Annotated in this window: 102 protein-coding genes and 4 tRNA genes (1 of these 106 running past the window's edge); 35 read left to right on the top strand and 71 right to left on the bottom strand. The window is 61.9% G+C overall.

Annotated elements, in window-relative coordinates:
- The 5 genes from QLQ83_RS12705 to QLQ83_RS12685 form a co-directional block, all read left to right on the top strand.
- On the top strand, positions 1–732 hold the final stretch of the coding sequence (locus QLQ83_RS12705) for an extracellular solute-binding protein (protein WP_282735889.1). It extends 1098 nt beyond the left edge of the window; only the last 732 of its 1830 coding nucleotides appear in the window; the start codon falls outside the window, past its left edge; it ends in the stop codon at positions 730–732.
- A 59-nt stretch (positions 733–791) separates the two neighbouring features.
- Positions 792–1865 (top strand): microcin C ABC transporter permease YejB, encoded by a 1074-nt coding sequence (locus tag QLQ83_RS12700; protein WP_282735888.1) that lies wholly within the window; start codon positions 792–794, stop codon positions 1863–1865.
- Positions 1866–1869: 4 nt separating this feature from the next.
- Positions 1870–2964 carry an ABC transporter permease gene (locus QLQ83_RS12695; RefSeq protein WP_282735887.1) on the top strand — a complete coding sequence of 365 codons (1095 nt, stop codon included), beginning with the start codon at positions 1870–1872 and terminating at the stop codon, positions 2962–2964.
- Positions 2957–4555, top strand: coding sequence for an ABC transporter ATP-binding protein (locus tag QLQ83_RS12690; protein ID WP_282735886.1), 1599 nt, complete (start codon positions 2957–2959; stop codon positions 4553–4555). The genes QLQ83_RS12695 and QLQ83_RS12690 overlap by 8 nt, the downstream gene beginning before the upstream one ends.
- A gap of 254 nt (positions 4556–4809) precedes the next feature.
- On the top strand, positions 4810–6552 hold the full coding sequence (locus QLQ83_RS12685; RefSeq protein WP_282735885.1) for a sensor domain-containing diguanylate cyclase: 1743 nt from the start codon (positions 4810–4812) through the stop codon (positions 6550–6552).
- Between the two features lie 55 nt (positions 6553–6607).
- Here QLQ83_RS12685 and QLQ83_RS12680 read toward each other — a convergent pair whose 3' ends face one another.
- A complete protein-coding gene (locus QLQ83_RS12680; RefSeq protein ID WP_282735884.1) occupies positions 6608–7306 on the bottom strand; it encodes a pseudouridine synthase in 699 nt (232 codons plus the stop codon).
- Positions 7306–8121: an amidohydrolase gene (locus tag QLQ83_RS12675; RefSeq protein WP_282735883.1), complete on the bottom strand. Its 816-nt coding sequence runs from the start codon at positions 8119–8121 to the stop codon at positions 7306–7308. Before QLQ83_RS12675 ends, QLQ83_RS12680 begins: the two co-directional genes overlap by 1 nt.
- Before the next feature lie 135 nt (positions 8122–8256).
- Between QLQ83_RS12675 and rarD the strand changes: the two genes are divergently transcribed.
- Positions 8257–9186: an EamA family transporter RarD gene (gene rarD / locus QLQ83_RS12670; RefSeq protein ID WP_282735882.1), complete on the top strand. Its 930-nt coding sequence runs from the start codon at positions 8257–8259 to the stop codon at positions 9184–9186.
- A gap of 76 nt (positions 9187–9262) precedes the next feature.
- Entirely contained in the window at positions 9263–10414 is a 1152-nt protein-coding gene (locus tag QLQ83_RS12665) for an NAD(P)/FAD-dependent oxidoreductase (RefSeq protein WP_282735881.1), read from the top strand.
- Between the two features lie 62 nt (positions 10415–10476).
- Here the strand turns inward: QLQ83_RS12665 and QLQ83_RS12660 are convergent, their stop codons facing one another.
- Entirely contained in the window at positions 10477–11307 is an 831-nt protein-coding gene (locus tag QLQ83_RS12660) for a sterol desaturase family protein (RefSeq protein WP_282735880.1), read from the bottom strand.
- A 9-nt stretch (positions 11308–11316) separates the two neighbouring features.
- On the bottom strand, positions 11317–11973 hold the full coding sequence (locus QLQ83_RS12655) for an ArsR/SmtB family transcription factor (RefSeq protein WP_282735879.1): 657 nt from the start codon (positions 11971–11973) through the stop codon (positions 11317–11319).
- 107 nt (positions 11974–12080) lie between these two features.
- On the opposite strand from QLQ83_RS12655, the gene QLQ83_RS12650 reads away from it, so the two are divergent.
- From QLQ83_RS12650 to QLQ83_RS12640, 3 genes are all read left to right on the top strand, one after another.
- Positions 12081–12425, top strand: coding sequence for a DsrE/DsrF/TusD sulfur relay family protein (locus QLQ83_RS12650; protein ID WP_282735878.1), 345 nt, complete (start codon positions 12081–12083; stop codon positions 12423–12425).
- Positions 12426–12475: 50 nt separating this feature from the next.
- A complete protein-coding gene (locus tag QLQ83_RS12645; RefSeq protein ID WP_282735877.1) occupies positions 12476–13693 on the top strand; it encodes an MFS transporter in 1218 nt (405 codons plus the stop codon).
- A gap of 96 nt (positions 13694–13789) precedes the next feature.
- Positions 13790–14584: an MFS transporter gene (locus tag QLQ83_RS12640; protein ID WP_282735876.1), complete on the top strand. Its 795-nt coding sequence runs from the start codon at positions 13790–13792 to the stop codon at positions 14582–14584.
- 89 nt (positions 14585–14673) lie between these two features.
- Here the strand turns inward: QLQ83_RS12640 and QLQ83_RS12635 are convergent, their stop codons facing one another.
- Complete coding sequence (locus QLQ83_RS12635; RefSeq protein WP_282735875.1) at positions 14674–15948, bottom strand: O-acetylhomoserine aminocarboxypropyltransferase/cysteine synthase family protein; 1275 nt, start codon at positions 15946–15948, stop codon at positions 14674–14676.
- Positions 15949–16092: 144 nt separating this feature from the next.
- Here QLQ83_RS12635 and QLQ83_RS12630 point away from each other — a divergent pair, with 144 nt between their 5' ends.
- A complete protein-coding gene (locus QLQ83_RS12630; protein ID WP_282735874.1) occupies positions 16093–17811 on the top strand; it encodes a SulP family inorganic anion transporter in 1719 nt (572 codons plus the stop codon).
- Positions 17812–17822: 11 nt separating this feature from the next.
- On the opposite strand, the gene lhgO is transcribed toward QLQ83_RS12630, so the two are convergent.
- Positions 17823–19022 carry an L-2-hydroxyglutarate oxidase gene (gene lhgO / locus QLQ83_RS12625; RefSeq protein WP_282735873.1) on the bottom strand — a complete coding sequence of 400 codons (1200 nt, stop codon included), beginning with the start codon at positions 19020–19022 and terminating at the stop codon, positions 17823–17825.
- 143 nt (positions 19023–19165) lie between these two features.
- Here lhgO and csiR point away from each other — a divergent pair, with 143 nt between their 5' ends.
- Positions 19166–19852 (top strand): DNA-binding transcriptional regulator CsiR, encoded by a 687-nt coding sequence (gene csiR, locus QLQ83_RS12620; RefSeq protein WP_282735872.1) that lies wholly within the window; start codon positions 19166–19168, stop codon positions 19850–19852.
- Positions 19853–20030: 178 nt separating this feature from the next.
- Positions 20031–20243: a hypothetical protein gene (locus QLQ83_RS12615; protein WP_282735871.1), complete on the top strand. Its 213-nt coding sequence runs from the start codon at positions 20031–20033 to the stop codon at positions 20241–20243.
- Between the two features lie 34 nt (positions 20244–20277).
- Here the strand turns inward: QLQ83_RS12615 and QLQ83_RS12610 are convergent, their stop codons facing one another.
- The 3 genes from QLQ83_RS12610 to QLQ83_RS12600 are packed head-to-tail and all read right to left on the bottom strand — an operon-like array spanning position 20278 to position 22687.
- On the bottom strand, positions 20278–21210 hold the full coding sequence (locus QLQ83_RS12610) for a 5-oxoprolinase subunit C family protein (protein ID WP_282735870.1): 933 nt from the start codon (positions 21208–21210) through the stop codon (positions 20278–20280).
- Positions 21207–21935 carry a 5-oxoprolinase subunit PxpB gene (gene pxpB, locus QLQ83_RS12605; RefSeq protein ID WP_282735869.1) on the bottom strand — a complete coding sequence of 243 codons (729 nt, stop codon included), beginning with the start codon at positions 21933–21935 and terminating at the stop codon, positions 21207–21209. The genes QLQ83_RS12610 and pxpB overlap by 4 nt, the downstream gene beginning before the upstream one ends.
- On the bottom strand, positions 21932–22687 hold the full coding sequence (locus QLQ83_RS12600) for a 5-oxoprolinase subunit PxpA (RefSeq protein WP_282735868.1): 756 nt from the start codon (positions 22685–22687) through the stop codon (positions 21932–21934). Before QLQ83_RS12600 ends, pxpB begins: the two co-directional genes overlap by 4 nt.
- 201 nt (positions 22688–22888) lie before the next feature.
- Here QLQ83_RS12600 and QLQ83_RS12595 point away from each other — a divergent pair, with 201 nt between their 5' ends.
- The 4 genes from QLQ83_RS12595 to QLQ83_RS12580 all read left to right on the top strand — a co-directional run bounded on the left by QLQ83_RS12595 (position 22889) and on the right by QLQ83_RS12580 (position 26517).
- Positions 22889–23890 carry a TRAP transporter substrate-binding protein gene (locus tag QLQ83_RS12595; RefSeq protein WP_282735867.1) on the top strand — a complete coding sequence of 334 codons (1002 nt, stop codon included), beginning with the start codon at positions 22889–22891 and terminating at the stop codon, positions 23888–23890.
- A 215-nt stretch (positions 23891–24105) separates the two neighbouring features.
- A complete protein-coding gene (locus QLQ83_RS12590) occupies positions 24106–24657 on the top strand; it encodes a TRAP transporter small permease (protein ID WP_282735866.1) in 552 nt (183 codons plus the stop codon).
- A gap of 16 nt (positions 24658–24673) precedes the next feature.
- Entirely contained in the window at positions 24674–25969 is a 1296-nt protein-coding gene (locus QLQ83_RS12585; RefSeq protein WP_282735865.1) for a TRAP transporter large permease, read from the top strand.
- A 29-nt stretch (positions 25970–25998) separates the two neighbouring features.
- Positions 25999–26517 (top strand): winged helix DNA-binding protein, encoded by a 519-nt coding sequence (locus QLQ83_RS12580; RefSeq protein ID WP_282735864.1) that lies wholly within the window; start codon positions 25999–26001, stop codon positions 26515–26517.
- An 18-nt stretch (positions 26518–26535) separates the two neighbouring features.
- Here the strand turns inward: QLQ83_RS12580 and QLQ83_RS12575 are convergent, their stop codons facing one another.
- From QLQ83_RS12575 to osmF, 9 genes are all read right to left on the bottom strand, one after another.
- Positions 26536–27336 carry a hypothetical protein gene (locus QLQ83_RS12575; RefSeq protein ID WP_282735863.1) on the bottom strand — a complete coding sequence of 267 codons (801 nt, stop codon included), beginning with the start codon at positions 27334–27336 and terminating at the stop codon, positions 26536–26538.
- 51 nt (positions 27337–27387) lie between these two features.
- Entirely contained in the window at positions 27388–29235 is a 1848-nt protein-coding gene (locus tag QLQ83_RS12570) for a protein kinase domain-containing protein (RefSeq protein ID WP_282735862.1), read from the bottom strand.
- Between the two features lie 161 nt (positions 29236–29396).
- On the bottom strand, positions 29397–31013 hold the full coding sequence (locus QLQ83_RS12565; RefSeq protein ID WP_282735861.1) for a dihydrolipoyllysine-residue acetyltransferase: 1617 nt from the start codon (positions 31011–31013) through the stop codon (positions 29397–29399).
- A 29-nt stretch (positions 31014–31042) separates the two neighbouring features.
- Positions 31043–32020: an alpha-ketoacid dehydrogenase subunit beta gene (locus QLQ83_RS12560; RefSeq protein WP_282735860.1), complete on the bottom strand. Its 978-nt coding sequence runs from the start codon at positions 32018–32020 to the stop codon at positions 31043–31045.
- A 1-nt stretch (position 32021) separates the two neighbouring features.
- Entirely contained in the window at positions 32022–33236 is a 1215-nt protein-coding gene (locus QLQ83_RS12555) for a thiamine pyrophosphate-dependent dehydrogenase E1 component subunit alpha (RefSeq protein WP_282735859.1), read from the bottom strand.
- A 164-nt stretch (positions 33237–33400) separates the two neighbouring features.
- The gene (locus QLQ83_RS12550) at positions 33401–34129 is read right to left on the bottom strand and encodes an ABC transporter permease (protein ID WP_282735858.1); all 729 of its coding nucleotides are present in this window, start codon (positions 34127–34129) and stop codon (positions 33401–33403) included.
- Positions 34122–35066, bottom strand: a complete 945-nt coding sequence (locus tag QLQ83_RS12545) for an ABC transporter ATP-binding protein (protein ID WP_282735857.1) — start codon at positions 35064–35066, stop codon at positions 34122–34124. Before QLQ83_RS12545 ends, QLQ83_RS12550 begins: the two co-directional genes overlap by 8 nt.
- Entirely contained in the window at positions 35063–36223 is a 1161-nt protein-coding gene (locus QLQ83_RS12540) for an ABC transporter permease (protein ID WP_282735856.1), read from the bottom strand. The genes QLQ83_RS12545 and QLQ83_RS12540 overlap by 4 nt, the downstream gene beginning before the upstream one ends.
- 7 nt (positions 36224–36230) lie before the next feature.
- The gene (gene osmF / locus QLQ83_RS12535) at positions 36231–37160 is read right to left on the bottom strand and encodes a glycine betaine ABC transporter substrate-binding protein OsmF (protein WP_282735855.1); all 930 of its coding nucleotides are present in this window, start codon (positions 37158–37160) and stop codon (positions 36231–36233) included.
- Positions 37161–37249: 89 nt separating this feature from the next.
- Between osmF and QLQ83_RS12530 the strand changes: the two genes are divergently transcribed.
- Positions 37250–38242 (top strand): DUF1853 family protein, encoded by a 993-nt coding sequence (locus tag QLQ83_RS12530; protein WP_282735854.1) that lies wholly within the window; start codon positions 37250–37252, stop codon positions 38240–38242.
- A 96-nt stretch (positions 38243–38338) separates the two neighbouring features.
- On the opposite strand, the gene cysS is transcribed toward QLQ83_RS12530, so the two are convergent.
- Together cysS and QLQ83_RS12520 are read right to left on the bottom strand one after the other, a co-directional pair.
- On the bottom strand, positions 38339–39760 hold the full coding sequence (cysS, locus tag QLQ83_RS12525; protein ID WP_282735853.1) for a cysteine--tRNA ligase: 1422 nt from the start codon (positions 39758–39760) through the stop codon (positions 38339–38341).
- Between the two features lies 1 nt (position 39761).
- Positions 39762–41459, bottom strand: coding sequence for a glutamine--tRNA ligase/YqeY domain fusion protein (locus tag QLQ83_RS12520; RefSeq protein ID WP_282735852.1), 1698 nt, complete (start codon positions 41457–41459; stop codon positions 39762–39764).
- A 335-nt stretch (positions 41460–41794) separates the two neighbouring features.
- Between QLQ83_RS12520 and QLQ83_RS12515 the strand changes: the two genes are divergently transcribed.
- Together QLQ83_RS12515 and QLQ83_RS12510 are read left to right on the top strand one after the other, a co-directional pair.
- Positions 41795–42301 carry a peptidylprolyl isomerase gene (locus QLQ83_RS12515; protein WP_282735851.1) on the top strand — a complete coding sequence of 169 codons (507 nt, stop codon included), beginning with the start codon at positions 41795–41797 and terminating at the stop codon, positions 42299–42301.
- Between the two features lie 85 nt (positions 42302–42386).
- A complete protein-coding gene (locus QLQ83_RS12510; protein ID WP_282735850.1) occupies positions 42387–43148 on the top strand; it encodes a UDP-2,3-diacylglucosamine diphosphatase in 762 nt (253 codons plus the stop codon).
- A gap of 177 nt (positions 43149–43325) precedes the next feature.
- On the opposite strand, the gene QLQ83_RS12505 is transcribed toward QLQ83_RS12510, so the two are convergent.
- The 11 genes from QLQ83_RS12505 to QLQ83_RS12455 form a co-directional block, all read right to left on the bottom strand.
- Complete coding sequence (locus tag QLQ83_RS12505; protein WP_282735849.1) at positions 43326–44351, bottom strand: CobW family GTP-binding protein; 1026 nt, start codon at positions 44349–44351, stop codon at positions 43326–43328.
- 197 nt (positions 44352–44548) lie between these two features.
- Complete coding sequence (locus QLQ83_RS12500) at positions 44549–46366, bottom strand: SurA N-terminal domain-containing protein (RefSeq protein WP_282735848.1); 1818 nt, start codon at positions 46364–46366, stop codon at positions 44549–44551.
- A gap of 183 nt (positions 46367–46549) precedes the next feature.
- On the bottom strand, positions 46550–46822 hold the full coding sequence (locus QLQ83_RS12495) for an HU family DNA-binding protein (protein WP_106231210.1): 273 nt from the start codon (positions 46820–46822) through the stop codon (positions 46550–46552).
- A gap of 178 nt (positions 46823–47000) precedes the next feature.
- Positions 47001–49409, bottom strand: coding sequence for an endopeptidase La (lon, locus tag QLQ83_RS12490; protein WP_282735847.1), 2409 nt, complete (start codon positions 49407–49409; stop codon positions 47001–47003).
- A 178-nt stretch (positions 49410–49587) separates the two neighbouring features.
- On the bottom strand, positions 49588–50868 hold the full coding sequence (clpX, locus tag QLQ83_RS12485; protein WP_282735846.1) for an ATP-dependent Clp protease ATP-binding subunit ClpX: 1281 nt from the start codon (positions 50866–50868) through the stop codon (positions 49588–49590).
- A gap of 125 nt (positions 50869–50993) precedes the next feature.
- A complete protein-coding gene (gene clpP / locus QLQ83_RS12480; RefSeq protein WP_278030914.1) occupies positions 50994–51614 on the bottom strand; it encodes an ATP-dependent Clp endopeptidase proteolytic subunit ClpP in 621 nt (206 codons plus the stop codon).
- An 89-nt stretch (positions 51615–51703) separates the two neighbouring features.
- Complete coding sequence (tig, locus tag QLQ83_RS12475; protein WP_282735845.1) at positions 51704–53074, bottom strand: trigger factor; 1371 nt, start codon at positions 53072–53074, stop codon at positions 51704–51706.
- Between the two features lie 262 nt (positions 53075–53336).
- Positions 53337–53411: transfer RNA gene (locus QLQ83_RS12470), tRNA-His, on the bottom strand.
- A 24-nt stretch (positions 53412–53435) separates the two neighbouring features.
- Positions 53436–53510 (bottom strand) — tRNA-His (locus QLQ83_RS12465).
- A 72-nt stretch (positions 53511–53582) separates the two neighbouring features.
- Positions 53583–53659: transfer RNA gene (locus QLQ83_RS12460), tRNA-Arg, on the bottom strand.
- Between the two features lie 67 nt (positions 53660–53726).
- Positions 53727–53803: transfer RNA gene (locus QLQ83_RS12455), tRNA-Pro, on the bottom strand.
- Positions 53804–54164: 361 nt separating this feature from the next.
- Here QLQ83_RS12455 and folD point away from each other — a divergent pair.
- The 4 genes from folD to QLQ83_RS12435 all read left to right on the top strand — a co-directional run bounded on the left by folD (position 54165) and on the right by QLQ83_RS12435 (position 57346).
- Positions 54165–55028 (top strand): bifunctional methylenetetrahydrofolate dehydrogenase/methenyltetrahydrofolate cyclohydrolase FolD, encoded by an 864-nt coding sequence (gene folD, locus QLQ83_RS12450; protein WP_282735844.1) that lies wholly within the window; start codon positions 54165–54167, stop codon positions 55026–55028.
- Between the two features lie 118 nt (positions 55029–55146).
- Entirely contained in the window at positions 55147–55614 is a 468-nt protein-coding gene (locus tag QLQ83_RS12445) for an S-ribosylhomocysteine lyase (protein ID WP_282735843.1), read from the top strand.
- The gene (mtnN, locus tag QLQ83_RS12440) at positions 55611–56345 is read left to right on the top strand and encodes a 5'-methylthioadenosine/S-adenosylhomocysteine nucleosidase (RefSeq protein ID WP_282736158.1); all 735 of its coding nucleotides are present in this window, start codon (positions 55611–55613) and stop codon (positions 56343–56345) included. Before QLQ83_RS12445 ends, mtnN begins: the two co-directional genes overlap by 4 nt.
- A gap of 2 nt (positions 56346–56347) precedes the next feature.
- The gene (locus QLQ83_RS12435) at positions 56348–57346 is read left to right on the top strand and encodes an alpha/beta hydrolase (RefSeq protein WP_282735842.1); all 999 of its coding nucleotides are present in this window, start codon (positions 56348–56350) and stop codon (positions 57344–57346) included.
- Here the strand turns inward: QLQ83_RS12435 and QLQ83_RS12430 are convergent.
- From QLQ83_RS12430 to pyrC, 3 genes are all read right to left on the bottom strand, one after another.
- Positions 57273–58529 carry a type II toxin-antitoxin system HipA family toxin gene (locus QLQ83_RS12430; protein ID WP_282735841.1) on the bottom strand — a complete coding sequence of 419 codons (1257 nt, stop codon included), beginning with the start codon at positions 58527–58529 and terminating at the stop codon, positions 57273–57275. The two genes, QLQ83_RS12435 and QLQ83_RS12430, sit on opposite strands and share 74 nt — an antisense overlap.
- On the bottom strand, positions 58519–58821 hold the full coding sequence (locus QLQ83_RS12425) for a helix-turn-helix domain-containing protein (protein ID WP_282735840.1): 303 nt from the start codon (positions 58819–58821) through the stop codon (positions 58519–58521). Before QLQ83_RS12425 ends, QLQ83_RS12430 begins: the two co-directional genes overlap by 11 nt.
- Positions 58822–58933: 112 nt before the next feature.
- Positions 58934–59971: a dihydroorotase gene (gene pyrC / locus QLQ83_RS12420; protein WP_282735839.1), complete on the bottom strand. Its 1038-nt coding sequence runs from the start codon at positions 59969–59971 to the stop codon at positions 58934–58936.
- Between the two features lie 141 nt (positions 59972–60112).
- Between pyrC and QLQ83_RS12415 the strand changes: the two genes are divergently transcribed.
- Both QLQ83_RS12415 and QLQ83_RS12410 read left to right on the top strand, forming a co-directional pair.
- Entirely contained in the window at positions 60113–61006 is an 894-nt protein-coding gene (locus QLQ83_RS12415) for a DMT family transporter (RefSeq protein ID WP_282735838.1), read from the top strand.
- A gap of 60 nt (positions 61007–61066) precedes the next feature.
- Complete coding sequence (locus QLQ83_RS12410) at positions 61067–61492, top strand: hypothetical protein (protein ID WP_282735837.1); 426 nt, start codon at positions 61067–61069, stop codon at positions 61490–61492.
- A gap of 185 nt (positions 61493–61677) precedes the next feature.
- Here the strand turns inward: QLQ83_RS12410 and QLQ83_RS12405 are convergent, their stop codons facing one another.
- The 26 genes from QLQ83_RS12405 to QLQ83_RS12280 form a co-directional block, all read right to left on the bottom strand.
- Complete coding sequence (locus QLQ83_RS12405) at positions 61678–62919, bottom strand: NAD(P)/FAD-dependent oxidoreductase (protein ID WP_282735836.1); 1242 nt, start codon at positions 62917–62919, stop codon at positions 61678–61680.
- Positions 62920–63000: 81 nt separating this feature from the next.
- Positions 63001–63459 (bottom strand): tellurite resistance TerB family protein, encoded by a 459-nt coding sequence (locus QLQ83_RS12400; protein ID WP_282735835.1) that lies wholly within the window; start codon positions 63457–63459, stop codon positions 63001–63003.
- 103 nt (positions 63460–63562) lie between these two features.
- Entirely contained in the window at positions 63563–64843 is a 1281-nt protein-coding gene (locus QLQ83_RS12395) for an O-antigen ligase family protein (RefSeq protein ID WP_282735834.1), read from the bottom strand.
- 288 nt (positions 64844–65131) lie between these two features.
- Entirely contained in the window at positions 65132–66196 is a 1065-nt protein-coding gene (locus tag QLQ83_RS12390) for a sugar-transfer associated ATP-grasp domain-containing protein (RefSeq protein ID WP_282735833.1), read from the bottom strand.
- Between the two features lie 161 nt (positions 66197–66357).
- Complete coding sequence (locus QLQ83_RS12385) at positions 66358–67392, bottom strand: sugar-transfer associated ATP-grasp domain-containing protein (RefSeq protein ID WP_282735832.1); 1035 nt, start codon at positions 67390–67392, stop codon at positions 66358–66360.
- Positions 67393–67680: 288 nt separating this feature from the next.
- Positions 67681–68868 carry a DegT/DnrJ/EryC1/StrS family aminotransferase gene (locus QLQ83_RS12380; protein WP_282735831.1) on the bottom strand — a complete coding sequence of 396 codons (1188 nt, stop codon included), beginning with the start codon at positions 68866–68868 and terminating at the stop codon, positions 67681–67683.
- Positions 68861–69814 carry an ATP-grasp domain-containing protein gene (locus QLQ83_RS12375; protein ID WP_282735830.1) on the bottom strand — a complete coding sequence of 318 codons (954 nt, stop codon included), beginning with the start codon at positions 69812–69814 and terminating at the stop codon, positions 68861–68863. The genes QLQ83_RS12380 and QLQ83_RS12375 overlap by 8 nt, the downstream gene beginning before the upstream one ends.
- A gap of 115 nt (positions 69815–69929) precedes the next feature.
- Positions 69930–70556, bottom strand: coding sequence for a sugar transferase (locus QLQ83_RS12370; RefSeq protein ID WP_282735829.1), 627 nt, complete (start codon positions 70554–70556; stop codon positions 69930–69932).
- Positions 70557–70659: 103 nt separating this feature from the next.
- Positions 70660–72375, bottom strand: coding sequence for an ABC transporter ATP-binding protein (locus tag QLQ83_RS12365; protein WP_282735828.1), 1716 nt, complete (start codon positions 72373–72375; stop codon positions 70660–70662).
- A 141-nt stretch (positions 72376–72516) separates the two neighbouring features.
- Positions 72517–74829, bottom strand: a complete 2313-nt coding sequence (locus tag QLQ83_RS12360; protein WP_282735827.1) for a polysaccharide biosynthesis tyrosine autokinase — start codon at positions 74827–74829, stop codon at positions 72517–72519.
- A gap of 21 nt (positions 74830–74850) precedes the next feature.
- Positions 74851–75957, bottom strand: coding sequence for a DegT/DnrJ/EryC1/StrS family aminotransferase (locus QLQ83_RS12355; RefSeq protein WP_282735826.1), 1107 nt, complete (start codon positions 75955–75957; stop codon positions 74851–74853).
- Positions 75954–76829: a glucose-1-phosphate thymidylyltransferase RfbA gene (rfbA, locus tag QLQ83_RS12350; RefSeq protein ID WP_326521410.1), complete on the bottom strand. Its 876-nt coding sequence runs from the start codon at positions 76827–76829 to the stop codon at positions 75954–75956. The genes QLQ83_RS12355 and rfbA overlap by 4 nt, the downstream gene beginning before the upstream one ends.
- Positions 76826–77890: a dTDP-glucose 4,6-dehydratase gene (gene rfbB / locus QLQ83_RS12345; RefSeq protein WP_282735825.1), complete on the bottom strand. Its 1065-nt coding sequence runs from the start codon at positions 77888–77890 to the stop codon at positions 76826–76828. Before rfbB ends, rfbA begins: the two co-directional genes overlap by 4 nt.
- 403 nt (positions 77891–78293) lie before the next feature.
- Entirely contained in the window at positions 78294–79469 is a 1176-nt protein-coding gene (locus QLQ83_RS12340) for a glycosyltransferase family 4 protein (protein ID WP_282735824.1), read from the bottom strand.
- Positions 79470–79513: 44 nt separating this feature from the next.
- Positions 79514–80197 (bottom strand): hypothetical protein, encoded by a 684-nt coding sequence (locus QLQ83_RS12335; RefSeq protein ID WP_282735823.1) that lies wholly within the window; start codon positions 80195–80197, stop codon positions 79514–79516.
- A 21-nt stretch (positions 80198–80218) separates the two neighbouring features.
- Complete coding sequence (locus QLQ83_RS12330; protein WP_282735822.1) at positions 80219–81061, bottom strand: putative nucleotide-diphospho-sugar transferase; 843 nt, start codon at positions 81059–81061, stop codon at positions 80219–80221.
- Positions 81062–81088: 27 nt separating this feature from the next.
- The gene (locus tag QLQ83_RS12325) at positions 81089–82429 is read right to left on the bottom strand and encodes a hypothetical protein (RefSeq protein WP_282735821.1); all 1341 of its coding nucleotides are present in this window, start codon (positions 82427–82429) and stop codon (positions 81089–81091) included.
- 77 nt (positions 82430–82506) lie between these two features.
- On the bottom strand, positions 82507–83466 hold the full coding sequence (locus QLQ83_RS12320; protein ID WP_282735820.1) for a glycosyltransferase: 960 nt from the start codon (positions 83464–83466) through the stop codon (positions 82507–82509).
- Between the two features lie 89 nt (positions 83467–83555).
- Positions 83556–83975 carry a hypothetical protein gene (locus QLQ83_RS12315; RefSeq protein ID WP_282735819.1) on the bottom strand — a complete coding sequence of 140 codons (420 nt, stop codon included), beginning with the start codon at positions 83973–83975 and terminating at the stop codon, positions 83556–83558.
- Positions 83976–84596: 621 nt separating this feature from the next.
- Complete coding sequence (locus QLQ83_RS12310) at positions 84597–86210, bottom strand: CocE/NonD family hydrolase (RefSeq protein ID WP_282735818.1); 1614 nt, start codon at positions 86208–86210, stop codon at positions 84597–84599.
- 109 nt (positions 86211–86319) lie between these two features.
- Complete coding sequence (gene purN, locus QLQ83_RS12305; RefSeq protein WP_282735817.1) at positions 86320–87027, bottom strand: phosphoribosylglycinamide formyltransferase; 708 nt, start codon at positions 87025–87027, stop codon at positions 86320–86322.
- Positions 87017–87922: a GNAT family N-acetyltransferase gene (locus QLQ83_RS12300; protein WP_282735816.1), complete on the bottom strand. Its 906-nt coding sequence runs from the start codon at positions 87920–87922 to the stop codon at positions 87017–87019. The genes purN and QLQ83_RS12300 overlap by 11 nt, the downstream gene beginning before the upstream one ends.
- A complete protein-coding gene (locus tag QLQ83_RS12295) occupies positions 87919–88752 on the bottom strand; it encodes a phytanoyl-CoA dioxygenase family protein (protein WP_282735815.1) in 834 nt (277 codons plus the stop codon). Before QLQ83_RS12295 ends, QLQ83_RS12300 begins: the two co-directional genes overlap by 4 nt.
- Before the next feature lie 32 nt (positions 88753–88784).
- The gene (locus QLQ83_RS12290; RefSeq protein ID WP_282735814.1) at positions 88785–89651 is read right to left on the bottom strand and encodes a phytanoyl-CoA dioxygenase family protein; all 867 of its coding nucleotides are present in this window, start codon (positions 89649–89651) and stop codon (positions 88785–88787) included.
- A gap of 122 nt (positions 89652–89773) precedes the next feature.
- Complete coding sequence (locus tag QLQ83_RS12285) at positions 89774–91771, bottom strand: polysaccharide biosynthesis protein (protein ID WP_282735813.1); 1998 nt, start codon at positions 91769–91771, stop codon at positions 89774–89776.
- A gap of 2 nt (positions 91772–91773) precedes the next feature.
- Entirely contained in the window at positions 91774–92820 is a 1047-nt protein-coding gene (locus QLQ83_RS12280) for a polysaccharide export protein (RefSeq protein ID WP_459382598.1), read from the bottom strand.
- A 1315-nt stretch (positions 92821–94135) separates the two neighbouring features.
- Here QLQ83_RS12280 and QLQ83_RS12275 point away from each other — a divergent pair.
- Positions 94136–94975 carry a phytanoyl-CoA dioxygenase family protein gene (locus tag QLQ83_RS12275; RefSeq protein ID WP_282735811.1) on the top strand — a complete coding sequence of 280 codons (840 nt, stop codon included), beginning with the start codon at positions 94136–94138 and terminating at the stop codon, positions 94973–94975.
- A 101-nt stretch (positions 94976–95076) separates the two neighbouring features.
- Here the strand turns inward: QLQ83_RS12275 and QLQ83_RS12270 are convergent, their stop codons facing one another.
- Both QLQ83_RS12270 and QLQ83_RS12265 read right to left on the bottom strand, forming a co-directional pair.
- The gene (locus QLQ83_RS12270) at positions 95077–96429 is read right to left on the bottom strand and encodes a UDP-glucose dehydrogenase family protein (RefSeq protein WP_282735810.1); all 1353 of its coding nucleotides are present in this window, start codon (positions 96427–96429) and stop codon (positions 95077–95079) included.
- Between the two features lie 319 nt (positions 96430–96748).
- On the bottom strand, positions 96749–97756 hold the full coding sequence (locus QLQ83_RS12265; RefSeq protein WP_282735809.1) for an NAD-dependent epimerase: 1008 nt from the start codon (positions 97754–97756) through the stop codon (positions 96749–96751).
- Between the two features lie 124 nt (positions 97757–97880).
- Between QLQ83_RS12265 and QLQ83_RS12260 the strand changes: the two genes are divergently transcribed.
- The 3 genes from QLQ83_RS12260 (at position 97881) to QLQ83_RS12250 (ending at position 100899) form a co-directional block, all read left to right on the top strand.
- Complete coding sequence (locus QLQ83_RS12260) at positions 97881–98948, top strand: glycosyltransferase (protein WP_282735808.1); 1068 nt, start codon at positions 97881–97883, stop codon at positions 98946–98948.
- A gap of 26 nt (positions 98949–98974) precedes the next feature.
- Positions 98975–99691, top strand: coding sequence for a lipopolysaccharide kinase InaA family protein (locus QLQ83_RS12255; RefSeq protein WP_282735807.1), 717 nt, complete (start codon positions 98975–98977; stop codon positions 99689–99691).
- 122 nt (positions 99692–99813) lie between these two features.
- Positions 99814–100899 carry a glycosyltransferase gene (locus tag QLQ83_RS12250; RefSeq protein ID WP_282735806.1) on the top strand — a complete coding sequence of 362 codons (1086 nt, stop codon included), beginning with the start codon at positions 99814–99816 and terminating at the stop codon, positions 100897–100899.
- A 27-nt stretch (positions 100900–100926) separates the two neighbouring features.
- Here the strand turns inward: QLQ83_RS12250 and QLQ83_RS12245 are convergent, their stop codons facing one another.
- The 6 genes from QLQ83_RS12245 to QLQ83_RS12220 all read right to left on the bottom strand — a co-directional run bounded on the left by QLQ83_RS12245 (position 100927) and on the right by QLQ83_RS12220 (position 106667).
- Positions 100927–101052, bottom strand: a complete 126-nt coding sequence (locus QLQ83_RS12245; RefSeq protein WP_282735805.1) for a hypothetical protein — start codon at positions 101050–101052, stop codon at positions 100927–100929.
- Positions 101053–101118: 66 nt separating this feature from the next.
- Positions 101119–101406: a hypothetical protein gene (locus QLQ83_RS12240; protein ID WP_282735804.1), complete on the bottom strand. Its 288-nt coding sequence runs from the start codon at positions 101404–101406 to the stop codon at positions 101119–101121.
- A complete protein-coding gene (locus QLQ83_RS12235) occupies positions 101403–102293 on the bottom strand; it encodes a hypothetical protein (protein WP_282735803.1) in 891 nt (296 codons plus the stop codon). Before QLQ83_RS12235 ends, QLQ83_RS12240 begins: the two co-directional genes overlap by 4 nt.
- Entirely contained in the window at positions 102290–103447 is a 1158-nt protein-coding gene (locus tag QLQ83_RS12230; RefSeq protein WP_282735802.1) for a glycosyltransferase, read from the bottom strand. Before QLQ83_RS12230 ends, QLQ83_RS12235 begins: the two co-directional genes overlap by 4 nt.
- Positions 103447–104799, bottom strand: a complete 1353-nt coding sequence (locus QLQ83_RS12225; RefSeq protein WP_282735801.1) for an O-antigen ligase family protein — start codon at positions 104797–104799, stop codon at positions 103447–103449. The genes QLQ83_RS12230 and QLQ83_RS12225 overlap by 1 nt, the downstream gene beginning before the upstream one ends.
- Before the next feature lie 131 nt (positions 104800–104930).
- Positions 104931–106667, bottom strand: a complete 1737-nt coding sequence (locus QLQ83_RS12220; protein WP_282735800.1) for an SLC13 family permease — start codon at positions 106665–106667, stop codon at positions 104931–104933.
- 170 nt (positions 106668–106837) lie between these two features.
- Here QLQ83_RS12220 and QLQ83_RS12215 point away from each other — a divergent pair, with 170 nt between their 5' ends.
- The 5 genes from QLQ83_RS12215 (at position 106838) to cysQ (ending at position 111910) form a co-directional block, all read left to right on the top strand.
- A complete protein-coding gene (locus QLQ83_RS12215) occupies positions 106838–107611 on the top strand; it encodes a helix-turn-helix domain-containing protein (protein ID WP_411971134.1) in 774 nt (257 codons plus the stop codon).
- 38 nt (positions 107612–107649) lie between these two features.
- On the top strand, positions 107650–108552 hold the full coding sequence (gene cysD / locus QLQ83_RS12210) for a sulfate adenylyltransferase subunit CysD (protein ID WP_282735798.1): 903 nt from the start codon (positions 107650–107652) through the stop codon (positions 108550–108552).
- 123 nt (positions 108553–108675) lie between these two features.
- Positions 108676–109020 carry a four helix bundle protein gene (locus tag QLQ83_RS12205; protein WP_282735797.1) on the top strand — a complete coding sequence of 115 codons (345 nt, stop codon included), beginning with the start codon at positions 108676–108678 and terminating at the stop codon, positions 109018–109020.
- Positions 109021–109092: 72 nt separating this feature from the next.
- Positions 109093–110997, top strand: a complete 1905-nt coding sequence (gene cysN / locus QLQ83_RS12200; RefSeq protein ID WP_282735796.1) for a sulfate adenylyltransferase subunit CysN — start codon at positions 109093–109095, stop codon at positions 110995–110997.
- A 139-nt stretch (positions 110998–111136) separates the two neighbouring features.
- On the top strand, positions 111137–111910 hold the full coding sequence (gene cysQ, locus QLQ83_RS12195; protein WP_282735795.1) for a 3'(2'),5'-bisphosphate nucleotidase CysQ: 774 nt from the start codon (positions 111137–111139) through the stop codon (positions 111908–111910).
- A 263-nt stretch (positions 111911–112173) separates the two neighbouring features.
- Here cysQ and galE read toward each other — a convergent pair whose 3' ends face one another.
- The 3 genes from galE to QLQ83_RS12180 form a co-directional block, all read right to left on the bottom strand.
- Positions 112174–113190 carry a UDP-glucose 4-epimerase GalE gene (galE, locus tag QLQ83_RS12190; RefSeq protein ID WP_282735794.1) on the bottom strand — a complete coding sequence of 339 codons (1017 nt, stop codon included), beginning with the start codon at positions 113188–113190 and terminating at the stop codon, positions 112174–112176.
- A 129-nt stretch (positions 113191–113319) separates the two neighbouring features.
- Entirely contained in the window at positions 113320–114600 is a 1281-nt protein-coding gene (locus QLQ83_RS12185; protein ID WP_282735793.1) for a sugar transferase, read from the bottom strand.
- Positions 114597–115343, bottom strand: a 747-nt coding sequence (locus QLQ83_RS12180) for a UDP-glucose dehydrogenase family protein (protein WP_282735792.1), incomplete at its 5' end; no start/stop codon positions are given. The genes QLQ83_RS12185 and QLQ83_RS12180, both read right to left, overlap by 4 nt.

Genomic DNA, 115343 nt, shown 5'->3' with positions numbered 1-115343 from the left:
GCGGCCGAAGGCCTGCCGAGCGAGGCCGAGCTGGCCCTGCTCGAACCGCACCGAGAGGCCTTGCCCGAGCGGGTCTTCGATGAGCCCCTGCCTATCGAGCACCCTGAGGAGATGCGTCCACGGCTCGCCAGGGCGCTCGAGCTGCTCAACCAGGCCGGCTATGTGGTCCGCGACGGCGTCATGACCCACCTCGACTCCGGCGCACCGCTGACGCTGGAGGTGCTGCTTTTCGATAGCCAGTTCGAGCGGGTCGTGCAGCCGCTGCTTCAGAACCTGGCCAAGCTGGGCATCGAGGGCGATATCCGCATCGTCGACGTCAACCAGTACCTCAACCGCCTCCGCGGCTTCGACTTCGATATCATCGTCGGCAGCTTCCCCCAGTCGGCCAACCCCGGCAACGAGCAGCGTGATTTCTGGACCAGCGAATACGCCGAGGTTCCCCAGAGCCGCAACCTGATCGGGCTCAGTGACCCGGTGATCGACGAGTTGGTCGACACCCTGATCGCCGCCGACTCCCGAGAGGCGCTGGACACGGCCGCCAGGGCGCTGGATCGGGTACTGCGCTGGGGCTTCTACGTCATTCCCCAGTGGCACCTGGGCCAGACGCGGATCGCCCTGTGGGACAAGTTCGGCTGGCAGGAACCCTTCCCCGAGTACAACCTGGACCTGGCCGCCTGGTGGGTGGACCCCGAGCGCGGCGCCGAGATCGAGAGCCGCCAGCGCAACCGCTGAAGGTGCATGACCGGCGCCCGGCCCGCCGGCTGCCGTCACCCGTGGAGTAAGGATACGCCGTGGCCCGCTATGTACTGCGCCGCCTGCTGTTGATGATCCCCACCCTGCTGGGGATCATGCTGCTCAACTTCATCATCGTCCAGGCTGCACCGGGCGGTCCCATCGACCAGGTGCTGGCCCGTTTCGAGGGCCTCTCCAGCCAGGCCAGCACCCGTATGGAAGGGGGGGGCGGGGACGTCGCGTCGGGCGGTGAGTCGCGAGGCGCCCGGGGCATCCCCCCCGCCTTCATCGAGAAGCTCGAGGCCCAGTTCGGGTTCGACCAGCCCGCCCACGAGCGCTTCCTCGGCATGATTGCCGACTATGCCACCTTCGATTTCGGCGAGAGCTTCTTCCGTGACGAGCAGGTCACCACCCTGATGCTCGAGCGGCTTCCCGTGTCGATTTCGCTGGGGCTCTGGACCACGCTGGTGGTCTATCTGGTATCGATCCCGCTGGGCATTCGCAAGGCCCTGCGACATGGCTCACGCTTCGACGTCTGGAGCTCGGGACTGGTGATCGTCGGTTACGCCATCCCCGGCTTCCTGTTCGCCATCCTGCTGATCGTGCTGTTCGCCGGCGGCAGCTACTGGGACCTGTTCCCACTGCGTGGCCTCACCTCACCGGACTTCGACGAGCTCTCCGCCTGGGGCAAGGTCAAGGACTACCTCTGGCACATCACCCTGCCGGTGATCGCCTCGGCGATCGGCAGCTTCGCGACCCTGACCATGCTGACCAAGAACAGCTTTCTCGACGAGGTCCACAAGCAGTATGTGCTCACCGCCCGTGCCAAGGGAGCCAGCGACCGACGAGTGCTCTACGGCCACGTCTTCCGCAACGCCATGCTGATCATCATCGCCGGGCTGCCGGCCGCCCTGGTCGGCATCTTCTTTACCGGGTCGCTGCTGATCGAGGTGATCTTCTCGCTCAACGGCCTGGGCCTGCTGGGCTTCGAAGCCGTGATGCAGCGCGACTACCCGGTGATCTTCGGGACCCTCTACCTCTACACCCTGATCGGACTGGTCCTGAAGCTGATCTCCGACCTGACCTATGTGTGGGTGGACCCGCGCATCGACTTCGAGACACGGGAGTCCTGAACCGATGTCACTGCTCTCGCGCGACCTCTCCCCCATCACCCGCCGCCGCCTGGCGGTCTTCCGCGACAACCGCCGGGCCCGGTTCTCGCTGTGGATCTTCGCGGCCCTCTTCGTGGTCAGCCTGGTGGCCGAGCTGATCGCCAACGACCGGCCCATCGTCATGCAGTACCAGGGACAATGGTACGTGCCTGTCCTGGTGGACTATCCCGATACCGAGTTCGGGGGGTTCCTGCCGAGCCCTGCGGACTACCACGACCCCTTCGTGCGCGACGAGATCATGGCCAACGGCTGGATGCTCTGGCCACCGATCCCCTTCTCCTACGAGACCCTGGACAAGGAACTGGACCACCCGGCGCCGTCACCGCCCACCACCCGGCACTGGCTAGGCACCGACGACCAGGGCCGCGACGTCCTGGCGAGGGTGATCTACGGCTTCCGCCTCTCGGTGATCTTCGCCCTGGTGCTCACCGCGGGATCGCTGGTGCTGGGAGTCCTGGCCGGCGGCATCCAGGGCTACTTCGGCGGCAAGGTGGACCTGATCGGCCAGCGTTTCACCGAGATCTGGTCGGGACTGCCGATGCTCTTCCTGCTGATCATCCTGGCGAGCCTGGTGGAACCCAACCTCTGGTGGCTGCTGGGCATCATGCTGCTGTTCTCCTGGCTGGGTCTGGTCGACGTGGTGCGCGCCGAGTTCCTGCGCGCCCGGAATCTCGAGTATGTCCGTGCCGCTCGAGCCATGGGCCTGCCGTCGCGGCTGATCATGTGGCGCCATGTCCTGCCCAATGCCATGGTGGCGACCCTGACCTTCATCCCCTTCCTGTTCACCGGCGCCATTACCACCCTCACCGCCCTGGACTTCCTCGGCTTCGGCCTGCCACCGGGCTCGCCGTCCCTGGGCGAGCTGGTCGCCCAGGGCAAGAACAACCTGCAGGCCCCATGGCTGGGCATCACCGCCTTCGTCACCCTCTCGGTGATGCTCTCGCTGCTGGTGTTCATCGGCGAGGGGCTTCGCGACGCCTTCGACCCCCGCCATATCCAGCATGCCGCCAGCCCTTCCCCGGCACCGAGCGAACCCCCGAGGAGCGGGCAAGATGCGTGAGCCCATGACCACCCCCCTGCTGCAGCTGCACGACCTGACCATCGCCTTCGATGAGGTCACTGTGGTCGACCGACTGTCGCTGACCGTCAACCGTGGCGAGACCCTCGCCCTGGTCGGCGAATCCGGCTCCGGCAAGTCGGTCTCGGCACTCGGCGCCATGAACCTGCTGCCCCCCAATGCGCGGGTCGAAGGCGGGCGCCAACTGGCTGATACGGATCTCGCCACCCTGTCCGACCGGGGCTGGCGAGGGCTGCGTGGTAGCCGGGTGGGCTTCGTCTTCCAGGAACCCATGACCTCGCTCAACCCGCTGCACCCCATCGGCAAGCAGATCGGCGAGACCCTGCGCCTGCACCAGGGACTCACGGGCAGGGCCGCCCGGGCGCGCACCCGGGAACTGCTGGAACAGGTCAAGCTGCCGCGCGCCGACGAACTGCTGGATGCCTGGCCGCACCAGATCTCCGGCGGCCAGCGCCAGCGGGTGATGATCGCCATGGCCATTGCCAATGGACCCGAGCTGCTGATCGCCGACGAGCCCACCACCGCGCTTGACGTCACCGTGCAGCAGGAAATCCTCGCCCTGCTTGCCGAACTGCGCGATGCCCACGGGATGGGCATGCTCTTCATCACCCACGACCTCAACCTGGTGCGCCGACATGCCGACAGGATCTGCGTGCTGCATGCCGGCCGTGAGCAGGAGACCGGCCCAGTGGCCGAGGTCTTCACCCAGCCCCGCAGTGACTACACCCGGCAACTGCTGGAGGCAGAGCCTTCGGGCCGCCCGGCGCCCGTCGCGCGAGTCGCCCCGCTGCTGAGCGCCCGGGGGGTCGGGGTCCGCTTCCCTCGCCCGACACGGCTGTTCGCCCGACGCCCGCCCCCGTTTGAGGCGGTCAAGCCGCTGGACCTGCACGTGGCGCCCGGCGAGACCCTGGGCATCGTCGGCGAATCCGGTTCGGGCAAGACCACCCTGGCTCATGCGCTGCTGCGCCTGGGCCAGGGCAGCGGCGAGATCGACTTCGACGGCATACGGCTCGACCAGCTGACCGGCAACGCCCTGCGACGCCAACGCCGCAGCCTTCAGGTGGTGTTCCAGGACCCCTATGGCTCGCTTTCGCCACGACTGCCGGTCTTCGATATCGTCAGCGAAGGATTGCGCTTCCATCACCCGGAACTCGCCATCGCCGAGGTCGACCGCCGCGTGCGTGCCACCCTACGCGAGGTGGGCCTGCCCGAGGAGTGCGCCTCCCGCTACCCCCACGAGTTCTCCGGCGGCCAGCGACAACGCATCGCCGTGGCCCGGGCGATCATCCTCGAGCCACGGCTGGTGGTCCTCGACGAACCCACCTCGGCCCTGGACCGCAGCGTGCAGAAGCAGCTTGTGGAGCTGCTGCGTGACCTCCAGACCCGCCGTCGGCTCAGCTATCTGTTCATCAGTCATGACCTGGCGGTGGTGCGGGCCATGGCCCACCGAGTGCTGGTCCTCAAGGACGGCGAGGTGATGGAACAGGGCGACTGCCTGCAGGTCCTCGAGAACCCCGCCAGCGACTACACACGGGCCCTGGTGGCGGCCGCCGGGCTTGCCCCGCGCGAGTGAGCCGATCAGCAAACAGTCCCAATGGCTGGGCAACGTTGCCGCATGCATACAGCGGGAGGCTTGTTCGTCTTGCCACTCTCGCTCATGAGTCCGTATTCAGGGGGCTTCTACTGCCAGCCACATAGATAGATAACGGTATAATAACGTCTCGTCCAGAATGTCTTGCGACCTGCAGCGGGGCGTTGACAAAGGAGACATCCGCCACGGGTTACGCTGGGTTACACTGTCGATCTGATCCGAGGCCTCAGGACGCCATGCGTACACTCTTCTTCTCCCTGCTCGGGACCCTGTTGCTGGCGTTGCTGATGGCCGCGCCCGTCTTCGCCGGCCCCGCCCCGCTGGACCTCGACAAGGGCTGGGAATATCGCTGGGGGGACTCTCCCTTCCGGGCCGACGGCACCCCGGCCTGGGTCGACGACCCGGCCTCGCAGGGCGAGTGGCAGCCGATCGCCTTCCCGTCCAACCCTCCGGGCCGTGGAGGCAGCAAGCACGCCTGGTTTCGCATCACCCTACCCGAGGGCGAGTGGCGCGACCCGGTGCTCTACATCTACAGCGTCGACCTGATCACCCAGGCCTGGCTGGAAGACGAGCTGATCTACCAGTACGGGCACTTCGATGCCCGCGGGGAGGGACGCTTCGAGGGCTGGCCCTGGCACATGATCAGCCTGCCCGAGGACTTCGCGGGCAAGACCCTCTACTTCCGGGTCTTCTCCGACTACACCGACATCGGCCTGTGGGGCGAGGTCAAGCTGATGGACCGCCTCGACCTGCTGCACTACATCCTCGAGCGTTCGGCCGGGGACCTGGTCATCAGCACCTTCCTGCTGCTGCTCGCCCTGCTCGCCTTCATCTTCGCCCTCGTACAGGCCAACCGGCGAAGCTTCTTCGGCATCGGGCTGTTCGCCCTCGGGGCGGGCAGCATGCTGCTGGCCGAGACGCAGGCCAGCCAGCTGCTGCTGGAGGTCCCGCTGCTTTGGGACACCCTGGCTGCTATCGGCTACTACACCCTGCCGGTGGCCATGGGGCTGATGCTGGAGCACTGGTTCGCCGAGCAACGCCCGACGCTGCTGAGGCGCATCTGGCAGCTCCACCTGGGCTACCTGGTGATGGCGCCAGGACTGGCGCTGGCCGGGGTCATCGACCTCTCCAGCACCTTCCCGCCCTTCGATGCCCTGCTGCTGGTCACCCTGCTGGTGATGTTCACGACCATCGTCGTACACCTGGGCGCCCTCAACGCCGAGCAGAAGCTGATCATCGCCAGCTACGGGCTCTTCGCCCTGCTGCTGCTGGTTGACATGGCCGTGGCCCATGGGCTGCTGCCCTGGCGCCGTGTTCCGGTTAGCGTCGCCGCGCTGGGCTTCGCGCTGGCCATCGTGATGATCTCGCTATGGCACTACCGGCATACCCAGCGCGAACTGCGCCGGCTCAACCTCTCCCTCGAGAAGCAGGTCGCCGAGCGTACGCGGGCACTGGAGCAGATGGTCGAGAAGCTGCAGGCCTACTCCTACCAGGACGCCCTGACCGGGTTGCACAACCGCCGCTACTTCGACGAGCTGCTCGAGCACGAGGCGGCCGTCGCACGCCGACACGACGCGCCGCTGACCCTGGCGATGATCGATATCGACCACTTCAAGCAGTTCAACGACCGCGAGGGGCACGAGGCGGGGGATACGGTGCTGGTCGGCGTAGGACGAGTACTGACCCACCACTTCCGTGATGCCGACGTGGTCTGCCGTATGGGCGGCGAGGAGTTCGTCATCATCATGCCGGGGGCCAGCGCGGCCATCGCCGAGGCGCGCCTCGCCGAGCTGCTGGAGGTGCTGAGCCGGACGCGTTTCCGTCACCGTGACAGGGTGCTCGGGCCCCTGTCGATCTCCTGCGGCATCGCCACCTACCCCGAGCATGCCGGCGACCCGCTGACGCTGATCGGGCTCGCCGACAAGGCGCTGTACTCGGCCAAGCACCGCGGACGGGCGAGAATCGAGACCTACGCCTGACGCCGCCTGCACCAAGGGGCCGAGGCGAGCGAAGACTCATGGCACCGCACCGGCCTCAGAACAGCCCCACCTCATCCTCGGTGAGTTCGCGCCACTCGCCGGCACTCAGCTCACCGAGTGACAGCGGCCCGATCGACTCGCGATGCAGGGCCACCACGTGGTGGCCGATGGCCGCGAACATCCGCTTGACCTGATGGTACTTGCCCTCGAACAGGGTCAGCTCGGCAACGCACGGTGAGCGCATGGCCAGTTCAGCGGGACGGGTCGGCTTCTCTTCCCCGTCGAGCAGCACCCCCGCGGCGAAACGGGCCACGGCGTTGTCCAGCGCCTCCCCGTCCAGCGGCTCGGCCAACGTGACCTCGTAGACCTTGCCACAGCGGCGCTTCGGCGAGGTGACTCGATGGGACCACTGGCCGTCGTCGGTAAGCAGGACGAGGCCCGTGGTGTCGACGTCCAGCCGGCCCACCGTCTGCAGACGCTCCACATGGGGCAGGTCGACCAGCTCGCGGACCAGCGGGTAGAGGCCGCGACGGGCGCTGCATTCGACTCCCTCGGGCTTGTGCAGCATCACGTAGCGCAGGCCGACCAGGGCCAGGCGCTCGCCGTTCCAGGTGACACGGGTGTGCTCGTCGACCTGGGTGGCGGGGTTCTTGATTACCTCGCCGTCCACCTGGACCTCCTCGCGGTGCAGGGCCTTCTTGGCCAGGCTGCGCGTCAGGTCGGTGGTCTCGCAGAGGAAACGGTCCAGGCGCATCAGTAGCCCACCCCGTCGGCGAGGCCGAAGTGGTCGGCATCACGCCAGGCGGGAAACTTCTCGCGGAAGCCGTGCAATTCCTCGAGCGAGAGGCTACCGGTCTTCAGGAAGGGGGTGTCACGAGGCTCGTCGATCAGCGCCTCGCCCTTGGCATCGACCAGCATGGAATCGCCGGCATAGGCGAGTCCCTTGGCATCCTCGCCGACCCGATTGACGCCGATCACCGGGCAGAGGTTCTCGATGGCCCGGGCCTGCAGCAGCACCCGCCAGGGGTGGCGGCGCGGCGCCGGCCAGTTGGCCACGCAGAGCAGGGCGTCATACTCGAAGTGCTCGTCGGGCCCGGGCTGCTGGCGCAGCCAGACGGGGAAGCGCAGGTCGTAGCAGACGCTGAGCAGGATGCGGAATCCCTTGAGCTCGACGATCACCCGCTCGTGGCCCATGGCGTAGCGCTCGTGCTCCCCGGCCATGCGAAACAGGTGACGCTTGTCGTAGGTGACCAGGCTGCCGTCCGGACGCGCCCAGACCAGGCGATTGAAGTAGTCGCCGTTCTCCACCACGGCCACACTGCCGGTGACCACGCAGCCGCGGCGGGCCGCCTGGTCCTTGAGCCAGGCCACGGTACGGCTCTCGGCCATGGGCTCGGCCATCTCCCGGGAATTCATGGTAAAGCCGGTGGCGAACATCTCCGGCAGCACGATCAGGTCGGTGTCGTCGGCGCCGAGCCCGCCCAGGGTCTCCTCGAGCATCCGGCAGTTGGCATCGGGGTCTTCCCAGCGCAGGTCGCACTGCACCAGGGTGGTTCTCAGTTCGCTCATGCGGGAACTCCCGTCCAGGTAATAGGCCCGTCACAGCCTACCCCAGGAGCCCCGTCATCGTCAGCCGCCACACGAGACCCATGGCGGCACGGCCAATAGCCTGCTAAGGTCTACGCGTTTCGATTCGAGGCCTTCATGTCCAGCCATTCCACCTCTGCCCCGCACCAGGAAACCGGCAAGGGCGTCGCCTTCGGCCTGACCGCCTATGTGGCCTGGGGCTGCTTCCCGCTGTTCTTCGCCCTTTTCCAGGGCGTTCCCGCCTTCGAGATACTGGTTCATAGGGTGATCTGGTCCTGTGTCTTCCTGGTCGGGCTGGTCACCCTGCTCGGCCGCTGGGCCCCCATCCGCCGGGCCATTGCCGAGCCCAGGCGCCTCGGTCGGGTGCTGGGTTGCGCCCTGCTCATCGCCCTGAACTGGGGGCTCTACATCTATTCGGTGGAGACCCGGCATGTGCTCCAGGCGAGCCTGGGCTACTTCATGACGCCGCTGGTCAACGTGGGGCTAGGCATGCTGGTGCTGCGCGAGCGCATGGCGCGCCTGCAGGGCGTGGCGGTGGGACTCGCGGGACTGGCCATCGCGATCCAACTGGTGATGCTGGGCGAGCTGCCCTGGATCAGCCTGGCCCTGGCCTTCTCCTTCGGTACCTATGGCCTGCTGCGCAAGCAGGTGCCACTGGACGGGCTGTCGGGACTCTTCGTCGAGACCCTGCTGCTCCTGCCCCTGGCCCTGATGGCGCTGGGCTGGCTCACCCAGGCCGGGCTCTCCCACTTCCTCGGGGATGGCCGTACCACCGGCCTGCTGGTGGCCAGCGGCGTGATCACTGCCCTACCCCTGCTGGCCTTCGCCGGGGCCGCGCGGCGGCTGCGTCTGGCCACCCTGGGCTTCCTGATGTACCTCAACCCGACCATCCAGTTCGTCATCGCCCTGCTGGTGTTCCATGAGCCCCTGGCACCCGTGCAACTGGCCACCTTCATGCTGATCTGGACAGGACTGGCCCTCTACTCCTGGTCGGCCTGGCAGTCACGCCCCCGGGAGGCGAGCGCACCGGCCACCTCGTCGCGTTGACACGCCCCGTTCGCTGCGGCCTGTCAATCCGGGCGCCCGTGTCGCCTGTCCTGCGCCTTTCCGCTACCATCGCCGGATGGATCCCACACCTCCTCGCGCCGGACGACCCCGCCTGCTGCTGGTCGGTGCCGGGCACGCCCACCTGCACCTGATCCGACATCGCCACCGCCTCGAGGCCGCCGATGTCACCCTCGTCGACCCCGGGAGCTTCTGGTACTCGGGACGGGCCACCGGTATGCTCGGGGCCCACCACACCGCCGCCGAGGATCGCCTGGACCCGACCCGCCTGGCGGCCCCCTTTGGCGTGCAAGCCCTGCGGGGTCGCCTCGCTCACCTCGACCCGGAGGCACGGATTGCCCGGCTGGATGACGGTCGCGAGCTCGACTTCTCGCTGCTCTCGCTGAACCTGGGGTCGCGCACGCCCTGCCCCGCCAGGCGCACGCCGGGACCGCTTGTCTGGGCCGTCAAGCCGATCCCGCGGCTGCTCGCCCTGCGCCACTGCCTGGAACAGGAATTCTCCCGTGGCCTCACCCCCCGGCTGGTCGTCGTCGGGGGTGGCCCGAGCGGGGTGGAGGTAGCCTGTCAGTTGCGCGAACTGGCCAGGCGCCATGCCGCCCGCCCCGAGATCCTGCTGGTGACCCGCGGCGAGCGGTTACTCGAAGGCGCCCCCGCAGGGGCCGTGCGCTGGCTGATGCGCCAGCTCGAGCGTCGCGAGATCCGGGTCCGGTTCGGCCTCAACGTCACCGGCCATGCCGCCGGCGGGGTGACCTTCGCCACCGAGACCAACGCCTGGGGCGAGGACAGCCTGCAATGGTTGGCGGCCGACCATGTCGTGCATGCCTCGGGGCTGGCCCCGCCCGAGGTGGTCGAACGACTGGGCCTGCCACTGATTCCCGGACGTGGCCTGGCCGTGGAAGCCACCCTGCAGAGCCCCGGCCATCCCGACATCTTCGCCGCCGGCGACTGTGCGGCCATGCTGCACCACGAGCTGCCGCGCCTGCGCATCCACGGCATCCGCCAGGCCCCGGTGCTGCTCGACAACCTGGCGGCACGCCTGGCCGGTGGCCCCCTGACCCCCTACGTTCCCCAGCGGCTGGCCCTGGCGATCCTCGACCTGGGCGCCGGCCAGGGACTCGCCATCCGCGGCCGCCGCTGGTGGGGCGGGCGCCTGGCCCTGGCCTGGAAGCGACGACTGGACCGCCGCTTCCTTCGCCAGTTCCGGACATGACAATGGGGTGGAATCTGTAGGCAGAGGGTCGACGGGGACCCGCCCGAATCGGTCGCCTTACGTCAAGACCGGGGCGGCTTCCCATGCGGTCGCGCCTTCATGAAGGGCTGGATCAGCATGCGGTCCAGCCGGAGATCGCGCGCCTCCCTGAAGGCCTCGATGCCGATCGTCATGCCGAGGTGGCCAGCGGCTGGCTGGTCCCGGTAGGTGGCGAAGAGCCGATCCCACCACGGCAGGTTGAAGCCGAAGTTGCTGTCCGTTTCCTCACGAACGATGGAGTGGTGGACACGATGCATGTCGGGTGTCACCACGAGAAGGCGCAGCCAGCGGTCGATCCTGGCGGGCAGGCGGACATTGCCATGGTTGAACATCGAGGTGGCATTGAGCAGGACTTCGAAGAGCACTACCGCCACCGCCGGTGCCCCCAGCACGGTCACCACGGCGAGCTTGACGCCCATCGACAGCAGGATCTCCAGGGGATGGAAGCGCAGGCCGGTGGTCACGTCGAACTCCAGGTCCGCGTGATGCATGCGATGAAGGCGCCATAGCCAGGGAACGGCATGGAATAGCCGGTGCTGGAAGTAGATGGCCAGATCCAGCACGACGACTGACGCCACTATCGCCAGCCATCCCGGTACTACCACCAGGTTGAAGAGGCCCCGGCCCTGTTCGGCAGCGACCAGGGCAGCGCCGACGGCGGCAAGGGGAAACACCAGGCGAACCGCCAGCGTATCCAGGACTACGATCAGGAGGTTGCCTGGCCAGCGCCTGGCGCGACCTATCCGTTGGGGACGCCGCCTGGCGACGACCTCCCAGACGGCCATCACCAGCAGGATAGTAATGAAGACGGCGCCCCGAACCACCGGTTCATGGGTCAAGAGCAGGTCACTCATGGCCTGGCCTCAGGTCACGGGAAGACCCGCCGCCTTCCATTCGGGATAGCCTTCCTCGAAGCGCCTGACGCGATAGCCGAGCTGGCGCAGCCGCTGCACGGCCTCATGGGACAGCGCACAATAGGGGCCACGGCAGTAGGCGATGATCTCCCTGTCGTGGGGCAGCCTGTCCAGCATCTCCTCCAACTGTGCCAGGGGGATATTGATCGCCTCGGGCAGGTGGCCGGACTCGAACTCGTCCGTGGGGCGCACGTCCAGCAGTACCACCTTGCCGCTTTCCAGCCCGGCCAGCAGCTCGTGTCGAGAGACCGCCTCTAGGCTTCCCCCCGCATCGTCCTCGGCAAACAGTCGTCCGACCAGGCGTTCCATCTCGGCCAGGTTGGACTCGGCCACCTGCCGCATCAGCCCCATGAGGCTGACGATGCGCTCGTCGGTCAGGCGGTAGATCATCTGCTTGCCGGCGCGAGTGGCGGTGACGAGCCCCGCACGCCGCAGCTGCTGCAGGTGCTGGGAGGCATTGCCCACCGTGAGGCCGGTGGTGACGGCCAGCGTCTCCACCGCGGCATCCCCCTGCGCCAGCCGCTCCAGCAGCGCCAGGCGATGGCCGTTGCCCAGGGCACGTGCGACCTGGGCCAGGGTATCGAGAAGGTCTTGTTGCGAGGTCATCGGTTCATCTCGGCTCGGAAGGCGAAGGGGCTCTGTCGCTTGACAGCAGATCGTGGTCACGACCATCATTCTATCACTTCATAGAATGACAGCAAGGAAACCGCGCCATGCAGACCCTCATCATCATCAACGATCCCCCCTACGGTACCGAAAGGCTCTACAACGGCCTTCGTCTGGCCCATGCGTTGATCAAGCGCGAACATGAGGTCACCCTCTTCCTGCTGGGCGATGCGGTATCCGGCGCCAAGACGGGACAGAAGACCCCGGACGGCTTCTACAACACCGAACGCATGGTCAAGCGCGTCACGACCAAGGGGCGGGTCCTGCTGTGCGGCACCTGCATGGATGCCCGCGGGCTTACCGATGACGAGGTGGTGACGGGTGCCAAGCGCAGTACCATGGACGCCCTGGCCGAGGCCACCGAACAGGCCGACAGGGTGCTGACATTCTGAGACCTGTCCCCTTGAGCCGAACCACCCCATCCCGAACAAGAGAAATACCCATGGCGCCGGTATCCCGGGAAAAGCGCAACGTGGCCATCCTGGTCACCAGCCAGACCCTGTTCATCATCGCCATGGTGACGGTGATGACCCTGAGTGGCGTGGTCGGCCAGCAGTTGAGCCCCACCCCGGGGCTCGCCACGCTGCCCATTGCCATCATGATGCTGGGTACCGTGATCTCCACCCTGCCGGCGTCCCTCTACATGAAGCGGGTGGGCCGGAGACGCGGGTTCATCACCGGGGCCACCCTGGGCGGCGTGGGTGGCGGGCTGGTCAGTTTCGCGGGCATCGCCACGGGTTCCTTCTGGCTGTTCTGCGCCGGCAACCTGCTGCTCGGCCTCTATCAGGGGTTTGCCATGTACTACCGTTTCGCCGCGGTCGACGTGGCAAGCCCGGGGTTTCGCAGCCGGGCGATCTCCTTCGTCCTGGCCGGCGGCATGGTGGCAGCCTTCCTGGGTCCCTGGAACGCCAGTGCCGCCAGGGACCTGATCGCTGGCGTGCCCTCGGGTGGCCCCTATCTGGTGATCGCGCTGCTCGCCCTGGTGGCCATCGGCCTGCTGAGCCGACTCAGGGTGCCCGCCAGCGGCGAGCCAAAGCCCGGTGACGCCTCACGCCCCATGAGCACCATTGCCCGTCAACCCAGCTTCGGGGTTGCCGTGCTGGCCGGCGCCGTCGGCTACGCTGTCATGACCCTGGTGATGACTGCTACCCCGCTGGCCATGCGTGCCCAGGGCTTCGAGATGGGCCAGGTCGCCTTCATCATGCAGTGGCACGTGCTGGGCATGTTCGCCCCGTCGTTCATCACCGGCAGCCTGATCGCGCGCTTCGGCGTGGACCGTATCCTGCTGATGGGGGCCGCGCTGTTGGCCGGTTCGGCGGTGGTGGCCGCCACGGGCCTCAGCATCGTCCATTTCTGGATATCGCTGGTGCTGCTGGGCATCGGCTGGAACTTTCTGTTCGTGAGCGGCAGTGCCCTGCTCTCCTCCGTCCACTTCGAGGTCGAGCGCGGCAAGGTGCAGGGCATCAACGACCTGATCATCTTCTCGCTGGTGGCCCTCGGCGCACTGATGGCCGGGCAGCTGCTCCATCGGCTGGGCTGGGAAGCCCTCAATCTGGCGATGTTGCCCCTGGCCCTGCTGGTAACCCTGGCCACGCTATGGTTCCGACTGAGTGCTGACCCACAGCCGGCGGGCAGTTCCTCGACGACATCCGAAAGGTAGGGACGCTCTGGTGTTCCCTGGCGACTCCACCGAGGCCAACCACCTGGCGAGGTATCGACACCGGCCAGTCCCAGTACCAGTACCAGAGGAAACACCATGACACCCGACCCGGCCCAGGAGCGCTACACGCACGGCATCCGCGAGAACCTCCACCAGTTCAGCCATCAATTGGGCCAGGTGTTTCTGGTCGGCCTGACCATCGGGATGATGCGTACCGTGGTCCCGGCGCTGGCCGAGTCGGCGTTCGGCGTCGCCGAGGGCTCCTTCATGATGCTGACGTCGTTCGTGGTCGCCTTCGGCTTCGTCAAGGGCACTCTCAACTTCGGGGGACTGGGCATGGCGCTGCTCTACCCGAACCTGAGTGCGGCAGTGGCCGATATCTCGCACCCCAACTGGCGCAGCTCCGCCATCGGCATCTACCGCTTCTGGCGCGACCTGGGCTATGGTATCGGGGCCCTTGGCTTCGGCCTGGTGGCCCATCTGTCGGGTGCCGTCACCGGTGGCTTCTGGTTCGTCGCCATCGCCATGTTTCTCTCCGGTGCCCTGGTCATGCTGTGGGGAGAAGAGACCCATCCGCGACTCAACCCGGCGCCGCACCACGATCGGAAAGACCGTCCACCATCACCAGGAGGCAGCCCGATGAGCGAACGACCAAATGAAGATCGACCCAAGGCAACCCCGGAGCTTGCGGCGTTGATACATGACTTCATGGATCCCGGGAGCACCACCCTCCGCCAGGTACGGGAGTTGTTGATGGGGGATGACCTCATGGTCTCCGATGGCGGCGAGATCATGTACCCCCAGGACAGGAAGTGGCTGGTCAACGAGTTGGATGAGCTGATCGACCGCCACGGCCTCGATGCTCCCGCGAAGGAGGTCCTTGGCGACTGACGCGCCGCAGCCCCCATGATGCCCCTCTCACCCCCGCTACCGTCGCTGGACCCGGTGTCGGGGGTGGGAATCTATGGCCCGATGCGCCGTCAGGCCTGACTGGCGGCCAGGGCCTGCTCCAGGTCGGCGAGGATGTCGTCGACATGCTCGATGCCGATGGAGAGGCGCACCATGTCGGGCCTCACGCCGGCTGCCTCGAGCTCCTCGTCGTTGAGCTGTCGGTGGGTGGTGGCGGCCGGGATCGACGAACAGGTCTTGGCGTCGCCGATATTGACCAGCCGCAGGATCATGCCCAGCGCGTCATAGAAGCGCGCCCCGGCCTCGCGACCGCCCTGGATGCCGAAACTGAGGATGCCCGAGGCACGCCCGCCCATGTAGCGCTGCGCCAGGGCGTGATCCTTGTGACTCTCGAGGCCCGCGTACTGCACCCAGGTCACCGACGGGTGTCCCTCGAGGTACTGAGCCACCTTCTGGGCGTTGTCGCAGACACGCTCGATGCGCAGCGACAGGGTCTCAAGGCCCTGCAACAGGTTCCAGGCCGCCTGGGCGGAAAGCGCCGCCCCCATATTGCGCAGCGGTACCACCCGGGCACGGCCGATGAAGGCGGCCTCGCCCAGGTCGCGGGTGTAACAGACACCGTGGTAGGAGACATCCGGCTCGTTGAGCAGCGGGAAGCGGTCGGGGTGATCGGCCCAGGGGAAACGGCCGGAATCGACGATCACCCCGCCCACGGTGGTGCCATGGCCGCCGATATACTTGGTCGCCGAGTGGATAACGATGTCGGCACCGTGCTCGATGGGCCGCCACAGGAAGGGGGTCGGTACGGTGTTGTCGACGACCACCGGCACGCCATGGCGATGGGCGACATCAACCAGAGCCGCCATGTCCACCACGCTGCCAGAGGGATTGCCGACGCTCTCGCAGAACACCGCCTTGGTGCGGGCATCGATCAGCGACTCGAGGCCGGCGATGTCATCCTTGTCGGCGAAGCGCACCTCGATCCCCTGGCGTGGCAGCGTATGGGCGAAGAGGTTGTAGGTGCCGCCGTAGAGCTCGCTGATGGAGACGATGTTGTCACCGGCCTCGGCGATGGTTTGGATGGTGTAGGTGATGGCCGCCATGCCCGACGCCACCGCCAGCCCGGCGATGCCCCCTTCCAGGGCCGCCACGCGCTGCTCGAGCACCGCACAGGTGGGGTTCATGATCCGCGAGTAGATGTTGCCTTCGACCTTCAGGTCGAAGAGGTCCGCGGCATGCTGCGCGCTGTCGAACGAGAACGAGGTAGTCTGGTGGATCGGCACCGCCACCGCGTGCTGGTCATCGGGGGCATAGCCGTGGTGCAGGGCGAGGGTCTCGGGCTTCATGGCGTGTCCTTCTGCGTTGTCATGCGGATCTACTGATTTATCGAATGCTACCCAACCCTGAACCCGGGGACCAATATCGTTTAGTCTGGTAGGCATGCCTCGGGTCCGCTCTCGTCGACCCTGCCACCGACATGGCGAGTAAGGATGCTCAAGCGCTACCTGCCGATCCTCACCTGGCTACCCCACTATACCCGACGACTGGCCGGCGCCGACCTGCTGGCCGGAGTCATCGTCACCGTGATGGTGATACCCCAGTCGCTGGCCTATGCCCTGCTGGCCGGCCTGCCGGCGGTGGTCGGTCTCTATGCCAGCATCCTGCCGGCCATCGCCTACGCCCTACTCGGCACCAGCCGCACCCTGGCCGTGGGCCCGGTGGCGATCATCGCCCTGATGAGCGGCGCGGCCCTCTCCGAGGTGGCCGCCCCGGGCACCTCAGACTACCTGCAGGCGGCCCTGGTGCTCTCGCTGCTCTCCGGACTGATGCTCACGGCCATGGGCCTGCTGCGCCTGGGTTTCTTCGCCAACTTCTTGAGCCATCCGGTGATCGCCGGGTTCCTCTCCGCCTCGGCGGTGCTAATCGCCGCCAGTCAGGCCGCCCATCTGCTGGGCATCCAGGCGAGCGGCTTCACCGCGCTGGACCTGCTGGTCAGCCTCGGCGGCGAGTTGGGGCAGACCCACTGGCCGACCCTGCTGCTCGGCCTGGGCTGCCTCGTCTTCCTGGTCGGAATGCGACGCTACGGGGAACGGATGCTGCGGGCACTGAGACTGCCAAAGGGGCTCGCCTCACTGCTGGCCCGGGCGGGCCCGGTGCTCGCGGTGGTCGTGACGACGCTGCTGAGCTGGTGGCTGGGACTCGCGGACCGGGGGGTGGCGGTGGTCGGCGCCATCCCCGGGGGGCTGCCACCCCTGAGCCTGCCACCGCTGGATCTGCCGCTGTGGCGCACCCTGCTGATCCCGGCCCTGTTGATCAGTGTGGTGGGGTTCGTCGAATCGATCTCCATGGCCCAGATGCTGGCGGCCAAACGTCGCGAGCGCATCTCGCCCAACCAGGAACTGGTAGGCCTGGGGGGTGCCAACCTCGCCGCGGCCTTCTCCGCTGGCATGCCGGTCACCGGGGGGCTGTCGCGCACGGTGATCAACTTCGAATCCGGGGCCCGCACGCCCATGGCCGGCCTCTTCGCGGCGTTAGGCATCGGCGCGGCGACCCTGGCGCTGACCCCGTTGCTGCAGCACCTGCCCATCGCCACCCTGGCGGCCACCATCACCATCTCCATCCTGACCCTGGTGGATATCCCCCTGGTACGCCAGACCTGGCGCTACTCGCGCAGCGACTTCTCGGCCATGGCAGTGACCATCGTGCTGACCCTGGTGGAGGGGGTGGAGGCCGGCATCATCTCGGGCGTGCTGCTCTCCATCGCCCTCTTCCTCTACCGCACCAGCCGCCCGCACAGCGTACTGGTGGGACGCATCGACGGCACCGAGCACTTCCGCAGCATCGAGCGTCACGAGACCGAAACCGTCAGCCACCTTGCCATGCTGCGCGTCGACGAGAGCCTCTACTTCGCCAATGCCCGCTATCTCGAGGACACCGTCTATGCGCTGGTGGCAAGCCGTCCGGAACTCGAGCACGTGGTGCTGATCTGCTCGGCGGTCAACCTGATCGACGCCTCGGCACTGGAGAGCCTCGACGCCATCAATGCCCGGCTCGAGGACTCGGGGGTCACCCTGCACCTGGCCGAAGTGAAGGGACCGGTGATGGACCGCCTCAAGCACAGCGACTTCCTCGACGACCTCACCGGACGGGTCTTCCTCAGCACCTACGCGGCCTGGCAGGAGCTCAAGCGCTCCCCCGAGGCGTCCTGATGGCGGGCCTGTCAACCGACCTCCACCTGCTCCTTCACCTTGTCGACGATGTAGCGCCCGATGGGCAGCGCCGAGGTGGCCGCCGGTGATGGCGCGTTGCAGACGTTGACGGTGCGCCGCGTGTTGACGAACAGGAAGTCATCGATCAGCCGCCCGTCGCGGGAGACTGCCTGGGCGCGCACGCCCGAAGGCCAGGGCTGGAGGTCATCGAGGGTCAAGTCGGGACAGTAGCGGCGCACCAGAGCCAGGTAGCGGCGACGGGAGAAGGAGTTGCGCAGTTCCTCCAGCCCCGGCCGCACATTGCTGGCCAGCATCCGCCACACCCCGGCATGGGTGAAGAGCCGCGCCAGGTCCGGCAGCGAGACATCCGACTTGCGATATCCCTCGCGGGCCAATGCCAGCACGGCATTGGGGCCAAGGGTCACGCCGCCATCGATCAATGGCGTCAGGTGCAGGCCGAGAAAGGGCATGGCCGGATCGGGGACGGGGTAGACCAGGTGATTGACGATCCCGTCACGCGTCTCCGGCAGGCGGAAGTACTCGCCGCGGAAGGGGCAGATGATGAAGCCGGGATTGCGCCCCAGCATCCTCACGATGCGGTCAGACATCAGCCCCGCGCAGGAGATCAGGTAGCGGGAAGAGAACTCGTCATCGCGGGTCCTGACCACCACCTCGCCGGGGCGCTCGTCGATCCCGGTGACCTCCTGATCGTAACGGATCTGCCCAGCGCGATGCTCGAACTCCTCGGCCATGGCCCGGGTGACCCGGGCATAGTCGACGATGCCGCTGGCGGGCACAAAGATGGCCCCGACCCCGGTGATCCTCGGCTCGCGCTCGCGAAGCGCCTCGGCGGATAGCCACTCGCGTTCGAGACCGTTGGCACCGGTTCGCTCCCAGAGCCCCTGCATGCGCTCGAGTTCGAGGTCGTTGGTGGCCACCAGCAGCTTGCCGCAGATGCGGGTCTCGATGCCATGGGCCTCGCAGAACGCCCGAGTGGCCCGGTTCCCCTCGCGGCAGAAGCGCGCCTTGAGGCTGCCGGGGGCGTAGTAGACCCCGGCATGGATGACACCGCTGTTGCGGCCGCTCTGGTGGTGGGCCGGGCCCGACTCCTTCTCCAACAGCAGGATGCGCCGATCGGGAAAGGTCTCGCTCAGCTGCATGGCGGTGGACATGCCGAGGATACCCCCGCCTATGATGATGAAGTCGTACAAGGCTCACCTCGGAATGACAGGCATGTGACCGGAGAATATCCATGTTCTCCGACTGTTTCCATTTTTCGATGATCCACGGCACGATTCACCACAGTGGCGATGATTGGGTATGATGACTGCCACATTCGGAACGACAGCACGCCATGGACACCTCCTCGAAACAGAACCTGGGCGTCAGTGCCTACCACTGGCTGAAACGCGACATCATCCGCGGCGTCTTCTCGCCCGGCGAGAAGCTGCTGATGAGTGGTCTCAAGGACCGATACGGGCTGGGCATCGGCCCCCTGCGCGAGGCGCTGTCGCAGCTGGTGGCCGAGAGCCTGGTCGTGGCCATCAGCCAACGTGGCTATCGGGTAGCGCCCATGTCGCTGTCGGAACTCGCCGATCTCTATGACGCCCGGGCCCAGCTCGAGGGTCTCATCCTGGAGCTCGCCATCCAACGGGGTGGCGACGACTGGGAGGCCGACATCCTGGCCAAGGCCCATACGCTGGCCAAGGTGACGGAGGTCAACAGCTCCGAGGAACTGCTCGACGTCTGGGACACCCGCCACAAGGCCTTCCATACCGCCATCGCCGCCGGCTGCAACTCCCCCCACCTGCTGAAAGTCCGCGAGAGCCTGTTCGACCAGGTGGAGCGCTACCGTCATCTCTGGCTACGGGAGACGGTTTTCTCCGCCGAGGCCCTTGAGCGCAAACGGCGCGAACATGCCGCCCTGGTGGAGGTCATCCTCTCCCGCGATGCAAAACGCGCCGCCGGGATGATGCGCGAGCACCTGATGACGCCGGTCCCCATCATCACCGAGGTCATGCGACGGCGGGAACTGGCGTGAGGTGGCATTCGCCCCGGTTGAGGCCAGGACCTCCATTACGCGACTGACAGCTGTCATACCGCCGTCATCACCAGGCATGAAACTTCCCGTCAGACACCTCCTGAACGACAGGCCAATGTTACACTCAGGATACATTCCATGCGCCCGGGGACCCGGCGCCAGCCCCAGGAGACAGACCATGCCCCACCTGCTGAGATTCCCCCGCGACCTGGAAGCCCGCCTGGAGCGCGCCAGCCACCACACCGGCATCACCAAGGCCGAGCTGATCGAGCGCCTGGTGCAGGACGGGCTGGCCGACCTGGAGACCCAGCTGCTCCTCGAGGATACGGCAACACCCCGCGCCGAGCGCAGCATCGACCAGTTGCTGCGCGAGAGTGGCCTGGGTGCCTGAAAGAGTTGCCTGAGGCGCCGCCTGATGCGGCGCCTCAAGCGAAACCGGCGCGAAAGCGACGATAGGCCGCCAGGGCCTGTTCGGTCGAGACCGCCTTCAGTCTCACCTCCTGCCCCGGCAGGCACTGGGCCAGCCGTGAGCAGGCAAGCGGCGTGAGTGCGCCGAGCCGAGGGTAGCCGCCGATGGTCTGGCGGTCATTGAGCAGGGCAATCGGCTGGCCGTCGGGCGGCACCTGCACCGCCCCCAGGCCGATCCCTTCGGAGATCATGCTGGTCATCCGGCATTGAAGCCGCGGGCCGGTCAGGCGCACCCCCATGCGATCGGCACGATCGTCCACCCGCCAGTCTGCATTGAACGCCCGAAAGAGGCTCGCCCCGCTGAACTCGCTTATCTGGGCGCCCGGCAGCAGCGCCAGCTCGGCCGGCCCGCGATAGTCGACCCGCGCCTCACGGGGGGCCTCGCTGCCGGCGGAGGTGCGACACGGCGTGACCTGCAGAGTGTCGCCCTCGGCCAGCCGATGACCCTTGCCATCATGGCCGCCCAGCCCTTCGCGCACCACACAGGCCACGCTGCCCAGCACCGGCTCCGCCGCGAAGCCACCGGCCACCGCCAGGTAGGCCCTCAGGCCGTTGACCGGCGCACCGAAGGCGAGCCGCTGGCCCGCCTTGACGGAGAGTGATCGCCAGCCGGCGAGCGGCTCGCCTTCCAGGGTCGCGAACAGGTTCGCCCCCGCCACCGCCAGCACCAGATCGCGTTCGGCCACGAGCTCGAGGCCGCCGAAAGTCACCTCCAGAGCCGGGGTCCCCCAGGCGTTGCCCACCAGGTGGTTGGCCCAGGCCCAGCCGTGCAGGTCGACCGGTCCGCCCTGGGTCACCCCCAGCCGCCGCACGCCGAAGCGACCGGCATCCTGGAGCAGCGCCAGGGGGCCGGCCCGCGCCACCCTCAGACCATCTTTCGCAGGCGTCATGATCCCTCCTCCATCGCGCGGGTGTCGCCACCCAGACGCTCGAACTCGTTACGCTCGATGGGCACGAAACGTACACGGTCACCCACCTGGAGCAGGCTGAAACCCTCACGGTCACGGTCGAAGAGTACTGCCGGCGTCCGGCCGATCAGGTTCCAGCCACCCGGAGTGACCGTGGGATAGGCCGCGGTCTGCCTTCCGGCAACGGCCACGCTGCCGGCCGGCACGCGGCGCCGTGGAGTATCCAGGCGCGGGGCTTCGATCCTGGGATCGACGCTACCCATGAAGGCAAAGCCCGGTGCGAAGCCCAGGGCGAATACCCGGTAGCTGCGCTCACTATGGCAGGCCACCACCTCGTCGAGGCTCATGCCTGCAAGCTCGGCCAGTCGCGACAACTCGGGCCCCACCGAGGCGTCGTACCAGACCGGCAGTTCCTTGACCGGTGCATCCGCCGCTTCCTCGTCGGGTTGCAGCCGCTGCAGGAGCTCGACCAGCTGTTTCCTGGCCTCGCCTGCCGAGAGTCGCAACGGGTCGAAGACCACCAGCAGAGTGGTATAGGACGGCACCAGATCCACCAGGCGGTCGCCAAAAGCCGTCTCGCACTCCCTCACCAGGGCGGTGAGCCAGGGCATGTTGCCCTCGTCGATGGCATCGAACAGACGCACCATCCAGCCGTCCAGCCCGGCGGGCTCGAGGCGCGGCAGCCCCTGAGGAAACCGACCGCTCATGAGGCACTCGCCAGGTCATTGAGCGCCTGACGGATCGCCTTGATGGCGGCGACCGACTCGGGGTTGTCGCCATGCACGCAGAGGGTATCGGCGGCAAGCACGAGGTCGCTGCCGTCGCTGGCCGTTAGCGGCTCGCCGCGGGCGATGCGCTGCGCCTGGTCGACGATCACCTCGGGGTCGTGGTGCACGGCCCCCATCTCTCGCCGGGAGACCAGCCGCCCCTCGGCATCGTAGGCGCGATCGGCGAAGGCCTCGAACCACAGGGTCACGCCATGCCGCTCGGCCAGTTCCCGCGCTGCAGCGGTATCCCGGGTGGCCATCACCATCAACGGCAGGCGTACATCGTAGGCCACCAGCGCGCGCATCACCGCATCGAGGATCTCGGGGTCGCGCATCATGTCGTTATAGAGCGCCCCGTGGGGCTTGACGTAACCGACCTCCAGGCCCTCGGCCCGGCAGACCCCGGCCAGGGCACCGACCTGGTAGAGCACCAGGTTCTCGACCTCCTCGGCCGAGCAGGCCATCGAACGGCGTCCGAAGCCCACCATGTCCGGGTAGGCGGGGTGGGCGCCCACGGTGACGTCATGGCGCTTGGCCAGCCGCACGGTCATGCGGATCACGTCGGGGTCGGAGGCGTGAAAACCACAGGCCACGTTGGCCAGGTCCACGTGGGGCATCACCTCGTGGTCCAGGCCCATGACCCAGGGACCGAAGCTCTCGCCCATGTCGGCATTGAGCAGCAGGGTCTTCATGATCCACCTCCTCTGAGCTACGTTATGACGAGAATTTATCAACGTTTTATCGATAAGACATCGTTCTTTAGTCTACACATCGTTGACTGGGCGTCGATCGCCTGCCTAACCTTCCTCGCGAACAGTCGCTAGACTCCTTCTGGACGGCCCGCTGTCCGACGACCTGCAGCGACAACAAGAACCCGACACGAGGAACCGCACATGACTGCCCGCTTCCCCCTCTTGCATCTGACCTCGGCTGCCTCCATCGGTATCAGCCTAGCCACCCTGGGCAGCACCGCCCAGGCCGCGACCGAATGGGACATGCCCACGCCCTACGGCGACATGACCTTCCACACCGTCAACATCCGCGAGTTCGCCGACGAGGTGCGCGAGGCCACCGATGGCGAACTGGACATCACCGTGCACTCCAACGGCTCGCTGATCGGCCACGCCGAGATCAAGAACTCGGTGCGTCGCGGCATCGTGCCCATCGGCGAGCTGATCATGTCCCGCCTGGCCAACGAGAACCCGATCTTCGAGGTCGACTCGGTTCCCTACCTGGCCTCCAGCTACGAGGATGCCCAGACCCTGTGGGAGGCCTCACGGGAGGTCATCGCCGAGGAGCTTGCCGAACAGCAGCTGCGTCTGCTCTTCGCCGTCCCCTGGCCGCCCCAGGGCATCTACACCAACCAGGCCATCGAGTCCGGCGACGACCTCAAGAACCTCAGCATGCGTGCCTACAACACCGCCAGCGAACGGATCGCCCAGCTGGTCGGCGCCGTGCCGACCCAGGTCGAGGTACCGGACATCCCCACCGCCTTCAGCACCGGCCGCGTCGACGCCATGATCACCTCACCGGCCACCGGCGCCGACACCAAGGCCTGGGACTACCTGAGCCACTTCAACCACGCGCAGCTGTGGCTGCCGAAGAACATGGTGATCGTCAGCGAGAAGGCCTTCTCGCGCCTCGACGAGGCCACCCAACAGGCGGTCCTGGACGCAGCCGCCGAGGCCGAGACGCGGGGCTGGGAGATGAGCCGTCAGGAGACCGATGATGCCCTCGCGGTGCTCAAGGAGAACGGCATCGAGGTCAGCGAGCCGACCCCGGAACTCGCCGAGCTGCTCAAGGAGATCGGCGCGACCATGACCGAGGAGTGGGCCGGCCGCGCCGGTGACCAGGGGGCCGCCATCCTCGAGGCTTACGAGGCCGCCCGCGACTGAACCCGCCACCCGCCGGGGCTCAAGGAGCCTGTCGGGCTTGACACTGATCTACTGCGAGATCCGGTCTTTCGGCCAACTTCATTCGATCTGATTCGTTAAATAGCGGGCTATTCGCCTTATCAGATCGATAAACTCGTCTCGAAATCCGAACCTCTCGTCACGATCGGTCAAGACCGACAGGCTCCCACGCCCCGGCCCTGCTTCCGGTTACCGCCATGACCTATCGTCTGCGACCGCTCTATAACCTGGGCGGCTACCTGGCCGCTTTCTGCCTGTGCCTAATCTGCGTCCTGATCACGTCCCAGATCCTCGGGCGCATCATCGATCGCATCGCCACCGGGATCGGCGGTGAACGCATCGGCCTGGCGATCCCCGGCCTCTCGGAGATCTCCGGCTTCCTGCTGGTCGGCGCCAGCTTCCTGGGGCTCGCCTACACCTTCGTCCACGGCGGCCATATCCGCGTGACGCTGCTGATCGGGCGGCTCCCCGCGGCGCCGCGGGCCTTCGTCGAGCTCTTCTGCCTGAGCATTGCCCTGGTGCTCAGCCTCTATCTCGGCTGGTACCTCTACTGGCTGCTGGACGACAGCATCGCCTTCAACGAGACCTCCTACGGTCTGCTGAGCATCCCGCTATGGATCCCCCAGTCGGCCATGCTCAGCGGCGTGGCGCTGTTCTGCCTAGCGCTGGCCGAGGCCTGGCTGGCCACCCTGGTGACCGCCGTGACCCGGCCCTCCACCTTCACCATCGACGACAGCGGCCAGGAATGAGCCAGGGAGACACACCATGCTCGTGATGATGACGGTTCTCTTCGCCACCCTGCTGCTGATGCTCGGCAGCGGCGTCTGGGTAGCCTTCTCCCTGCTGGGGCTGGGCTGGCTGGGGCTCTCGCAGTTCACCTCGGTGCCGACCGGCGATGTGCTCGCGTCCAACGTTTGGGGGGAGAGCTACAGCTGGGAGCTCACCGCCCTGCCGATGTTCATCTGGATGGGCGAGATCCTGTTCCGATCGCGGCTCGCCGACGACATGTTCACCGGCCTGTCGCCCTGGATGCAGCGCATTCCGGGTCGCCTGCTGCATACCAACGTGATCGGCTGTGGCCTGTTCGCCGCCGTCTCCGGCTCCTCGGCGGCCACCTGCGCCACCATGGGCAGGATGACCATTCCCGAGCTCACTCGCCGCGGCTATGACGAAAAGCTGGTCATCGGCACACTGGCCGGCTCGGCAACCCTCGGCCTGCTGATCCCGCCTTCGATCATCCTGATCGTCTACGGGGTGGCCACCGACCAGTCCATTGCCCGCCTCTTCATGGCTGGCATCTTCCCCGGCCTGCTGCTGATCTCGCTGTTCGCCGGCTATCTGATGCTCTGGTCGTGGCGCTTCCCGGACAAGATCCCCCCCGCCGAGACCGGCCTGCCGCTGGGCGAGAAGCTACGTCGGGCACGCCGCCTGATTCCCCTGCTGGCCCTGATCGTGGGGGTCATCGGCTCGATCTATGCCGGCCTGGCCTCCCCCACCGAAGCGGCCGCCGTGGGGGTGGTGCTTTCACTGCTGCTGGCCAGTACCCAGGGCACCATGGACGGCACGGTGTTTCGCGACGCCCTGCTCGGGGCGGTACGCACCTCGACCATGATCGCCTTCATCCTGGCAGGCGCCGCCTTCCTCACCGCCGCCATGGGCTTCACCGGGCTACCCCGGGAACTCGCCGCCTGGATCGGCACCATGGGGCTGTCGCCGTTCATGCTGCTCGCGGCGCTGACCCTCCTGTTCATCCTGCTGGGCTGCTTCCTGGACGGCATCTCGGTCGTGGTGCTGACCACCTCCATCATGCTGCCCATGGTCGAGGCCGCCGGCATCGACCTGATCTGGTTCGGCATCTACCTGGTGATCGTGGTGGAGATGTCGCAGATCACCCCGCCGGTGGGCTTCAACCTCTTCGTGCTTCAGGGCATGACAGGGCGCAATATCCTGTCGATCGCCTGGGCGGCCATGCCGTTCTTCTTCCTGATGATGCTCGGTGTCGTGCTGATCAGCCTCTTCCCCGGCATCGTCACCTGGCTGCCACAGGCCATGGGCAACTGAGCATGGACAACAGGGAAAAGGAGCACCAAGTGACACGCATACGGACACCTCGCGGCCCCATCGTCTCCTCGGAGCACCTGTCGCGCAGCAGTCAGGAGCTCTCGGAGTTCGAGTTCGGCCTGATCATCGCCGGGCATGCCTTCGACCGCTGGATGGTGCGCTGCATGACGGCCACCGGCTATCCGGAACTCGGCGCCCTGGACGTGCTGGTGCTTCACAGCGTCAACCATCGGGAGCGGGCCAAGCGCCAGGCAGACATCTGCCTGGTGCTCAACGTCGAGGATACCCACACGGTGACCTATGCCCTGAAGAAGCTGGCCCGGCTGGAACTGGTGGCCGGCGAGAAGCAGGGCAAGGAGACCTACTTTCGCACCACCGACCTGGGGCGGGACGCCTGTGGCCGCTATGCCGAGATCCGCGAGGCCTGTCTGGTCGACTCGCTCTCCTCCATGGGTATCGAGCGCGAGGAGATGAGTCGCCTGGCGGGACTGCTGCGGGCCATGTCCGGGCTCTATGACCAGGCCGCCCGCTCCGCCGCCTCGCTCTAGCCGAATGCGGCGCCTGGGCTAGGCAGACGCGCGCGGGTAGAGCCGGCGGGCCCGCCACAGGCTGAACATGAACAGCAGGAAGCTCGTCATCATCGACGCCGCCAGAGACAGGGCGAAGACCACCATGCCCGGCAGGTGGCCCACGCCGAGATAGCTCACGGCACAGAAGGCAAGCAGGCTCAGCATGCCGCGCTGGGTCATGCTGACGGTCATGCGTGCCACCTCGGCCCCATAGCGCTCATGCAGCGCCCAGGCGATGGTCAGGATACCGACCGGAAAACCCAGAATGACACCGGACAACTCGGGGCCTGACCTCGCCGCCAGGGTAGTCGCCAGGCTCACCACCGCCCCCGCCAGCAGCCCGCGCAGCAGCAGGTCGAGCCACCCCGAGCTTGCCACCACCACCGGCTGCCCCAGTTGCTGCCAGCGATTGACGCCCTCTGCGACCAACAGCACCACCAGGTAAGCGGCAATGGCAGCGAGCAGGCCTCCCGGTATCTGCGTGAACAACAACGCGCCGGGCACCCAGAGCAGGCTGGCCAGCGCCAGGCTGTGCAGGCCCGACAGCCGTGTCGCGGTCAGCACGAAGCTCACGGTGAACAGCAGGGTCGCCACCAGGGCGTGCAGGGTGGAAAGCACGGCGTCCTGCACGAAGCCCGCCGGTTGCTCGCGCAGCATGAAGAAGTAGCCAGGACCCAGGATCACCGGCGTGCCGGCGAGTATGCCACCCAGCCGCGGCCCCAGGCGGCCCACCGAGAGCGCCACGAGAATCACGATGCCGGCAGTCGCCAGCAGCTTGATCAGCATCAGCTGGAGCATGGACGACGATTGACCTCCCTGTCGGACAAGACCGGACTCCGGCCCGGAAGTCTACTCGCTCTCCCGGGTCGCCAACAGCTCGGCAGCCTGCCGAGGATTGCGCGGGTAGAAGCGTTCCGGCTGGCGCTCGATATGGGCGAAGAAGCGCGTGTCCTTGTAGGGCATCTTCATGAAGCCCGACACCCCGAGCCCCTCGATCAGCCCCACCGCCTCGAGGATGTCATCCAGGCGGCCCCGGAACTCCTCCTCCCGGGAGGGGTCGAGCAGCCGATAGTGGCTATGGATCTTCAGGTGCTGGGGCAGCGCCTCGAAGATGATCATGCCGGTGTGGTGAATCTCGTTGAGCGCCTCCAGCGAGGCGATGATCGCCTCGGGCAGGACAAGAAATTCCTCCGGGTCCGGGCCATCCTCGAAGTAGCTGTGCAGGCGTGAGCGGTCCTCCAGCTCAGGCACCGCGCTGACCTCATAGTGCAGCCGCATCCCGGGCAGGATCTCGAAGGGCTGGTCCACGCTCTCCCGGTCCAGGTGCAGGGTATCGCGGGCATTGAACAGGCAGCTCTTGAAGATGCCGCGACGGTGAATCGCCCGGGCCAGGGTGACCATGTTGTTGACCGCGGCGATAAAGGCCGCGCGTCGCTCCGGGGCGTGCAGGTTGAGCGAGGTGTCGATATAGACCCCTTCGGCCTCCCAGCGCACGGCCAGCCCGCCCACCACCGGGTACTTGCCCAGCCGGCTCACCGCCGCCAGGAAGGCCTTCTCGGTCTCCCCCATGTTCTGCATGAAGTTCTTGTAGTAGCGATCGAGCTGGACGTCGTTGACGTCGTTGAGGGTCTCGCGACCGCCCTCCTCGCGCAGGAAGGACTTGCGCGAGCTGTAGACCACGGTATCGATCTCGCGACCGGCCGGGCGACTCCAGACCGGCACCAGGGGGGGCTCCTGGGGCGTGGGGAGGTCAAGCATCACCAGACGGGCGAGCCGGGGCATCTCGCGGATGAAGTGGTCGCCGGCGCGCATGCGGGTGCGTGGGTCAGGATCGAGCATGCCATCGAGCATGCGCGCGAACTCCATGGGCAATCCCAGGGAGGTGGCGGGAATGGCCCGGTGGCCGAAGCGACAGGACTGGGCCGAGGCCAGGGCATAGAGGGTGGCCGCCGCCCCCTGCTCGTCGAAGCGAGGCGACGAGAGCGCCCCGTTGAGCTGCTCCTCGCCGATGAAGTAGACATCCCCCAGTCGCGCGTTGGTCTGCTGCAGGTTGTCCGACATCAGCTCCATGACGTTGGTCGCCACGAACTGCAGGCTGGCGTCGAGCTGGGCGAAGACCGAGGAGCCCCAGTCGATCAGGGCGATGGTCTCCTGGGCATCATCGAAGACCAGGTTGGAGGGCTTGATATCGCCATGCACCACCGGCCTGCCGGCCGGTCCGCTCTCGCGGCGAAGGGTGCGCAGGATATCGGCCAGTTGGTCGGCAATGCGCACCACCAGGCGCGGCGACAGGCGTCCCTCATGCAGCGAGACCTCCTCCATGTTGAAGCCCGGGGCGCGCTGCATCACCAGGATCGACTGGCTGCGCACCCGCTGGAAGACAATCAGCTTGGGCACCCGGGGGTGATCGACCTGCTCCAGCATGAAGGCCTCTTCCTCGAGGCGATCCTGGAGGTGCTGGGGCAGGTTGACGCGGGTGAACTTGAAGACGTACTGCTCACCGAGCCCGGTGAGCCCGGCGAAGACGAAACCGTAGGCGCCCTTGCCGATCAGTTCGATATTCCGGTAACCCAGCTGTTCCAGCTGGGCCTGACACAACGCCACCCACGCCTTGAGCTTGCGGGCGTCGTCATGGCTGAGCAGGTAGATCGACTGCTCTTCCGGAATATAGAACTGCTGAAGGGACGCCTGGGTCATCGCATTACCCTAGAATGTTGGAGAAGCGCTGATTCATGTCGCGAGCGATGAGAGGCTGGCCGCCGCCGGAGCGGAGCAACCGGAGTTGACTGGCTGCTCAATGAGGATTGCGAGCACCGCCGGCGGCCAGGATATCGAGCGCAGCAATGAATCAGGGTTTCTCATCCCAAGTGCAGGAGCATGCTCTCCGGCGCTTCGAGATAGCCCTTCCAGGCGTTGCAGAAGCGGGCGATGGTGCCACCATCGATCAGGCGATGATCCCCCGCCCAGGTGATGGTCATGATCGCCCGCTTGACCACCCTGTCCTGCTCGTCGAAGCGCGGCAGCCACTGGGTCTTGCCGATGGCGACGATGGCCACCTCCGGGGCATTGATGATCGGCGCCGCATAGGTCCCGCCCAGTGCCCCGATGTTGGAGATGCTGATGGTGCCCCCCTTCAGGTCGGATGACGCTACCCTGCCCTCGCGGGCCCCGGCGGTCAGCCGCTGGATCTCGCCGGCGATCTCCAGCAGGGTCAGTCGCTCCACCCCCTTGACGTTGGGCACCATCAGCCCCGCCTTGCCGTCCACGGCCATGCCGATGTTGCAGGACGGCAGGTAGTGGATCTCGTCACCTGCCTCGTTGAGGCGGCTGTTGAGGATCGGGAAGTCACGAATCGCCAGCGCCATGGCCTTCATGAAGAAGGGCATCAGCGTCAGGCGCGCATCAAGGGCCTGAGCCTCGGGCTTGAGGCGTTCGCGCAGCGCCAGCAGCTCGGTGACATCGAGCTCCTCGCCGTACTGGAAGTGCGGGATCATCGAGGCCGAGGCCACCATCTGGCGGGCCATGGCGGCCCGAACGCCGCGCAAGGGCTCGACGCGAACCTCCGCCTCGCCCGTCGATGGCCGGGCCGACGGCACCGCCTCTCGGGCGGGCGCCGGCTCCGCGGCGGCCGTGCCGCCGCGCTCCAGGAAGGCCTGGACATCTTCCTTCAGCACCCGCCCCTGCTTGCCGGATCCCGGCACCTGCTCGAGGCGCAACCCATGCTCACGCAGCAGGCGCCGCACCGCGGGGCTCGCCGGAATTCGCCCGTGGGGGCCAAGTCCACTGGCCTGCGGAGCCGCAGCCGACGAGCTCGCGGCCATGTCCGGACCAGGAGCTGGACGCGGGGCAGATTCGGCGGGCGCCGGTGCCGTCGAGGCGGTCTCGTCCATGTCCTCGGTATGCTCCGGGGCGTAGGCAAACAGCGGGGCATGGACGCGGGCAATCTCGCCCTTGGGAACATGCAGCCGGGTGACCGTCCCTGCCTCGGGGGCAGTGATTTCCATCATGGCCTTGTCGGTCATCACATCCACGACCGGCTGGTCCTCCTCGATGACGTCACCCTCGGCGATGCGCCATTCGACCACCTCGCACTCCACGATCCCCTCGCCAAGGTCCGGCAGGATGAAATCCCTGGACGTGGCGCCCCGGGGCGCTGCCTGGGGGGCCTTCTGCGTCAGGGTCTGCTCGACCGCGGGGGACTCCTCCTGCTTGTCCGACGTTGCCGGTGCGTGTGCCTCGCCTTCGGCCTCGTAGGCAAAGAGCGGCGCATGGACCTTGGCGATCTCGCCCTTGGGCACGTGAAGCCGGGTGACCCGCCCCGCCTCCGGCGCGGTGATCTCGACCAGCGCCTTGTCGGTCATCACCTCGACCACCGGCTGGTCCTCTTCGATGACGTCACCCTCTTTGATGCGCCACTCGACTACCTCACACTCCACGATACCTTCGCCGATATCGGGCAGCTTGAACTCTGTCATCTTGTCTCTCCTGTCCTGAACCCGGGTCGTCAGAAATTCACACTGGCGCGGATGGCCTCGACGATCTTCAGGTGATCCGGCAGGTACTCCTTCTCCAGCGTCAGCGGGAAGGGCGTATCCAGGCCGGTCACCCGGGCAATGGGCGATTCCAGGTACAGGAAGCAGCGCTCCTGGATGGCCGCGGCGATCTCGCCGGCGAAGCCCCCGGTGCGCGGCGCCTCGTGGGTAACCACCAGCCGGCCGGTCTTGAACACCGACTCGGCCACGCTGTCCTGGTCCCAGGGCAGCAGGGTGCGCAGGTCGATCACCTCGCAGGAGATGCCGTCCTTCTCGGCCAGTTCCACGGCACGGTCGATCACCTCCATCTGGGCGCCCCACCCCACCAGGGTCACATCGGTGCCCTCCTTGGTCACCTCGGCCTCGCCGATGGGCAGCTGGTAGTCCTCCTCCGGCACCTCGCCGACCGCGGCACGGTAGAGGCGCTTGGGCTCGAAGAAGATCACCGGATCGGGATCACGAATGGAGGCCAGCAAGAGCCCCTTGGCCTGATAGGGGTCGCGGGGCACCACGATCTTGAGACCGGGCGTATGCGCGAAGTAGGCCTCGGGCGACTGGGAATGGTAATGGCCGCCGGCGATGCCGCCGCCGTAGGGGGCACGGATGGTCAAACCGCCGACGTTGAAGAGGTCGCCGGAGCGGTAGCGGAACTTGGCCGTCTCGTTGACGATCTGGTCGAAGGCCGGAAAGATGTAGTCGGCGAACTGGATCTCCGCGACCGGCACCGAGCCCTGGGCGGCCAGTCCGTTGGCAAAGCCGATGATGCCCTGCTCCACCAGCGGTGTATTGAAGCACCGCGCGCGGCCGTACTTTTCCTGCAGGTGGCTGGTGGCACGGAAGACGCCGCCGAAGCTGCCCACGTCCTCGCCGAAGCAGAGCACCTTGTCGTCCTCGCCCATGGCGATGTCCAGGGCGTTGTTGATGGCCTGCAGCATGTTCATGGTCGGCATCTCACTCCCCTCCCTTGGCAGCGACGTCGTCACCGGCGCGCACGTCCGGGTCCAGGGAGCGCGCTCCCTTCGGGTAGGCCTCCGGATACTGGCGGATATGGGTCTTCAAAGCGTCGAGCTGACGCTGCAGCTCCGGGGTGACATCCGCATAGACATCGGTCACCAGACTGTCCAGGGGCGGTGGCGGGCGCTTCTCGGCACGCTTCATGGTCTCCAGCACCTCGCGGCGCAGGCTCTCCTGAAGGGCCTTCTCTTCCTCCTCGCTCCACCAGTCCAGGTCGATCAGCCAGCGCTGCATGCGCAGGATCGGATCCTTCTCGCGCCAGGCCTCCTCCTCCTTCTTCGAGCGGTAGCCTGAGGGGTCATCCGAGGAGGAGTGGGCGGCCAGGCGATAGCTCATGGCCTCGATGAGCACCGGCTGGTTGTGCTCCACGGCGATCCGGCGTGCCTCCCGGGTGGCGGAGTAGACTGCGAGGATGTCGTTGCCATCCACGCGGATCACGTGCATGCGATAGCCGAAGGCCCGGGGTGCCACGCCATCGGCGGCGAACTGCTCGATGGACGGGGTGGAGATCGCATAGCCGTTGTTGCGGCAGAAGAAGATCACCGGTACCTCGTGCACCGCCGCCATGTTTAGGGCGGCATGGAAGTCGCCCTCGGAGGCGGCACCCTCGCCGAAGAACACCGTAGTGCACTGGCCATCGCCGGCGAGCTTCTGGCCATAGGCATAACCGGTGGCCTGGGGAATCTGGGTGGCCAGCGGCGACGAGATAGTCATGTAGTGGAGCTTGCGCGACCCGTAGTGGATCGGCATCTGGCGGCCCTTGCCGTAGTCCAGCTCGTTGCCGAACAGCTGGTTCATGAACTCGTCGAAGGTGAAGCCGCGATAGACCAGGGCGCCCTGCTCACGATACTGCGCCATGATCATGTCGGCATCGTCGAGCGCCGCCGTGGCGCCGATCACCGCGGCTTCCTCGCCGGTGCACTGCATGTAGAAGGAGAGCCGGCCCTGTCGCTGGGCGGCGAGCATTCGCTCGTCGAGCACGCGGGTGGCCACCATGGCGTGGTAGATGGCCAGGGCCTTGTCGTGTTCCAGGCCGGGTGCCCTGGCGCCCTCGTGGAGGGTGCCGTCCTGCTTGAGCAGCCGGAAGGTGGGAATGCTGAACTCGTCACCGGCCAGGAAGGTCGGCTCGTGGATATCCGGTGTTGTTGTCATCGTCGTGATCCTGTGCCCCTTTTGGGGGCAGTGTTGTCTTTAATGTTCCGATCCGCCAGGGGGTCGCCCCGGGGCCGGTCAACGCAACAGGATTGACGTTAACGTAAACTGGCGAGCTTGGGTAGACCCGAAAGTCGAAATGGGCGCCTGCCTGTGCCGACCGATCAGCGGGAACCGGCCAGCGGCAGTCGACTGAACAGGCTGTCCACACTGATCGCCAGCAGGCCGATCAGCAGCGCCCCCTGGACCACATAGGCGGTGTTGCCGTTGACGATTCCCGAGATGATCGGATCGCCCAGGTTGCTCGCCCCCACGGTGGCGCCGATGGCCGCCGTGGCGATGTTGATGGTGACCGAGGTGCGGATCCCGGCAAGGATCACCGGCGCGGCCAGCGGCAGTTCCACCTGGCGCAGGATCTGGCCGCCGCTCATGCCCATGCCACGCGCTGCCTCCATCACTCCTGGGTCGATGCCCTCGAGGCCGGCCAGGGTGTTGCGCACGATCGGCAGCAGGCCATAGAGAAAAAGCGCCACGATGATCGGCAGGGTGCCGAAGCCCAGCACCGGCACCGCCAGTGCCAGCACCGCCACCGGCGGAAAGGTCTGGCCGATCGAGGCCAGCTGGCTGACCAGCGGCAGGAAGTCCCGTCCCCAGCCGCGGGTCGCGGCGATGGCGGCACCCACGCCCACCAGGATGGCCAGCACGGCGGCCACGCTGACCACCAACAGGTGGCGACCCAGCAGGGTCAGGAAGTCGGCACGCTCATAGATCACCTGGCGGCTGTCGGCCTCGATCCAGCGAAACAGCCCCTCCAGCTGTCCCATGCCAAGCGTTGCCGCCAGCAGCAGCGCCAACCAGCAAAGCGGCACGACCCAGCGGCGAAGCTCAGTCATCGCGCCGTGCTCCCACCAGGCGGCGCAGGGAGAGCTCGCCCACCGGCTGGCCGTCGTCGTCCACCACGGTGAGCCGCTCGGCATGACGCCACAGCATCACCGAGAGCGCTTCACGCAGGCTGGCCTGCTGGCCGATCCGCTCGCGAGCCGGGAGGTCATGGCCCAGCGGCTGCATCCGCTGGCTGACCGGCAGCAGTGCCGCCTCCTTCAGGCCACGATCCTCGCCTCCGAACAGCGACTCGACGAAGCCGTCCGCCGGCTCGCGAAGCAGCTCGAGGGGCCACCCCTGCTGCACGATCCGCCCCTGATGCATCACCACCAGATGATCCGCCAGCCGCAGCGCCTCGTCCATGTCGTGGGTAACGAAGACGATGGTCTTGTGAAGCCGGGCCTGCAGCTCGCGCAACTCGTCCTGCAGGCTCTCCCGGGTGATCGGGTCCAGGGCGCCGAAGGGCTCGTCCATCAGCAGGATGTCCGGGTCGGCGGCCAGCGCTCTTGCCACCCCCACTCGCTGCGCCTGGCCGCCGGAGAGCTGGTGGGGATACTTGTGGGCAAACTCCTCCATGGAGAGCCCGAGCAGCGCCATCAGCTCCTCGACCCGCGCCTGGATCCTCGCGGCCGGCCACTTGAGCAGCCGCGGGACCAGCCCGATATTGCGGGCTACCGTCCAGTGGGGAAAGAGACCCGTGCTCTGGATCGCATAGCCCATCCGCCGACGCAGGGTCTCCTGGCGGAAACGGCGAATCTGCTGGCCATCGATGTGAATCTCGCCCTCGCTGTGCTCGATCAGCCGGTTGATCATGCGCAGCGTGGTCGACTTGCCGCAGCCGGAGGTCCCGACCAGCACGCAGAGCTCTCCCTGGGCCACGCTGAGCGAGATATCGTCCACCGCGGTGGCGACGCCGAAGCGCTTGGTGACATGGATCAGGTCGATCATTCGGCCCCTCCCGGGCGCAGGATGTCGGTCAGGGCGCCGAGCAGGGCATCCACCAGCAACGCCAGCACCAGGATGGGGAGCGCGCCCAGCAGGACCAGGTCCATGGCGGCCTGGCCCAGCCCCTGGAAGATGAAGGTCCCCAGGCCGCCGGCCCCGATCAGCGCGGCCACGGCGGTCAGGCCGATGGCCTGTACCGTGGTGATGCGGATGCCCTCGAGGATCACCGGCAGCGCCAGCGGCAGGCGCACCTGACGGAATACCTGGCCCCGGCTCATGCCCATGCCGCGGGCGGCATCGATCACCCCCGGGTCGACGGCCTCCAGGGCGACGAAGGTGTTGCGCACCATGGGCAACAGGCTGTAGCCCACCAGCGCCAGCAGGGCCGGCGCCCAGCCGATGCCGCTGACGCCCAGCGCCGCCAGCCAGTCGACGTGAGCCGAGAGCCAGGCGAGCGGCGCCAGCAGCAGGCCGAAGAGCGCGATGCTGGGGATCGTCTGCAGGAAATTGAGCACCCCGAACCCGGCCTTCTGGACGCCGGGCCAGCGGCGCATGGCCAGCGCCAGGACCACGCCAAGCACCAGGCTCGTCCCCACGGCGACCCCGACCAGCAGCAGGTGCTCGCCGACGGCCCCCAGGAACTGGCCACTGCGGCTGCGATACTCCTGCCACAGCGCCAGGGGTTCCAGCCAGAGGGCGAGGCAGAGTCCCGCGCTGGCCACCGGAGGCAGCAGCAACGCCCAGCCGATAGGTCGCGACAGGACGAGGCGAGTGCGCAGTTCGATCATGAGCAGCAGCAGCAGGAAGAGCGCCACCCAGATGCCGGCCCCGATGCCCAGCCGGGCCTGGGCGCTGTCGGCCAGGGTGACGGCCGACAGCGACAGCCAGACCGGCAGGGCCGACAGCATCAGTACGACCAGCGCGAGCCCCAGGGCGAGGCGACGAGGGGTGGGTCGCCAGGCGAGCCCTGCCAGCGCCAGCCAGGGAACACAGGTGACCAACGCACCGCTGATACCGATGACCTCGGCGACCCGATAGCCGGTGCCCGGCACAATACGATTGGCGGCCACGCTGACCGTGTCCAGCCCCAGCCAGGCCGCCAGGGCGACCAGCGACAGGGTCAGCAGGACGACGTTGGGACCGGCCGTGTCCTGGCGCAAGACGGCCTCAGTCGTCCAGGCTGTCGAGGAAGTCGGCAGCGACCGCCGCAGGATCCCGACCGTTCACGGCCACGTCGCCATTGAGCCGCTGCAGAGTGTCGAGGTCCAGGGCCTGGAAGACCGGCTCGAGCAGGGACTCGATCTCGGGGTAGGTCTCGAGCACCTGCTCGCGCACCACCGGAGCGGGCTGGTAGACCGGCTGCACTCCCAGGGTGTCGTCCATGACCACCAGGTCCAGGGCCTGCAGGCCACCGTCGGTCCCGTAGGTCATGGCCGCATTGACGTCACTGGTCTGCTGGGCCGCGGCACGCATGGTGGCCGCGGTATTGCCGCCGGAGAGCACCAGCAGCTGCTCCTCGGAGAGCTCGAACCCGTAGGCCTCCTGGAAGGCCGGCAGCGCCTGCGGCGACTCGACGAACTCGGCGCTGGCGGCCAGCTTGAACGTCCCCTCGTCGTCGAGGTAGGCCGCCAGGTCCTCGAGGCTTGCCAGATCATGCTCGCGTGCGAGCTCACCGCGCACGCTGATCGCCCAGGTGTTGTTGGCCTCGGCCGGCGTCAGCCAGACCAGCCCGTTGGCCTCGCGGTCCTTCTCGCGCACGGTCTCGAAGGCCTTGTCGGGGTCGTTCCACACCGGGCTGTCGGCCATGTCGAAGAAGAAGGCGCCGTTGCCGGTGTACTCGGGGTAGAGGTCGATCTCGCCGGCGATCAGCGCCTCGCGCACGATGCTGGTGCCGCCCAGCTGGAGACGATCCTCGACCTCGATCCCCCCCTGCTCGAGGCGCTGCAGGATCAGCTGCCCGAGCACCGAGCCCTCGGTATCGATCTTGGAGGAAACCACGACGGGGTCCTGCGCCTGGGCCGAGAGGGCGATGAGGGTGCCGGCGGCCAGCGCCGCGCAACGAGACACTGGGCTGGAAATCAGCGTACGAATCATCATGTTCACCCGGTTCCTTGTGAATGTATCCTGAGTATAAGGCCTGTACAGCTTCCCTGTCAGACCCCCCTTTCCAACGTCAGGACATCAGCATGACCCTACCCGGGAGTCGACTCCTAGACCACTGCCACCATCCGCTGGTGCGTGACCTGGCGTGGATCCTGCTGGCCCCTGACCTGATCGCGATGCCCTGGCCGGGGCGCCCCTCGCGTGGCGAACTGGGCCTGGGCGATGACAGCCTGCTGGCGGCCTGGCTGGATGCCCTGGAAGCGGCACCCGACGCGCTGGAGGATCACCTGGCACCGGCGCTCAAGGGGCGCATGGGGCTCTATCATGAACGACTCTGGCAGTTCCTGCTCGACGAGGCGCCCGGCACCCGACTGCTGGCCCACAACCTGCGCATCCACCAGGGCAAGCGCACCCTGGGCGAGCTGGACCTGCTCTATTGTCGACGCCACGCTCCCGGCCCGGTGCACCTGGAAGTCGCCATCAAGTTCTACCTGGGCCTGCCCCAGGGGCCGGGAGCGGCGGACAGCCAGGCTCGCTGGATCGGGCCGGGCGGAGCCGACAGCCTGGCCGCCAAGCGCGAACACCTGCATCGCCATCAACTCAGGCTCGCCGGCTCCCCCGAGGCCCGCGAGATCCTGACGCAGCTGCTGTCGCCCCACTCGGCGCCGGGACTGGACGGGCCAGCGCCCGCCCTGGCCGCACGGCTAGCGATCCCGGGGGTACTTTTCTATCCCTGGCATTCCCCCCTGCCGGCCCCACGTGAGGCCACGCCCGCCCACCTGCAGGGTCGCTGGCTGTTCGCCCGTGACTGGCAACGGCTGCGCGACGGCCTGCCCCGGGATACCCGAGGCGCCTGGCTGCACAAGCCCCACTGGCTCGCCCTGCCCCGTCGCGAGGCACTGCTGCCGCTCCGGGACCTGGAGGCCAGGCTGGCCCAGCACTTCAACGCGCCGGCCTCCCCCGTCCAGGTGGCCCTGTGGCACCCCGACATGGGCTGGCACCGGGTGTTCGTGGTCGACGATGACTGGCCCCGGCAGATCCCCTTGCCGCCCTATACGAGCGTCTCACCGACATGAGCGACAGGCTGCTCCAGGCGCATGCCGTCGTGAGCGTAAAACGCCCGGCCCTCCTTGCGGCGGGCCGGGCGTACTCGAGGCGCTGGTCAGGGAGCGTCAGCCTTCGGGCTTCTCGAACACCCAGCTAGTGCCCTCGCGGGCATCCTTGAGGATGATGCCGAGTGCCGCCAGCTCATCGCGAATGGCGTCGGCGGCAGCGAAGTCCCTGGCCTTCTTGGCCGCGGCCCGCGCGTCGATCTTCGCCTGAATCTCGTCCTCCGAGAGCGGCAGATCACCAGCCCCGCCCTTGAGGAAGGCAACCGGGTCCTGCTGCAGCAGCCCCAGGATGCCCCCCAGGCGCTTGAGCTCGGCAGCCAACGCCGGCGCCTGCTCGGGCGCCTCCTTCCTGGCGCGGTTCAGCTCGCGGGCCAGGTCGAAGAGCACTGACAGCGCCTCGGGGGTGTTGAAGTCGTCGTCCATCGCCGCGGTAAAACGCGCATCGAAGCGGCCATCCACCTTCCCTTCCTCGGAGTCGGCGCCGTCAAGGGCCAGACCTTCGAGCGACAGTCCTTCAAGTGAGTTGTAGAAGCGCTCCAGCGACTTGCGCGCCTCGGCCAGCGACTCCGGCGCGTAGTTGATCGGGCTGCGGTAGTGGCTGGCCACCAGCAGGTAGCGCACCACCTCGGGGTCGTGATGCTCGAGCACCTCGCGAATGGTGAAGAAGTTGCCCAGCGACTTGGACATCTTCTCGTGGTTCACCCGCACCGCCCCGGCGTGCATCCAGGTATTGACGTAGGCATGGCCGGTCGCCGCTTCGCTCTGGGCGATCTCGTTCTCGTGGTGGGGGAACATCAGGTCCGGCCCGCCCCCGTGGATGTCGAAGGTCTCGCCCAGGCAGCAGGTGGACATCGCCGAACACTCGATGTGCCAGCCGGGCCGCCCCTCGCCCCAGGGCGAGGGCCAGCTGGCCTCGCCGGGCTTGGCCGCCTTCCACAGCACGAAGTCCAGCGGGTCCTCCTTGTGCTCGTCCACCTCGATGCGGGCGCCGGCACGCATCTCGTCGGGGTCACGGTTGCTCAGCCGGCCATAGCCCTCGAAGCGACGCACCCGGTAGTAGACGTCGCCGTTGTCGGCGGCGTAAGCGTAGCCCTTGCCGATCAAGGTCTCGATCATGGCGATGATCTCGCCGATATGCCGGGTGGCGCGGGGCTCACGATCCGGGGGAAGCACGCCCAGGCGTGCCTCGTCCTCGTGCATGGCTTCGATCATGCGCTCGGTGAGCGAAGTGATCGACTCGCCGTTCTCCTCGGCGCGCCGGAGGATCTTGTCGTCGATATCGGTGACGTTGCGCACATAGGTGACGTCATAGCCCCGCGCACGCAGGTAGCGGGTAATGACATCGAAGGCCACCATCACCCGCGCGTGACCCAGGTGGCAGAAGTCGTAGACCGTCATGCCGCAGACATACATGCGCACCTTGCCCGGGTCGATGGGCGTGAAGGGCTCCTTGCGGCGGGTCAGCGTGTTGTAGATCTGCATGTCAGCCCTTCTTCTTGTCCTGTTCCTTCTTCTGCATTCGGGCCCAGCTGTCCTTGAGGCCCACGGTGCGGTTGAACACCAGGCGGTCGCCGCGGCTGGCATGGCGGTCGGCGCAGAAGTAGCCGACCCGCTCGAACTGGAAGCGGCTTTCCGGGTCGGCTCCCGCCAGGCTCGGCTCGCCGATGGCCTGCACGGTCAGCAGCGACTCGGGGTTGAGGTGCTCGAGGAAGTCGGCATCCTTGTCCTTGTCGGGCTGCTCCTCGAGGAAGAGGTTGTCGTAGAGCCGCACCTCCATGGGTACCCCGTGTTCGGCGCTGACCCAATGGATCACGCCCTTCACCTTGCGCCCCTCGGGGTTCTTGCCGAGCGTGTCGAAGTCCACAGAGCAGCGCAGTTCGTTGATCTCACCGGCGGCGTCCTTGACCACCTCGTCGCAGCGAATCACATAGCTGTTGCGCAGGCGCACCTCCTTGCCCGGTGCCAGGCGGAAGAACTTCTTGGGCGGCTCCTCCATGAAGTCATCCTGGTCGATGACGATCTCGCGAGTGAACGGCACCTTGCGCACCGCCATGTCCTCGCGGGCCGGGTGGCCGGGCACCTCATAGACCTCCTCGAAGTCCTCCGGCACGTTGGTCAGCACGACCTTCAGCGGCTTGAGCACGACCATGGCGCGAGGGGCGTTGTCCTCGAGGTCCGAGCGAATGGCATGATAGAGCATGGCGATATCCACCAGGCCGCCATCGGCTCGGGTGACGCCGATCATCTCGCAGAACTTGCGGATCGAGGCCGGCGTGTAGCCACGACGCCGCATGCCGGAGATGGTCGGCAGGCGCGGGTCATCCCAGCCGTCGACGATGCCCTCGTCCACCAGCAGCTTGAGCTTTCGCTTGGAGGTCAGGGTGTAGTTGAGGTTGAGCCGGGCGAACTCGATCTGGCGCGGCTTCGCCGGCACCGGCAGATTGTCCAGGAACCACTCGTAGAGCGGCCGATGATCCTCGAACTCCAGGGTGCAGATCGAGTGGGTCACGCCCTCGATGGCATCCGACTGGCCATGGGTGAAGTCGTAGGAGGGGTAGATCTTCCACTTGTCGCCGGTCTGGTGGTGGCTAGCGTGACGGATGCGGTAGAGGATCGGGTCGCGCAGGTTGATGTTCGGCGCGGCCATGTCGATCTTCGCCCGCAGCACCTTCTCGCCCTCGGCGAACTCGCCGGTACGCATGCGCTCGAGCAGGTCGAGGTTCTCGTCCGGGCTGCGCTCGCGATAGGGACTCGGCTTGCCCGCCTCGGTCAGGGTCCCGCGGTACTCGCGGATCTCGTCTGGCGAGAGGTCGTCGACATAGGCCTTGCCCTCGCGCACCAGGTGCTGTGCCCAGGCATAGAGCTGGTCGAAATAGTCCGAGGCGAAGCGCACCGGACCCGCCCACTCGAAGCCCAGCCAGTGAACGTCCGACTTGATGGCGTCGATGTAGGCCTGCTCCTCCTTGGCCGGGTTGGTGTCGTCGAAGCGCAGATGACAGTCGCCACCGAAGTGCTCGGCGAGCCCGAAATTCAGACAGATCGACTTGGCATGGCCGATATGCAGAAAGCCGTTGGGCTCCGGCGGGAAGCGGGTGACGATCTTCCCGCTACGGCCGGCCTCGATCTCCTCGCGGATCTGGTTGCGGATGAAATTCGGCGCGCTGGTGGTGTCGGTGGACATGTCGGAAAAAACGACCTCTGGTTGAAGGTGCGGGCCTGGCGGCGCGAGCATGACGGGCCTTGGGCTATTGGGTGGCAGTGCCTCAGCGAGGGGCGCCGGGGGCAGGCCGAAGAGGAGGTCCTACGCCAGGGATGGCGTCGGTAGCGCCCAGGGAGGGGTTCACAGCGCCTCCTCGCAGGCCTGCCGCCGGATCAGCCCCGAGTGGCGCCTAACATCGACACTAGCTCCAGACAGCCCCCACGCTCGCTTCGCGCATCGCAGCAAAAACGGTATTATAGCGCCACAGCCATGGGCAACGCCAAGGCAACTCCCCTTTACCGCACAGGAACTTATCGATGATCGTACTGCAGACCAATTTCGGCGACATCACCGTCGAGCTCTACCAAGAGAAGGCACCCAAGACCGCCGCCAACTTCGAGCAGTACGTCCGCGACGGCTTCTATGACGGCACCCTCTTCCACCGTGTGATCCCCGGCTTCATGGTCCAGGGCGGCGGCTTCGACACCGACTTCAACCAGAAGCCGACGCGGGACCCGATCGAGAACGAGGCCGACAACGGCCTGAAGAACACCACCGGCACCCTGGCCATGGCCCGCACCCAGGACCCGCACTCGGCCACCGCGCAGTTCTTCATCAATGTCGCCGACAACGACTTCCTCAACCACAGCGGCAAGAATGTTCAGGGCTGGGGCTACTGCGTGTTCGGCGAGGTGGTCGAGGGCATGGACGTGGTCGAGAAGATCAAGGCCGTGCCCACCACCCGTCGCGGCATGCATGCCGACGTGCCCGCCGAGGACGTGGTCATCCAGAAGGCCTACGTGAAGGACGAGCCGGAGGCCTGATCCTCGCCCGCCTCGCCACCACGCTTGCCCGACATTCCCGACCGAGGCGGGCGTGCTTCGTTTCACCGTCTGAACAGGGCCACTCATGACCACCCTGCTGATTTCCGACCTGCACCTGCACCCCGGCGCTCCCGAGATCACCGAGGGGTTTCTGAAGTGGCTGAACGAGCGCGCACGTGGTTGTGATGCCCTCTTTATCCTCGGCGACTTCTTCGAGGCATGGATCGGCGACGACCTGCTCGACCTGGGCGAGCATGACCCCACCGGCAACGCCGCCCTGGCGGCCCGCATCGCCGCCGCCCTGAAGCGCCTGGCCGACGGCGGCACGGCCATCTACCTGATGCACGGCAACCGAGACTTCCTCCTGGGTGAGCGCTTCGCCAGTGAAGCCGGTGCCACCCTGCTGCCGGACCCCAGCGTGGTTGCGCTCGGCGGACAAAGGGTGCTGCTGATGCATGGCGACAGCCTCTGCACCCGCGACGAGGCCTACCAGGCCTTTCGCGCCCAGGCACGCAACCCGCTATGGCAAGAGCAGGTGTTGTCGATGCCCATCCAGGACCGAATCGCTCTGGCCAGGCAGCTACGCGACCAGTCCGGGGAGGCCAACTCCAACAAGGCCGAGGACATCATGGACGTGACCCCGGGCGAGGTGGTGAAGGTGATGGCCGAGCACGGCGTCACGACGCTGATCCACGGCCATACCCACCGCCCCGCGGTGCATGAGATAGAAGTCGACGGCCAGCCGGCCAAGCGCTTTGTGCTGGGCGACTGGCAGCCCGACAAGGGCTGGGAGATCGTCGTCGAGAACGGCAGTGAGCCGCGGCTTCAGGCGTTAACGCTCTCCTGAATCGCGCTGCAAGCAGTGCTCCTACACGACAGCACATGCTCGGGTGGGGAGTTGTAGGAGCCGTGCTTGCACGGCGAATGGTGTGGCTCTTTATCCCCTCCCCGTGTATGCATGACTCTCACAGCATCGCGCTGCAAGTCGAGACGTCGAACCGAGCGCTTCCACAGTCCTGGAATCTCAGCGATTTGCCAGGCAGCCCGCCAACTCGAGTTCCAGCACCTTGGCGTCAGGCAGGTGGCCCGCCTCGCCGATCAGCTCCAGCCGCGAGTCCCGCCGCCAGGCTGTGCCGGTCAGACTGACCGTGCCATCGGCGCGGTTATAGAGCTTCCAGCCATCTGCCGTATGCAGCACCCCCTTGACGCGCAGATTCGCGGGCAACTCGCCCAGAAGCCGGGTGACGCGATCCAGTTCGAAGAGATCGGCGGCATGCCAGCGCCACCCCAGGGTGGCATGACCCAGCGAGGCACCCTCCTCCCGAAGCGGCCTGCCGGGTTCCGGCTCGCGAAGCTCGACGCCTTCCAGCATCAGCGTCGCCGCCGCCGGACGGGCCGCCTGGTGAGCGGACGAGGCAGCGCCGGTCGACCCCGCATGCCGGCGGCTTTCCAGCAGCCGAGAGAGCGGCAGCGCCCCATGGGGCGCCTCCGCGATCCAGCGCTTGACCGGCCAGAAATCGCTCAGCCAGGACTGGGCCGCCTTGAGTTGATCGGGGGTTGCCAGGTCGGTCATGGTCAAGGCTACCCCGTCGGCCATGGCCAGCTGGTCGAGGAAGGTCTCGTGATGCCGAGCACGTGAATCGTCCAGGCGACGGGGGTCGAGCAACGCGATGATGTCCCGGACGTCCAGGACCCCATCGAAGCCCTCGCCGCGCAGCACGTCCAGCAGCCCGGCGGGATGACCGAGCCCCGAGGGCTCGATGATCAGCCGATCCGGCCGGTGCCGATGCAGCAGGTTGACCAGGGAGGCCTGCAGCACGAAGGCCAGCTGGCAGCAGAGGCAACCGCCCGGCAACCCCTTGACCACGAGGTCGTCGCGCTCGGCGAACATCGCCTGGTCGATCCCAACCCTTCCGAACTCGTTGATCACCACCGCCCAGCGCTCCCCGTCGGGCTTCTGCTCGATCAGCCGGCGGATCAGGGTGCTCTTGCCACTCCCCAGGAAACCGGTAACCAGGTGGACAGGCACATTAGCCAGGGGCGCGGACATGGATAGCCTCCGGGGGCGGGAATAATGTTATAGAATAACATATTGCACCAAGGGGCAAGGGGCAAGGGGCAAGGGGCAAGGGGCAAGGGGCAAGGGGCAAGGGGCAAGGGGCAAGGCAGTATCAACAAACGCAAAAGGAGCAAGCCAAGGGGTTTCCTTGTTGCTTGCTCCTTGTGCCTTGCGGCTGGCCGTAAGCCTCAGCGACGAATCTCGGCTTCCTCGCGCAGGTCGTCGAGCAGCCCCTGGATGGCCGCCTGGGCCCTCAGACGCTCGGCCATGCGGGCCACGAAGGACTCGATCTGTTCGTTGGGCTCGCCGGCCTCGACCTCGTCCAGGGCGATCAGCATCACGCGCTCGCCGTCCACCGCATGACCGTAGACCGGCGCGTCGTCCTCGGGGTGCGGCAGGCGGAAGGCCGCCTCGATCAACGCATCAGAAAGGTTGGTGTCACCCTGGCGGCTAATGGTCTCGGCCTGCTGCCACTCGATCTCCAGGGATTCGCCAGCGCGAAGTCGCTCGACACGTTCGGCGGCCAGCTCGACCAGTGCCTCGCGGGTCTTCTCCCGACGCACCGCCGCCTCGACCTCGTCACGCACCTCGTCCAGCGGCAGCGTGGTCGCCTCGCGATGCTCGGCCACCCGCAGAACAAGGCGACGGTCCTCGTCGAGCTCGATCACCTCACTGTTGTAGCCCTCCTCCAGCACATCGCCACTGAAGGCCTGGTCCATCACGCCCGGCTCGGAGAGGACGCCGTCGGCGCCGTCGCGACCGACCCAGTCGCTCTGCTGCAGCTCCAGTTCCAGGTCCTCGGCGACGCTTTCCAGGTCCTCGGCGGCGAAGCTGTCATCGATCAGGCGCTGGGCCTTCTCGTTGAAGGCATCGGTGACCTGCTCGCGGGCCAGCTGACGCCGCAGCTGGTCGCGGCTCTCCTCGAAGGCGGGACGGTCCAGCTCGGTGACCTTGACCAGGTGCAGGCCGTTATCGGTCTCGACGACCTCGGACACCTCGCCCTCGCCCAGGGAGAAGGCCGCCTCCTCGAATTCCTCACCGAAGAAGCCGCGGGAGATGACGCCCAGGTCACCGCCGTCATCGCTGGTGGAGGTGTCCTCGGACACCTCGGCGGCCAGTTCGGCGAACGTCTCGCCCTCGGCGAGGCGCTCCTGTACCTGCTCGAGAAGGGCCTCGGCCTCCTCGCGGCCACGCGCGTCCCCGAACGTGACCATGATGTGGGACACTCGGCGATCGGCCTCGGCGGCGCCCTCTTCCCAGGCCTCGCGCAGGGCTTCCTCGCTGATCTCGGCCTCCTCGGCCATCTGCTGGCGATCGAGGACCACATAGTTAAGCCTGACCTGCTCGGGACGCCGGTAATCCGACTCGTGGGCGGCGTAGTAGTCCTCCAGGGCCTGTTCATCGACCTCGGGCGGCGTCTCCAGGTCCTCCGGTACCAGGGCATGGTGGCGGAAGCTGCGGGTCTGGCGCTGCAGAGCGGCCAGGCGCTCTCGCTCCTCCTCCAGGGTGAAGTCGCTCACCGCCAGGCCCTGCTGGAGCTGCTGGCGTTTCACGTCGACGCTGAGCTGCTGGCGGAACGAGAGCGGCGTGAAGCCGGCACTGGAGAGACGGTTGCGGAACAGGTCCCGGTCGAAGCGGCCGTTGGCGTCCTGAAATTCCGGCAGGTTCACGATCAGCTGGTCGAGCTGCTCCTCGGAGACATGCAGGCCACCCTCCTCGGCATACTGGGTCAGCAGGCGATCGGTGATCAGCATGTCGAGCATCTCCGCCCTCAGGGCACGCTCCTGCTCGGGCGGGACCTGCCCGCTGCGAATCGCTCGCTGGACTTCCATCTCCAGTTGCTGACGGGTAATCGGCTCGCCATTGACCTCGGCGACCTCGTCGCCACTGTTGCCCAGCAGCCCGACCAGCGATTCAACGCCGAAAAGCGCCATGGTCACGACCACGGCACCGATGATGATCTTCGCGCCCCAGCTCCTGGAGCGGTCACGAATACTTTGCAGCATGCAGGCCTCTGCGGATCAAGTGAGTCAGGTCGCGCCACATTATACGCATCACGGGGCATCACGCGACGCCGGCAGCGGTGAAGGTGGCCGAAATAAGGGGACCAAAAAAAAGAACAGGCGCACCGCCGGGGCGATGCGCCTGTTATGGAATCAACCGTCAGCGGTGCGGCAGGCGCCGTCGACTCAGTTGACGGAGTCCTTGAGCGCCTTGCCGGCCTTGAAGCTGGGCACCTTGGCAGCGCTGATCTCGATCGGCTGACCGGTCTGCGGGTTACGGCCGGTGCGGGCGGCACGCTCCTTCACCTGAAAGGTACCGAAGCCCACCAGGGAAACGCTGTCACCCTTCTTCAGGCTGTCGGTCACGGTCTCGACCATGGCATCCAGCGCACGAGAAGCCGCTGCCTTGGGAATGTCGGCAGACGCGGCAATGGCTTCGATCAGCTCGGATTTGTTCACACTTCACCCCTTGACGTTTTCGTAAATTGGCTCTAATCGGCGAGACGTTCGGCTGACTGACGCGATCACAGCATGGCGGTAGTTTATAGCAATGCGGTGAAAGACCTGTCAAGCAACCTTCCCTGCCAAGCCCCGCCATACCGGGATTCCAGCCCCGGCATGGCGAGAAAAATTATCGTTAGTGCGTACTGACCATCGACGCCGAGGAGGTGGAATCTTCCGTTCGGGGATCTTCCTTTTTCGGCGCCGGCTTGTCGGCCAGAGCCACCTCCAGGACATCATCGATCCAGCGAACCGGCCGAATATCGAGGGCATCCTTGATATTGTCCGGAACCTCCTTGAGGTCGCGGCGGTTCTCCTCGGGTATTAGCACTGTCTTTATACCACCGCGCCTGGCGGCCAGCAATTTCTCCTTCAGCCCGCCGATCGGCAACACCTCGCCGCGCAGGTTGACCTCGCCGGTCATGGCCACGTCGCAGCGCACCGGACGCCCGGTATAGGCCGAGACCATGGCCGTGACCATGGCGATGCCCGCGCTGGGACCGTCCTTGGGCGTGGCGCCCTCGGGCACGTGGATATGCAGGTCCTCCTTCTCGAAGCGCTCCGGGTCGATGCCCAGCGCCAGGGCCCGGGCGCGCACCACCGTCTGGGCCGCGCTCACCGACTCCTTCATCACGTCGCCGAGCGAGCCGGTCTTGTCCAGGCGCCCCTTGCCGGGTGTGATCACCGACTCGATGTTGAGCAGTTCGCCACCCACCGAGGTCCAGGCCAGGCCGGTCACCCGACCGACCTGGTCCTCCTGGTCGGCCAGTCCGTAGCTGTAGCGACGCACGCCGGCATAGGGCTCGATGTCGACGGCCGCAAGCAGCACCGGTGCCTGAGCCCCCTCCTGGCTCTCCTTCTCGAGGCGCTCGCGCAGCACCTTGCGGCACACCTTGGCGATCTGGCGCTCCAGCTCGCGGACCCCGGCCTCGCGGCTGTAGTAGCGGATCAGCTCGAGCAGCGCGTCGTCGGAGAACGACAGCTCGTCCTCCTTGAAGCCGTTGGCCTTGAGCTGCTTGGGCACCAGGTAACGACGGGCAATGGCCAGCTTCTCGTCCTCGGTGTAGCCCGGCAGGCGGATGACCTCCATGCGGTCGAGCAGCGGACCGGGGATGTTCATCGAGTTGGCCGTGCAGATGAACAGCGTCTCGGAGAGGTCGTAGTCCAGCTCCAGGTAGTGGTCGCTGAAGGTGTCGTTCTGCTCCGGGTCCAGCACCTCGAGTAGCGCCGAGGAAGGGTCGCCACGGTGGTCCATGCCGATCTTGTCGACCTCGTCGAGCAGGAACAGCGGGTTCTTGACCCCGGCCTTGGCCATGCGCTGGACCATCTTGCCGGGCAGCGAGCCGATATAGGTGCGACGATGGCCACGAATCTCGGACTCGTCGCGCACGCCGCCGAGCGCCAGGCGCACGTACTTGCGGTTGGTGGCCCGGGCGATGGACTGCCCCAGCGAGGTCTTGCCCACCCCCGGCGGCCCCACCAGGCAGAGCACCGGGCCCTTGAGCTTCTTGACCCGCTTGTGCACCGCGAGGTACTCGAGGATGCGCGCCTTGACCTCGTCGAGGCCGTAGTGGTCCTCGTCGAGCACCTTCTGGGCATGCACCAGGTCATGCTTGATGCGGGTGCGCTTCTTCCACGGCACCGCCACCAGCCAGTCCAGGTAGGAGCGCACCACCGTGGCCTCGGCGGAGTTCGGCGACATCATCTTCAGCTTGCCCAGTTCCTGGAGCGCCTTGTCGCGGGCCTCCTTGGGCATGCCGGATTCCTCGATGGCCTTCTCGTACTTCTCGGCCTCGTTGGGCACGTTCTCGAGCTCGCCCATCTCCTTCTGGATGGCCTTCATCTGCTCGTTGAGATAGTACTCGCGCTGGGACTTCTCCATCTGGTCCTTGACCCGCGAGCGGATGCGCTTCTCCACCTGCAGCAGGTCGATCTCGGACTCGATCAGCGCCATCAGGTGCTCGATGCGATCGCGCACCCGGTCCATCTCCAGCAGCTGCTGCTTGTCGTCGATCTTCAGCGAGAGGTGGGCACAGATGGTATCCACCAGGCGGCTGGGGTCCTCGATGCCGGAGAGCGAGTTGAGTACCTCGTTGGGCACCTTCTTCGACATCTTCACGTACTGCTCGAACTGGTTGAGCAGCACCCGCACCAGGGCCTCCTGCTCGCGCTCGCTGAGCGGCTCGCTCTCGCGCAGGCTCACCTCGGCGCGACTGTAACCGCCATCGACGGCGACGATCTCGCGGATATCGGCCCGGGACTCGCCCTCGATCAGTACCTTGACGGTGCCGTCGGGCAGCTTGAGCAGCTGCATGATCTCGGCCACGGTGCCGATAGCGAACATGTCCTCGTTATCGGGGTCGTCCTTGCTGGCCTCGCGCTGGGCCACCAGCAGGACGCGCTTGTCGGCCGCCATCGCGGCCTCGAGCGCCTGGATCGACTTCTCGCGACCGACGAACAGCGGGATGACCATCTGCGGATAGACGACCACGTCGCGCAGTGGCAAAAGGGGCAGACTCAAGGTCTGTTCGGCGTTCTGCTGCATCGCAGACGTTCCTCACACGAAATCGGATGGATACCCAAGGAGTGGGGGCGAACCGGCGGCATTGCAAGGCGACACGCGCCGGCGCGCAAAAGAAGGGGAGCGGTCCATCACCCGAGATGCCGGCTGGGCACCTCGCGGATGAAGCCGCTCCCTCTCAGGGCGTCTTGCGCCCGCTGGTTCAGCCGTCGGTGCCGTCGACCCGCTGCGCCTCCTGCTGGGAGTAGATCAACAGCGGTTCGCTCTCGCCGCTGATGACCGAGGCGTCGATCACCACCTTGGATACGCCTTCCAGGGAGGGAATCTCGTACATGGTATCGAGCAGGACAGACTCGAGGATCGAGCGCAGGCCGCGGGCGCCGGTCTTGCGCGCCATGGCCTTGCCGGCCACCGCCCGCAGGGCATCCTCGCGGAACTCCAACTCCACGCCCTCCATCTCGAACAGCCGAGCATACTGCTTGATCAGCGAGTTCTTCGGCTCGGTGAGGATCTGGATCAGGGCGTCCTCGGTGAGCTCGGTGAGCGTCGCGATCACCGGCAGGCGACCGACGAACTCGGGGATCAGGCCGAACTTGACCAGGTCCTCGGGCTCAACGTCGAGCAGCAGGTCACCCACGCCCTTGGTCTCGTCCTTGCTCTTGACCACGGCGTTGAAGCCGATGCCGCCCTTCTCGGCGCGATCACGGATCACCTTGTCCAGGCCGGCGAAGGCGCCGCCGACGATGAACAGGATGTTGCCGGTGTCGACCTGCAGGAACTCCTGCTGGGGATGCTTGCGTCCGCCCTGGGGCGGCACCGAGGCGGTGGTGCCCTCGATCAGCTTCAGCAGCGCCTGCTGCACGCCCTCGCCCGAGACGTCACGGGTGATGGACGGGTTGTCCGACTTACGAGAGATCTTGTCGATCTCGTCGATGTAGACGATACCGCGCTGGGCCTTCTCCACATCGTAGTCGCACTTCTGCAGCAGCTTCTGGATGATGTTCTCGACATCCTCGCCGACGTAGCCCGCCTCGGTGAGGGTGGTGGCGTCGGCGATGGTGAAGGGCACATTGAGCAGGCGCGCCAGGGTCTCGGCCAGCAGGGTCTTGCCGCTGCCGGTGGGACCGATCAGCAGGATGTTCGACTTGCCAAGCTCGACGTCGTCGTCCTTGGCGCCGAAGCGCAGGCGCTTGTAGTGGTTATAGACCGCCACCGACAGCACCATCTTGGCGCGGTCCTGGCCGATCACGTAGTCATCGAGGGTGTGACGAATCTCGCGGGGAGCGGGCAGACGCTCCTCGTCGGTCTCGGCATCGGCATCGAGCACCTCCTCGCGAATGATGTCGTTGCAGAGGTCGACACACTCATCGCAGATATACACGGACGGGCCGGCAATCAGCTTGCGTACTTCATTCTGGTTCTTCCCGCAGAACGAGCAGTAGAGCAGCTTGCCGCCTTCGTCCTTGCCTTTGCCGTCGGCCATTCGCGTACCTCTTTCATAGTGACGCCCCCACAGTATGGCTCATGAGGCGTCGGGTTCACCACGGCGGTCTCGGCCGCCGGGAAACGTCTTAGTGCATGAAGGTCACTCGGGTGAAATTCACGCTATCAGGATGTCGGCCGCTGTTCCAGCACCGCATCGATCAGGCCGTACTCCGCGGCCTGCGGGCCATTCATGAAGTTGTCGCGGTCGGTATCCCGTGCGATGGTCTCGATGTCCTGGCCGGTGTGGTGGGCGAGGATCTGGTTCAGCTTGTCGCGGATACCGAGGATCTCGCGGGTATGGATCTCGATGTCCGAGGCCTGACCCTGGTAGCCACCCAGCGGCTGGTGGATCATCATCCGCGAATTGGGCAGGCAGTAGCGCTTGCCTGCGGCACCGCCGGCCAGCAGCAGTGCGCCCATGCTCGCGGCCTGGCCGATGCAGACCGTGGAGACGTCGGGCTTGATGAACTGCATGGTGTCGTAGACGGACATGCCGGCCGTCACGGAGCCGCCCGGCGAGTTGATGTACAGGTGGATGTCCTTGTCCGGGTTCTCGGACTCCAGGAACAGCAGCTGTGCCACCAGCAGGTTGGACATGTAGTCTTCCACCGGGCCCACCAGGAAGATCACGCGCTCCTTGAGCAGGCGGGAATAGATGTCGTAAGCCCGCTCGCCGCGCGCGCTCTGCTCGACCACCATGGGCACAAGGCCACCGGCGGATTGGATATCGAACGGGTTGCTCATCTGGGTGATGTCCTTGGATCCGATGAATGGAAGCGTAGGGTAAGGTCCCTGCCCGACCACGAGGCCGGACAGGGTGCGCCGAGACGCGATCAGGCCTGCTTCTCTTCGCCCTGCTCTTCTGCCTCGGCCTCTTCGCCTTCCTCGGCGGCCTCGCCCTGCTGCTGAGCCGCGGCGAGGGCCTCCTGGTAGCTCATTTCCACGTCCTTGACGCTGGCCTGCTCGAGCAGGACATCGACGGCCTTCTCCTCAAGGATAGCCGACTGGACCTGGGTCTTGAGCTGGTCGTTGCCCATGTAGTGCTCGACCACCTGCTCGGGGTCCTGATACTGCTGGGCCAGCTCCTCGACCTTGGCCTTGATCTCGTCGTCGGTGGCCTCGAGCTCATGGCTCTTGATCACCTCGGCCAGCAGCAGGCCCACCTGGACGCGGCTTCTGGCCTGCTCGGCAAACAGTTCGTCGGGCAGCTGGCTGACGTCGAAGTCCTCGCCGAGGCCGAACTGCTGGGCCGCCTGACGCTTGAGGCCCTCGGTCTCCTGCTGCACCAGCGCCTGGGGCACCGGGATGTCGTTGGCCTTCTTCAGCGCCTCGAGCACTTGCTGCTTTACGCGATTGTCGACCGCCTGGGTCGCCTCACGGGTCATGTTCTTCTTGACCTCGGCACGGAACGTGTCCAGATCGCCGTCCTCGACCCCGAACTTCTCGACGAACTCGGCATCCACCTCGGGCAGGGCCTGGCCCTTCACGGCATGGACCTTGACCTTGAAGGTCGCTTCCTGACCGGCCAGCTGCTCGGCCTGGTAGTCCTCGGGGAAGGTGACCTTGAGTTCCTTCTCCTCGCCCGCCTTGGCACCGATCAGCTGCTCCTCGAAGCCGGGGATGAAGCTGCCGGACCCGATCACCAGCTCGTGGCCCTCGGCGCTGCCACCCTCGAAGGGCTCATCCCCCAGGAAGCCCTGGAAGTCGATCGTGACCTGGTCACCCTCCTCGGCGGCACGCTCGACCTCTTCCCAGCCGGCATTCTGCTTGCGCAGGGTATCGATCATCTCGTCGACGTCGGCTTCGGTCACCTCGACCACCGGACGCTCGACCTCGGTGCCCTCGATGGAGGCCAGTTCGACCTCGGGGTAGATCTCGAGGGTCGCGGTGAACTCCAGGTCCTTACCCGCCTCGTTGACGGTGGCCTCGATCTGCGGATACCCGGCCGGATTGAGCTCGTGCTCGGAGATGGCACGCACATAGCGCTCGCGCATCACTTCGCCCACCACCTCGTCGCGCACGCCGCGTCCGTAACGCTGGCGGATCACCGACATCGGGATCTTGCCCTTGCGGAAGCCATCCATGCGCACGTTCTTGGCGGCATCCTTGAGACGGGCGGCAACGGCCTCGTCGACCTCGGCGGCCGGCACCTGGACCTTGATGCGGCGTTCAATCTGGGAGGTCGTATCGACGGAAACTTGCATGAAATGTCCTCTACCGACTGGGGCGTTCTGTGAAAGCGTGAAAGGGTCAAAGGGCTGATTCTAAGAATCCCGCCCGGTACTGGCAAGCGCCGTGCCTGAACAGATGGGGGGCCTGACGGCACATTACAAGGGGCATGACGGGGATTTTTCCGCACCGGCTACTGCCGCGTTCGACTACGGGAAGGCGGGTCGACGGGCGACATGACACGCACGAAGCATCAGGGGAAGAACCGGGAAACGCGGGACCTGCTGAGGGAGGCAATGGGGTGGATGATGGGGATCGAACCCACGACCACCGGAGCCACAATCCGGGGCTCTACCACTGAGCTACATCCACCACTGCCTGGGGGTCATGTCGAGGTGGGGTGGATGATGGGGATCGAACCCACGACCACCGGAGCCACAATCCGGGGCTCTACCACTGAGCTACATCCACCACTACGACACGGGTCTTGCTGAAAGCTCTAACGCGTCGGCTGAACCGCTACCGGCCACTCCATGCGACACATGGCGCGCCCAGCAGGACTCGAACCTGCAACCTACGGCTTAGAAGGCCGTTGCTCTATCCGGTTGAGCTATGGGCGCATTCTACGTCTCAGAGCGCCTGACCGCAACCCGAAATGAGAAATAAAACTTCCCAATCAATGGGTTGTGGTCGGGGTGGAGGGATTCGAACCCCCGACATCCTGCTCCCAAAGCAGGCGCGCTACCAGACTGCGCTACACCCCGCCGGCTCTTGCACGGCCCTGACGCCGCCGCAGGGGCCTCGTCAAGCGCTGCGTATTCTACGGAACTTTCCCGGCGGGTCAAGCGAGAACCGCGCCACTGCCGCCATCGCGACACCGTTGAACATAGCGAGGGCGCCGGGGGCAGGCCGAAGAGGAGGTCCTACGCCAAGGATGGCGTCGGTAGCGCCCAGGGAAGGGTTTACAGCGCCTCCTCGCAGGCCTGCCGACGGATCAGCCCGAGCAATGCTGCTATCTGCACGAACCGCGCCACTGCCGCCGGGCCGCTTTGCCTTCGGGCCCCGGCATGCGAAAATCCCCCGCCCCGACTGAAGCCCATCCACCGCCCACCAGAGGGAAGCTCGATGACCGCCCAACTGATCGATGGCAAGTCCATTGCCGCCCGAGTCCGCCAGCAGGTCGCTCGCCAGGTGCAGGCACGCCGCGAGGCCGGAGGGCGCATTCCCGGACTGGCCGTGGTCCTGGTGGGCGAGGACGCCGCCTCTGCCGTCTACGTGCGCAACAAGCACCGCGCCTGCGAGGAAGCCGGCATCCGCTCCTTCAAGTACCAGCTGCCGTCGGATACCAGCCAGACCGAACTCGAGACCCTGGTCGACCAGCTCAACGACGACCCACGCATCGATGGCATCCTGGTGCAATTGCCGCTTCCCGAGCACCTCGACGCCCGCCCGATCCTCGAACGCATCCTGCCCCACAAGGATGTCGACGGCTTCCACCCCTACAACCTCGGCCGCCTGGCCCAGCGCCTGCCGCTGCTGCGCCCCTGCACCCCCAAGGGCGTGATGACCCTGCTGGAGGCGAGCGGGCTCGAGGTCCGCGGGCTGGACGCCACCGTGGTCGGCGCCTCCAACATCGTCGGCCGCCCCATGTCGCTGGAGCTGATGCTCGCCGGCTGCACCACCACCGTCTGCCATCGCTTCACGCAGAACCTGGAGGAGCACGTCCGGCGTGCCGACCTGCTGGTGGTCGCGGTCGGCAAGCCCGGTCTGGTCAAGGGCGAATGGATCAAGCCCGGCGCCATCGTCATCGACGTCGGCATCAACCGCCAGGAGGACGGCCGCCTGATCGGCGACATCGACTTCGCCTCGGCCGCCGAACGCGCCAGCTGGATCACCCCGGTCCCCGGCGGCGTCGGCCCCATGACCGTGGCCACCCTGCTCGAGAACACCCTGCAGGCCGCCGATATGCACGATGCCGAAAAGAAGTAGCAAGGAGCAAGGAGCAAGGAGCAAGGAGCAAGGAGCAAGGAGCAAGGAGCGTCGTGCACCTTTCGTCGAAGTCGGCTAGAATTACCTGCTCATTTTTCCCGACTCGCGAGGTCGTCCGATGACCGACAAGAAGATGAACGTCGAAAGCTTCAATCTCGACCACACCAAGGTGAAGGCGCCCTATATCCGTCTTGCCGACGTCAAGACCGGCGAGCACGGCGATACCATCCACAAGTACGACATGCGGATCTGCCAGCCCAACCAGGACCACATGGAGATGCCCGGCCTGCACTCCCTGGAGCACCTGATGGCCGAGATGTCCCGTAACCACTCCGACAAGGTCGTCGACATCAGCCCCATGGGCTGCCAGACCGGTTTCTACATCGCGATGATCAACCACGACGACTACGACGGCGTGCTCGATCTGGTCGAGGGGACCCTGAAGGACGTGCTGGAGGCCGACGAGGTGCCCGCCTGCAACGAGATGCAGTGCGGCTGGGCAGCGAGCCACAGCCTGGAAGGCGCCAAGGACATCGCCCGCGGCTTCCTCGCCAAGCGCGACGAATGGACCCGGGTCTTCGCATGAAGCGCATCGGCATCATCGGCGCCATGGCCCAGGAGGTCGCGGCGCTCGCCGCACAGCTGGAGGATCACCGCACCCGCCAGCACGTGGGCTGCACCTTCCACCTGGGCAAGCTGCGTAGCGTCGAGGTGGTGATCCTGCAGTCCGGTATCGGCAAGGTGAATGCCGCCATCGGCACCACCCTGCTGCTGGATGTCTACCATCCCGAGGCGATCATCAACACCGGCTCCGCCGGCGGCTTCGGTGAGGGACTCGAGATCGGCGACGTGGTCGTCTCCAGCGAGGTGCGCCACCACGACGTGGATGCCGTGGTATTCGGTTACGAACACGGCCAGGTGCCCAACATGCCGGCCGCCTACTTCCCGGACGCACGGCTGGTCACCATGGCCAGGGAGTGCGTCGAGGCGCTGGGCGAGGTCAACGTCGTGGAGGGCCTGATCGCCACCGGCGACGTCTTCATGGCCTGCCCCGAGCTGGTGGCCACGACCCGCTCACGCTTCCCCACCATGATGGCCGCCGAGATGGAGGCCGCCGCGATCGCCCAGACCTGCCACCACTACGGCTGCCCCTTCGTGGTGATTCGCGCGCTCTCCGACATCGCCGGCGGTGGCGACAACCACCTCTCCTTCGCAGAGTTCCTGGAGAAGGCCGCCGATCACTCCACGCGCATGGTCACGGCCATGGTCGACCGCCTGGGTCACCACAGCCGGCAGGCCGAGACGGTCGAGGGCTGAGCATGGCTCGCGCCACGCGTGGCTGGTGGGGTCTTGTCCTGTGCCTGCCCCTGCTGATGGCTGGCTGCGCCACCCATCTGGACAGTAACGGCCCGGTCACGGCCTCGGGGTTGGCGGAGCCGGCCGACTTCGCCTTCGAGCGCCTCGCGCCGCTCACCTATACCCCACCCGACTGGCCAGAGGCGCTCGAGGCACGCGTCCTGCTCCCGGACACCCCAGAGGGCCGGCTGCGCCCGGCGGCCCTTCTGGTGCACGGCGGGGGATGGCAGCGGCGCACCCCCGACGACATGGACGAGATCGCCGAGCGGCTAGCCGAACGCGGCTACGTGACGGTCAATATCGCCTACCGCTTCGCCCCGACCTATCGCTTCCCCGCGCAGCTCCATGACCTGCAGCAGGCCATGGGCTGGATCCACGACAGGGCCGATGAATGGCGCATCGACACCGACCGCATCGTCGGTGTCGGCTACTCCAGCGGCGCCCACCTGGTCAGCCTGCTCGGCGTGCTGGGAAGCAATGGCCCCCTGACCGCCCCCCACGGCGGCGACCACGCCCGGCTGGCCGCCGTGCTGGGCGGCGGCCTGCCGAGCGATCTCTTGAAGTTCGATGACGGACGCCTGGTGGTGGAGTTCATCGGCGGAACCCGGGCCGAGAAGCCAGACGCCTATCGGCTCGCCTCGCCGATCTACCACGTCGATGCCGACACTCCGCCCCACTTTCTCTTCCATGGCCGCTGGGACAGCCTGGTCCCGGTGGACCATGCCACCGACTTCCACGCCGCTCTCCTCACCCAGGGCGTGGAGAGTGAGCTCTACCTGCAGCACTACCGCGGGCACTTCACCAGCTTCCTGACCCGCGACAACGCCATCGAGGCCGGCATCGCCTTTCTCGACCGGCAGGTGCAGGAAGAGGAACCCAGCTCGCCCCTCACCCGATACGCCACTCAGGCGCCAGTGCCTTCCAGTGACTCCTCAGCACACGCTGATGCTCGTCAGCCATAGGCAGTGACGAGAGCTGTGACGGCCACTGGCACCTGGCGCGCTCGACTGTCTCGGCCAGTACTTGCCGTATGGCCGGCCAGGACACGCCAACCTTTTCCGACCAACGGCGAAAGTCGTCTTCGTTGAGCCGATACCAGTCCTTCTTTCCATTCAGGTTCAGGGCGGCCTCGCGCTCACCTTCGATATAGGCTCGCGTCGTCACGATGTCATAGGCCGGCGCCATCGAGGGCGTGTGCTGATCCGGGTACAGCAAGCTCCAGTTCTTGAGATGCGCGTCGCCGTTCGCCAGCAAAATGTTCACCAGCAGCCGACGAGCGAATTCCTGAACCGACGCCAAGCCATCACCGGTAAATTCCCGCAACAAGCGGCCAATCTGCTCATAACTCGGGCCGTCGTATTTCTCGTGAGGGTAGCGAAACAGGACCTGTGCCATGTCCTCGGTATGAACGCGCGTTTGCTGCACGCGGTCGAAGCGACGGATGGCATAGGCATTGGGCTCATCAGGCAAATTGATATCGGGCAGGCCTTCCAGGGCTTCCAGCGAAATCAGTCGAATGTTAGGAATCTCGACCCCGGCACTCTCGGCCAGCCGCATGGAGGTGAACTCTGCCTCGGGTAGCCAGGGGTGACGGGCGGAAGGCGGCTTGATAATCCAGTTCCCTGGACCATCCCCGCCCGACAGACTGAAGCGCCCCTCGCTCTCGCGCATGGAGAACTTCAACTGCACACCGGCCAGCGAGAAGCCTTCAGCCCCTCGAGCCTCCTCGGCGATCGGGGTGACACTACGCCGGTGGGAGAGTACCCACTCAGGCATGTCATCCGGCTTGACCGGGGTTGCCACCAGCGCTCCCGGCAGGTCATGCCCAAGTCGAGCCAGCAAGGGAAACTCGTTATCGGGGTGCACCTTGAGTCGTGAGGCCAACCAATCACGAAGGGACCCTTCAGGCAGCAGGTTGGAAAACCAGGGATGGAGGCGTTGCTGGCGAATCCAGGGACGCGCCATGAGAGCGTCGGCTCGAGGAGAGTTCGACATCAGGCTCAGGGTCAGGGTGGGTCTTCCAGTATCGAGACGCCAGGCTTCGTCGAACACCATGATATTTCGACCACCCTGGTAGCCCGCCAGATAGCCGATGCGATGGCCGTGCAACGACAGTGCCAGCATCTGAACACTCTCATCCGTCATGGCCGCTCTCCTCGTCACCCAGCAAGCCCTGCCAGGGGTCGACATCGAGGGCGGGTGCCGCTTCCTCACTGTCCTCCAGCAGCGCCTTGACGGCATGCCACTTTTCGACAGGAACCAGCATCAAGCGGGCGTTGACGCCATCCGCTGCCAACGCGAGCGTATCGAGGCGCGGGTTCCCCCCCGCTTCCAGGCGCTGGTACTGCTGCCGAGTCATCCCGGTCCGTGAAGCGACGTCCTGCTGGGTGAGTTCGAGCGCCTGGCGGCGGCGCCGAAGCTGATCGAGAAGGGCCATTGAAAGCACCTTTTATGTTGCATATTGAGCAGTATAGCAACATATAAGGTGCATGCTAATGCCGAAACCAGGTCCTCGACACAAGTGTCATCCCTGTACCCTGGAAATGCCCTTACGCCTTGAGCCGCCACGCCAGCGTCTCGCCGGCGGCTAGGGGCACGATGGTCTGGCCCTCGGCATAGGGCAGCGACTCGGGCAACTGCCAGGGCTCGCGCACCAGGGTGACGGTACCGGTGTTGCGCGGCAGGCCGTAGAAGTCGGGACCGAAGTGACTGGCGAATCCTTCCAGGCGCTCCAGGGCCCCGGCCTGTTCGAAGGCGGTGGCATAGAGCTCCAGGGCCGCGGGCGCGGTGTAGGCGCCTGCACAGCCGCACGCACTCTCCTTGTCACCACGCGCATGGGGGGCGCTGTCGGTCCCCAGGAAGAACCTGGGGCTGCCCGAGGTCGCGGCGGCCAGCAGCGCCTGGCGGTGGCGCTCGCGCTTGAGGATCGGCAGGCAGTAGTAGTGGGGGCGAATGCCGCCCACCAGCATGTGATTGCGGTTGAACAGCAGGTGGTGGACGGTGATGGTGGCGGCGACATTGGCCGGCGCCGCGGCCACGAAGTCGGCCGCCTCCGCCGTGGTGATGTGCTCGAAGACCACCTTCAGGTCCGGATGGCGCTCGAGCAGCGGCTTCATGACCCGCTCGATGAACACCGCCTCGCGGTCGAAGATGTCGATGTCGGCGTCGGTGACCTCGCCATGCACCAGCAGCGGGATCCCCAGCCGCGCCATGGCGGCCACGGCCGCGTCGCAATGCGCCAGGTCGGTGACGCCTGAGGCCGAGTTGGTGGTCGCCCCGGCGGGATAGAGCTTCACCGCCTGCACCAGGCCGCTGGCATGCGCCCGCTCGATCTCCTCGGCCGGCGTATCGTCGGTCAGATAGAGCGTCATCAGCGGTTCGAAATCGGCCCCGGCGGGAAGCGCCGCGAGGATCCGCTCGCGATAGGCCAGCGCCTGTTCGGTGGTGGTCACCGGCGGCGTGAGGTTGGGCATGATGATGGCGCGCCCCATCTGGCGGGCACTGGCGGCCACCACGGCGGTGAGCGCCTCGCCGTCACGCAGGTGGAGGTGCCAGTCGTCCGGGCGAGTCAGGGTGATCGAGTTCACGGCAGGTCCTGTATCGAGAGCATCAAGGTCGTCATGAGCGAAGGTGGAGCCAGTATATCGCAACCCCGCCGCCGACCCGAGGCCACGCCAGGCCGTTTGTCTGCTAACATATCCGACCGCTCTTCCACGCCCCGGAGCCCGATGCCGTCCGTTGACCCGAAACGTTCGCCTCTGCGTGCCGACTGCCTCCTGCTGCTGGTCACCCTGCTCGCCGCCGCCGGCTGGATCTTCTCCAAGGAGGCCCTGGCCGGCATGCCGCCGCTGCTGTTCATCGGCACGCGCTTCCTGATCGCCGGGGGCATCCTGGCGCTCTTCGCCCTCCCCGCCCTGCGTCGGCTCTCCCTTGCCGATTGGCGGCGGGCCGCTGGCGTGGGGATGATCTTCAGTGCCGCCATTTCGCTGTGGGTGCTCGGCCTGCATCACTCCCGCCATCTCGGCGAGAGTGCCTTCATCAACAGCCTGGGCATCCTGCTGGTCCCGGTGGTAGCACGCCTTCTGTTCGGTGACCGGCCGCCGCGCACCACCTGGATCGCCCTGCCGGTGGCGCTGGTCGGCTTCATGCTGCTGTCGTTGAACGCCGGCTTTCGTATCGAGCCCGGCCAGTGGCTGATCGCCGGCTCGGCGCTGCTCTTCTCGGTGCTGATCAATGCCAATTCGCGGGTGGTGCGCCGGGTGCCTGCCCTGCCGCTGACGGCGATCCAGTTGCTGGTGGTGGGCCTGGTGCTCACCCTCGCCTCGCTCCCCGTCGAGACCTGGCCGTCACGCCTCTCGGCGGCCACCCTGGGCTGGGTCGCCGCCAGTATCCTCTTCGCCAGCACCCTGCGCTTCTTCCTCCAGGTTCACGCCCAAGGGCTGACCACCCCCAGCCATGCCGCGGTCATCCTGATGCTCGAGGCCGTCTGGACCGCGCTGATGGCCGCCTGGTGGTTCGGCGAGACCATGACGCTGCTGCAGCTGCTGGGCTGCTCGCTGATCTTCGCGGCCCTGCTGATCAATCGCTGGTACTGGGTGCGCCGACTCTTCAAGCGGCGCTGAATGCCGTATCATGGCGCCAGCGTTCGCGTCGCCACCGATGCCAGGCCCCATGAGGACTCGATGCCCAAGGTAAGACACTACGCCGATATCGTTGCCATCCTGGCCGGCCTGATGTGGCTGGTGCTCTACTGGTCCGTGAGCATCTCAGCCCACCTCGGCAGCATCGAACCCAGCCTCGCCGCCCTGCTGATGGTCGGCAGCCTCATCCTGATCAGCTTCGTGCACCGCCCCATTCGCGTGCTGCTCGGCCGCTACCATGTCCGCAAGCGGCGCACCGAGATGTGGATGCATATTCTCGCACTGCCCCTGACCCTGGCCTTCCTGCTGGCCATCGTCATCGACCACCTCATCACCCCGATGAACGGCGAACAGAAGATGTTGCTCTTCAATGCACTGGCTACGGCCGGCTGGCTGGTGTTCGTCTTCACCCTGGTGATCAAGCTGCTGCTCCACCTGGTCCAGCAGAAACGCAAGGCGAAGCGGTAAGCCGCATCAAACGCCGAGAAACTTTCGGCTATGGAAGCTTGGGTTCGTCGTCGCGACTTGCAGCGCGACCAGGGGCTAAGTCTTTGTAGGAGCCGTGCTTGCACGGCGATTTACCCCCGGCTGTTCAATTCGCGGTGCGAGTCGAAACGTCGAACCGACCGCTCCCACAACCCCCTTCCTCCTCCTCAAAACCGATCGGCCCGGAACGGCGCCATATCGATTTCCGGACGCTCCCCGTCCATCATCTGCGCCAGCAAGCGACCGGTGGCCGGTCCCAGGGTAAAGCCCTGGTGGCCATGGCCGAGTGCCAGCCAGAGCCCCTCCTGTCCCGGCGCCGGGCCGATCACCGGTTTCATGTCCGGCGTGCAGGGCCTCGCGCCCTTCCAGGGTTCGGCATCCAACCGCTCGCCCAGCGGAAACAGCTTCTTCGCCACACGCTCGGCGGCGGCCAGTTGCTCCAGGTGCGGCGGCGCTTCGAGACGCTCGAGTTCCGCGCCAGTGGTAAGGCGAATCCCCGCCTGCATCGGGGCCAGCAGGTAGCCGATCTCGGCATCCATTACCCAGTGCCCGAGCCTGGCCGAGCCGGTCACACCGTAATGCATGTGATAGCCGCGCTTGACGAACAGCGGGATCTCCAGCCCCAGGCTCGAGAGCCAGTCCCGCGACCAAGGGCCCATGGCCATCACCACCTGCTCGGCCTCGAGCACACCCTCGCTCGTGGTGACCCGCCAACCACTGCCGCGGCGAACGACGTCCTTCACCTCCGTCTGACACACGCGGCCCCCTTCCGCCTCGAAGCTGCAGGCGTAGGCCTGCACCAAGGCACCGGGGTCGGCCACTGTCCAGGGTTGCTCCCAGTGGATTGCCCCGGCCAGGTCATCGGCCAGATCGGGCTCCATGGCCGCCAGCCCCCCCGCATCCAGCGCCCGGTAACGGACTCCGAACCGCTCGGCGTTGGCCGCAGTATCGCGCAGGCGCGCCGCCATGGCCTCCCGGGTACGATAGACCTCCAGCCAGCCCTCACGGCGCACCAGCGCATCGGCTCCGGCCGCCTCGACCATCGGGGCATGGGCCTCCAGCGACAGGCAGATCAGCGAGGCGTACTCGGGCACGATGCGCGCATAACGCTTGGGGGCCGAGTTCTGCCAGTACTGCAGCAGCGGCCCGGCGGCCTGAACCATGCCACCGGGCCGGTAACGGATATCCACCTGGCGGTTGGGCAGCACCCGCAACATGGTGACCAGGTCACGCGGAAAGGGATAGGGTTGCACGGCCTCGCGCTGGATGATCCCGGCATTGCCAAAGGAGGTCTCGCGCCCCGGCTCCCGGCGGTCGACCAGGGTCACCGAATGGCCCCGCCGGGCCAGGTGCCAGGCCACCGACACCCCCACCATCCCGGCTCCCATCACGACGATCTCACGCGCCATCTCTGACTCCTTGTCTGCTGTTCGGGGGCTGGTACCTCGAGCATGCACTCTCCCTCCAAGAAGGGAAAGCCGGGCTCGGTATCAGTCGGCCGTCCCCTCCTGCACCTGCAGCTTGGCGCGGATGAAGTCCGAGTGGCCGACATGCAGCAGCTCGGCCAGGCGACGAATACGGTGCTCCTCGAGGTGGTGCTGTTCACCATCGGCCAGCGACAGCGACCACATCATGCGCACCAGCTCGCAGCGCTGGTCGTAGTCGAAGTGCTCCTTGACCAGGCTGACGAACTGGTAGTGATCGACGGCCGAGTCGGCCTCTTCACGGGCCAGACGCATCAGGTCATCGAGGTCTTCGTCCTCGAGGTCGAAGCGCCGTTGCAGCAGCTCGCGCAGCAGGGCGACTTCACTGTCGTCGAGGTGATAGTCGGCACGTGCCACCTCGAAGAGCAGTGCCGCCGTGGCAAGTTCCAGCGTCGGTGCGGCCTGGTCGGTGCCTCCGCCATCAGCCATCATCTCGCTGAAGAAGCGCTGTATCGAATCGATCATCCATAGGTCCCGTGAAAGAAGTCAGGCGAAAAGATGTTGACCTGGCAATCCTATCATGCTCCGCCATGATTACTCTTCCAGATTACGCTGCATGCTCAGCCCATTACCCGCTCACCATATGCCCAGGGCTATGAGATGTTGGTTCGAGTGACCTCAGCACTGCCCAGCAGCCCACACAAAGCCCGAGGTAGCCGCTGAGGCCACGGACATCCCGCAACATGGACTGCGAAAGCCCAAAGACCATAAAGGAGGTCACAATCATCACCCCAGCGATCGCCACCAGACGCACGTTAGGATCTGGATCCTTGCGGCAGCGCCAGAACATCGCAAGTGGTACCCCATAGAACGCCACTAGCGAGACGAGTCCTATCAGTCCTCTTCGTGCCGCGGTATCGATAACGTCACTATGAAGCTGTGTGAATTGACTGACTCCTGGATGCAGCAAGCCCTGAGCCACAAGGGCATCACGAGCGGACTGCAGCCCTGCATCACCCCACCCCATCATCGGGCTTTGGCTGAAGAGCACCACGCCTGCTTTCCACATTTCGAAGCGAAGTCCTACGGAGCCACCACGGTCATCCAACAACCAGTATGCCTGGAACTGATCCACGGCAGCCGCCAAGCGAGAACCAGGTTCACCTAGAACAATCACCCCGACAAAGATCAGCAAGACCAAGGTTACGGCAAGCCAGTTTCGACGTCGCCAATGGCGCACTTCGTGATCCGGCATACTTTGCCAGGCAATCCAGACAAGGAGTGCCAGCACAGGCGCTGCCACCCAGCCACCACGAGTGCCCGACAACAGTGACGCCATCATGCCGCCGGCAGCAGCTGCGAGGGCGAACCATACCTTTCCGCGCGCGCAGCGCCCCTTTAGCAACCACCAAAAGGATGCAGTTAACGACAAGCATCCAAGCAGCAGAGCAAGATTACCGAAAGGGATCGAATTCATGCCGTTACCAACCCTGTCATGCATCAGCACCCGATACTCGAACAGTGCGATGCTCCCTGCCAACAGGGATCCGGTACAAAGACCGGCCCACCATAGCGCAGCGGAAGGGGGGAATAGGCGAAGCCATATCAATACCATGGCCGCCAGAGCCGGCCAGAGTGGCATGGCGATCCCATTATCAATCCACCAATTTCCGGGCTGCCAGACATCCAACAGCCAGATGGCCGTATACAAAAACAATGCAAGGCAAAAATTCAAATCTCGGATGTCCAGGCGAGATGATACATGGCGCATTACAGGCAGACTGACCAAAATCACTCCAAGCACCATCAAAGGGATAATAGCGTACCCCCGAGGGATGACTATCAATAATGCCAGAAAAGAAAAAAGAAACCATCCATTGGTAAATACAACAAATCTTGACATGGTCATATTTAAGCGTGAACTCTGATATCAATTGTACGGTTAACCCCGGAATCCTTGCGTCCGAGGCCGAGATCTTCTCTGGCACTCCCGCTGAGCAATGATTGATCACCGGCATTACCTTTCTCGATGTCCGTGATGACTGGCCAGGAGAATACTGGCCTCGTTACCCCCTCCTTTGAAGGCCCTACTTATCCCCCACTTTCGGTAGCGGCAGAGTCCCGGATGAATTTCTGTAGGAGCTCTCTGGCTTCCAGCAGAGGATAACTCCTGTAGCCCATTTTATCATCCCGGACTCTACGCTTGACCAATATATTCTGAAAATATATTTTTATATATAGGATGTGACTTGAATCCGCCGCATGCAATTTGCGCCATAACCAAGTGAGGGCAGCTGTTTCCCTCTATGACGACCGGCCCGTCGGGGGTGAGGGCGATATCCCAACCGATAAATTTACATTCGAAAAGTCTGGCAGATTTTTTGACTAATTGTTCTATATCCTTACCAAAAGGTATCTTTTGTCGATCAAATTTTAGCTTCGTATCTGGATGGGACTCAAACACATCTCCCCCTTGATTTAGATATGTCATTCCACACCCAGAAAGCTCCCACTTCTCGACATCAACAGGAACGAACAATCCTCCGGAGCTTCCATTATCAACCACGCTTCCATGCCTACCGAATCTCATCAATGCAGACGAAATCACTACGTCATCCATCTTCTCATCCAGGTAAGTATGAACCCTAATAGTATTAATGCAACCTGAATAAAAATTATTAGAAAAATCATGTTGTACCAGGCCTTCCTGAAAAAGATACCTAGTGTCGCGCATAGCGTCAAAAATCTTTAAATCACCCACTACTTTCTGTAAGGTTCCTTCATCCACTTTGAATGCATTCTTTCCACCCGCACCATCAACTGGCTTCACAAATATCGATCTTGAACGAGACTCAACCATAAGCGATACAAGAAAGGACGAGAGTTCTCTACTGGACTCTATAGTAAAACTCCCATTTTTTGCGTTCAGCGTATAGCCGTCGCTGTTCGCTAACACATTGGCGGTAGCCACCCCTTCCTTATCGAGAATCTTCGAAAACATCAACTTGTCATCAAGACTTGAGTCGCTCCCGCCCCCTTTTTTATGAAACATGTTGTTTATCACCCTATACATGTCATTGAAGCCTATATAGTTTCTGTAACCATCTCTGCCTCTTTTATACAAAAGATTGGTAAAGTAATAATAGGGCACCTCCTTTTCAATAATCGCACAATGGAAGGACTCTTTTATAATGTTTAAAACACTCTTCCTGTCCGGATCACTGACCATACTTGCCAGACACCGATAACGTTTATCTTTCATTCATTTACCCTCGGCATCAACAGTGTCACAAGCAACCAGGTCAATTTGCGACAGAGACCTAAGACTGACCGCGTCAATTTAAGTCAAATTTTCAAGGACTCACGCAATACCTACCACTTATTCTTGCAAGACCTCGGGCCAAGCAGTTCGAAAAGTCGATCTCAACGGGCATGATCGATCCTTTCTATATACCTATCCAGATCGGACCTCAACCCCTTTCTCACCGGAAGTTGCCATAACAACTTACCCCAGTTATGATTTCCTTCCACGAGATAGACCCCTGAATTCGTTACTGCAACATCCCAACCCACGATGCTTGCCCTTGGCTCGACCAGGGCCGCACTCTTCGCCAATTGTATCACCCCGTCCCAATGGGGGATTTCAATGCCGTCAAACCTGATCCCCGAGATTGGATGTTTATCGCAATATTCGGCCACGCCAGAACTCGTGTTGACCGCCTCCCCCATGACTCTACCCGTATCCGAGTCGACTTCAGCCGCATATCCGCCCAAAGAAAGGTTATCGACATCCTCACCATTCCCGAACCTGACCCTGGAAAATAGCACTTCCACTTCTTGACCATCCGTGTAAGTGACAACTCTCACAGTATTCAGGCATGATGGATTCACGGCCCGCAATGCCTCATGGTTGATGAGTGTTCTCTCCACAATGTATTTCCGGCCACTCCTCAACTTTCTTCTCAGCTTGTCATGAACCTCATCGACAGTCAGTCCGCCAACCTCAATGATAAATCCTCCAGCACCACATTGACCATCCTCGGGCTTGAAAAACCAGCTAGTACCGCCTTGACTGAGCAACCGTTTCACTATTGAATCGTCACTATACGGCCAGGAAACAACCCCTAAATGCTCTGCCATTAAATGGTCAAATTTTACGCGAAAGCGTTGCTTTGATGAAAAAGTCGGTATGATTTTTTTTGGAACAAATCGCCTTTGCGCCATCCACATTGCTGTCGTGCCTGCCCAATCCAACCTGTCTTCTTTACCCATCCCATGGAAACAAAAATAAAAATACTCGGAAGGTGAGATCTTGTAATAAAGCGTCGACACCATCAGGTCGCTCAGGACCCCCAACCTGGCAAAGCCACCATCGCCTCGAGCAGCATTGGAGAGCCTCCATATTTCTCGCCAATCGGTCTTGAGCAAACAATACCCCCACCCGATCAAAGTCTTCATCACCGCACCTCAAGCCTGGAGTCTTTCAGTAGCACCGAGTCGTTCATTCCCGCCATGCGGCTGACCGCGGCTCGCTTCTGGACAAGGCTTCATTGACTGAATAAATGGAAAGTGTGAGCTACTTCAGAAGGTCGGAGCCGTTCAATTGGTTGGCATCCTCCCTATCTGTCAATGCAATAGTCACCTAAACGGATTGCGAGGTGATCAATATGCGTTATCTCGCATAGCATAAGGACGCCGCTTCGGTGCCCTACTCCATCGGCGTCCTGTTACAGGGGTTCGTTCCCCTCACCGTGCCGCGCGCTGCATCACTTCCTCCAGCACCTGGCAGGTTAATTCCACTTCCGCCTCGGTGAGCGTGGGGTGGCAGAGGAACATCAATGCTGTCTCGCCCAGACGCTTGGCCACCGGCAGCGACCGCTTCGGAACCCATGTACTGCCCTCGAAGGCCTTCTCGCGATAGATCTCGGAGCAAGATCCGGACAGGCAGGGCACCCCGGCCGAGCCGATCTCGGCGAGGATGCGGTCGCGATCCCACCCCGGTCGTAGGCGCTCGGGCTCCACAAAGACGTAGGCCTTGTAGGCGGCGTGTTCGAGATGGGCCGGCGGCTGGGGCACCCGCAGACCCGGGCAGGCACGTGCCACGGCCCAGATCCGCTCGGCATTGGCACGCCGAGCCCGTTTCCAGGCCGGTAGGCGCAAGAGCTGAAGCCGGCCAATGGCGGCCTGCATCTCAGTCAGCCGCCAGTTGCTGCCGAAACTCTCATGCAGCCAGCGAAAGCCGGGGGGATGCTTACGCTCGTTAACGGCGGCCCAACTCTTGCCATGGTCCTTGTAGGCCCACATCTTCCGCCAGAGCTCGTCATCGCGGGTAGTCACCATGCCGCCTTCCCCACCGGTGGTCAGGATCTTGTCCTGGCAGAACGACCAGCAGCCGACATGCCCCAAGCTGCCCACGCTGTGGCCCTGCCAGGTGGCACCATGGGCCTGAGCACAATCCTCGATCAGGTAGAGCCCGAGACGCTCGGCCAGAGCCATCAAATCGCCCATCTCGCAGGGCCAGCCGGCCAGGTGCACGGCGATGATGGCACGAGTGTCAGGGGAGATGACCGCCGCCACGTTGGCCGCGGTGATGTTCTGGGAATCCGGGTCCACGTCGGCGAACACCGGCACGCCCCCCACGGCGACAATGCTTGAGGCGGAGGCCAGGAAGCTGCGCGGGGTGACGATCACCTCATCACGGCGTCCCGGGTGGCTACCGATGCCGAGCCCGCGCAACGCCAGTTCCAGAGCCAGGGTGCCATTGGCCACGGCCACGGCGTGGCGAGTGCCAACGAAATCGGCAAACTCCGACTCAAAGCGGCTGCCCTGCTCGCCGGTCCAGTAGTTGACCTGATTGGAGAGCAACACGGCATGTACCGCCTCGGCCTCCTCCTCGGAGTAGCAGGGCCAGGGGGAAAAGGGGCCATCAATCATCGAAGGCCTCTCGTGTCAAGAGCTCGCTTTCCTTCATGACCACCGGCGCATCATCGACATCACGCAGAAAGATCATGTCGTCCTGAAACACATAGTGCTGATATGAGGAAGAGAACTCGTCGGGGTTCAAGTTAGCCTCAAGGTAATCGAGTGGCAGATTTGCGCCGGCCCGAGCCAGTGCCGACACGAAGGCCACGAACCTCACGTTGATTTCAGTGATCATCGGCTCTCCGTTTGCCGCCTCCTTGAGATCCGCCGTGAACACGCCGTGCGGCTCAACGCCATGAAGACCAAAGACCTCCCGGATAGCGTCATCGGCGATATCGACCAGGTGTCTGTCATTGATAAGGCGTCCAAAAGAGGTGTTGCCGGTGATGCCTGACGGGGCCACCTTTGCCATGATGTATTCTACCCGTTCGGCACACGCCGAGCGCAGAAGCCGACCATCGACATAGAGCAGTTTGCAGGCCAGATTCCTGCCTGGCAGGAATTCCGAGGCGATGAACTCTTCAACTGCGGGGTTGATACGTACCCATTCGTCGAGTTCTCCCCGGCTGCTGACCTTCAGGGAGCCAAGACCGCTCGACCCGATGGTGGAACGGACCCAGAACGGATAGGGTAACGGCAACTCGCTGATATCATCGCCGTTAGAGAAGGTACAATGCTTCGGCAGGTAATGCTTTCTGTGCAGAACACGGTGCAGTGCTTTCTTGTCCACCAAGGTGCTAGTCGCCTGATAAGCGGGAACGAATGCCTGGCAGGGTAACCTTCGTTCTTCCTTGGCCCTGGCCCAGACAAGCACCTCGACTTCAGGCATAACTACCGCAAAAGAGATCTCGTGCCTGTCGACGATACGACCGATAGCAGGCCAATAATCTTCGCTATCCGCCGCTGGTACCACGTAGGACTCGGCGTAACTTTCGCGATCATAGAGGCCGATGGCCAAGGGACTCGCATCCACTCCCACGAACCGATAGCGCTTGCACCCCGTCTCCAGAATTGACCTGACGAAACTACGGGGGGTTGGCCCTCCAACTCCCGTCACGAGAACGTTGATCCTGTCAGTCATTTTCGTTGCCTTTTTTGTACGCCGACTTCGCACCCTGAAACCTCGGCATGCCTACATCATTGGCGTGGGAGATACCTTCACGAATGAACACCTTCCTGACCGTCAACAACAAGATCATGAGATCCAACCGGAAAGAGCGATGATCGACATACCAGATGTCGTAGTAGAACTTCTCTTCCCACGTGAGGGCGTTACGGCCATTGACCTGCGCCCAGCCGGTAATACCGGGGCGTACCTCATGACGACGGAACTGTACAGGGCTATAGAGCGGCAGGTAGTCCATCAGTAGTGGCCGAGGACCCACCAGGCTCATGTCTCCCCTGAGGACATTCCAGAGTTCAGGCAACTCGTCGAGGCTGGTGGCCCTCAGCCAGCACCCGAAAGGTGTCAATCGGCGATGGTTGGGCAGCAATGTACCGATCGTGTCGCGGTCATTGCGCATGCTGCGGAACTTCAGCATCACGAAGGGACATCCATGCAGGCCGGGGCGGATCTGCCGGAACAGTACCGGCGAGCCGAGTTGCCAGCGAACCAGCAGCGCTATCACCAGCAGCAATGGTGACAGCAGCAGCAGAACCACACCGGCCACGAGGAGGTCGAACCCACGCTTTGCACTCATCGTTTAATTTCTCGCATCGTAAAAACGATTAATGGCTTGACGAACATGCCGCAAAAAAGTGAGGAAATCTCAGCAGCGCTTATGGAAAGACACGTGATTCGACTCAGGCATGTATTGCCATGCGCTGAAACAGAATGTTGCTATCGACCAATTCATCATAGGTTCCATGATCTATCACATGCCCATTTTCAATGAGATAGATACAGTCACACTGTTTAACGGTCGCCAGACGATGAGCAATCATGATGATAGTCTTCTTGCCAGAAAAATCGTGTATCGCATCCATCACCAACTTTTCGGTAATGCCATCCAAGGCACTGGTTGCTTCGTCGAGAATCAGCACACTAGCATCATCATATAAAGCTCGAGCAATCCCGATTCTCTGACGCTGTCCTCCGGATAGCTGGATACCACGCTCGCCGACGCGTGTTTCCAGTCCCTCGGGAAGCTGATTTATTAGCTCATCCAGGCGAGCCATACTGGCGGCTCTCTTTACGCGAACATCATCGATTCGCTCCTCCGGAAGACCGAAGGCAATATTTTCCCGAATGCTGGCGTCAGCCAAAAAAATAGCTTGAGGAACGAACCCAAGGCTGTTTTGCCATGCCCGCTTCAGCCGTTCGTCGAGTGGTTGCCCATCAATCAGCAAGTCGCCGCTATCTGGCTCAATTAAAGCCAACAGGATATCAATAGCGGTAGACTTACCGGAACCGGAGGCTCCCACCAGGCCGATGACCTTATTAACCGGCACCAGGAGTGACAGCTCATCCAGTGCAGCTTCTTCCTTCCCCGGGTAGTGAAAGGACACATTACGAAGCTCAATCGTCTGATGAAGATCTAAAAAACCAGCCGCTGATGCGGGTAAAGGATCCTGATACTCTGCGTTACGACTTTCAAAAAGATCATCCCGGATACTGTCGAATGCCGCCAAATTTCCTCTGATAGTTGCAATACTAGTATAGATCTGCTGAAAGGCAGGCAAGAGTTTAAGTCCCGCGAGAGCAAAAACGGACAGCACCGGCAGGATATCCCCCAAGTTACCTTGATGTACTGACAGCAAATACAGCACCAGAAAGATAATCGAGCCGAAGGCGACAAGTTCCATGGCATAGCGAGGCACCTCCGACAGTGCCTTCGTTGTCCCTCGTGCTCTGCCCAGACGTCTGCTGGATTTTTCGAATCGCTGGTTGAATACTGGCTGGCGCCCCAATAGCAATGCATCCTTGATTCCGCCGAAACCTTCGGCCATCAATTTGAACCGCTCACGCTGGGTACGTGAAATTGCCTTGCCATTGGATACCAGCTTCCGACGTACGGTGCGATACAAAACAAAATAGACAAGGAGGAAGAGGATAACACCAGTTGACGCCACTACAGGATTGAAGATGAAAATGGCTATTGACATGAACAGGACCATGACGACCCTGGCATTCATCTTCATCATTGGCGCAATGATCTTATCGGTAATCCGCGAACACTCCTGCGAAATCTTGTTAGTCAACTGTGCGCTGCTTCCATTGGCATGGAACAACCAAGGCTGCTGCATGTAATGACGGTAGAGACGAGTGCTGAGTTCGGCACCTATCTGTTGCCCGTACATTGAGAGCCTCCATACAGTGAACATAGAAATACAGGAAGTAACGGTCAGCGCTGCGAGAACGGAAACCCCCATCCAGAACAGGAAGTCGGCGGGTGCGTCGAACCCAGTCAACGTATAGAGACGCGCCATGATGCCATCCCCCTCGAGACGGCTCATATCACCGACCAACGCCATGAAGGGGCCGATGGCCACTACCCCAGCCACCTCGGCGAAAGCCATGAGCACGACCAACAACTGTAACCGTAGGAGTCGTTTGCGCTGTTCACCAGCAAGGAGGTGATATAGATCCTTCAGACTAGAAATCATTGGCTGACCAGCCTTGATTTAGGTTGCTGAGTGAGTATCTTCCGACGCAGTAAGTCATGAATAGTTATATCCATAGCTGTAACCGTAGCGAGCAACGGCCTTACGTTCCATGGCATTGAGAATACTCCCCTTCACTATGACTCCCGCTGTCTCGAGGCGCTTCACAGTAAGTTGCACTTCTCTTACAGGATTCACCTGGAACCGAACTACCAGCAGTGTGGTACCGCATTTCGCACCAATTACCGCAGCATCCGTCACGGCCAGGACGGGTGGCGTATCAAAAATCACCAAATCATAGAGCCCAGTCACCTCATTGCAGAAGTGACTGAAGGCTTCCGTCATCAGAAGCTCCGAAGGATTGGGCGGCACAGCCCCTCGGGGGATATAGTCCAGGCCCTCGATGTTACTATGGCGAACAACCTCTTCGAATTTCGCACGGTCTGCCAGCAGTGCGGAAAGCCCATCACCATTGCGGTCACCAAAGGCATGATGCAGTTGCCCTCTACGCATGTCAGCGTCTACCATCAGCACCCGCAACCCTGCCTGGGCGCAAATAGCAGAGAGATTGACGGTCACGAAACTCTTCCCAATACCTGGACTGGGACTGGTGATCATCAAGCGATTGTCGTGACTTTCCAGCATAGCGAAGTGAAGGCTAGTGCGCAGACCGCGTAGCGCTTCAATAGCGGTATCTGTCGGAGCATTCTGGGCCAGTACACCGCTGACGATTTCCCGACCGTGGCGGTCACGGCGATGCTTGACCCTCTTGGTCAGCTGCTTTTGCTCACTAGAGAGAGGTACCGTGGCGTACACCGGCAAGTTAGCCTGTTCGAGTTGTTCCGGTAACTCAACCCCTCTATTGAGCAACCCACGCACTAGTACTATGCCTACTGCCAGAATGCCACCAAGCAAGGTAGCCAACATCACGACTCGCGCCTTACGAGGCTCTATCGGACCGGCATCGGCCACGGCATCATCGATGATGCGTACGTTACCAATGGTTCCCGCACGCGCCACCTGCAACTCCTGCATCCGGTTGAGTACATTGACGTAAATAGCCTGAGTGACTTCCACGTCACGAGTCCGGCGAACCACTTCCTGCTGCGCTTCCGGAAGATCGTCAACCTTGGCGTTCAGTTCGGCACGCTGCTCTTCCAGCTGTCGCTTCTGGCGCATCAGTGACTGATAGGTAGGGTGGTTGACCGTGTAACGCTGCGCCAAGTCAGCTTCCCTGAATTCCAGTTGATTCAACTGACTGTCAAGGGCAACGAACTGCTGAATGGCAGCCTGAGCCTCTGAGGTGAGGTCGACACTATTCTGGTTCGCGCGATACTCGTTGAGACTGTCTTCGGCTACTCGCAGCTGCGAGCGAAGCACAGGGGCCTGCTCTTCGAGAAATGCCAGACTCTCGTTGATCTCGGCTGACTGGCGGTGAACGTTCTGGCTGAGGAAGGTCTCAGCCACCGCATTTAAAGAATGTCGGATCTCGTCTCGGTCGGTACCAGTAAGGGTCAAGCGTAACATGCCGGTGTTGGCATCACGTGCTCCGCCCACTTCTTCGACGTTGAAGCGACTCGCCAGATCGCGAATGGCCGAGGTCCGTTTGTGCTTGTAGAGCGTGAACTCCGCCCCCTCAGGGGCTTCCATGGCATCTATCTGAAGCTCAATGTCCCCCTCGATGAAACGCGAAGGCTCACCAACCCGTCCTTCGCCTAGGGGCCTGGGGCTCTCGCCGTCCAGCCTCAGAGAGTAGCGGCCAGCTTGGCCTGCGGTCACGATCAGCGGGATGCCGCGCAAGTGTTCCACCACCTCCAGATATCCGAGCTCAAGCCATTCGCTGCCCCACACGACCGACTGGCCCTTGAGAACGCTGAGACTACCCTTCAGAGCATCAGGCAACGATATGCTGCCCTTCAAGGCATCGGAGAGGGACTCGGCAATAGCGATACTGCCCGTGTCGAAAGAAGGTCGTGGGATTCCTTGTCTCTGGATATATCTGCCAATGATCGGCAAGGCTTTCGGGATGACCTCCGTATCCAGCCCCATACGATCGACAACCTCACCCAGCACCATGCGCGACCGCAGAATCTGCACCTCTGCAGCTGTGCTACTCTCACTCTCCTCACCCCGTATACTCGTGGCTATCTCCTCAAGTGGATTGACAGTGCCCCGCCGCTCCACTTGCACTAAGGCATCACCACGATAGATCGGAGTAGCAAGCATCGCATACACCACTCCCATTGAAGCAAACACCAAGGTGATGAACAGGATCAACCATTTATGGTCCAACAGCAGGCCGAAGAGTCTCCCAAGATCGACTTCTTCATAGTTTTGATTCATCATTCTGTTCATGGCATCACCGTTCATATTGGTCGCCGAAGCATTACATCAAGAGGTTCTTGATACACATTTCTTGATTAGTTCACATACAAGTTCGACTTCAGCCATGCTCAGCCCGGGGAATACAGGCAAGCAGAGCACTTGTTCAGAAACCCTTCGTGATTTCTCTTGTATCGTATCGAAAGCTGCAATGTGCGAAACTGATTCTAGAGAGGGATAAAAGTATCTTCTCGGGAAGAAACCACGCTCCTCAAGGGCCTTTTTCACTTTGATGAGTTCTGCTTCATTATCAAACAAAACAGGAAAGTAAGCGTAGTTTTTCGTACAGCTGGGATTATGTCGCTGGAACCCGACCCACCCTTCCAGGGATCGTTGGTATTGGCTGCAGATTTCCATTCGCGACGCAATAATAGTGCCGATGTCATCTAGCACGCAAAGCCCCATGGCCGCCTGAAATTCGTTCATCTTGCAGTTAATACCGAGAGAAACAATACTCGAATCTTCTGATAAGCCAAAATTGATCATCAGCTTTGCCTTATCCAAGCTGTCACGATGCCGAAAGATGATGGCTCCACCCTCTATGGTGTGGAAGAGCTTCGTGGCATGAAAACTCAAGGTTGTGGCATCACCATGCTGGAGAATACTACGACCTTTAAACTTTACACCAAAGGCGTGAGCACCATCATAGATCACTTTGAGACCATGATGCTTGGCTATTCTGTCCAATGCCTCGATGTCACATCCATTGCCGAATACATGAACCGGAACCAAGCCAACAGTTCTTTCATTTATGTTCCGTTCGACCTGGCCAGGGTCCAGACACCAGGTTTCAGAGTCAATATCGGCGAAGACAGGCTGGACTCCCTCCCATTTGAGTGAGCTACTGGTAGCGATGAAACTAAAAGGAGTCGTAATGGCCTCAGAAGCTCGCTCGCCATCTCTTCCTAACCCTAGCGCACGGTATGCAACCTGCAGTGCAAGAGTGCCATTACCTACTAGCAATAGGTTGGTCACACCCAAATATTCTTCCAAGCGGAGGGTCAACTCTTTTAAAAGTTCACCATTATTTGTCAAGCAACAGCTTGAATATATTCTGTCGATATATTTATTCAACCTTGAACGATCGGGAAGATAGGGCCGCGAGACAGGAATCATAGCTCTCTCACCAAATCGAGAAGGTATTTCCCATAACCGTTCTTGGAAAGATCACTTGCAGTTTTCGATAGATCATTGACTGTAAGCCAACCGTTATTGAAAGCAATCTCTTCAAGGCATGCAATCTTGTAACCTTGCCGCTTTTCTATTGTTTCGACAAACTGTGACGCTTCGAGCAGACTCTCATGAGTACCGGTATCTAGCCAAGCAAACCCACGCCCAAGAACTTCAACTTTCAGCTTTTTATTCTCCAGGTATGCCTGGTTTATACTAGTGATTTCCAACTCACCACGGGAAGAAGGCTCGACCTGCTTGGCAAGCTCGATCACCTCGTTGTCATAAAAATAAAGACCGGTGACGGCAAAGCGTGATCTCGGATTTTTCGGCTTTTCTTCAATGGATACGGCTCGTTTATGATCATCGAACTCCACAACTCCAAAGCGCTCAGGATCCTTAACAAGGTAACCGAATACCGTTGCGCCCTCCTCACGCTCTGCAGCTTCCCTTAGTACCGGGGAAAATCCCGGACCATAGAAAATATTATCCCCAAGGGCCAAGCATACTCTGTCGTTTCCGATGAATGTCTCCCCGATGATGAATGCCTGAGCTAATCCATCCGGGCTAGGCTGAGCAGCATACGTCAAATTAATACCGAACTGACTTCCATCGCCAAGAAGCCTTTGGAAACAATATTGCTCATCCGGCGTAGTAATGATCAGAATGTCCTGGATACCTGCCAGCATGAGTACAGACAACGGATAGTAGATCATTGGTTTATCGTAGATAGGCAGCAGCTGCTTGGAGATACCCAACGTGATGGGATAGAGCCGTGTACCGGATCCTCCCGCCAGAATGATGCCCCTAATGCTCATGCGACCTCCCAACCCGGTATGCCTAGACGATCTCGTTGATAGCCGCCATCCTGAACCTTCCTGCACCAGTCAAGATTGTCGAGAAACCACTCGACTGTCTTGCGAATACCGCTTTCAAAAGTCTCTTGAGGCGTCCACCCCAGTTCTCTTCTAATCCTCCCAGCATCAATCGCGTAGCGTTGGTCATGCCCCGGACGATCGAGTACATGAGTAATGAGATCATGGTATGAATTTTCAGCGGGGCGTAATTCATCCAACAGGGTACAGAGAGTCCTCACCACATCAATATTTGTCCTTTCGCTGCTTCCACCGATATTATAGGTTTCGCCAAGCATCCCCTTTTCTGCAACCAAATGCAGAGCACGAGCATGATCTTCAACATACAGCCAGTCCCTGACCTGAAGGCCCTCTCCATAAATTGGCAATGGCTTCCTTTCCAGAGCATTCAATATCATCAAGGGGATCATTTTCTCGGGATAATGGTAAGGACCATAGTTGTTGGAACAGTTTGTCACCAACGTGGGCAAACCATACGTACGTCGCCAGGCACGAACAAGATGGTCCGCACTCGCCTTACTGGCAGCATAAGGCGAGCTGGGAGCATAGCGCGTCTCTTCCGTGAACCTTTCGGTGCAACTGCCCAGATCCCCAAAAACCTCATCGGTAGAGACATGCAGAAACCTGAAAGCCTTCTGCCGGGTAATGGACAGGTCAGACCAGTAACGTCTTGATACCTCTAGTAAGGTATAGGTACCAGTGATATTGGTGTCGACGAAGGCCCTGGGTCCATCAATGGAACGATCGACATGACTCTCGGCTGCCAGGTGCATCACAACATCCGGTTGATACCGTGAAAAAATGGCCGTTAACTTATTGGCATCACAAATATCCACTTGTTCAAATGCATAATTTGAGCTCTGCGACACCCCAAGCAAAGATTCCAGGTTCCCGGCATAAGTCAACTTATCGACGTTAACCACCTGGTTCGGCGTATTGGTGATGATATGGCGAACCAAAGCCGAACCGATGAAACCCGCACCGCCTGTTATCAAGTATTTCATAATAGTATGCAATGCCGGGTGTTGGGGAGGCGATAGAGCCTTCCGTTTGACCACGCCACCTCAGAGTAGAAAGGAGATGGCACCCATTGTAGTTTTGTAACCTGTAACTTCATAAAGATACATATCACTACAATGTACACATAATCTTACAAGAAATCCTGGCCTTTGCGTATACCATTTTCTTCATACTCAATATCGCAAAAAATCATGCTGCATATTGACTGTGTGAAGGATGCACTTTTCCATCTAATAGCGTGGGCGGCAGGTAAAAGGGGAGTCGCAGCGTCAAGCCGTGACCTCCTGCTGGCAGGATCCACGCCAAACTGCGATGAAACTAAAAAATCCAGAAGAATCAAACACATGAGATTCAAACCACTTGATAGAAATATGTTAGCCTCAACGCTCATTGAGTATCGTATATAAGCATCGAACGATAAAGATTCACCAGACCAGACCACACGACGACATTACTGAATTTCTTCGCCCAAACCGTCCCATTTTTACCATGCATTTTTCTCAAATCATCATCAACAATGTAGTCAGTTATCGCGCTGGCTAATGCACCAACGTTCTTCACTGGCACGAGCGTTCCATTGAATCCATCAGATACAGCATCCTTGGTGCCTGTGACGTCACAAGTCACTGTAGGTACACCCATCGCAGCCGCCTCGATCAGAACATTACCAAATCCCTCCCAATGCGCGGGTAAGACAAGGAGGTCCATCATGCGATAGTAATTCTCGATATCTTTTACAAACCCCAAACTGATAATATCCTCATCAGATTCTATACGCTGCATGGTCAACTCTGAAACACACTGCTGCCGTTCGGTAGGACCTATCAAGAGCAATTTTGCTCTAGGGTGTGATACCTTGATTCCTGAGAAAGCCTCAACGAGTTCATCAACGCCCTTTCGGTCAATGAGCCTGCCAACGAAGCCAATGACAAAGTCATCTGCTTTCACTCCAAATTGTTTTTTCAAATCATTCACGGGCGTCAAATCGGTTCGGCATGGATCAAATCTATTTAAATTAATACCATTACTACTCCCAATCCCATTCAACTTGTATTGCCCTGGTTGCAATATTCCATCTTCTAATCCCTTTTCACCAACGCTAGCGCTGATACAAACTACCTGCGTCGCAAGGAAGCAAGAGATTTTCTCAACACGTTTCATGATAGCGCAAGGGATGCCTGACAGGGACTCATGGCGAAACCCTCGTATTGTGTAAATTCTCCCACGAACACGACAGACATACGACGCTACCATACACAAGAAGCCGGCCTTGGGAGTCCCTGCATTAACAATATCTGGGCGGATCCGTATAAAAAGAAAAATAATACGAACAAGGGAAACAATATCTTTAAGAGGACTAGGGTCGCGCACCATGGGAATTTCATAGAGTCTGATTCCCTCAGATGAAGCCAGCTTTCTGACACTCTCGCCAGGAGAGGAAAGCAGGACCGGATCGAAACCATTGTCCTTTAAATAATTCAACTGTCCACGTACGAGCGTGGCACTACCTTGCGAGGTTATTGCTGTTACGACCACAGGCAACCCACTATTCTTTTTCATCATTTTCCACCACTCCCGTTGTCTTCTAGCATACAACTCCACTACAATTATTTATCATGAACGTATTCATTGATAGACGCTATAACATCAACAATATCGACCTCTCCGTCTACGTCATTAAATATTTCAATTGCAGAGAATTTATTGTTATCAACAGTAGCTTCGGTCAGCCTTTTCATTAGCCCGTTATCGAGATTCTTGAACCGATAGCCGGCGCCATCGATCAAATCTTTACGCATCTGGAGTCCGGATTCAAAAATTTCACGAGAAGCCACAACATGTACCTGTACAAGCCGGTGCCTCATGTAGGGACTATAAAGATCAATCAAGACTGACTTTATCCTTTCTAAATTTTTCTGATCTAGATTGGCCCAACACAGCTGGATAAATCCTTGATCAAGAATCACCACATCATATTTTCTAAGAGCATTCCTTAATCTAAAGTCAAGATAGAGAGCATTTACGAAGCTTGATATAAATCTGTATTTACTGCTGTCAGCCAATGCCTTCGCCAGCTGGTAATAAACACTGAAAAAACGTGTAAAATGAAAGCTCAGCGTATAGCATAGAACGCCAATTTTCATAAAACGCCCAGAACCCGCATGTTCTGAGGAAAACAAAGCCTTTACTTGCTTCTCAGGAAACAGAATAAGTGTACTGTTCAACAAAGCCATGCTTGCATGTGACTTGCCTGAACCTGGCTTACCCGTAAACTCGATTATACAGCTCATCAAGGGGTCCATCTTTGACGATTACAACTTTACAGGAGAGGAGAAGCGCCACATCACGTTTATTGAGAAAAACTTCAAAAGGTTCATTTTAGACTTTTTCAGCCTCCTCTTTTTTTGTAAGAAACAACGAGTCTCATTGGCAAATCCTTCATCAGAATCAATAAGCCGATCACACTCCAGTATCTTGTTAAAAAGATGATCACAAATATTTGTGGCATAATGGTATACGATGGTATCTTTCCTCCACTTACCTCTTCCGACCCCTGGATCGGTGGCATTCCACCTTTCTTCGAGGGAAAGAACACGAGCCCCAGTTTCGAAAATGGTTGGAACTAACGCTACCTGGTCATATTTGTTACCGAGCTGGAAATAATTGGCATTCCAACTTTTAAAAAATTGTATAGCCTGGTCAGTGTTTCTTATAAGCATTACTCCACTGTTCCAGTGAGGGAAATCACCTACCCTGTGGTTTCCCAGAACACGAACATCCCCTTTTCCTTTTCTTTTTTGTGGATAGCGATTTAACCTGAGACAGATATCGAAGTACTCTAGTATAATGTTGGCCATCGAAAGATCTCCCATGACAACTGTGTCACAATCCAGGAAGATCGTCTTCTCATATTCACTATAGCTCAATATATTGGTTTTCAAGTTCCTGTTATCATTCACATCAGCATCAACATATATCCAGCTATCATGATCATGGCGGAAGAATTCGACCTGTGATGGTTCTGTTTTCACATTGGTCACTATTGTGAAAGGTATATATGGATTACTATCAACCACACTTTTTGCCGACAACAGAGCCATGGCTAAATAAGGCCTCCCCAAGGCAAGATAAATCACACCCAGAGTTTTCGACATGACAATTACCTCAACGGTCTTTACGCATCAGCTGATGACATCTTGAGCACGCGAGAGTCGGATAGATAGAATTACTACCGTACTCATGACCCAAAAATAGGATTTATCAATATCTGAAGAAGACGAGAGAGCGAGCAGCGTATAAGCAAGAGTAGTAATAGCTACTGTGGAACGAACCTTCATGGATTGTAAAGCGAGCGTAAATATAAAATAACCAAGTACCCCGATTCCCACAATTCCAAAAGCTCCCAATGCTCCAACAATAAGTGAATGGGGGTTTCCCATACTTCCAATACCACTACCCATTAACAGTTGGGCGACGCTGACATTATTGAAGTGATTTCCCCACATATCGAGTCTAGTATTTGACTCAATAGAAGGGATACGGAATAGACGGAAATTGGAAACGCCAGAGTCAATAAAAGGCAGAAGGCCGGGGCCGTGAGCCGCCATGAGCATGGCAAGAAGAACGACCACGGTGATGCCAGTAACGGTCCAGATAATGGTACTGGCTCGCAACTTTCTCCCAAAAAAGAATAACTGTACAACTACAGCTAATGCGATGCCAAAAGACGCGGCGATCGCAGGCATTCGCGAGCCTGTGTAGAACATGCCTACTAAAGCTGCAATCCCCATAGCTCCCCAGGCAAGTTTGTCAAGAGCCTTTCCTGGAACAGAAATGACACCAGACATACAGGTGACGACAACAATCCCCAGTATATTTGAAAGGGAGCGCGGTGAGGATTCGGTATCACCAATCGATAGACCAAGCTCACCAGCCCGAGACAAACGAAATTCTTGTGAGGACAGCATACTAAGAGTCACAAACACGAGGATGATACCCACGCAACCAACCAAGTAAATTAGTGCTCTCATCAAGTCATTATTAAAGTATCGCTCCATCGCAACATGCGGATTTGAACTTGCCAAAATGCCGATGAACACTAGCACTGCAAGTAATGCAGCCAACCGATCAAGTCGGCCATCACCCCCTATAATGCCGATACTCACTTCGAGAATGGTAAAGGTTAAGATGAGCAACATGACACTGGCATCAATACGCAAGTTGTTGCGATCCAGAAGAGTATAAATCACCGCCCCTAATGCGCAACCCGCGATCAGAATCCATCCAAATTGGAGCCCAAATATAAACTCAATATTGTTGAGCGCAGCACCAATCAATAAGACAGGAAAGGCATATACTGGTGAGATGGCCGCAACAAATACTGCCAAAAGAAATCCTGCTATCGCGCCAACCCTTGCATCAGCAACCGCCACCATAGCTATTATGGCCGGCGGAAAAGACAGTATGATTATTCGGAAAAAAAAATACCGATGCGAGACTGGCATATTGATTGTATTGTCCATGTGCTACGCCTTCTAGTGCCTTGATTGATCAATTGCCGCCTAGAAAGACAATGATAACCAATACAAATGTTAGATAATTACCTTTGTTTATTTTTTTCACTCGCTAACCTTTTCTTCCTTCTTCCTATTGCAAGCATCTCGCGCAGGAAAAGAGCTCTAATCAAAAACTCTTTACATAAAGTGGAACGAGAGGATTGAGAAAAGACCTTTCTTAGATACATATTCCAGAAGGCTTCAGCATAATCATTCTTTCCTATTCTTTTGTAATATTTATATATCCAAAACCAGGAGTTTATCTGCTCGTCTGATCTTGAAACCAAATCCAGACCACTCCACATACCTCCTGAATGCACTGTATGGCACGCTGGCTGGATCTCAGGGTGAAAGTGGCTACCTCCATAATTTCCCAAAAGAGAGACAAGAAACTTGTCGTTATTTACTATCTTTCCCATTTCAGGAATTTCACCGAAATCAATATTTCTGAAGACAAGTGTCAGGTTGAGCATCCACGCCTTTCCAGTTGCCATTTCTTCAGCCGTGTAATCTCGGTGATGCTTCCTCAGCGTCCTTGAGTGCCTCAGTACATTTCCATCAGTATCGACAGAGCAAGAATCGTGTGCCGTAACAGAAATCTCTGGATGTCTATCGAGATACTGAGTCTGTATCTTTAACTTCTGAGGATCTGTCCAGTAATCATCCCCCTCGCAATAAGCAAGATATTTACCAATTGCCATTTTTCTCATAGCACCGAAAATCACGACTCCTCTTGAAAGCTGATTTTCTTCTTGGATAATGGTTTTTATGATGCGGGGATACAGCGCCTTATACTCTCTAATAATATCACTGGTTACATCGCTTGAGGCATCATCGTGAATGATGATTTCAAATGGTGCCCCCAAGTCTTGGCATAAAAAGGATTCAATGGCTCTCGCTATATAGTCAGCATGGTTATATGTCATGCATAAGATGCTTACGCGCGGCTGAAAGATGTCGCCGTCCCATGTCTCTATTATTTCCTTTTCGCTTTTCAGCTTCACGCCTATTTACCTCATCATTAAACAAACAACAGAAGCCACTGGTGAAAACAGTATAAAAACGTGTCGGCGCATCAACTTAATATTCAGCCTCAAGAATCAATGCATGACTTTTTTATACTTGGACTATCCTGAAGCTCGAGCATAAATCTTTTTATCTTATCTATTATGAAAGTTACGTCGGTTTCCATATCAATGGTCAGCGCCGGAAGGCCACTATCTTCCATCAGTCGTGCCAAGGTTGCACGCCCCTGCATCACTTGTATATTAAACGATAATAACTCATCATTCGACTTTCCTCGGTGGCAAGGCAACATTCTTCCAGCTGTTTTTTTTCTATACCGAATACGACTATTGATAGTCTCCGCAGTTGCCGTAAGATTAATGACGGCGCGATTATCCATGATCACATTGAAGTCAGTCGGATTATCCCTTGAAAGCACACAAAGCTCATTTGTAAAATGGTGGCTTAGTCCTTCATCGACCAACACCATTGATGGATAATTCGACATGTTGAGATCATAAAGTATCTTGGTCGCCTTCCTTTGCAGCACGTTGATGTCGTTCGATTGGCACGCCGCCATGGAAAGCAGGCGTGCCCTTGATGAACATACCGTTATTCTTTTATCGAAATTGAGCCGCGACGAATGTAAGATTGATCTATTTATCAAGGATTGGATCAGGTGCGATTTACCTATGCCTGGTGGACCAACGAGATCGATCAGGAAAGGGTGAGTAACTGGCTTTCCACATCGATAGGCATTGAAACCAGCCCTATTGTATAAGAAATTGGATATAGACGCTTTCATCACATGCCTTTAACTCGGAAGGTTTGCTTTCCAAAGATACCCAAAAGGGCCGATACTAAAGCATCAGATCGAAGCGCCTGTGGGCAAGATCAGGTGCAATGGTTATTCTCCAGAACTATAGTTGTTATAGAGAATCATAGGTAGTTGCCAGCTCTTCACCATTATAATTTATCTCACCTATGAAAACCGGCCAGTCAGAGAGAGTATAGACAAGATTTTTCAAGGGATTATAAGAGCGAGTGTCTACGTGGGCTGCGTTCCCTGACACCGTCTTGAAAATCACGGTACTGATATAAACGCAACAAGCCGTATGTACTATCTAGATTATTTGGGTATCAAGGGAAGAATGATACGCGAAGGATATTCACTACTGTGATATATAGTTTGCTCTGCAACACGCAGCTCGTCGTCTATACCCTGCTCATTTCCTGTATTAGGGTTACGGTCCCAGAGTGGGAAATTACTGCTTGTGATATGGACACGGATACGATGACCGCGGAGGAAGACATTGCTCGTCGGCTGAAGTTTCAACGTGTAGCTATATATCTTGCCTGGAACCAATAGCTTCGGCTCTTCCCATATAGAATTTCTGAACCTCGCCCGTATTATACCTTCTGTCAAATTATAAGCTGTTCCATCCGGATAAACATCAATCAACTTTGCAGTAAAGTCTGTATCCTTGGCAGAACTCGCTGCATAGAGGACAATCTCGATAGGCCCTGTCACTTCGAGATCCATTTCGAGAGGATCACTTGTGAAGACCAGTACGTCGTCACGTTTCTCGTTTGGCCGCTGATCGACAGCGCCGACCCGGATCAATTCCGGATGATCTTTTCCCAAGAAGGAATGATTGCCACCGAGTGTCGGAACGGGGTCTTCTGGATCGTATATGAAAGTGCTCGGTGCCTCGTTTTCGGGTGGAGTCGTATCCAGCCTGCCCAATCTCGAGCCATCAGGGCTGCGTAAATAGAACGGGGTAAATTCCGTATTCGGTAGCGGCCACTCGTCTATGAAACGCCACTCGTTGACGCCCATGGTAAATATCTGGATAGGAGGTTGTTCTTCAATGCCATTATCGATTTTCTTGATGACATGATCCAACCAGTCAATTGCCAGTTTGATATCGTTTTTCGACGCGTTGTGACCGAAACTCCTGTCACCGACCACACGATTTACATGGTCTGAAGGGTTGATTGCGATGCGAATATCCGAAACATGTCCACTTTCTCTCAACGATTTGTAATTCTCGAACGCTGCTCCAGCGTAATAATCATACCAGCCCGACATCATGAATACCGGTATTTTTACTCGATGGTACTTCCCCTTCAGGCTGATCTCTTTCCAAAAATCATCAAATTTTGAATGGCTAACATAATCTCGCCATAGGCGGTTCCTGGTCTTAGATACTTCCAAGTCTAGATCGATGAGTGGTAGGTAATTATACAATTCCTTCCATCCATAGCGACTCGCCTGCTTGGAATCTTGATATGCGCGCCCTGATGCAGTCATGGCCAATGTTAGAGCCCCATAGCATCGGTACACGCACTGCCAGAGATCTGCATTAATGCCTTGCGGAATAATCGCCTTCAAGTTGGGATGTTGTTCTGGCGCCACCAACCATTGAGTGGCTCCCCAATATGAACGCCCATACATCGCAATGTTGCCATCATTCCAATCCTGATTGCTGATCCATGTCAAGGTGTCATAACCATCTTCAGCATCATTAAAGAATCGATTTAGCTCACCCTCGGATGGTGCATGGCCTCGTGTCGCTTGCCCCACATAGGCGTAACCATTCGACGTGAATTCTGCTGCGTCCTCTGCCCTACCCGCTCGATAACCACGAGTCAACACCACAGGCAATCGAGCGCCCTCAGGAGATTTCTTGGGCAGCCAGACCCTGGTATATAGTTCAACTCCATCACGCATCTGGACCATGGTTTCAAGAGTCGGCATAGGATCGGAGCTATGGGAACGCACTGTGTACAGAGTCACCAACAATATGGGTAACGCAATGATCACGCTTACTGGAATTTTCGCCCGCATCCTACGTCAACGCCTCGGGATTCGTCGTCAATGTATGGGGTTCGGGCTCGGAAATCTCGAGATTGATTGCCTCTTGTGCTTCTAGGCTCGGTGAAAACTCTGCGTCCTGGTAGGATGCACCTCTAATAGTGATATTGTTTCCTTGAACACTTAGTCGGTCTTCTGTAATCCACTGGACTACCTGTATGAGGGTCTTGCATTGCTGCACGAATATCCGGTGGCGCATAGCCTCCTTGGTTAGGCCAGGGTCAACAACGCATGAAGATTGCATAATAATCTTGCCCTCATCCATCACGTCCTTAATAAACTCCACTGTCGTGCCGATAATCTTGGTATGATAGGCCATACCATCCCCAAAACCATCCATTCCTTTAAATGCCGGCAGCAATGATGGATGGAAGTTTATTATTCTATCCTGCAATTTATCACGTAGCGTTTCAGCATAGAATTGCGTGTAGAAGGAAAGAATGTAGTCGATTTTGTGGCGTTCCAGATATTCATCAAGCCGATCACTGAATGCTTCATTGGATCCTTCATCGAGGACGGTAACAGGCACGCCATACTTTCTCGCTTTATTGACTGCTGGACACGGCTGGTCCGCCACCACTGAATGCGTGACCGCTCGTATGGCCGGGATCTCCAACACTTGATTCATGATGGAGCCAGCGGTTGATACGACAAAGATAAACCGTGGATTGTTATTGCTCATTCGCCACCCCCACCCGATACGCCGGAAAAAACGTCGTCCTTGAAGACCCCTTGATCAAACTGTCATAGGCCTGCCGATCAAGAATTCGCCCACAGAAATAGACTTTTCTCGTCGTGTTCGCCCATCCGCTCTTGAAGTGTCCCAGGCCACTGGAAGACTCCTCCCCAGTGCCTGGCAGCCCCCCCAAGTTGATCCATCTAACCTTGTCAGAAAAATAGTTCAGCATTGTCCACTTTGTGGCATATGAGGCACTCAGTGCATACCCTTGATCATTAAAGGCAACCAAATGGCCTTGAGCCACATCGTTCTGGACATACCACAGATCCAGTCCTACCGTTTCGCCATTGTGTACAGCCCTAAACATTACCATACCGGGAACTTGCAGTTGTTTTTCAAAAGCGGAACGCGAAAAGGCAGTTAGGCCCTGGATATCATGCTTCTGTGCCAATACCCCGTACAGTTTTATCCAGTCGTCAACATAAGATGCCGGGTTCGTGCATACCTCAACGTCCAGCTTTCGCAGCGCACGCCGTGCATTGCTGCGATGCGACTTCGATACAAACTTTTCCAACGGCACGCTTGTGTCTGCTACATAGTGGTCCTTGTAGGGCATGACGACATCGAAGGTCTTTTCGAGCATCACCTGGTCATAGTCACCGAATGGATCGGTAACGAGTGCGATAGAAACCCACCGCCCCCTTTGAGCCTCCAGGTCTCGATGCAGTTCGGACCAGTTGCTGCAGCAGAAGAGCGGATAGAGTCCCATGGCATCGTAGCGGTCAGTATTCGGAATCGCGCGTTCGAGCGCCCACCCTCCGCTGTGCTTCAGCGCGTGGGGATCGCCAAATTCCTTGAACGATTCCGCATATAGTGGATGCAAGTAACCCATAGTCATACGGGTGTTTTTCTATCCATGGAATGAGTCTCTTCGAAACGATTCACTTGAGCCTGGAGTTCACGTAACCTGGTTGATCGAGAGCGCACAAAGAATTTTTCGCGTGGCATTTCGCTCAGGCGATAGCGGGCTTTCCATTCCCCTCTCAGCAACTCCGTGCTGCTGGGGTCACTCGATGGTTGGAATGTTACCTGAACCAATACCCTGTCTGGCCCGCCACCATGCGGCGGTGAGCAATGCCAAGTGCAAGTATGACATAGGGCTATATCGCCAGGCTCCAACGATGGGCATACAAGAGGCCAATCGGGGCCGATGATCTCCGTATTGACTTCACCTGCATCCCCCAGATACCCGAAATGGTGAGTACCGGGGTAAAAAGATATACCACCATTATCTTTATTGGACACACTCAGCGGAACGAAGACTGTCGTCTTTTCTGGCCAACCATAGTCATAACTAAAATCATTGTGCACAAAGACGGGCGTACGGCTTCTGCGATCCTTGATCACGAAACGTTGCATGAATAGTGCTAGATCAGGATAAAGATCTTGCATGACATCCAACAACTCTGGACATTTGTGAATCTCAGCCAGAACTGGAGGAAGCGCTTCATGCACATGGACTGGATTGAATGGGTCCACGGTTCGTTGATTCAAAAGCTTCTCTTCGTAAAAGTGGCCCCATTCATCTTGCCATTCTTTGATGGTATTCTGAGGTATCACTCCACGCACGATAAAGAAACCCACTTCTCGATATACATCGGGCGAGAGCTCCGTAGCATCAGCCTTCGCAATCAGATCGCGAACATCACCTATATCAAGCGATTTCATTGATCATCCATCCTTTTCAACGAAGCCATCTTTCAAATTTTATAGTCGCCAACTCGCTTTGGAAGCATATCGAAACTTCTCTTCATGTCGATTCCGCATTTCTCATCATCATACGGTACCGAACAGTAGCCCATGACTGCTTTCTGGCCGTCAGTGAGTTGGTCATATATTTCTTGTGGCAGATTCCCGGGGATATCGAAGGCCTGTTTGATCCACCATCGACAGAAGGTAGCGATCATCGCCCAGCGAGTTCCATTGGTACGATTTTCTCGTGCGCCATGCCATATGCGACTGTCCCAGAACAGCAGGTCCCCAGCCTTTGCTTCGATGGAGATAGCATCTTCGAACGACTCTTGTGGTGCGTATCTGTCTGAACGATGTGACCCTGGAACGATTACTGTACAACCGTTTTCCTCGGTTTGGTCTTCCAGCAAGATGGAGCATTGCATGATAAAGGGATGCGACCCGGTGTAGGGTACGAAAGAGTCGATATGCATCGGCATTTGATGATTGCTGCTGCGCGCTAGAAATGATCTAAGTATGTAGTTGGGAGCATCAGAGGGCAGAGAACTGAACCAGTAGTCGTTGAGGAAGTGCTTCAGCACGGTCTGGATGATCTCATTACCCATCATCATGCGGGTGAACAGCATGTCCTTGTTCTGAAGGTTGTATACCATCGATTGGTTGCGATTGAGGCGTGGCATCCTCTCCGATTGTTCCGATTGCGTTTTTTCGAACCAATATCGTACTAGCTCTTTGGCTTCGGATATTTCAGACTGGCTAAATGCCTGCGGTACATAGGCGTAACCGACGGTCTCGATGGAACTTATATATGAGCTTATTTCATCGTATTTGACGTCAGAGCCGTCGACGTCAAATGGTGCTGTTGATTGATTCATGTGACTCTCCCCATGCGTAACTTTCCGTCGTTATATCCCGAGTCAGGGATGTCTCTCGGCTTCTTTTTCTGTCAAAACCTAGAGGCCTTAATGTCGTTTACCCCTGTTCGAGTCCTACAATCCTACATCCGTGATCTGGCGGCATGACTCACGCGACGCCACGCCTCATCTCCACCTTCCGCCGTACCGAGAACAGATGCCGCTTCCACCTGCAAGGATTCCTGAGCCTCAATCACGTCAATGGGCATTGGCGGACCGGGCCGATAGTCCAGAGGCGCCTGTCTAAGAAAGGTAATGACTCTCTGCTCTTCGCTGCTCTCTACCGCCTCCTCCAACAGTCCCAGGAAGGGCTCCAATCGTTCCCAGGGCCAGTAACGCTCACGAGTGGTGAGGATCCGGGGATGGCGCGTGCGGCGGGCATCATCGCCTATCATCAGTTCCTCGTAGAGCTTCTCGCCAGGCCTGAGGCCTGTGTAGCGAATCTCGATATCGCCCCCCGGATTTTCCGCGCTCTTCACTTCCAGCCCGGAGAGCCGGATCATGCTCATGGCCAGGTCCGCGATACGCACGGGCTCGCCCATGTCCAGCACGAAGACCTCGCCGGCCTCCCCCATGGCCCCGGCCTGGATCACCAGCTGTGCCGCCTCGGGAATGGTCATGAAATAGCGCGTGATTTCCGCATGGGTCACCTCCACCGGACCTCCTCGGGCAATCTGCTCACGGAATCGAGGCACCACCGAGCCACTGGAGCCCAACACGTTGCCGAAGCGCACCATGCACAGGCGAGTCGCCACCTCCTCCGGATAACGGCTGGCGAAGGCCTGGCAGATCAGCTCGGTGAGTCGCTTGGTCGCCCCCATGACGTTGCTGGGACGCACCGCCTTGTCGGTGGAGACCATCACGAAACTCTCCACGCCGGCTGCCACGGCGGCTTTCACCAGGCCCAGGGTGCCGAACACGTTGTTGCGGATACCCTCGATCAGGTTGCTCTCCACCAGCGGAACGTGCTTGTAGGCGGCGGCATGATAGAGCGTCTGTACGCCCTCGCGGCGCATCAGGGCCTCGAGGCAGCCCTGCTGCTGGATCGACAGCAGTGCCGCTCGGCACACGGGCTTGGCGCTGTTCGCGGTGGAGGACAGCAGCTCCTGCTCGATGGAGTAGAGGGCGAACTCGCAGCTGTCGACCAGTACCAGGCGTCTTGGCTCCTGCCACAGGATCTGGCGGCACAGCTCCGAGCCGATCGATCCGCCGGCGCCGGTCACCAGGACGACCTTGCCTCTGATGTTCTGGGCCATGAGATCGGGGAAAGGCGGCACGGGCTCGCGGCCGAGCAGGTCCTCGACGGCCACGTCGCGGGTCTCGTTGACGAGCGCTCGCCCAGACACCAGGTCCTCCGTCCCCGGTATGGTCTGCACCGGAATAGAGAGCTCGGCGAGGTCCTCGAGAATCTCCCGGCGTCGGCATCTTGGCGCACTGGGAATCGCCAGCAGGACCAGCTCGACATCCAGCCGCTCAACCAGCCCGGCCAACTCCGCAGGCGGATGGACCCGCAATCCTTCCACGAGGGAACCCTGGAGCCCCCGCCAGTCATCCACGAAAGCGCGCGGCCAGTAGTGTCCACCCTGCTGCAACGCACGCGCCAGCTCACAGCCCGCCGCTCCAGCGCCGAAGATGACCACCGGCTTGCGCTTGGTCCGGCAGCTCAGTTGATAGAGCTCTTGGAGCATCATCCGCAGACCACCGATTCCTGCCAGCGCCAGGATGGCGAATACCGGCACCACGCGCATGGCAAGGGGCTGCCCCAGGATCAGATTCAGCAGGACCAGGCCAGCGGAGACAAAAGTTATCCCAGCTATCATGGCCTGAATCACGCGCCGGTTCATGTAGCGCAGCACCACTCGATAGATGCCCAATGGCTCGAAGCACAGCGGCGCGGCCAGCACCACCGGCACGGTCACTGCAGCGGTCTGCCCATCCAGCAAGGTCTGGGCGTCGCCAACCAGCAGGATGGCCATGAGCATGGCCATGCCCACCAGCAGCGTATCCGCCACCCTAAGCAACTGGCGCTTGATGCGGCGCGGCAGCCGCACCAGCGCTTCGAGCCATGCACTGACCGACATGATCACAGGCTGCCTGCATCGTCGACGGAAGAACCGATGTCACCCGGCAGGGTGACGGATGGCAGTAGCAGGCTGATCACGTTGTTCCAGCGAGCCAGCGGCGCCGAGGTCACATAGACCACGTCCTGCGCCTGAAGCGGGAAGCGTGTCCCCAGCATCAGTCGCGTAGCGTCACTGATGTCGAGCTGATAGACGGTGGCCAGCTTCTGGCTCTCAGGATCATGCCCGCGCACCACGAAGATTCCGGAGGGCTCGGCACGGCTCTCGTTGACGCCCCCTGCCCTGGCGAGGGCATCGGTCAGGTTGATGCGATCGTTGCCCAGAGGAATGGCACCGGGGCGATTCACCTGTCCCAGCACCACCACGTTATGGTTGTCTGCCGTGGGTACATGGAGGAGGTCGCCATCACGCAGTAAACGATTACCGCTCTGGTCGCCCTGCCGCAATAGCTCATAGAGCGAGATGCGATGCTCCCGGCCATCCCTGACCAGTGTCATGCCGTGCCAGTCCGCCGTCGGGGTCGCCCCCCCCGACTGGCTGATGGCATCCAGTACGGTCAGCGGCTCGATAGAGATCGGCAGGGTCCCGGGGTTTTCCACGGCGCCGGTCACGTAGACCTTCTGGGAGCGGAAGGCGGCAATGTTGACCTCCACCTGCGGGTCGGTGATCACGTTCGACAGGCGACTGGTCAGCAACCGCCGCACCTCCTCCAGGGTCCTGCCCGCTACCTGCATGCGCCCCACATAGGGGTAGAACATGGTGCCATCCGGTTGGACCCGGTTGCCGGTGTCCTCTGCATCTCGCTCCGACCCCGCCGGTATCGTCAGTTCCGGATGGTCATAGACGATGATGCTCAATACGTCTCCCGGCCCCAGGCGATACTGGTAATCGCGTATCTCGCGGCGGGTCTCACCGGGCATTGCTCGTGCCATTGCCTCCTGCGGGGATGCCATGGCGGCCACAAGTTGAGGCGTGATCGGCTCGAGATCGACCCGTTCGTCCAGGGACTCACCGACCTTGTCCTCGTCGATATGGCCGCCAGGCGCCATGGCACAGCCCCCGAGCAGCAGCAGGGCCGCCAGGATGGCGATCAGCCCGGCCCCGTTCCGCCATGGAGAGCCATGCCCTGAGCCGATGGTTGCCTCTTCTTCTTCCATGTGCACCGCATGCATGATCATCACGATATCCCCCGCTATTTTTTTCAGGCCACGCTACCGCCCCGAGGGTGCCGCCTGGCAACGCCCCAGAGTCCTTGCAGTCGGATAGCGCATCAGAAGTTGCTTGGTGCCCGTCCTATCCCAGCGCGCTATTAATTAGCATGCTTCGAGATACAATTCGTCTACATAGCCGGCGAATTGATAACGTAAGCTTACAAAGTGACTGTTCAGTCAGATCGCGGTTTTCCTGCATCGCCACGGGTGATACGTGACATGCAGAAAAGGCGGGAAGCGATGGAGGGGGGTCAGTAATGCAGGTGTGTCCAGGGCATCATGCATGACTCAGTCAGAGGACTGATCAATCATCAGGCCGGACTCATGCCCAGCGGCCGAATATCGACAGGCCGGCGAACGGGTCGGCTCCGGGGAGAACAATCAGGTGATGTGGCGGCAGGCGCCGATGAGCAGGCCCGAACAACCGGGCGGGCCGTATGTCCGTCTGTGGCTCGAACAGTTGCCCTGGCTTGTTCAGGTGCTTCGACGTTTCATCCCGATTTGGCCTGATCGAGCAGTCGCCCCCACGGGGCTACCGATCGGATAGATCATCGCGCAGATAGGCATTGAAGGTGACGACCACCGATGTCTCGATGGCCGGTAGGGCGCCACTGCAGGAAATGCGCCACCACGTTGCAGTAGGCCTCCTCGGGATTAGCGGCCGCGCACCCGCTCCTCGGGCAGTCGAGCCAGTGCATGAAACGCTCATTCTCACTGCATTGTTCACCCTTCAAGCAGGACACCTGTGCGCCGGCCGGTCGACACTCTACCGCTGGGTATGAGTCCGACCCGATGCCTGATCAGTCCTCTGACTAAGTCGCGGGTCATGCTCAGGTCACACCTGCTCTACTGATTCCCCTCCATCGCTTCCCGCCTTTTCTGCATGTCACGTATCACCCGTGGCGACGCAGGAAAACCGCGAACCTGCTAATACAGTCAATTTGTAAGCTTACGTTGTCGTTTCGTCAGTTATGTAGACGAACTGTATCTTGAAGCATGCTAATTAATAGCACACTGGGATTGCACGGGCACCAAGCACATTCTGATGCCTATCACTGGACAGAGGGATTTCGATTCATCCGGTGAGATCTTTTTATTGATCTGTCGGCTCGTCGAGTCGTATAGGGGTACCGCAGATGCGAGGAAGAGCAAAATGAACACCGAGACCCTGAAAACCTCTTACAAAAAGAACGGCTATGTCGTAATCAAAGGCCTTCTCCCCGATGATGTTACCAACAGAGTCCTCGACGATATACGGCTATCCGTTACGCAGATCACGGACTGGCACAAACTTACATGCAACCGAGAAGCGGACAATATATGTCTTGTGAAGTACCTGCGGCGTGTCCTTGAAGAAGACCTCGATTTGTACCTCAGCATTCTAAGGTTGGCCAGTCGGTTTCAGTCAGTCTACGCGCTGACTATGCACGAGAAGGTCTTGACAATACTGAGGGACCTGGGCTGGAAGGTGTTAGCCTTACCCTGCGGCGTGGCGATCCATCTCGTCGCCGACGACTTGAAGATCCCCGGTGGGTATTTTGGCTGGGCTGCTCACCAGGACTGGGCTTCGGCCCAGGGAAGCCTGGATCAGATCGGACTCTGGGCTCCGTTGATGGATGTGGGCAGGGATTTCTACCCACTTGAAGTGATTCCCGGCAGTCACAAAAGAGGGGTACTGCCGGGCGACCGTAACAACGCCAATCCGAGAGGCGCCGTTATTCCGATTGATCCGAACCTGCTGGACGAAGACGAATTCGTTTCAATCGAGCTTGAGCGCGGAGACGTAGTAATCTTCTCTGGTCTCTTGATCCACCGAACCGGCTTTGGCGCTCAGAAGGGCATTCGGATCGCATGTGGGGCACGCTTCGACAATGTACAGGATCCGACATTCATTGAACGAGGCTATCCTTGCGCCTTCCGATTACATGCCGAGACCAACCCCATACAGCCTGGATTCCCGACCCAAGACCAAGTCAGCAGCCTCTTCGACTGACGGCGATATAGACGCTCCACCTGATCGCGAAAACCTGACGGGGCGCTTGGGTCGGTCCGGATCCTTGATCGCCCAAGTCGCCCTGCCAAGGGATCGTTATCTCAGGTATCGCCCCGCTCCACGGCGAGCGACTCCCCCCGCCCCACGGCGAAGTAGCGCAGCCCGGCGGCTTTAACCGCCTCCGGCTCGAAGAGGTTGCGGCCGTCGACGATCACCCCCGTGGCCAGCTGTTGCTTCAGCCAGGCGAAGTCCAGGGTGCGAAACTCCTTCCACTCGGTACAGATCACCAGGGCATCGGCGCCCTTCACCGCCTGGATACGATCCCCCGCCAGCAGCAGGTCGTCGCGCTCGCCATAGAGCCGCCGGCACTCCTTCATCGCCTCGGGGTCATAGGCCTGCACCTTGGCACCGGCCTGCCACAGCGCCTCCATCAGGGTGCGGCTGGGCGCGTCGCGCATGTCGTCGGTGTTGGGCTTGAAGGCCAGGCCCCACAGGGCGATGGTCCTGCCGGCAAACTGCCCCTCGAAGGCCCCGGCCAGCTTGGTGAACAGGGTCTGTTTCTGGCGCCGGTTCACGCCCTCCACCGCGGTCAGCAGCTCGGCCTGGTAGTCCACGTCGCTGGCGGTGCGGGCCAGGGCCTGCACGTCCTTGGGGAAACAGGAGCCGCCATAGCCGCAACCGGGGTAGATGAACTGGTAGCCGATGCGCGGGTCCGAGCCGATGCCGCGACGCACCTGCTCCACGTCGGCCCCCAGCCGCTCGGCCAGGTTGGCGATCTCGTTCATGAAGCTGATCTTGGTCGCCAGCATGGCGTTGGCGGCATACTTGGTCAGCTCCGCCGCCCGCACGTCCATGAACATCAGCTTGTCGTGCAGGCGAATGTAGGGGGCATAGCACTCGCGCATCAGCGTCTTCACCCGCTCCGACTCGGTACCCACGATGATCCGGGCCCCGTGGGTGAAGTCCTCGATGGCCGCCCCCTCCTTGAGGAATTCCGGGTTGGAGCAGACATCGAAGTCAATCGCCGCGCCACGGGCCTGGAGCGCTCCGGCCACGGTCTCGCGCACCCGGTCGGCGGTGCCCACCGGCACGGTGGACTTGTCGACGATGACCTTGTAGTCCGCCATGTGCTTGCCGATGGTCTCGGCCACCGCCAGCACGTACGTGAGATCGGCGCTGCCGTCCTCGTCGGGCGGCGTGCCCACGGCGATGAACTGCAGAGTGCCGAACGCCACCGCCTCGGCCGGATCGGTGGTGAAGCGCAGCCGACCCGCCTCCACGTTATCCTTGACCATCGACTCGAGTCCCGGCTCGAAGATGGGGATCTCGCCGCCCTCTAGGCGCGCGATCTTGTCGGCGTCCACGTCCATGCACAGCACGTCGTGGCCCACGTCGGCCAGGCAGGTGCCGGTCACCAGCCCCACATAACCCGTTCCAAAAATGGTGATCTTCATTCCCTGTCTCCCGATCTGTCCTGTTCAGCTGTTCTGTTCGGTGGGTGCCGTCTTGTGGGAGCCGTGCTAGCACGGCGATGGCCCGACACCCCTTCGCGGTGCGAGCACCGCTCCTACAAGAAGATGACGCCTTCTCCCAGCGCGATTCGGCTTGTGGGAGCCGTCGGTTCGACGGCTCGACTTGCACGGCGATGGCCCGATACCCCCTTCGCGCTGCAAGCAGTGCTCCTACAAAGTGCAGGGGCCCTGTAGGAGCGGTGCTTGCACCGCGATGCATGTCCTTCCCAACGTTGCCCGACACTTGTCGCAACCCATATCCCTAACCCCCATAATACGCCCGATACCACTCCACGAACCGCCTCACGCCCTCTTCCACGCCCACCCGGGGCCGGTAGCCCGTGGCATCGAACAGGGCCTGGGTATCCGCCCAGGTGCGGGGCACGTCGCCCGGCTGCATGGGCTGGAAGTCGCAGATCGCCTCACGCCCGGTGGCCGCTTCCACCGAACGGATGAACCCCATCAGCGAGACCGGGCTGCCATGACCGATATTATAGAGCGCATAGGGCGCACTGGAGCTGTCGGGGCCCGCCTCGCTGGCCTGCCACTGTGGGTTCGGCTGGGGGACACGCTCGAGCACCCGCACGACCCCCTCGACGATGTCATCGATATAGGTGAAGTCCCGCTCCATCTCGCCATGGTTGTAGACCGGGATCGGCTCGCCGGCCAGCACCGCCCGGGTGAACTTGAACATCGCCATGTCCGGGCGTCCCCAGGGCCCGTAGACCGTGAAGAAGCGCAGCCCGGTGGTCGGCAGGTCATAGAGGTGCGAATAGGTATGCGCCATCAGCTCGTTGGCCTTCTTGGTGGCCGCGTAGAGGCTGATGGGATGGTCCACGGCATCCGAGGTGGCAAAGGGCACCCGGTCGTTCATGCCATAGATGGAGCTCGACGAGGCATAGACCAGGTGCTCGACCCCCTGGTGCCGGCAGCCCTCCAGCACGTTCAGGTGCCCCACCAGGTTGCTGTCGGCATAGGCATGCGGGTTCTCCAGCGAGTAACGCACCCCGGCCTGGGCGGCCAGATGCACCACGCGATCGAAGCGATGCTCGGCAAAGAGCGCGGCCATGCCCGCGCGGTCGGCCAGGTCCAGCCGGATGAACTGCACGTTCTCGCAATCGGCGAGGTCATCGAGCCGCGCCTGCTTCAGCGATACATCGTAGTAGTCGTTGAGATTGTCGATGCCGACGATCTCATGGCCATCGCCGGCCAGGCGCCGAGCAACGGCGTGGCCGATGAACCCGGCCATGCCGGTAATCAGAAGCTTCATAATGTTTCCCTGCGTCGCGTGCCCTGGATTGTAACGCAATCGTAAGGCGCCCGCGTCCCCGCCACTTGCCCGACCCACTGTGGTAGCCTTGCGCAGATTTACCAGCCAAGGGATCAGATCACCAATGGCCCCCAAACGCTTCGCCTTCGTCATCGCCGACCTCTACGGCGGCGGTGCCGAGAAGTCGCTGCTCTACACCGCCGACCAGCTGCGCCAGCGCGGCCACGCGGTCATCGTCTTCACCCTGCGCGAGCGCATCGAGCACCGCATCCCGGAAGGGCTCACGATCGAGAACCTCGGCGTGGTCACCCCCTTCACCAAGGCCACCACCACGGTGCTCACCGAGAAGTGGCAGGCGCGGAAGATCGCCCGGGCGCTGGAAGCCTGGCGGCCGGACGTGGTGATCTCCTGCGCCTGCGATCGCATCACCCGCCATATCCGCCACCCCAACCTCTACTTCTGGCTGAAGTCCGATGTCTCGGCCAAGTTCAGCGACCCGAAGAAGCGCGACCGGGCCTTCGACAAGGTGCGCCGCTTCTATGGCGGCCGGCAGGTCATCGCCGTCTCCCACGGCGTGAAGGAGAACCTCGAGCACGTGGTGGGGCTGGAAGCCCAACGGATACTTGCCATCTACAACCCCTACGAGCGGGCCCCCTTCGTCGCGATGGCCGCGGAACCCACTGAGCTGCCCGACGGCGAGTTCTTCCTCTGCGTGGCCGCGCTGGAGCCCCGCAAGCGCCACGACCGCCTGCTGCGCGCCTATGCCGAGAGCGGCGTGGCCACCCCGCTGGTGATCATGGGCAAGGGCAAGCCCGAACACGAGGCCGCCATCCGTCGCCAGGTCGCCGAGCTCGGCCTGGAGGAGCGGGTCACCTTCGCCGGCTACCACAAAAATCCCTATCCCTGGATCGCCGCCGCCAAGGCGATGCTCCTCACCTCGGATGCCGAGGGCCTGCCCCGCGTGCTGATCGAGGCGTTGCTGCTGCATACCCCGGTGATCAGCGTCGATTGCCCCAGCGGGCCGAAGGAGATCCTCACCCAGGAGCTCGCCGACTTCCTGGTGGCCCCGGAAAACGAAAAGGGCCTGGCCGATGCGATCGCGCGCATGGACCAGGCCCCCATCGAGATCGAGGAACGCCACTACCGGCCGTTCCTCAAGGAAAGCGTGTTGCCTCAGTTCGAGGCGCTGTGATCAGGATCGAGTAATCAGGACATGATGTGAAGCTGCTGGATATCCCCTTCGATGACCGCCGACGGCGCTACCTGGTCTTCCACCCGGATGGCCTGCCGGACCGGCTGGCCCTGGCCAGTACCACCACTACCGCGGCCTTCGAGGCCGTGGGCAGCAGCCACTTCTTCCTCTCCGCCGACCGGCAGATCCTCGCCAAGGTGGTGCCGGACAAGTTCAGCAAGCGCCAGGCGCCACTCAAGTGGCTGCTGCGTGACTACCTGGAGAAGCGCTGGCTGGCCCAGTCAGACGCCCGCAAGGAGTTCCTGAACCTGAGGATCCTGCGCCGTGCCGGCCTGCAGACGCCCCGCTGCCACGGCTGGGGTATTTCGCTCAACCCCGGCAACCGCAACGCCTCCTTGCTCCTGATGGAACATATGCAAGCCGCCCGGCCCGGCGGCGAGGTCTTCGACGCCCTGGACGAAGAGGGTCGACAGGCATTCCTGGAGCGCTTCTGCCGGGAGGTCATGCAGCTCGCCCGTGCCGGCTACGTCCATCGCGACCTGCACTACAACAACCTGCTGATCGACCGGGACGGGAACATCGTCTGGATCGACGCCCACCTGCGCCGGCTACCAACGAAAAGCGCCGACCAATGGCCGGCGCTGAAGCAATCGTTGACGGTGAAAAAGCTCAGGGGCGCTCGCTACCAGGCGTTCGCCGAGCGCTGCATCAAGGAGTCATACCATCAACGCCCCACGGGATGAAAACCTCCATCCGTTGGCGCATATCCTTACCGACTCGCTGAAGCCAAGTATTACGTCGCCCGGTGGCCTTACCTCACGCTAAGGTTACTGTTCCACCTGAAGCCCCTAGGTACCCTTTCGACATGCCGCATGTCCTCCTTGTCATCGATCAACTGGCCAGCGGCGGAGCCCCCCGTTCCGTCCTCAAGCTGACTCGTGCCCTGCTTGATAGCCATATCAGGGTGTCATTGATCTCGTTGTCGGACCGAGTAGGCCTGCCGATCCCGGAAGGCGCCGAGTGGCATGTCGTCCCCTTCACGTCAGCGAACCGCTGGGAGAAGCTTCGCCGCTACCAGCTCCATGCCAGGCGGTTCGATGACTTCCTGGCCCGCCAGGAGACGCCATTCGACCTCGTGGTCGCGAACCTGCACCAGGCACATCAGGTCGTCAGTCGATCAACACTGGCGAAGCAGGCCTGGTACTGCATCCGCTCCGACCCGTGGCAAGAGCTGCTGTCGAACAAGCGAGGCTGGCGACGGGGAATCAAGCGCCATAAGGTCCGCCGGCTCTATGACAGCAAGCGCATCATTGCCCTTTCACGCACCAACCTGGAATCGCTCGAGCGCATCGGCAGCCAGCCCCAGGCGACACGGGTCATTCCCAATGTGCTTCAGGTGGAGAACATTCACCGGCTCATGCAGGCAAGAATCGCCGAGCCAGAGCTTCAGGACACCGACTTCTGCCTCTTTGTCGGGCGTCTCAACTTCCGGCAGAAGCGCCTGGATCGCCTGCTGGAAGGCTATCTTGCCAGCGGTGTCGACCTGCCACTGGTCCTGATCGGTGACGGGGAGGACGAACGCCTCCAGCAGGAGGTGATCCGCCTGGGCTTGCAGGATCGGGTCCGGGCACTGGGGGGGCGTAACAACCCCTACCCCTATATGCGGCGAGCAAGCGTGCTCCTGCTCTCCTCGGACTATGAGGGCCTTCCCAACGTGTTGCTGGAATCCCTCGCCTGCGACACCCCGGTCGTCAGTACCGACTGCCTCTCGGGCCCGCGGGATATCCTCGTGGGCGAGCTGGCCCGGGGACTTGTCCCCCTCGAGGATACGCAGGCCTTCGGGAGAGCGATCCGCGATATCACCGACCACCCGCCCACCATCAGGCACGAGCATATTGCCCCCTACCTGCCGCAAACGGTGGCTGCCGCCTACCGGGAGCTGATGGAATAGGGACCCCAGCGGCAGATCCCCTCGCTCTCAACCATGATCGTACTGGTCATCCAGCCAGGTCGATGAGCCTGGCCGGTCATCACCCACCGTGTTGATGACGCGTGCCAGCACCCCGGCCAGCACCACACCGTCACCGAAGGGTCGGTTGACCACCGCATTTTCGACGCCCCCCGCCAGGGTTACCTGCTGGTAAAGCCGACAGCTCTTGCCCAGTACCAGTCAATCACCAATCACCACCGAGGTCGGATGGGAAAAGTGCAGCCCTGCCCCGATCACGGTCCTGGGCCCCACATAAATACCGAACCGGATCGCCAGGCCGTTGAACAGCCATCGGGCCAGCCCCCTGGCGCCGGCATGCAGCAACCACTGCGCCAACCGCAGGCGCGTCACGACCCGGCTGGCCGGCTTGCCGAAGTGCAGCTGACGGACAAGACGCCACCAGGCCCAGCGCTGCCCGGGCCTGAAGGCCTCAGCCTGAATCAATGTCTTGCAGGAGTGCAGGTTCATGGGGAAGGCCAAGTGAAGTCGTCCGGCGAGTCCAGCGGATCCAGCGCGCCGGGCTCGGTTTCCGGCGTGCATGTCGCCAACGCCGCGGTTACCTCCTCCAGGGCCGCTCTGCCGGTCGTACCCGCCGTGACCTCATGCCACCACTGCCGGTGCACGGCCTTGACGGTAACAGGTACGGAATCGAGCCCCACCCGCTGCGCCATGGCCAGACGGTGCAGGCCACGGTTGATCTTGAGCAGGCGCCCTTCCCGGGTGACCGCCACGCCCAAAGCATCCTTGCCACGCCAGGCATCGAAGCCGCGCGCGGCCATGTCGTCCATGAAGCTCAAGTACACGCCCAGATAGGCCAGGATGCGCGCTTCGCTGTCCAGCAGCACGCCCTTCTGGTGGGAGCGCCAGGGCCTGCCCGCCTCCAATTGCGCCTTGTAGTACCGAAACGCCTCGCTGCCGGTCAGGTCGTGGCGATGCTCGTCCAGGTCACTGATGAAGCGATAGCGCGACCCCTGGCGCAGGTCACCCCGCCGCAGGTCCCAGCGGCCATCCCAGATGAACGCCGTGGCCGAAGGGCGCCGATGCTTGGGCACCCCCCGCCAGTGGGTGCTGCGGATCAACTGGCGTGGGTTCACGCGGGCCACGAGCCCACTACCCAGCTCCCGCTCGATGACCCGCCGCGAGAGACCGAGCCTTTCGACCTGGGCGGCACCGGGCAGGCCGTGCGACCATGCGTTGAACAGCAACCGCTCCAGGGGGATGCCCACGAACGACTGGAAGGCATCGCGCACCGCCCATTGCAGGCGGGCCCGCTGCACGGGCCAGTACATCCGGGAATCAGCCAGCGGCGCAAACGCCGGGTCGCCTCCGGGGGGCATGGTGAGCAGCTGCCTCATGGTTCACCCTGCCCCCTCTGCGCAACGAAACGCCTCGCCACCGTCTCGGGCCGGAAGTTATCCAGCCAGCGCTCCTCGATCGGCGGCTTCTCGCCCAGCACGGCCATGCGAATACCCTCGGCAAGGCTCTCTTCATCGTGTGCCACCACAGAGCTCGCCAACTCGCCCTTGAGGATCTCGCGAATGCCCCCCGGGCAGTCCACGCTGAGCACCGGGGTGCCGCAGGCCAGTGCCTCGAACAGCACGATCCCCATGCCCTCGAAGCGCGAGCTGAGCACGAACAAGCGGGCATGGTGCATCCAGGGGTAGGGATTGGCACGCTGGCCGGCGAAGCGCACTCGCTCGGCGATTCCCAGCTCTCTCGCCAGGGCCTCGAGCCGGCCCCGTTCACGGCCATCGCCCACCAGCACCAGGGGGAGTTCAACCCCGGAACGGGCATAGGCGCGCAGCAGCAGGGCCTGGTCCTTGGCCGGCACCATGCGCGCCACGTTGACGATATAGGGCCCCTCGGGCAGGTCGGGTTCGGGCTCCCGCATCTGCCGGCGAATGCTCTCGACTGGGCAGGGGTTGACGATCACCTCGAGCGAGGCCGGCTCGAAGTGCCACACCGCCATCGCCTCCCGCACGCTCTCGGCCACCCCCTGGGTCACCGTCACCAGGTGCCGCCCCTGATAGAGACAGCGCGCGAACAGCCGGCGGCGCCAGTTGGTGTCACCCACATGCAGGATGTTCTCCAGCACGTAGCGCGCCCGGTCGTCCCGGAAGGTCCACACCAGCTCGAAGGTCCCCACGCCGCGGAAGATGATGCGGTCCACCCGCCCATGGCGGCGCTCGAAGGCCCTGAGCCAGAGCCGGAATACCAGTCCCCCCATGATGCCGGTACCAAGGAACAGCGAGCGCTTCACCACCGGGTTCACGAACAGCCGCACCAGCAGTTCCAGCACCAGGCCTACTCCCGTCAGCCGGGTCCACCAGCGCAGCGCCAGATGATGCTGCCCTACCTCGGGGTGTTCCGGCGCCAGCGGCGCCTCCATTCGCCGGAAGCTCAGCAGGTGACTCTCGTGCCCCGCCTGGGCGAAGGCATCGGCCAGGTTCACCGCCACCCGCTCCATGCCCCCCATCTTCAGCGAGCGGACCACCACCAGGGTGCGCATCAGGCCTCCCTGCGGAAGACAGGAAAGACCCGCTGGCCGCTCTCCACCTGCCAGCGCCAGATATGGGTGACCAACCCACCGGCCACCAGGTTCTGCACATAGGCGCCCGTCCAGAAGGTGCCATAGGATTCGAACTGGCTGACGATGGCGTAGAACACGAAGAAGCCCGCGCCGAACAGCGCCATGTCGCCCGGCATGATTCCCGCTCGCCAGGCCTGCCAGGTGCCCAGGCCGATCCAGGCGATCAGCGCCAGCACCACCGCCAGACCCAGCACGCCGTAACTCACCAGCAGCTCCAGAAAGGTATTGTGCAGATGGCCATAACGGTCACGCGTCGCGTCCGGCAGCCAGTCGGTGTGCTCGATGACCAGGCTGCGCCCCTCCTCGCCCCAGCCCACCAGCGGCCGCTCGGCGATCCAGTCCAGCGAGGCCCGCCAGGTCAGCAGCCGGTTGCCCACGCTGCTGTAGGGAATCGACTTCCAGTCGCCCTCCATCGCCTGGGCGATGATGCGATTCTCGGCGGCCAGGCGCTTGATCACCGGCTCATGGAAGGTCAATGCCCCGGCCACGATCACCAGGGCCGCGGCGGCCAGGCCCAGCCAGGCCTGCCGCGGCAGCCGGCGCCCTGCCCCCCACCAGGCCAACACCGGCAGCAGCGGCAGCACCACCAGCATCGCCAGCCAGACGGCACGCGTCTGGGTGACCACGATACCCACCCCGAACACCGCCAGGGCAAGCGACCACAGCAGGCGCCTCATCCAGACCAGGGCACCCTGCCCCCGCCAGCAGCGCCCGGCGAAGCACACCAGCCCGAGCAGGCCGGTGCCGAAAAACATCGCAGGGTGCTGGGCATTGCGAATATCGAAATCTACACGCATGCCCTGCAGCCCACGCTGCCACTGCTGCAGGCTGCCCTCGTGCCAGGAGACAATCACTATCAGCCCGGCGAGCCCCAGGCACCAGGCCAGCAGGGTGGCGCGCGTGCTGCCCCCCAGCCACCAGGCCAGGCCGATGAACAGGAACCACTTGGCCAGCCGGTCGACCTGGGGGTTGTCGGTCATCCAGTCGGGATGATGCAGATAACCCGCCACCCAGGAGACCACCTGCACCACCACTGCCGCCAGCAGCAGCCACAGCGCCGCGCCATTGCGGATGCCCTGCCCCCAGCGCAGCACGGCAAACAACCCCGTCAAGGCCATCAGGGTGCCGGCCTTTTCCCCGATCTCGGGGGCGACGAGGCGCAGCCCGGAATAGAGCAGCGCGCACCCAAGGCCGAGCCAACATAACCAGAGGGGGGAGGTCCAGGAGGCAGATGATCCGCCGGGGTCGAGAAGGGAAAGGGGGGGCTTCACTGCAAACGCCACTCACTAAGATTCAAGGAGGCGGCATGATGGCGGCCTCGGCGTCTGGGTGCAACCTCCCCTGCACCAGCTAAACCCAGAAGAACGAGAAACGGCGGGCGGACCATCTCTCGTGACACCACTTACTGACCTTGGAAGGGAAACACCATGGGGGTAAGCAACAGTACGGCGGAGGAATAAGTCAGGCTCACCGGCAGGCCGACCCGGAGAAAGTCGCCCATGCTGTAGCGGCCAGGGGAAAAGACCATCAGGTGGGTCTGGTAGCCGTAGGGAATGAGGAAGCAGGCGCTGGCGCCGTAGGCCACCGCCATGATGAAGGGCATGGGGTCGACGCCGAAGGCCTGGGCCGTGGTCCAGGCCACGGGGAAGGCCAGCGCCGCCGCGGCGTTGTTGGTCACCGTCTCGGTGAGCAGCAGCGTCAGGACATAGCAGCCGATGAAGGCGGCATAGACGCCATGGCCGCTGAACAGCCCCTGCATCCCCTCGGCGAGCAGGTCGGCGGCCCCGGAGGCCTCCAGCCCCTGGGCGATCGCCAGGGCCGAGCCGATGATGACCCACAGCTCGAAGGGAAAGCGGCGGCGCAGCTCGGCCGGGCTGAGCACGCGTCCGGCCAGCAGGCCTGCCATCAGCAACAGCAGGCCATGGAAGAGCGGCAGCAACTCGGCGGCGGCCAAACTGATCACGCTGATGAAGCCGGCCAGGGTCAGCCAACTCTCCACGCGGCTGAGTTGGGGACGGGTGAGGCTGCCGCTGAGCAGGTGGAAGTTGCGGTCGAGATTGCGATGCTGGCGAAAGTCGCTACCCACGGCCATCAGCAAGCAGTCGCCCGTGCGCAGGGGAATCTGCCCGAGCTGGCCTTCCAGGCGCTTGCCGCCACGACGGATGCCCACCACCCCGGCATTGAACATGCTGCGAAAGTCCACTTCCTGCAGGGTCCTGCCAGCCAGTTCGGACTCGTGGGAAATGACCACCTCGACCAGATTGGTCGCCAACAGGGCGTCAGCCTGATGACCAAACAGCTTGAGGCCCGGGAATCGTTGCAAGGCCTGGACCTTGCTTACCTCACCGGTGAATACCAGGGTATCGCCCCCTTGCAGGATCTCCTCCGGGCCCACCGGGCTGATCAACCGTCCCTCCCGCTCAATCTCCAGCAGGTAGAGCCCATCCAGGCTGCGCAGCCCATTCTCTTCGATGCTGCGTCCGACCAGCTCGGAACCCGGCTGAAGGTCAGCCGCCAGAAAATAGGAGAGCTTGTCGGCCTCTTCCTCAGGCATGCGGTGCGGCAAGGAACGGGCCCGCCACAGCAGCACCCCAAAAGTAAGCAAGGCTACCGGGATACCGACCAGGCTGAACTGGAACATGCCCAGCTCCGCACCGGTACTACTCAAGGCGAAGGAGTTCACCACCAGGTTAGTGGAGGTGCCCACCAGGGTGGTCATGCCCCCAAGGATGGAGGCATAGGACAGCGGGATCAGTAGCCGCGAGGGGGCGATTCGCTTCTGACGTGAGATGGCCCCCAGAAACGCCGCCACCACGGCGGTGTTGTTGAGAAAGGCCGATAACACGGCACTGGTGCCCATCAGGCGAGCCGTAGCACTTCCCGGCCGGCCGCGAAGCAGGCGCTGGGAAAGCCAGTCCAGCAGCGGTGTACGTTCCAGTGCAAGTGAGACCAGCAGCAACAGCATCAGCGTGGCCAAGGCCGGGTTAGCGTACTGGCGCAGCAGGGTGGCGGTGTCTACCAGGCCGAACAGCAAGTAGGCCCCGGCCAGGCTGACGAAGGCGATGGCCGGACGCACCCACCCGCTAATCAACAGGGTCAGCAGGCCGGCGATGGAGATCAGTACCGCCCAGGTCAACATGATCGCTCGTCCTTGAGGGGTCCGGGTTGGAATTCGCGGCTTGTGGGATTCTACTGGGGCTTTTATGATGATGTCGAATCAAGGGTTATCCTCTTTTCACATGTCATTATATTTTCTTTTATAGTCAACATGTTGGTGAATCATTGATCACTAAACATTTATCGCCTGAAATGCTGAACGAGCGTCGCCTGGAAGCCGTTCGGCTGCGTCTGGATGGTCATACCGTGGCTGAGGTGGCCAGGCAGACCGGGCTCTCCGCGCCCACGGTATCGGCGGCCTGGAAGGCCTTCCGGCAAGGCGGCTGGGAGGCCGTGCCGGTACGCCGGCGTGGCCGCAAGGTGGGCCAGGCTGAGCGGCTAGGTGAAGTGGCTCAGGGCACCTTGACGGCCCTGTTGGCCTCGCACCCAGAGACGACCGACCCGGCCTGGAGCAGCAGCGCCCTGGCGGATGCACTGGCGAGCGAAGGACACAGGGTATCGCCGCGAGCCATCGAGCACTGGCTTGAGGCCCAGGGCCTCAAGCCGGCCCCGCTGCCGCTGGACGGCCTGGCGCGCAGGCGCTCCACCGCCGGCCGCTGGTATCGCCAGCAGGTGCAACCAGTGCTCGAGCAGACCCATAAGGCCGGCGGAGGCAGTTGGGAGGGTGGCGTTCGCGTGGCGGTGCCGGCAAAGTCGGCAGTGGGTGCCCCCCGCCGCTACCAACTGTACCTGCACGGCAAGCGTGGCGCCCTCTACACCCGCTGCCTGGCATCACCACCCCGAGCCGACGACTACCTGGCGCTGTTCGACCGGCTCGCTGCCGAGGCCCCCGTCGCCCTGCTCTTCCGAGGCGCCTTATTTCAGGCCAGCCCGGAGATCCAGGCCTGGCTTGCGGATCACCCCGAGTTTCACCTGATCAACGTACCACCGAACCTTTCCTTGGGGTCAGACCCCAAGGGTCGCTGAGGCGGCTGCCCCCAATCACTCCTTTGCATGGATAGACGATGACGACACTCACCCATCTTCAACGGCTCGAGGCCGAGAGCATCCAGATCATGCGCGAGGTGGTCTCGGAGACCGAGAACCCGGTGATGCTCTACTCCGTCGGCAAGGACAGCGCGGTGATGCTGCACCTGGCGCGCAAGGCCTTCGCGCCCTCCCCGCCCCCCTTCCCGCTGCTGCACGTCGATACGCGCTGGAAGTTCCGGGCCATGTACGAATTCCGCGACCGCATGGCCGAAGAGATCGGCATGGACCTGATCGTGCACATCAACCCCGAGGGCGTCGAGAAGGACATCAACCCCTTCACCCACGGCTCGGCGATCCACACCGACGTGATGAAGACCGAGGGCCTCAAGCAGGCGCTGGACAAGTACGATTTCGACGCCGCCTTCGGTGGCGCGCGTCGCGACGAGGAGAAGTCCCGCGCCAAGGAGCGCATCTTCTCCTTCCGCACCTCCCAGCACCGTTGGGACCCGAAGAATCAGCGTCCGGAGCTGTGGAAGCTGTTCAATACTCGCAAGCACAAGGGCGAGTCAATTCGCGTCTTCCCGCTCTCCAATTGGACCGAGCTGGATATCTGGCAATACATCTACCTGCAGGACATTCCCATCGTGCCCCTCTACTATGCCGCCGAGCGCCCGGTGGTGGAGCGCGACGGGGCTTTGATCATGGTCGACGACGAGCGCATGCCGCTGGAGCCGGGCGAGGTGCCGATGATGCGCAAGGTGCGCTTCCGCACCCTGGGCTGCTACCCGCTGACCGGCGCCATCGAATCCGAGGCCGACACCCTGCCGGCGATCATCCAAGAGATGCTGCTGACCAATACCTCCGAGCGCCAGGGTCGGGTGATCGACCATGACAGCGCCGCATCGATGGAGAAGAAGAAGCAAGAGGGGTACTTCTAGGCGTGGAGCGCCTAGAAGAGCTGGAAGCTGGAAGAGCGGCGCTTCGCGCCTGGAAGCTGGAAGAAAACCGCATTGGCTCTTGGCCTACTCTTCAGAGGTAGCTATAGAGCTGAGGAGTTGGGGATGGATTTCGAGAAGCTTCAGGTGTGGAAGCGGTCAGCAAGACTCTCGTCGGAGCTATACAAGTCAATGCGTGATCTGCGCGATTTCGGCTTCAAGGACCAGATCACGCGCTCCGGGCTTTCGGTGCCCAGCAACATCGCGGAAGGCATGACCCGTGGCACACCAAAGGACAAGCGACATTTTCTGCTGATTGCCAAGGGATCATGCGCCGAGCTGAGAACACAGATCTACATCGGCATCGACATAGGCTACATCGACAAAGCCAGTGGTAGCCGTTGGATACAGGAAACACGGGAGATTGCCGCCATGCTCTCCGGGCTGATCGGCAAGCTCACCAACGAATGAATCGGCTGCGAGGCTGCGGGGTTGGGATTTCTTCCAGCTTCAAGCTTCCAGCTTATAGCTAAAGGGTTTGGCATGGCACATTCATCCGACATGATCGCCGAGGATATCGCGGGCTACCTCAAGTCCCACGAACACAAGGGCCTGCTCCGCTTCATCACCTGCGGCAGCGTGGACGACGGCAAGAGCACGCTGATCGGCCGCCTGCTGTTCGAGTCCAAGCTGCTGTTCGAGGACCAGCTGGCCGCCATCGAAGCAGACTCGAAGAAGTACGGCACCCAGGGTAGCGAGATGGACTTCGCCCTGCTGGTCGATGGCCTGGCCGCCGAACGCGAGCAGGGCATCACCATCGACGTGGCCTATCGCTTCTTCTCCACCGACAAGCGCAAGTTCATCGTTGCCGACACCCCGGGGCACGAGCAGTACACCCGCAACATGGTGACCGGCGCCTCCAATGCCGACGCCGCCATCCTGATGGTCGATGCCCGTCACGGCATCCTTACCCAGACCCGCCGCCACAGCTTCCTGATGTCGCTGATCGGCATGCGCCAGGTGGTAGTGGCGATCAACAAGATGGACCTGGTGGACTACTCGAAAGAGCGCTATGACGAGATCGTCGAGGAGTACCGGGCCTTCGCCAAGCAGTTAGGGCTCGAGTCGATCACCTTCATCCCCATGTCGGCGCTCAAGGGCGACAACGTCATCGAGCACGGCCACCACATGCCCTGGTACCACGGCCCCACCCTGATGGCCTACCTGGAGACCGTGGAAGTCGACGACGAGCGCCTGCAGCGCGACCCCTTCCGCCTGCCCGTGCAGTGGGTCAACCGCCCCAACCTGGATTTCCGCGGCTTCACCGGCATGGTGACCAGCGGCACGGTCAAGCCCGGCGACGCCATCCGCGTGCAGCCCTCCGGCAAGACCAGCACGGTATCGCGGATCTACACCTTCGACGGCGACCTCGACGAGGCCGTGGCCGGGCAGTCCATCACCCTGCTGCTGAACGACGAGATCGATATCTCGCGCGGCGATATCATCTCCGGCGTCGAACAGCCGAGCCAGACCGCCGACCAGTTCGAGACCACCGTGGTGTGGATGCACGAGCAGCCGCTGCTGCCCGGCCGCCCCTACCTGATGAAGCTGGGCACCCAGACCGTCTCGGCCACCGTCACCGATATCAAGTACCAGGTGAACGTGAACACCCTGGAGCACGCCGCGGCCAAGCAGCTGGACTTGAACGGCATCGGCATCTGTACGCTGAGCCTCAACAAGCCCGTGGCCTTCGATCCCTACCAGGAGAGCCAGGACACCGGCGGCTTCATCCTCATCGACCGCATGACCAACAACACGGTCGGCGCCGGCATGCTGCACTTCGCCCTGCGGCGCAGCCAGAACATCCACATGCAGCACGTGGATATCGACAAGCAGGCGCGCGCCCTCTCCAAGGCCCAGCAGCCCGCGGTGCTGTGGTTCACCGGCCTCTCCGGCGCCGGCAAGTCGACCATCGCCAACTTGGTGGAGAAGAAGCTGCACGCCGCCGGCCAGCACACCTACCTGCTGGATGGCGACAACGTGCGCCACGGCCTCAACCGCGACCTGGGCTTCACCGACGCCGATCGCGTCGAGAACATCCGCCGCGTGGGCGAGGTGGCCAGGCTGATGGTCGATGCCGGGCTGATCGTGCTGACCGCCTTCATCTCGCCCTTCCGCAGCGAGCGCCAGCTGGCCCGCGACCTGGTGGAAGAGGGCGAGTTCATCGAGGTCTTCGTCGACACCCCGCTGGATGTCGCCGAGGAGCGGGATCCCAAGGGGCTCTATCGCAAGGCGCGGCGCGGCGAGCTGAAGAACTTCACCGGCATCGACTCCGCCTACGAGCCGCCGGAAACCCCGGACCTGCACATCAAGACCCAGGCGATGAGCAGCGACGAAGCCGCCGATGCCATCATCGCGCTCCTACGCGAGCGCCAGATAGTCTCTTGAAGCTGGAAGAGTGGCGCTTCGCGCCTGGAAGCTGGAAGACTGCAGCTTTGCGGCATACCCCCTCAGCATGATGCCTTGGGGTTTCTTCCAGCTTCCGGCTTCAAGCTTCAAGCTTTAAAACCTGAAAGGAAGACAAAAGATGGATCTTGCAACACTCCTGGACCAAGCCCACGACATCGCCAAGGATGCCGGCCAGGCCATCATGGCCGTCTACGCCCGCGACTTCTCCATCGAGGAGAAAGAGGACAAGAGCCCGCTGACCGAGGCCGACAAGGCCGCCCATGATGTCATCGTCGGGGGGCTGGAAGCCCTGCCGGGCGGCATTCCGGTGCTCTCCGAGGAGAACACCGAAGGCTTCGCCGGGGCGGACGCCGAGGGTCGCTACTGGCTGGTCGACCCGCTGGACGGCACCAAGGAGTTCATCAAGCGCAACGGCGAGTTCACCGTCAATATCGCGTTGATCGAGGCCGGCAAGCCGGTGCTCGGCGTGGTCGTCGCCCCGGCGCTGGAGGTCTCCTACCTCGCCGCCGAGGGGCTGGGCGCCTTCAAGGTGGATTCCAGCGGCGAGCGTCAGCCGATCCAGGTCGCCGGCAAGCCCGCCGAGGGCACCACCTGGCGCGTGGTGGGCAGCCGCTCTCATCCCAGCCCGGATCTCGCCGAGTGGCTGGAGCAGCTTGGCAAGCACGACATGGTGCCCATGGGCAGCTCGCTGAAATTCTGTCTGATAGCAGAAGGCGCGGCGGATGTGCACCCCCGCCTCGGCCCCACCTGCCTGTGGGACACCGGCGCCGCCCAGGCGGTGGTCGAGCAGGCTGGGGGTCGCGTAGAGACACTGGTTGGTCAATCGCTCAGCTACGCTTCGCCCCAAGAGCACCTGAACCCCTACTTCATCGTGTGGGGGAGCAAACAATGATACGGCGACGCTACTAGCCGGAAAATACACCAAACATGCAGCAGGCGGCCGAGAAAAGTTATAGTTCAAGAGCTTGAGAAGGAAGTAATCACATCCGGCATCATGACGAAATTCACTAAGCCGACCGTCTTCTTCTCACGCTGTAAAGGCCCCCAGGTCACCGCCGGTTTTGACAGGCGCAATATCACCTCCGTTGGCGGTGCCCTGCTGCATCGATAACTTGATCGCGAGATAGCCCTGTCCAGTCAGCCGACACCACGTCGCTAAGTCGAAAACCCTCGTGGGTTAAGCAACTGCCAGCGCCAAGCGTCGGCCATCATCGTTTCTAGCCCCCGCTCGGCCCTCCAGCCTAGCTCGCTTGCCGCCTTCGTGGGATCGGCCCAGCATTGTGCAATATCGCCCGGACGGCGCGGCACCACGGTGTATGGAACGGGCTTGCCGGAGGCTTTCTCGAAAGCTCGGATCATCTCCATGACTGAGTACCCCCGCCCCGTGCCCAGGTTCCACACATGAGCGCCCTCGCGAGCCTGCAAGGCCTCCAGAGCGGCAAGGTGTCCTCCAGCCAGGTCCATCACATGGATGTAATCGCGTACTCCGGTTCCATCCTGCGTTGGGTAGTCATCGCCATAGATGGAGAGCTTCTCACGACGCCCCACAGCCACCTGGCTGATATAGGGCAGCAGGTTGTTGGGAATGCCCCGCGGGTCTTCGCCAATGCGGCCGCTCTCATGGGCCCCCACCGGGTTGAAGTAGCGAAGCAGCGCCACCGACCATCGGTCATCCGACACACAAAGATCCTGCATCACCCGTTCGGCCATCAGTTTGGAAGTGCCATAAGGGTTGGTCGGCTGTCCGGTGGGAAGCCCTTCGTGAACCGGCATTGTCTCGGGCTCGCCGTAGACCGTCGCCGACGAGCTGAACACCAAGCGAAACACGCCAGCGTCGGCCATGGCTTGGCACAGCTGCAAGGTACCATAGACGTTGTTCTCGTAGTAGGACAGCGGCTTTGCAACGCTCTCCCCCACCGCTTTCAGCCCAGCAAAATGGACAACGGACTCGATCTCATGGCCAGCAAACAGGCGCTCCAGCAGCACCCTGTCACGCACGTCACCTTCCACACGCATGACGCTTCGCCCTGTCAGCTGTTCGACCCGTGCCAGCGACTCAGGAGAACTGTTGCAGTAGTTGTCTAGCACAACAACATCCGCGTCGGCCTCTAGAAGGGCCAGCACGGTGTGGGAGCCAATATAGCCGGCACCGCCGGTGACCAGAATGGCCATGGCTATCCTCTTAATTTGAAAATTTCACCGCCAGTGTAAAGGCCAATCCCGCAAAGCAAAAGGCAAAAACGACAAGGCCGCCACCCAGAGCGCTCCGGCGGCCTTGTTCCAGTGAATAACAAGAGCAGTCTACCTGGCTCCGAACCCTGTCAGGATCGTCTTGAGGGTCTTGAACACGATCAGCACATCCAACCACAGCGAGAAGTGCTTGATGTAGTAGAAGTCGTGCTGCACCTTAACGCGGGTATCGTCTGCATCGCTGGCATAACCCTGTACAACCTGGGCCCAGCCGCTGATACCGGGCTTGACGACATGCCGGTAGATGTAGAACGGAATCTCTTCCTCGAACTGTTCCACGAAGGCGCGCTGCTCCGGCCGGGGGCCGATCAGGCTCATGTCGCCCTTGAGCACATTGATAAACTGCGGTAGCTCGTCCAGGCGCGACTTGCGAATGACACGCCCCACCCGCGTCACGCGCATATCGCCAGCCTGGGCGAACTGGGCCCCCTCCTTCTCGGAGTCCTCACACATGCTGCGGAACTTGTAGATGGTGTAGTTGCGGTTGCCCTGCCCCACCCGCTGTTGAGTGAACAGCACTGGCCCGGGGCTATCCACCTTTACGGCAATGGCCGTCAGCAGCATGAGGGGCAAAGTAATCGGCAAAGTCAGCAACACGGCAAACATATCAATCAGCCGCTTGAAGCCGGCATACAGCGGGTTGGGCAGCAGGGTACCAAACTCGTTTTCTGCCAGGTGATCGATCTGCACGCGGCCCGTAAGCGATTCGCTGAGCTGCTTCACGTGGTAAACGGGTATGCGATTGAGCGTGCAGCGTGCCAGAAAACGTTCCCACTCGGGGGTAAGCTCTGGCGAGCGAAGGTCGGCCACTACACCGTCATATCGCACACCTTCCAACTTGGGGCCAAGGAGCGGGCGGATATCGATACCGTTTAACGATGCCAGATTCGACGCCTCGCCCAAGGGAACCATGGCAATCTTCAATTGCCGAAAACGTCGCCCCAAAAAATAGCCGCCAAAGCACCACACCAACGTGAGCAGATACCCCTCGAACAACACCTGACGCGAGTAACCCTCACGTGTGAAAAACAGAAAAGCCACCGAGAGCATGAACATACTTGTCACGGTAGGCAATATGTATGCTGCGATATGCGCCCCTGGAAAACGCGACATGCGCCGTTGCGTCAGCACCGAGGAAATGAAAGAAAAAGCAATCGCAATCAATGTATTACTATGGGTTTCCTGCAACCGTAACCAAAACTCCCACCCCCAGCGCTCCAGACCCGGCAACAGCAGAACCACCAGGAGTCCCAACAGCTGAAACGGCAGGCCCAACAGCAGCTGTTCATACCACCGGGAGTGGCGGCGCTCGTAATGCGAAGTATCCATCATGCTTTGATTGACTCCCCCCGCCCCTCGGCGAAGTAAAGCAGCCCGGCGGCCTTGACCGCGTCCGGCTCGAAGAGGTTGCGGCCGTCGACGATCACCCCCGTGGCCAGCTGCTGCTTCAGCCAAGCGAAGTCCACGCTGCGAAACTCCTTCCACTCGGTGCAGATCACCAGGGCATCGGCGCCCTTCACCGCCTGGATGCGATCCCCCGCCAGCAGCAGGTCGTCGCGCTCGCCATAGAGCCGCCGGCACTCCTTCATCGCCTCGGGGTCGTAGGCCTGCACCTTGGCACCGGCCTCCCACAGCGCCTCCATCAGGGTACGGCTGGGCGCGTCGCGCATGTCGTCGGTGTTGGGCTTGAAGGCCAGGCCCCACAGGGCGATGGTCTTGCCGGCCAGTTCCCCCTCGAGGGCCCCGGCCAGCTTGGTGAACAGGGTCCGCTTCTGGCGCCGGTTCACGCCCTCCACCGCGGTCAGCAGCTCGGCCTGGTAGTCCACGTCACTGGCGGTGCGAGCGAGGGCCTGCACGTCCTTGGGGAAGCAGGAGCCGCCATAGCCGCAGCCCGGGTAGATGAACTGGTAGCCGATGCGCGGATCCGAGCCGATGCCGCGCCGCACCTGCTCCACGTCGGCCCCCAGCCGCTCGGCCAGATTGGCGATCTCGTTCATGAAGCTGATCTTGGTCGCCAGCATGGCGTTGGCGGCATACTTGGTCAGCTCCGCCGCCCGCACGTCCATGAACATCAG

It is taken from the genome of Halomonas rhizosphaerae, assembly GCF_030010555.1.
Classification (GTDB): Bacteria; Pseudomonadota; Gammaproteobacteria; order Pseudomonadales; family Halomonadaceae; genus Halomonas; species Halomonas rhizosphaerae.
This window is presented reverse-complemented; position numbering and strand designations above follow the sequence as displayed.

What these genes read in the sequence shown, in the direction of transcription:
- QLQ83_RS12695 (WP_282735887.1), top strand. Translation starts at nt 1,870, where the DNA reads ATGTCACTGCTCTCGCGCGACCTCTCCCCCATCACCCGCCGCCGCCTG.
- QLQ83_RS12690 (WP_282735886.1), top strand. Translation starts at nt 2,957, where the DNA reads ATGCGTGAGCCCATGACCACCCCCCTGCTGCAGCTGCACGACCTGACC.
- QLQ83_RS12685 (WP_282735885.1), top strand. Translation starts at nt 4,810, where the DNA reads ATGCGTACACTCTTCTTCTCCCTGCTCGGGACCCTGTTGCTGGCGTTG.
- QLQ83_RS12680 (WP_282735884.1), bottom strand. Translation starts at nt 7,306, where the DNA reads ATGCGCCTGGACCGTTTCCTCTGCGAGACCACCGACCTGACGCGCAGC.
- QLQ83_RS12675 (WP_282735883.1), bottom strand. Translation starts at nt 8,121, where the DNA reads ATGAGCGAACTGAGAACCACCCTGGTGCAGTGCGACCTGCGCTGGGAA.
- rarD (WP_282735882.1), top strand. Translation starts at nt 8,257, where the DNA reads ATGTCCAGCCATTCCACCTCTGCCCCGCACCAGGAAACCGGCAAGGGC.
- QLQ83_RS12665 (WP_282735881.1), top strand. Translation starts at nt 9,263, where the DNA reads ATGGATCCCACACCTCCTCGCGCCGGACGACCCCGCCTGCTGCTGGTC.
- QLQ83_RS12660 (WP_282735880.1), bottom strand. Translation starts at nt 11,307, where the DNA reads ATGAGTGACCTGCTCTTGACCCATGAACCGGTGGTTCGGGGCGCCGTC.
- QLQ83_RS12655 (WP_282735879.1), bottom strand. Translation starts at nt 11,973, where the DNA reads ATGACCTCGCAACAAGACCTTCTCGATACCCTGGCCCAGGTCGCACGT.
- QLQ83_RS12650 (WP_282735878.1), top strand. Translation starts at nt 12,081, where the DNA reads ATGCAGACCCTCATCATCATCAACGATCCCCCCTACGGTACCGAAAGG.
- QLQ83_RS12645 (WP_282735877.1), top strand. Translation starts at nt 12,476, where the DNA reads ATGGCGCCGGTATCCCGGGAAAAGCGCAACGTGGCCATCCTGGTCACC.
- QLQ83_RS12640 (WP_282735876.1), top strand. Translation starts at nt 13,790, where the DNA reads ATGACACCCGACCCGGCCCAGGAGCGCTACACGCACGGCATCCGCGAG.
- QLQ83_RS12635 (WP_282735875.1), bottom strand. Translation starts at nt 15,948, where the DNA reads ATGAAGCCCGAGACCCTCGCCCTGCACCACGGCTATGCCCCCGATGAC.
- QLQ83_RS12630 (WP_282735874.1), top strand. Translation starts at nt 16,093, where the DNA reads ATGCTCAAGCGCTACCTGCCGATCCTCACCTGGCTACCCCACTATACC.
- csiR (WP_282735872.1), top strand. Translation starts at nt 19,166, where the DNA reads ATGGACACCTCCTCGAAACAGAACCTGGGCGTCAGTGCCTACCACTGG.
- QLQ83_RS12615 (WP_282735871.1), top strand. Translation starts at nt 20,031, where the DNA reads ATGCCCCACCTGCTGAGATTCCCCCGCGACCTGGAAGCCCGCCTGGAG.
- QLQ83_RS12610 (WP_282735870.1), bottom strand. Translation starts at nt 21,210, where the DNA reads ATGACGCCTGCGAAAGATGGTCTGAGGGTGGCGCGGGCCGGCCCCCTG.
- pxpB (WP_282735869.1), bottom strand. Translation starts at nt 21,935, where the DNA reads ATGAGCGGTCGGTTTCCTCAGGGGCTGCCGCGCCTCGAGCCCGCCGGG.
- QLQ83_RS12600 (WP_282735868.1), bottom strand. Translation starts at nt 22,687, where the DNA reads ATGAAGACCCTGCTGCTCAATGCCGACATGGGCGAGAGCTTCGGTCCC.
- QLQ83_RS12595 (WP_282735867.1), top strand. Translation starts at nt 22,889, where the DNA reads ATGACTGCCCGCTTCCCCCTCTTGCATCTGACCTCGGCTGCCTCCATC.
- QLQ83_RS12590 (WP_282735866.1), top strand. Translation starts at nt 24,106, where the DNA reads ATGACCTATCGTCTGCGACCGCTCTATAACCTGGGCGGCTACCTGGCC.
- QLQ83_RS12585 (WP_282735865.1), top strand. Translation starts at nt 24,674, where the DNA reads ATGCTCGTGATGATGACGGTTCTCTTCGCCACCCTGCTGCTGATGCTC.
- QLQ83_RS12575 (WP_282735863.1), bottom strand. Translation starts at nt 27,336, where the DNA reads ATGCTCCAGCTGATGCTGATCAAGCTGCTGGCGACTGCCGGCATCGTG.
- QLQ83_RS12570 (WP_282735862.1), bottom strand. Translation starts at nt 29,235, where the DNA reads ATGACCCAGGCGTCCCTTCAGCAGTTCTATATTCCGGAAGAGCAGTCG.
- QLQ83_RS12565 (WP_282735861.1), bottom strand. Translation starts at nt 31,013, where the DNA reads ATGACAGAGTTCAAGCTGCCCGATATCGGCGAAGGTATCGTGGAGTGT.
- QLQ83_RS12560 (WP_282735860.1), bottom strand. Translation starts at nt 32,020, where the DNA reads ATGCCGACCATGAACATGCTGCAGGCCATCAACAACGCCCTGGACATC.
- QLQ83_RS12555 (WP_282735859.1), bottom strand. Translation starts at nt 33,236, where the DNA reads ATGACAACAACACCGGATATCCACGAGCCGACCTTCCTGGCCGGTGAC.
- QLQ83_RS12550 (WP_282735858.1), bottom strand. Translation starts at nt 34,129, where the DNA reads ATGACTGAGCTTCGCCGCTGGGTCGTGCCGCTTTGCTGGTTGGCGCTG.
- QLQ83_RS12545 (WP_282735857.1), bottom strand. Translation starts at nt 35,066, where the DNA reads ATGATCGACCTGATCCATGTCACCAAGCGCTTCGGCGTCGCCACCGCG.
- osmF (WP_282735855.1), bottom strand. Translation starts at nt 37,160, where the DNA reads ATGATGATTCGTACGCTGATTTCCAGCCCAGTGTCTCGTTGCGCGGCG.
- QLQ83_RS12530 (WP_282735854.1), top strand. Translation starts at nt 37,250, where the DNA reads ATGACCCTACCCGGGAGTCGACTCCTAGACCACTGCCACCATCCGCTG.
- cysS (WP_282735853.1), bottom strand. Translation starts at nt 39,760, where the DNA reads ATGCAGATCTACAACACGCTGACCCGCCGCAAGGAGCCCTTCACGCCC.
- QLQ83_RS12520 (WP_282735852.1), bottom strand. Translation starts at nt 41,459, where the DNA reads ATGTCCACCGACACCACCAGCGCGCCGAATTTCATCCGCAACCAGATC.
- QLQ83_RS12515 (WP_282735851.1), top strand. Translation starts at nt 41,795, where the DNA reads ATGATCGTACTGCAGACCAATTTCGGCGACATCACCGTCGAGCTCTAC.
- QLQ83_RS12510 (WP_282735850.1), top strand. Translation starts at nt 42,387, where the DNA reads ATGACCACCCTGCTGATTTCCGACCTGCACCTGCACCCCGGCGCTCCC.
- QLQ83_RS12505 (WP_282735849.1), bottom strand. Translation starts at nt 44,351, where the DNA reads ATGTCCGCGCCCCTGGCTAATGTGCCTGTCCACCTGGTTACCGGTTTC.
- QLQ83_RS12500 (WP_282735848.1), bottom strand. Translation starts at nt 46,366, where the DNA reads ATGCTGCAAAGTATTCGTGACCGCTCCAGGAGCTGGGGCGCGAAGATC.
- lon (WP_282735847.1), bottom strand. Translation starts at nt 49,409, where the DNA reads ATGCAGCAGAACGCCGAACAGACCTTGAGTCTGCCCCTTTTGCCACTG.
- clpX (WP_282735846.1), bottom strand. Translation starts at nt 50,868, where the DNA reads ATGGCCGACGGCAAAGGCAAGGACGAAGGCGGCAAGCTGCTCTACTGC.
- clpP (WP_278030914.1), bottom strand. Translation starts at nt 51,614, where the DNA reads ATGAGCAACCCGTTCGATATCCAATCCGCCGGTGGCCTTGTGCCCATG.
- tig (WP_282735845.1), bottom strand. Translation starts at nt 53,074, where the DNA reads ATGCAAGTTTCCGTCGATACGACCTCCCAGATTGAACGCCGCATCAAG.
- folD (WP_282735844.1), top strand. Translation starts at nt 54,165, where the DNA reads ATGACCGCCCAACTGATCGATGGCAAGTCCATTGCCGCCCGAGTCCGC.
- QLQ83_RS12445 (WP_282735843.1), top strand. Translation starts at nt 55,147, where the DNA reads ATGACCGACAAGAAGATGAACGTCGAAAGCTTCAATCTCGACCACACC.
- mtnN (WP_282736158.1), top strand. Translation starts at nt 55,611, where the DNA reads ATGAAGCGCATCGGCATCATCGGCGCCATGGCCCAGGAGGTCGCGGCG.
- QLQ83_RS12435 (WP_282735842.1), top strand. Translation starts at nt 56,348, where the DNA reads ATGGCTCGCGCCACGCGTGGCTGGTGGGGTCTTGTCCTGTGCCTGCCC.
- QLQ83_RS12430 (WP_282735841.1), bottom strand. Translation starts at nt 58,529, where the DNA reads ATGACGGATGAGAGTGTTCAGATGCTGGCACTGTCGTTGCACGGCCAT.
- QLQ83_RS12425 (WP_282735840.1), bottom strand. Translation starts at nt 58,821, where the DNA reads ATGGCCCTTCTCGATCAGCTTCGGCGCCGCCGCCAGGCGCTCGAACTC.
- QLQ83_RS12415 (WP_282735838.1), top strand. Translation starts at nt 60,113, where the DNA reads ATGCCGTCCGTTGACCCGAAACGTTCGCCTCTGCGTGCCGACTGCCTC.
- QLQ83_RS12410 (WP_282735837.1), top strand. Translation starts at nt 61,067, where the DNA reads ATGCCCAAGGTAAGACACTACGCCGATATCGTTGCCATCCTGGCCGGC.
- QLQ83_RS12405 (WP_282735836.1), bottom strand. Translation starts at nt 62,919, where the DNA reads ATGGCGCGTGAGATCGTCGTGATGGGAGCCGGGATGGTGGGGGTGTCG.
- QLQ83_RS12400 (WP_282735835.1), bottom strand. Translation starts at nt 63,459, where the DNA reads ATGATCGATTCGATACAGCGCTTCTTCAGCGAGATGATGGCTGATGGC.
- QLQ83_RS12395 (WP_282735834.1), bottom strand. Translation starts at nt 64,843, where the DNA reads ATGACCATGTCAAGATTTGTTGTATTTACCAATGGATGGTTTCTTTTT.
- QLQ83_RS12390 (WP_282735833.1), bottom strand. Translation starts at nt 66,196, where the DNA reads ATGAAAGATAAACGTTATCGGTGTCTGGCAAGTATGGTCAGTGATCCG.
- QLQ83_RS12385 (WP_282735832.1), bottom strand. Translation starts at nt 67,392, where the DNA reads ATGAAGACTTTGATCGGGTGGGGGTATTGTTTGCTCAAGACCGATTGG.
- QLQ83_RS12380 (WP_282735831.1), bottom strand. Translation starts at nt 68,868, where the DNA reads ATGATTGATGGCCCCTTTTCCCCCTGGCCCTGCTACTCCGAGGAGGAG.
- QLQ83_RS12370 (WP_282735829.1), bottom strand. Translation starts at nt 70,556, where the DNA reads ATGAGTGCAAAGCGTGGGTTCGACCTCCTCGTGGCCGGTGTGGTTCTG.
- QLQ83_RS12365 (WP_282735828.1), bottom strand. Translation starts at nt 72,375, where the DNA reads ATGGCTTTCGCCGAGGTGGCTGGGGTAGTGGCCATCGGCCCCTTCATG.
- QLQ83_RS12360 (WP_282735827.1), bottom strand. Translation starts at nt 74,829, where the DNA reads ATGAACGGTGATGCCATGAACAGAATGATGAATCAAAACTATGAAGAA.
- QLQ83_RS12355 (WP_282735826.1), bottom strand. Translation starts at nt 75,957, where the DNA reads ATGATTCCTGTCTCGCGGCCCTATCTTCCCGATCGTTCAAGGTTGAAT.
- rfbA (WP_326521410.1), bottom strand. Translation starts at nt 76,829, where the DNA reads ATGAGCATTAGGGGCATCATTCTGGCGGGAGGATCCGGTACACGGCTC.
- rfbB (WP_282735825.1), bottom strand. Translation starts at nt 77,890, where the DNA reads ATGAAATACTTGATAACAGGCGGTGCGGGTTTCATCGGTTCGGCTTTG.
- QLQ83_RS12340 (WP_282735824.1), bottom strand. Translation starts at nt 79,469, where the DNA reads ATGATGAAAAAGAATAGTGGGTTGCCTGTGGTCGTAACAGCAATAACC.
- QLQ83_RS12335 (WP_282735823.1), bottom strand. Translation starts at nt 80,197, where the DNA reads ATGAGCTGTATAATCGAGTTTACGGGTAAGCCAGGTTCAGGCAAGTCA.
- QLQ83_RS12330 (WP_282735822.1), bottom strand. Translation starts at nt 81,061, where the DNA reads ATGTCGAAAACTCTGGGTGTGATTTATCTTGCCTTGGGGAGGCCTTAT.
- QLQ83_RS12325 (WP_282735821.1), bottom strand. Translation starts at nt 82,429, where the DNA reads ATGGACAATACAATCAATATGCCAGTCTCGCATCGGTATTTTTTTTTC.
- QLQ83_RS12315 (WP_282735819.1), bottom strand. Translation starts at nt 83,975, where the DNA reads ATGTCGAATTATCCATCAATGGTGTTGGTCGATGAAGGACTAAGCCAC.
- QLQ83_RS12310 (WP_282735818.1), bottom strand. Translation starts at nt 86,210, where the DNA reads ATGGTCCAGATGCGTGATGGAGTTGAACTATATACCAGGGTCTGGCTG.
- purN (WP_282735817.1), bottom strand. Translation starts at nt 87,027, where the DNA reads ATGAGCAATAACAATCCACGGTTTATCTTTGTCGTATCAACCGCTGGC.
- QLQ83_RS12300 (WP_282735816.1), bottom strand. Translation starts at nt 87,922, where the DNA reads ATGACTATGGGTTACTTGCATCCACTATATGCGGAATCGTTCAAGGAA.
- QLQ83_RS12295 (WP_282735815.1), bottom strand. Translation starts at nt 88,752, where the DNA reads ATGAAATCGCTTGATATAGGTGATGTTCGCGATCTGATTGCGAAGGCT.
- QLQ83_RS12290 (WP_282735814.1), bottom strand. Translation starts at nt 89,651, where the DNA reads ATGAATCAATCAACAGCACCATTTGACGTCGACGGCTCTGACGTCAAA.
- QLQ83_RS12285 (WP_282735813.1), bottom strand. Translation starts at nt 91,771, where the DNA reads ATGTCGGTCAGTGCATGGCTCGAAGCGCTGGTGCGGCTGCCGCGCCGC.
- QLQ83_RS12280 (WP_459382598.1), bottom strand. Translation starts at nt 92,820, where the DNA reads ATGGCGCCTGGCGGCCATATCGACGAGGACAAGGTCGGTGAGTCCCTG.
- QLQ83_RS12275 (WP_282735811.1), top strand. Translation starts at nt 94,136, where the DNA reads ATGAACACCGAGACCCTGAAAACCTCTTACAAAAAGAACGGCTATGTC.
- QLQ83_RS12270 (WP_282735810.1), bottom strand. Translation starts at nt 96,429, where the DNA reads ATGAAGATCACCATTTTTGGAACGGGTTATGTGGGGCTGGTGACCGGC.
- QLQ83_RS12265 (WP_282735809.1), bottom strand. Translation starts at nt 97,756, where the DNA reads ATGAAGCTTCTGATTACCGGCATGGCCGGGTTCATCGGCCACGCCGTT.
- QLQ83_RS12260 (WP_282735808.1), top strand. Translation starts at nt 97,881, where the DNA reads ATGGCCCCCAAACGCTTCGCCTTCGTCATCGCCGACCTCTACGGCGGC.
- QLQ83_RS12250 (WP_282735806.1), top strand. Translation starts at nt 99,814, where the DNA reads ATGCCGCATGTCCTCCTTGTCATCGATCAACTGGCCAGCGGCGGAGCC.
- QLQ83_RS12240 (WP_282735804.1), bottom strand. Translation starts at nt 101,406, where the DNA reads ATGAACCTGCACTCCTGCAAGACATTGATTCAGGCTGAGGCCTTCAGG.
- QLQ83_RS12235 (WP_282735803.1), bottom strand. Translation starts at nt 102,293, where the DNA reads ATGAGGCAGCTGCTCACCATGCCCCCCGGAGGCGACCCGGCGTTTGCG.
- QLQ83_RS12230 (WP_282735802.1), bottom strand. Translation starts at nt 103,447, where the DNA reads ATGCGCACCCTGGTGGTGGTCCGCTCGCTGAAGATGGGGGGCATGGAG.
- QLQ83_RS12220 (WP_282735800.1), bottom strand. Translation starts at nt 106,667, where the DNA reads ATGTTGACCTGGGCGGTACTGATCTCCATCGCCGGCCTGCTGACCCTG.
- QLQ83_RS12215 (WP_411971134.1), top strand. Translation starts at nt 106,838, where the DNA reads ATGCTGAACGAGCGTCGCCTGGAAGCCGTTCGGCTGCGTCTGGATGGT.
- cysD (WP_282735798.1), top strand. Translation starts at nt 107,650, where the DNA reads ATGACGACACTCACCCATCTTCAACGGCTCGAGGCCGAGAGCATCCAG.
- QLQ83_RS12205 (WP_282735797.1), top strand. Translation starts at nt 108,676, where the DNA reads ATGGATTTCGAGAAGCTTCAGGTGTGGAAGCGGTCAGCAAGACTCTCG.
- cysN (WP_282735796.1), top strand. Translation starts at nt 109,093, where the DNA reads ATGGCACATTCATCCGACATGATCGCCGAGGATATCGCGGGCTACCTC.
- cysQ (WP_282735795.1), top strand. Translation starts at nt 111,137, where the DNA reads ATGGATCTTGCAACACTCCTGGACCAAGCCCACGACATCGCCAAGGAT.
- galE (WP_282735794.1), bottom strand. Translation starts at nt 113,190, where the DNA reads ATGGCCATTCTGGTCACCGGCGGTGCCGGCTATATTGGCTCCCACACC.
- QLQ83_RS12185 (WP_282735793.1), bottom strand. Translation starts at nt 114,600, where the DNA reads ATGATGGATACTTCGCATTACGAGCGCCGCCACTCCCGGTGGTATGAA.